Annotated in this window: 111 protein-coding genes (2 of these 111 cut by a window edge); 61 read left to right on the top strand and 50 right to left on the bottom strand. The window is 33.9% G+C overall.

The genetic code is table 11. The annotated features are described in order from the left end of the window. From sufB to BM246_RS09215, 3 genes are all read right to left on the bottom strand, one after another. On the bottom strand, window positions 1-1,010 hold the 5' portion of the coding sequence (gene sufB, locus BM246_RS09225; RefSeq protein WP_074937380.1) for a Fe-S cluster assembly protein SufB. Its footprint begins 439 nt before the window's first position; only the first 1,010 of its 1,449 coding nucleotides appear in the window; its start codon is at window positions 1,008-1,010; the stop codon falls past the left edge of the window. Between the two features lie 18 nt (window positions 1,011-1,028). After that, window positions 1,029-1,358, bottom strand: coding sequence for a HesB/IscA family protein (locus BM246_RS09220; protein ID WP_074937377.1), 330 nt, complete (start codon window positions 1,356-1,358; stop codon window positions 1,029-1,031). A 240-nt stretch (window positions 1,359-1,598) separates the two neighbouring features. After that, window positions 1,599-1,805, bottom strand: a complete 207-nt coding sequence (locus tag BM246_RS09215) for a hypothetical protein (RefSeq protein WP_042497728.1) — start codon at window positions 1,803-1,805, stop codon at window positions 1,599-1,601. 310 nt (window positions 1,806-2,115) lie between these two features. On the opposite strand from BM246_RS09215, the gene thiL reads away from it, so the two are divergent. After that, window positions 2,116-3,159: a thiamine-phosphate kinase gene (gene thiL, locus BM246_RS09210; protein WP_074937376.1), complete on the top strand. Its 1,044-nt coding sequence runs from the start codon at window positions 2,116-2,118 to the stop codon at window positions 3,157-3,159. 112 nt (window positions 3,160-3,271) lie between these two features. Here the strand turns inward: thiL and BM246_RS09205 are convergent, their stop codons facing one another. From BM246_RS09205 to BM246_RS09195, 3 genes are read right to left on the bottom strand one after another with little or no spacing between them, the layout of a single operon-like run. Next, window positions 3,272-3,538, bottom strand: coding sequence for a hypothetical protein (locus tag BM246_RS09205; RefSeq protein ID WP_074937375.1), 267 nt, complete (start codon window positions 3,536-3,538; stop codon window positions 3,272-3,274). 58 nt (window positions 3,539-3,596) lie between these two features. Further along, complete coding sequence (locus tag BM246_RS09200; protein ID WP_074937373.1) at window positions 3,597-4,376, bottom strand: alpha/beta fold hydrolase; 780 nt, start codon at window positions 4,374-4,376, stop codon at window positions 3,597-3,599. A gap of 48 nt (window positions 4,377-4,424) precedes the next feature. After that, window positions 4,425-5,081 (bottom strand): hypothetical protein, encoded by a 657-nt coding sequence (locus tag BM246_RS09195; RefSeq protein ID WP_042497726.1) that lies wholly within the window; start codon window positions 5,079-5,081, stop codon window positions 4,425-4,427. A 114-nt stretch (window positions 5,082-5,195) separates the two neighbouring features. Here BM246_RS09195 and BM246_RS09190 point away from each other — a divergent pair, with 114 nt between their 5' ends. Beyond that, window positions 5,196-6,518 carry an aspartate kinase gene (locus BM246_RS09190; RefSeq protein ID WP_042497724.1) on the top strand — a complete coding sequence of 441 codons (1,323 nt, stop codon included), beginning with the start codon at window positions 5,196-5,198 and terminating at the stop codon, window positions 6,516-6,518. A gap of 144 nt (window positions 6,519-6,662) precedes the next feature. On the opposite strand, the gene BM246_RS09185 is transcribed toward BM246_RS09190, so the two are convergent. The 4 genes from BM246_RS09185 to BM246_RS09175 all read right to left on the bottom strand — a co-directional run bounded on the left by BM246_RS09185 (window position 6,663) and on the right by BM246_RS09175 (window position 8,885). Further along, the gene (locus BM246_RS09185; protein WP_042504651.1) at window positions 6,663-7,031 is read right to left on the bottom strand and encodes a cupredoxin domain-containing protein; all 369 of its coding nucleotides are present in this window, start codon (window positions 7,029-7,031) and stop codon (window positions 6,663-6,665) included. An 83-nt stretch (window positions 7,032-7,114) separates the two neighbouring features. Beyond that, complete coding sequence (locus tag BM246_RS09180) at window positions 7,115-7,663, bottom strand: carboxymuconolactone decarboxylase family protein (protein ID WP_042497813.1); 549 nt, start codon at window positions 7,661-7,663, stop codon at window positions 7,115-7,117. Window positions 7,664-7,795: 132 nt separating this feature from the next. Continuing rightward, window positions 7,796-7,951 carry a hypothetical protein gene (locus BM246_RS19980; RefSeq protein WP_159018980.1) on the bottom strand — a complete coding sequence of 52 codons (156 nt, stop codon included), beginning with the start codon at window positions 7,949-7,951 and terminating at the stop codon, window positions 7,796-7,798. A gap of 91 nt (window positions 7,952-8,042) precedes the next feature. Then, entirely contained in the window at window positions 8,043-8,885 is an 843-nt protein-coding gene (locus tag BM246_RS09175; protein WP_074937371.1) for a helix-turn-helix domain-containing protein, read from the bottom strand. 147 nt (window positions 8,886-9,032) lie between these two features. Here BM246_RS09175 and rsmA point away from each other — a divergent pair, with 147 nt between their 5' ends. Beyond that, window positions 9,033-9,827, top strand: coding sequence for a 16S rRNA (adenine(1518)-N(6)/adenine(1519)-N(6))-dimethyltransferase RsmA (gene rsmA, locus BM246_RS09170; RefSeq protein ID WP_074937368.1), 795 nt, complete (start codon window positions 9,033-9,035; stop codon window positions 9,825-9,827). Window positions 9,828-9,847: 20 nt separating this feature from the next. Then, window positions 9,848-11,221 (top strand): magnesium transporter, encoded by a 1,374-nt coding sequence (gene mgtE, locus BM246_RS09165; RefSeq protein WP_081958633.1) that lies wholly within the window; start codon window positions 9,848-9,850, stop codon window positions 11,219-11,221. A gap of 158 nt (window positions 11,222-11,379) precedes the next feature. On the opposite strand, the gene BM246_RS09160 is transcribed toward mgtE, so the two are convergent. The 6 genes from BM246_RS09160 to BM246_RS09135 form a co-directional block, all read right to left on the bottom strand. Further along, window positions 11,380-11,763, bottom strand: coding sequence for a DUF3037 domain-containing protein (locus BM246_RS09160; protein WP_074937366.1), 384 nt, complete (start codon window positions 11,761-11,763; stop codon window positions 11,380-11,382). Beyond that, on the bottom strand, window positions 11,753-12,532 hold the full coding sequence (locus BM246_RS09155) for a HipA family kinase (RefSeq protein ID WP_042504655.1): 780 nt from the start codon (window positions 12,530-12,532) through the stop codon (window positions 11,753-11,755). The genes BM246_RS09160 and BM246_RS09155 overlap by 11 nt, the downstream gene beginning before the upstream one ends. 122 nt (window positions 12,533-12,654) lie before the next feature. Further along, on the bottom strand, window positions 12,655-14,421 hold the full coding sequence (locus BM246_RS09150) for a PAS domain-containing sensor histidine kinase (RefSeq protein ID WP_083415748.1): 1,767 nt from the start codon (window positions 14,419-14,421) through the stop codon (window positions 12,655-12,657). A 223-nt stretch (window positions 14,422-14,644) separates the two neighbouring features. After that, window positions 14,645-16,408 carry an FAD/NAD(P)-binding protein gene (locus BM246_RS09145; RefSeq protein ID WP_074937362.1) on the bottom strand — a complete coding sequence of 588 codons (1,764 nt, stop codon included), beginning with the start codon at window positions 16,406-16,408 and terminating at the stop codon, window positions 14,645-14,647. Window positions 16,409-16,574: 166 nt separating this feature from the next. Then, a complete protein-coding gene (gene dxs, locus BM246_RS09140; protein ID WP_074937359.1) occupies window positions 16,575-18,347 on the bottom strand; it encodes a 1-deoxy-D-xylulose-5-phosphate synthase in 1,773 nt (590 codons plus the stop codon). An 8-nt stretch (window positions 18,348-18,355) separates the two neighbouring features. Next, window positions 18,356-19,327, bottom strand: a complete 972-nt coding sequence (locus tag BM246_RS09135; protein ID WP_074937358.1) for an energy transducer TonB — start codon at window positions 19,325-19,327, stop codon at window positions 18,356-18,358. A 114-nt stretch (window positions 19,328-19,441) separates the two neighbouring features. Here BM246_RS09135 and BM246_RS09130 point away from each other — a divergent pair, with 114 nt between their 5' ends. Then, window positions 19,442-19,891 carry a nucleoside deaminase gene (locus BM246_RS09130; protein WP_042497806.1) on the top strand — a complete coding sequence of 150 codons (450 nt, stop codon included), beginning with the start codon at window positions 19,442-19,444 and terminating at the stop codon, window positions 19,889-19,891. Between the two features lie 22 nt (window positions 19,892-19,913). On the opposite strand, the gene BM246_RS09125 is transcribed toward BM246_RS09130, so the two are convergent. Further along, window positions 19,914-21,347, bottom strand: a complete 1,434-nt coding sequence (locus BM246_RS09125; RefSeq protein WP_262481200.1) for a saccharopine dehydrogenase family protein — start codon at window positions 21,345-21,347, stop codon at window positions 19,914-19,916. A gap of 30 nt (window positions 21,348-21,377) precedes the next feature. Here BM246_RS09125 and BM246_RS09120 point away from each other — a divergent pair, with 30 nt between their 5' ends. After that, a complete protein-coding gene (locus BM246_RS09120; RefSeq protein WP_074937355.1) occupies window positions 21,378-21,764 on the top strand; it encodes a DUF423 domain-containing protein in 387 nt (128 codons plus the stop codon). A gap of 73 nt (window positions 21,765-21,837) precedes the next feature. After that, the gene (gene pckA, locus BM246_RS09115) at window positions 21,838-23,454 is read left to right on the top strand and encodes a phosphoenolpyruvate carboxykinase (ATP) (RefSeq protein ID WP_074937353.1); all 1,617 of its coding nucleotides are present in this window, start codon (window positions 21,838-21,840) and stop codon (window positions 23,452-23,454) included. A 69-nt stretch (window positions 23,455-23,523) separates the two neighbouring features. Here pckA and BM246_RS09110 read toward each other — a convergent pair whose 3' ends face one another. From BM246_RS09110 to BM246_RS09100, 3 genes are read right to left on the bottom strand one after another with little or no spacing between them, the layout of a single operon-like run. Continuing rightward, entirely contained in the window at window positions 23,524-24,129 is a 606-nt protein-coding gene (locus BM246_RS09110) for an FAD-dependent oxidoreductase (protein WP_074937351.1), read from the bottom strand. Between the two features lies 1 nt (window position 24,130). Then, window positions 24,131-24,334: a hypothetical protein gene (locus BM246_RS09105; protein ID WP_042504665.1), complete on the bottom strand. Its 204-nt coding sequence runs from the start codon at window positions 24,332-24,334 to the stop codon at window positions 24,131-24,133. An 11-nt stretch (window positions 24,335-24,345) separates the two neighbouring features. Then, window positions 24,346-24,933 carry a MarC family protein gene (locus BM246_RS09100; RefSeq protein WP_042497700.1) on the bottom strand — a complete coding sequence of 196 codons (588 nt, stop codon included), beginning with the start codon at window positions 24,931-24,933 and terminating at the stop codon, window positions 24,346-24,348. 161 nt (window positions 24,934-25,094) lie between these two features. On the opposite strand from BM246_RS09100, the gene BM246_RS09095 reads away from it, so the two are divergent. From BM246_RS09095 to BM246_RS09080, 4 genes are all read left to right on the top strand, one after another. Then, window positions 25,095-25,658 carry a DUF3109 family protein gene (locus BM246_RS09095; protein ID WP_074937347.1) on the top strand — a complete coding sequence of 188 codons (564 nt, stop codon included), beginning with the start codon at window positions 25,095-25,097 and terminating at the stop codon, window positions 25,656-25,658. A gap of 621 nt (window positions 25,659-26,279) precedes the next feature. Then, window positions 26,280-27,554: a ribonucleotide-diphosphate reductase subunit beta gene (locus BM246_RS09090; protein ID WP_042504667.1), complete on the top strand. Its 1,275-nt coding sequence runs from the start codon at window positions 26,280-26,282 to the stop codon at window positions 27,552-27,554. Between the two features lie 3 nt (window positions 27,555-27,557). Beyond that, window positions 27,558-29,351, top strand: a complete 1,794-nt coding sequence (locus BM246_RS09085; RefSeq protein WP_042504668.1) for a ribonucleoside-diphosphate reductase subunit alpha — start codon at window positions 27,558-27,560, stop codon at window positions 29,349-29,351. Between the two features lie 185 nt (window positions 29,352-29,536). Beyond that, window positions 29,537-30,457, top strand: coding sequence for a M28 family peptidase (locus BM246_RS09080; protein WP_074937345.1), 921 nt, complete (start codon window positions 29,537-29,539; stop codon window positions 30,455-30,457). Here the strand turns inward: BM246_RS09080 and BM246_RS09075 are convergent. Next, window positions 30,454-33,876: a hypothetical protein gene (locus tag BM246_RS09075; protein ID WP_074937343.1), complete on the bottom strand. Its 3,423-nt coding sequence runs from the start codon at window positions 33,874-33,876 to the stop codon at window positions 30,454-30,456. The two genes, BM246_RS09080 and BM246_RS09075, sit on opposite strands and share 4 nt — an antisense overlap. Window positions 33,877-34,091: 215 nt before the next feature. Here BM246_RS09075 and BM246_RS09070 point away from each other — a divergent pair, with 215 nt between their 5' ends. From BM246_RS09070 to BM246_RS09055, 4 genes are all read left to right on the top strand, one after another. After that, window positions 34,092-34,853 (top strand): exodeoxyribonuclease III, encoded by a 762-nt coding sequence (locus BM246_RS09070; RefSeq protein WP_074937558.1) that lies wholly within the window; start codon window positions 34,092-34,094, stop codon window positions 34,851-34,853. A gap of 31 nt (window positions 34,854-34,884) precedes the next feature. Next, complete coding sequence (locus BM246_RS09065) at window positions 34,885-35,844, top strand: OmpA/MotB family protein (RefSeq protein WP_042497695.1); 960 nt, start codon at window positions 34,885-34,887, stop codon at window positions 35,842-35,844. 251 nt (window positions 35,845-36,095) lie between these two features. Continuing rightward, window positions 36,096-36,566: an Lrp/AsnC ligand binding domain-containing protein gene (locus BM246_RS09060; RefSeq protein ID WP_042497692.1), complete on the top strand. Its 471-nt coding sequence runs from the start codon at window positions 36,096-36,098 to the stop codon at window positions 36,564-36,566. Window positions 36,567-36,636: 70 nt separating this feature from the next. Then, window positions 36,637-37,203, top strand: a complete 567-nt coding sequence (locus tag BM246_RS09055; RefSeq protein ID WP_074937342.1) for a hypothetical protein — start codon at window positions 36,637-36,639, stop codon at window positions 37,201-37,203. Window positions 37,204-37,284: 81 nt separating this feature from the next. Here the strand turns inward: BM246_RS09055 and BM246_RS09050 are convergent, their stop codons facing one another. Then, on the bottom strand, window positions 37,285-38,826 hold the full coding sequence (locus tag BM246_RS09050) for a glycine--tRNA ligase (protein ID WP_074937340.1): 1,542 nt from the start codon (window positions 38,824-38,826) through the stop codon (window positions 37,285-37,287). Between the two features lie 116 nt (window positions 38,827-38,942). Here BM246_RS09050 and BM246_RS09045 point away from each other — a divergent pair, with 116 nt between their 5' ends. From BM246_RS09045 to BM246_RS09035, 3 genes are read left to right on the top strand one after another with little or no spacing between them, the layout of a single operon-like run. After that, entirely contained in the window at window positions 38,943-39,506 is a 564-nt protein-coding gene (locus BM246_RS09045; protein ID WP_074937338.1) for a DUF4044 domain-containing protein, read from the top strand. Then, window positions 39,503-40,186, top strand: a complete 684-nt coding sequence (locus BM246_RS09040; RefSeq protein ID WP_074937336.1) for a ComF family protein — start codon at window positions 39,503-39,505, stop codon at window positions 40,184-40,186. Before BM246_RS09045 ends, BM246_RS09040 begins: the two co-directional genes overlap by 4 nt. A 57-nt stretch (window positions 40,187-40,243) precedes the next feature. Continuing rightward, window positions 40,244-41,848: an Ig-like domain-containing protein gene (locus tag BM246_RS09035; protein ID WP_074937334.1), complete on the top strand. Its 1,605-nt coding sequence runs from the start codon at window positions 40,244-40,246 to the stop codon at window positions 41,846-41,848. Window positions 41,849-42,060: 212 nt separating this feature from the next. Here BM246_RS09035 and tyrS read toward each other — a convergent pair whose 3' ends face one another. Together tyrS and ahcY are read right to left on the bottom strand one after the other, a co-directional pair. Beyond that, the gene (tyrS, locus tag BM246_RS09030; RefSeq protein ID WP_074937331.1) at window positions 42,061-43,356 is read right to left on the bottom strand and encodes a tyrosine--tRNA ligase; all 1,296 of its coding nucleotides are present in this window, start codon (window positions 43,354-43,356) and stop codon (window positions 42,061-42,063) included. A 461-nt stretch (window positions 43,357-43,817) separates the two neighbouring features. Further along, window positions 43,818-45,134 carry an adenosylhomocysteinase gene (gene ahcY / locus BM246_RS09025; RefSeq protein WP_042497681.1) on the bottom strand — a complete coding sequence of 439 codons (1,317 nt, stop codon included), beginning with the start codon at window positions 45,132-45,134 and terminating at the stop codon, window positions 43,818-43,820. 131 nt (window positions 45,135-45,265) lie between these two features. Between ahcY and BM246_RS09020 the strand changes: the two genes are divergently transcribed. The 6 genes from BM246_RS09020 to BM246_RS08995 all read left to right on the top strand — a co-directional run bounded on the left by BM246_RS09020 (window position 45,266) and on the right by BM246_RS08995 (window position 51,888). Then, window positions 45,266-45,895 (top strand): 4'-phosphopantetheinyl transferase family protein, encoded by a 630-nt coding sequence (locus BM246_RS09020; protein WP_074937330.1) that lies wholly within the window; start codon window positions 45,266-45,268, stop codon window positions 45,893-45,895. After that, window positions 45,892-46,605: a phosphoglycerol geranylgeranyltransferase gene (locus tag BM246_RS09015; protein ID WP_042497679.1), complete on the top strand. Its 714-nt coding sequence runs from the start codon at window positions 45,892-45,894 to the stop codon at window positions 46,603-46,605. The genes BM246_RS09020 and BM246_RS09015 overlap by 4 nt, the downstream gene beginning before the upstream one ends. A gap of 22 nt (window positions 46,606-46,627) precedes the next feature. After that, a complete protein-coding gene (gene pnuC / locus BM246_RS09010; protein WP_042504675.1) occupies window positions 46,628-47,260 on the top strand; it encodes a nicotinamide riboside transporter PnuC in 633 nt (210 codons plus the stop codon). Window positions 47,261-47,541: 281 nt separating this feature from the next. After that, entirely contained in the window at window positions 47,542-49,092 is a 1,551-nt protein-coding gene (locus tag BM246_RS09005; RefSeq protein WP_074937328.1) for a DUF4301 family protein, read from the top strand. Between the two features lies 1 nt (window position 49,093). Further along, window positions 49,094-49,501 (top strand): alternative ribosome rescue aminoacyl-tRNA hydrolase ArfB, encoded by a 408-nt coding sequence (arfB, locus tag BM246_RS09000; RefSeq protein WP_042497675.1) that lies wholly within the window; start codon window positions 49,094-49,096, stop codon window positions 49,499-49,501. A 251-nt stretch (window positions 49,502-49,752) separates the two neighbouring features. After that, window positions 49,753-51,888, top strand: a complete 2,136-nt coding sequence (locus tag BM246_RS08995) for a TonB-dependent receptor (RefSeq protein ID WP_074937326.1) — start codon at window positions 49,753-49,755, stop codon at window positions 51,886-51,888. Window positions 51,889-51,944: 56 nt separating this feature from the next. Here the strand turns inward: BM246_RS08995 and BM246_RS08990 are convergent, their stop codons facing one another. Continuing rightward, window positions 51,945-52,382, bottom strand: a complete 438-nt coding sequence (locus tag BM246_RS08990; protein WP_042504678.1) for a hypothetical protein — start codon at window positions 52,380-52,382, stop codon at window positions 51,945-51,947. 172 nt (window positions 52,383-52,554) lie between these two features. On the opposite strand from BM246_RS08990, the gene greA reads away from it, so the two are divergent. After that, window positions 52,555-53,028, top strand: coding sequence for a transcription elongation factor GreA (greA, locus tag BM246_RS08985; protein ID WP_042497671.1), 474 nt, complete (start codon window positions 52,555-52,557; stop codon window positions 53,026-53,028). 74 nt (window positions 53,029-53,102) lie between these two features. Further along, window positions 53,103-53,492 carry an HIT family protein gene (locus BM246_RS08980; RefSeq protein WP_042504679.1) on the top strand — a complete coding sequence of 130 codons (390 nt, stop codon included), beginning with the start codon at window positions 53,103-53,105 and terminating at the stop codon, window positions 53,490-53,492. On the opposite strand, the gene BM246_RS08975 is transcribed toward BM246_RS08980, so the two are convergent. Further along, window positions 53,476-53,847, bottom strand: coding sequence for a hypothetical protein (locus tag BM246_RS08975; RefSeq protein ID WP_074937324.1), 372 nt, complete (start codon window positions 53,845-53,847; stop codon window positions 53,476-53,478). The two genes, BM246_RS08980 and BM246_RS08975, sit on opposite strands and share 17 nt — an antisense overlap. Beyond that, a complete protein-coding gene (locus BM246_RS08970; protein WP_074937322.1) occupies window positions 53,831-54,997 on the bottom strand; it encodes a sensor histidine kinase in 1,167 nt (388 codons plus the stop codon). The genes BM246_RS08975 and BM246_RS08970 overlap by 17 nt, the downstream gene beginning before the upstream one ends. A 121-nt stretch (window positions 54,998-55,118) precedes the next feature. Here BM246_RS08970 and BM246_RS08965 point away from each other — a divergent pair, with 121 nt between their 5' ends. The 3 genes from BM246_RS08965 (at window position 55,119) to aat (ending at window position 57,179) form a co-directional block, all read left to right on the top strand. Next, on the top strand, window positions 55,119-55,988 hold the full coding sequence (locus tag BM246_RS08965; RefSeq protein WP_074937319.1) for a flavin reductase family protein: 870 nt from the start codon (window positions 55,119-55,121) through the stop codon (window positions 55,986-55,988). Between the two features lie 42 nt (window positions 55,989-56,030). Then, window positions 56,031-56,408: a DUF3127 domain-containing protein gene (locus tag BM246_RS08960; RefSeq protein WP_042504682.1), complete on the top strand. Its 378-nt coding sequence runs from the start codon at window positions 56,031-56,033 to the stop codon at window positions 56,406-56,408. Between the two features lie 147 nt (window positions 56,409-56,555). Beyond that, window positions 56,556-57,179, top strand: coding sequence for a leucyl/phenylalanyl-tRNA--protein transferase (aat, locus tag BM246_RS08955; RefSeq protein WP_042504683.1), 624 nt, complete (start codon window positions 56,556-56,558; stop codon window positions 57,177-57,179). A 14-nt stretch (window positions 57,180-57,193) separates the two neighbouring features. Here the strand turns inward: aat and BM246_RS08950 are convergent, their stop codons facing one another. The 10 genes from BM246_RS08950 to BM246_RS08905 all read right to left on the bottom strand — a co-directional run bounded on the left by BM246_RS08950 (window position 57,194) and on the right by BM246_RS08905 (window position 67,095). Next, a complete protein-coding gene (locus BM246_RS08950) occupies window positions 57,194-57,997 on the bottom strand; it encodes a polysaccharide lyase family 7 protein (protein WP_074937316.1) in 804 nt (267 codons plus the stop codon). A 209-nt stretch (window positions 57,998-58,206) separates the two neighbouring features. Beyond that, on the bottom strand, window positions 58,207-59,700 hold the full coding sequence (locus BM246_RS08945) for a M48 family metallopeptidase (protein WP_074937313.1): 1,494 nt from the start codon (window positions 59,698-59,700) through the stop codon (window positions 58,207-58,209). A 7-nt stretch (window positions 59,701-59,707) separates the two neighbouring features. Continuing rightward, window positions 59,708-60,880 carry a DUF6882 domain-containing protein gene (locus BM246_RS19975; protein WP_074937311.1) on the bottom strand — a complete coding sequence of 391 codons (1,173 nt, stop codon included), beginning with the start codon at window positions 60,878-60,880 and terminating at the stop codon, window positions 59,708-59,710. A gap of 32 nt (window positions 60,881-60,912) precedes the next feature. Continuing rightward, window positions 60,913-61,569, bottom strand: coding sequence for a hypothetical protein (locus tag BM246_RS08935; protein WP_042497646.1), 657 nt, complete (start codon window positions 61,567-61,569; stop codon window positions 60,913-60,915). 14 nt (window positions 61,570-61,583) lie between these two features. Then, window positions 61,584-62,555 carry a hypothetical protein gene (locus tag BM246_RS08930; protein ID WP_074937309.1) on the bottom strand — a complete coding sequence of 324 codons (972 nt, stop codon included), beginning with the start codon at window positions 62,553-62,555 and terminating at the stop codon, window positions 61,584-61,586. Between the two features lie 43 nt (window positions 62,556-62,598). Beyond that, a complete protein-coding gene (locus tag BM246_RS08925) occupies window positions 62,599-62,889 on the bottom strand; it encodes a hypothetical protein (RefSeq protein ID WP_231961835.1) in 291 nt (96 codons plus the stop codon). Window positions 62,890-63,115: 226 nt separating this feature from the next. Then, window positions 63,116-63,853 carry a LytR/AlgR family response regulator transcription factor gene (locus BM246_RS08920; RefSeq protein WP_042497638.1) on the bottom strand — a complete coding sequence of 246 codons (738 nt, stop codon included), beginning with the start codon at window positions 63,851-63,853 and terminating at the stop codon, window positions 63,116-63,118. Then, the gene (locus tag BM246_RS08915) at window positions 63,853-65,700 is read right to left on the bottom strand and encodes a tetratricopeptide repeat-containing sensor histidine kinase (RefSeq protein WP_074937307.1); all 1,848 of its coding nucleotides are present in this window, start codon (window positions 65,698-65,700) and stop codon (window positions 63,853-63,855) included. The genes BM246_RS08920 and BM246_RS08915 overlap by 1 nt, the downstream gene beginning before the upstream one ends. 122 nt (window positions 65,701-65,822) lie before the next feature. Beyond that, window positions 65,823-66,485: a DUF2490 domain-containing protein gene (locus BM246_RS08910; RefSeq protein WP_083415746.1), complete on the bottom strand. Its 663-nt coding sequence runs from the start codon at window positions 66,483-66,485 to the stop codon at window positions 65,823-65,825. A 46-nt stretch (window positions 66,486-66,531) separates the two neighbouring features. After that, a complete protein-coding gene (locus BM246_RS08905; RefSeq protein ID WP_074937305.1) occupies window positions 66,532-67,095 on the bottom strand; it encodes a DNA-3-methyladenine glycosylase I in 564 nt (187 codons plus the stop codon). A 168-nt stretch (window positions 67,096-67,263) separates the two neighbouring features. On the opposite strand from BM246_RS08905, the gene BM246_RS08900 reads away from it, so the two are divergent. Continuing rightward, complete coding sequence (locus tag BM246_RS08900) at window positions 67,264-67,884, top strand: thioredoxin family protein (protein ID WP_074937303.1); 621 nt, start codon at window positions 67,264-67,266, stop codon at window positions 67,882-67,884. On the opposite strand, the gene BM246_RS08895 is transcribed toward BM246_RS08900, so the two are convergent. Genes BM246_RS08895 through BM246_RS08880 form a run of 4 tightly spaced genes read right to left on the bottom strand, consistent with a single transcriptional unit; the run spans window position 67,881 to window position 71,212 of the window. Further along, window positions 67,881-68,597, bottom strand: coding sequence for an energy transducer TonB (locus BM246_RS08895; protein ID WP_042497633.1), 717 nt, complete (start codon window positions 68,595-68,597; stop codon window positions 67,881-67,883). The two genes, BM246_RS08900 and BM246_RS08895, sit on opposite strands and share 4 nt — an antisense overlap. A 52-nt stretch (window positions 68,598-68,649) precedes the next feature. Then, window positions 68,650-69,342, bottom strand: coding sequence for a tRNA pseudouridine(55) synthase TruB (truB, locus tag BM246_RS08890; protein ID WP_042497630.1), 693 nt, complete (start codon window positions 69,340-69,342; stop codon window positions 68,650-68,652). 1 nt (window position 69,343) lies between these two features. Beyond that, entirely contained in the window at window positions 69,344-70,138 is a 795-nt protein-coding gene (locus BM246_RS08885; RefSeq protein ID WP_042504692.1) for an undecaprenyl-diphosphate phosphatase, read from the bottom strand. 51 nt (window positions 70,139-70,189) lie between these two features. Next, window positions 70,190-71,212 carry a LacI family DNA-binding transcriptional regulator gene (locus tag BM246_RS08880; RefSeq protein WP_042504693.1) on the bottom strand — a complete coding sequence of 341 codons (1,023 nt, stop codon included), beginning with the start codon at window positions 71,210-71,212 and terminating at the stop codon, window positions 70,190-70,192. Window positions 71,213-71,353: 141 nt separating this feature from the next. Here BM246_RS08880 and BM246_RS08875 point away from each other — a divergent pair, with 141 nt between their 5' ends. From BM246_RS08875 to BM246_RS08860, 4 genes are all read left to right on the top strand, one after another. Further along, entirely contained in the window at window positions 71,354-74,056 is a 2,703-nt protein-coding gene (locus tag BM246_RS08875) for a TonB-dependent receptor domain-containing protein (protein WP_074937302.1), read from the top strand. Window positions 74,057-74,156: 100 nt separating this feature from the next. Then, window positions 74,157-75,458 (top strand): amylo-alpha-1,6-glucosidase, encoded by a 1,302-nt coding sequence (locus BM246_RS08870; protein ID WP_074937300.1) that lies wholly within the window; start codon window positions 74,157-74,159, stop codon window positions 75,456-75,458. Window positions 75,459-75,579: 121 nt separating this feature from the next. Continuing rightward, window positions 75,580-77,226 carry a sodium:solute symporter family transporter gene (locus BM246_RS08865; RefSeq protein WP_074937297.1) on the top strand — a complete coding sequence of 549 codons (1,647 nt, stop codon included), beginning with the start codon at window positions 75,580-75,582 and terminating at the stop codon, window positions 77,224-77,226. 12 nt (window positions 77,227-77,238) lie between these two features. Next, the gene (locus BM246_RS08860) at window positions 77,239-78,360 is read left to right on the top strand and encodes a glycerate kinase (RefSeq protein ID WP_042504694.1); all 1,122 of its coding nucleotides are present in this window, start codon (window positions 77,239-77,241) and stop codon (window positions 78,358-78,360) included. 77 nt (window positions 78,361-78,437) lie between these two features. On the opposite strand, the gene BM246_RS08855 is transcribed toward BM246_RS08860, so the two are convergent. From BM246_RS08855 to BM246_RS08845, 3 genes are all read right to left on the bottom strand, one after another. Then, entirely contained in the window at window positions 78,438-78,692 is a 255-nt protein-coding gene (locus BM246_RS08855) for a DUF3098 domain-containing protein (RefSeq protein WP_042497616.1), read from the bottom strand. 73 nt (window positions 78,693-78,765) lie between these two features. Then, window positions 78,766-79,644 carry a cell division protein FtsX gene (locus BM246_RS08850; protein WP_042497615.1) on the bottom strand — a complete coding sequence of 293 codons (879 nt, stop codon included), beginning with the start codon at window positions 79,642-79,644 and terminating at the stop codon, window positions 78,766-78,768. A gap of 140 nt (window positions 79,645-79,784) precedes the next feature. Then, a complete protein-coding gene (locus BM246_RS08845) occupies window positions 79,785-80,699 on the bottom strand; it encodes a DMT family transporter (protein ID WP_052415345.1) in 915 nt (304 codons plus the stop codon). 174 nt (window positions 80,700-80,873) lie between these two features. On the opposite strand from BM246_RS08845, the gene BM246_RS08840 reads away from it, so the two are divergent. The 3 genes from BM246_RS08840 to ald all read left to right on the top strand — a co-directional run bounded on the left by BM246_RS08840 (window position 80,874) and on the right by ald (window position 85,527). Further along, window positions 80,874-83,780 (top strand): leucine--tRNA ligase, encoded by a 2,907-nt coding sequence (locus BM246_RS08840; protein ID WP_074937294.1) that lies wholly within the window; start codon window positions 80,874-80,876, stop codon window positions 83,778-83,780. 86 nt (window positions 83,781-83,866) lie between these two features. Beyond that, window positions 83,867-84,139, top strand: a complete 273-nt coding sequence (locus tag BM246_RS08835; RefSeq protein WP_042497611.1) for a SemiSWEET family sugar transporter — start codon at window positions 83,867-83,869, stop codon at window positions 84,137-84,139. A gap of 287 nt (window positions 84,140-84,426) precedes the next feature. Beyond that, window positions 84,427-85,527, top strand: a complete 1,101-nt coding sequence (ald, locus tag BM246_RS08830; protein ID WP_042497609.1) for an alanine dehydrogenase — start codon at window positions 84,427-84,429, stop codon at window positions 85,525-85,527. A 216-nt stretch (window positions 85,528-85,743) separates the two neighbouring features. On the opposite strand, the gene BM246_RS08825 is transcribed toward ald, so the two are convergent. Beyond that, window positions 85,744-86,505, bottom strand: a complete 762-nt coding sequence (locus BM246_RS08825) for a hypothetical protein (protein ID WP_074937291.1) — start codon at window positions 86,503-86,505, stop codon at window positions 85,744-85,746. A gap of 54 nt (window positions 86,506-86,559) precedes the next feature. Next, a complete protein-coding gene (locus BM246_RS08820) occupies window positions 86,560-87,975 on the bottom strand; it encodes an SDR family oxidoreductase (protein WP_074937289.1) in 1,416 nt (471 codons plus the stop codon). Window positions 87,976-88,154: 179 nt separating this feature from the next. Between BM246_RS08820 and BM246_RS08815 the strand changes: the two genes are divergently transcribed. The 6 genes from BM246_RS08815 to BM246_RS08790 all read left to right on the top strand — a co-directional run bounded on the left by BM246_RS08815 (window position 88,155) and on the right by BM246_RS08790 (window position 93,602). Continuing rightward, window positions 88,155-88,853 carry a zinc metallopeptidase gene (locus BM246_RS08815; RefSeq protein WP_042497601.1) on the top strand — a complete coding sequence of 233 codons (699 nt, stop codon included), beginning with the start codon at window positions 88,155-88,157 and terminating at the stop codon, window positions 88,851-88,853. Between the two features lie 39 nt (window positions 88,854-88,892). After that, a complete protein-coding gene (locus tag BM246_RS08810; RefSeq protein ID WP_042504696.1) occupies window positions 88,893-89,597 on the top strand; it encodes a Bax inhibitor-1/YccA family protein in 705 nt (234 codons plus the stop codon). A gap of 135 nt (window positions 89,598-89,732) precedes the next feature. Continuing rightward, a complete protein-coding gene (locus tag BM246_RS08805; RefSeq protein WP_074937287.1) occupies window positions 89,733-91,502 on the top strand; it encodes a MutS-related protein in 1,770 nt (589 codons plus the stop codon). A 254-nt stretch (window positions 91,503-91,756) separates the two neighbouring features. After that, the gene (locus BM246_RS08800) at window positions 91,757-92,275 is read left to right on the top strand and encodes a hypothetical protein (RefSeq protein WP_159140064.1); all 519 of its coding nucleotides are present in this window, start codon (window positions 91,757-91,759) and stop codon (window positions 92,273-92,275) included. Between the two features lie 8 nt (window positions 92,276-92,283). Beyond that, window positions 92,284-92,808: a hypothetical protein gene (locus BM246_RS08795; protein ID WP_052415346.1), complete on the top strand. Its 525-nt coding sequence runs from the start codon at window positions 92,284-92,286 to the stop codon at window positions 92,806-92,808. A 14-nt stretch (window positions 92,809-92,822) separates the two neighbouring features. Next, entirely contained in the window at window positions 92,823-93,602 is a 780-nt protein-coding gene (locus BM246_RS08790; protein WP_074937284.1) for an amidohydrolase, read from the top strand. Between the two features lie 129 nt (window positions 93,603-93,731). On the opposite strand, the gene BM246_RS08785 is transcribed toward BM246_RS08790, so the two are convergent. Continuing rightward, window positions 93,732-94,712: a LuxE/PaaK family acyltransferase gene (locus BM246_RS08785; RefSeq protein ID WP_074937281.1), complete on the bottom strand. Its 981-nt coding sequence runs from the start codon at window positions 94,710-94,712 to the stop codon at window positions 93,732-93,734. Window positions 94,713-94,848: 136 nt separating this feature from the next. Next, window positions 94,849-95,181 (bottom strand): T9SS type A sorting domain-containing protein, encoded by a 333-nt coding sequence (locus BM246_RS08780; protein ID WP_074937279.1) that lies wholly within the window; start codon window positions 95,179-95,181, stop codon window positions 94,849-94,851. Between the two features lie 196 nt (window positions 95,182-95,377). On the opposite strand from BM246_RS08780, the gene BM246_RS08775 reads away from it, so the two are divergent. Continuing rightward, entirely contained in the window at window positions 95,378-96,058 is a 681-nt protein-coding gene (locus tag BM246_RS08775) for a response regulator transcription factor (RefSeq protein ID WP_042504700.1), read from the top strand. Window positions 96,059-96,064: 6 nt separating this feature from the next. Next, window positions 96,065-97,111 (top strand): sensor histidine kinase, encoded by a 1,047-nt coding sequence (locus tag BM246_RS08770; RefSeq protein WP_042497586.1) that lies wholly within the window; start codon window positions 96,065-96,067, stop codon window positions 97,109-97,111. On the opposite strand, the gene BM246_RS08765 is transcribed toward BM246_RS08770, so the two are convergent. Then, window positions 97,085-98,140, bottom strand: a complete 1,056-nt coding sequence (locus BM246_RS08765; RefSeq protein ID WP_074937276.1) for a glycosyltransferase — start codon at window positions 98,138-98,140, stop codon at window positions 97,085-97,087. The genes BM246_RS08770 and BM246_RS08765 overlap by 27 nt on opposite strands. 281 nt (window positions 98,141-98,421) lie before the next feature. On the opposite strand from BM246_RS08765, the gene trmB reads away from it, so the two are divergent. The 11 genes from trmB to BM246_RS08710 all read left to right on the top strand — a co-directional run bounded on the left by trmB (window position 98,422) and on the right by BM246_RS08710 (window position 107,100). Beyond that, window positions 98,422-99,096: a tRNA (guanosine(46)-N7)-methyltransferase TrmB gene (trmB, locus tag BM246_RS08760; protein ID WP_042504701.1), complete on the top strand. Its 675-nt coding sequence runs from the start codon at window positions 98,422-98,424 to the stop codon at window positions 99,094-99,096. Between the two features lie 2 nt (window positions 99,097-99,098). Continuing rightward, window positions 99,099-99,728 carry a LysE family translocator gene (locus BM246_RS08755; protein WP_042504702.1) on the top strand — a complete coding sequence of 210 codons (630 nt, stop codon included), beginning with the start codon at window positions 99,099-99,101 and terminating at the stop codon, window positions 99,726-99,728. A 2-nt stretch (window positions 99,729-99,730) separates the two neighbouring features. Beyond that, complete coding sequence (locus BM246_RS08750) at window positions 99,731-100,060, top strand: MGMT family protein (RefSeq protein ID WP_074937273.1); 330 nt, start codon at window positions 99,731-99,733, stop codon at window positions 100,058-100,060. Window positions 100,061-100,502: 442 nt separating this feature from the next. Next, on the top strand, window positions 100,503-101,651 hold the full coding sequence (egtB, locus tag BM246_RS08745) for an ergothioneine biosynthesis protein EgtB (protein ID WP_074937270.1): 1,149 nt from the start codon (window positions 100,503-100,505) through the stop codon (window positions 101,649-101,651). A 1-nt stretch (window position 101,652) separates the two neighbouring features. Continuing rightward, entirely contained in the window at window positions 101,653-102,600 is a 948-nt protein-coding gene (locus tag BM246_RS08740) for an L-histidine N(alpha)-methyltransferase (RefSeq protein ID WP_074937266.1), read from the top strand. A gap of 46 nt (window positions 102,601-102,646) precedes the next feature. Continuing rightward, window positions 102,647-103,381: a flavodoxin family protein gene (locus BM246_RS08735; protein ID WP_074937263.1), complete on the top strand. Its 735-nt coding sequence runs from the start codon at window positions 102,647-102,649 to the stop codon at window positions 103,379-103,381. 68 nt (window positions 103,382-103,449) lie between these two features. Continuing rightward, a complete protein-coding gene (locus BM246_RS08730) occupies window positions 103,450-104,112 on the top strand; it encodes an aspartate/glutamate racemase family protein (protein ID WP_074937261.1) in 663 nt (220 codons plus the stop codon). A 22-nt stretch (window positions 104,113-104,134) separates the two neighbouring features. Continuing rightward, window positions 104,135-104,983: an SDR family oxidoreductase gene (locus BM246_RS08725; protein ID WP_074937257.1), complete on the top strand. Its 849-nt coding sequence runs from the start codon at window positions 104,135-104,137 to the stop codon at window positions 104,981-104,983. A gap of 222 nt (window positions 104,984-105,205) precedes the next feature. Further along, window positions 105,206-106,342, top strand: coding sequence for an Mrp/NBP35 family ATP-binding protein (locus BM246_RS08720; protein ID WP_074937553.1), 1,137 nt, complete (start codon window positions 105,206-105,208; stop codon window positions 106,340-106,342). Between the two features lie 3 nt (window positions 106,343-106,345). Then, the gene (locus BM246_RS08715) at window positions 106,346-106,591 is read left to right on the top strand and encodes a NifU family protein (protein WP_042504706.1); all 246 of its coding nucleotides are present in this window, start codon (window positions 106,346-106,348) and stop codon (window positions 106,589-106,591) included. Window positions 106,592-106,770: 179 nt separating this feature from the next. After that, a complete protein-coding gene (locus BM246_RS08710; RefSeq protein ID WP_042504708.1) occupies window positions 106,771-107,100 on the top strand; it encodes a 2Fe-2S iron-sulfur cluster-binding family protein in 330 nt (109 codons plus the stop codon). Between the two features lie 475 nt (window positions 107,101-107,575). Here BM246_RS08710 and BM246_RS08705 read toward each other — a convergent pair whose 3' ends face one another. Further along, entirely contained in the window at window positions 107,576-107,974 is a 399-nt protein-coding gene (locus BM246_RS08705; protein WP_074937254.1) for an SPOR domain-containing protein, read from the bottom strand. A 217-nt stretch (window positions 107,975-108,191) separates the two neighbouring features. Here BM246_RS08705 and BM246_RS08700 point away from each other — a divergent pair, with 217 nt between their 5' ends. The 5 genes from BM246_RS08700 to BM246_RS08680 form a co-directional block, all read left to right on the top strand. After that, entirely contained in the window at window positions 108,192-109,484 is a 1,293-nt protein-coding gene (locus tag BM246_RS08700) for a c-type cytochrome (RefSeq protein WP_042497792.1), read from the top strand. A 73-nt stretch (window positions 109,485-109,557) separates the two neighbouring features. Further along, on the top strand, window positions 109,558-112,815 hold the full coding sequence (locus tag BM246_RS08695; RefSeq protein ID WP_074937251.1) for a TAT-variant-translocated molybdopterin oxidoreductase: 3,258 nt from the start codon (window positions 109,558-109,560) through the stop codon (window positions 112,813-112,815). Window positions 112,816-112,843: 28 nt separating this feature from the next. Next, entirely contained in the window at window positions 112,844-114,301 is a 1,458-nt protein-coding gene (gene nrfD, locus BM246_RS08690; RefSeq protein ID WP_042504711.1) for an NrfD/PsrC family molybdoenzyme membrane anchor subunit, read from the top strand. A gap of 3 nt (window positions 114,302-114,304) precedes the next feature. Continuing rightward, window positions 114,305-114,835: a DUF3341 domain-containing protein gene (locus BM246_RS08685; protein ID WP_042497566.1), complete on the top strand. Its 531-nt coding sequence runs from the start codon at window positions 114,305-114,307 to the stop codon at window positions 114,833-114,835. Between the two features lie 8 nt (window positions 114,836-114,843). After that, window positions 114,844-115,343 carry the 5' portion of a c-type cytochrome gene (locus tag BM246_RS08680; protein WP_074937249.1) on the top strand. The gene runs 52 nt beyond the window's last position, so 500 of the gene's 552 nt are visible here — the first part of the coding sequence; its start codon is at window positions 114,844-114,846; its stop codon lies beyond the right edge, outside the window.

Raw genomic sequence — 115,343 nt, 5'->3', positions numbered from 1 at the left:
TTGGTCACTGCGATAGAGTAAAACTCACCTACAGAATTATCTCCTTTTAATATACAAGAAGGATATTTCCATGTTACAGCCGAACCGGTTTCAACTTGTGTCCAAGATATTTTAGCGTTTTTCTCGCATAAACCTCTTTTAGTTACAAAGTTGTAAACACCACCTTTTCCTTCTGCATTACCAGGGAACCAGTTTTGTACGGTTGAGTATTTTATTTCAGCATCGTCTAAAGCAATAAGCTCTACAACGGCTGCGTGCAATTGGTTTTCATCACGGCTAGGTGCAGTACAACCTTCTAGGTAACTTACATAACTACCTTCGTCGGCAATTACTAAAGTTCTTTCAAATTGTCCTGTTCCTGCTTGATTAATTCTAAAGTATGTAGATAATTCCATTGGACATCTAACACCTTTTGGAATATAGCAGAAAGAGCCATCACTAAAAACAGCAGAGTTTAAAGCTGCATAAAAATTGTCTTTAGTAGGAACAACGGTTCCTAGATGTTTTTTTACAAGTTCTGGATGCTCTTTGATAGCCTCAGAAATACTCATAAAAATAATTCCTTTTTCTCCTAATGTTTTCTTGAAAGTTGTAGCAACCGAAACGGAATCTACAACAATATCCATAGCAACATTGTTCATTTTTTTCTGTTCATCTACAGAAATACCTAATTTCTTGTACATAGCAAGTAAATCAGGATCTACATCATCTAACGTTTTGTTAGGGTCTACAGAAGTTGGAGCCGAATAATAGGCTATAGCTTGAAAATCTGGTTTTGTATATCTAACATTCGCCCATTCTGGCTCTGCCATTTCTTTCCAAACTTTAAATGCTTCTAATCTCCAATCGGTCATCCATTGTGGCTCATCTTTCTTTTTAGAAATAGCGCGCACAATATCTTCATTTAAACCAATCGGGAATGTTTCAGATTCTATATCGGTAAAAAATCCGTATTCGTATTCTTTGGTTTTTAGCTCTTCGCGTAAATCATCCTCGGTATACTTCGACATAATTCTTTTCTTATTTTTTTATAATGAAAACGATTCGCCACAACCGCAAGTACGGTTTGCGTTAGGATTATTAAAAACGAAGCCTGTGCCGTTTAATCCTCCTGAATATTCAAGGGTAGTGCCTATTAAATACAAGAAACTCTTTTTGTCAACAATGATTTTTACACCATTGTCAATAAAAACTTTATCGTCTTCTTGATTTTCTTTATCAAACTTTAAATCGTAGGATAAGCCAGAACAACCACCACTTTTTACCCCAACACGAACAAAATCTTCGGTAGGATTATAGCCATCGTCTGTCATAAGTTCGATAACTTTCTTTTTAGCTGTTTCAGAAACTTTTATCATATTTTTTGAATTTAGATTTGCTCTAAATAGAGTGCAAATATACAATATAAGTCATGGATTTCCATAGAACCTAACATTATATTAGCATATAGCTTGATAGGTTTTTTTTATGAACTAGCTTTTGGTTACATATTGTTCTGATTTTTAAATGAATCTATTGCAGAATTGATATGAAATTCATTCGTTTTTTTGAAATATGCAAGTTGAATTTAGTATGAATAAAAATGAAAATTTTAAAGATTAACTTGGTCGTAAAATTTTTATAATCTCGTCTAAATTGGTGTAATTCATTTTTGCTTTTACAATATCACCATTGGTGTTGTAATTAAATTGTGCACCGCAAGATTTACATATAAGTTGAGACATCTCAAAGCTTGTACGTTCAATAAGAAAATAGTTATGGCCAAAAGAGGCGCAAAACATATTTAGAGGTAAATTATGTTCCATAAGTTGATAGTATTTGGGATTACGAATTTAAGCAAATTGACGAAATTATCGATGAAATATTATTATTAATCGATGAAATGCATTTTTATTTAGTTCGTTAAAGAGAAAAAATCGATGGATGGTCAATCTGGTGTACTTTTAATTTGAAGAAATCAATTGAGCTTTAGCGTTTTGCTCTAATTGAGTTGATTAGCTTTGGTGACTATGGAATGTTTATTTTGCAAGAGGTTCTTGAATTAATATTTGTAATTCTAAAAGGTTTGCTCTTGTTTTTCTATTAAAAACGAAATTAGCTTCTTATTTTTGCAGCATGATAGAAGATAAAAATCAACAACGTACGCCATTAAGCACTTTAGGTGAATTTGCACTTATTGAGCATTTAACTAAAAATTTCGAAATTTCACATAGCTCCACTGTAAAAGGAATTGGGGACGATGCCGCTGTTTTAGATTTTGACGATAAAAACATAGTAGTGACGACCGATTTGTTGGTGGAAAATGTACATTTCGATTTAAGCTATATGCCTTTAAAGCATTTAGGTTATAAAGCTGTTGTTGTTAATCTATCTGATGTTTACGCCATGAATGCTGAGGCTACTCAAATAACGGTGTCGATTGCGGTTTCTAATCGTTTTCCTTTAGAAGCTGTAGAGGAGTTGTATGCTGGTATTGAAACTGCTGCAAAAATTTATAATATTGATGTCGTTGGTGGAGATACTACATCGTCTACCACGGGTTTGTTAATTTCTGTAACAGCGATAGGGCAGGTTGTTAAAGGTGATGAGGTTTATAGAAGTACTGCAAAACCGGGCGATTTGTTAGTTGTTACTGGAGATTTAGGAGCGGCTTATATGGGGTTGCAAGTTTTGGAGCGGGAAAAGGAGGTTTATAAAGTGAATCCAAATAGTCAGCCAGATTTAGAGGCTTATACTTATATTATTGAGCGTCAGTTAAAGCCTGAAGCCAGAAAAGATGTTGCTAAGTTACTTAAAGATTTAGGTGTTAAACCTACAGCTATGGTTGATGTTAGTGATGGCTTATCTTCAGAAATTTTACATATTTGTAAGAGTAGTAAGGTTGGGTGCGATTTATATGAAGAAAAAATTCCGCTAGATCCTACTGTAATTACAGTTTGTGAGGAGTTTGATATCGATAGCACAACCGTTGCTTTAAACGGAGGTGAAGATTACGAATTGCTTTTTACTATTTCGCAAGACGATTTTACTAAAATTAAAGCAAATCCACACTTAAGTATTATTGGGCACATGAAGGATGAGAATGAAGGTGTACATTTAGTAACGCGCTCAAACACTCGAATTCCTTTAATAGCTCAAGGTTGGAAAAACTTCGATTAATTATTCTTTAGGCTGTAATCTAAAACAATGCGTTTTATTAATTGAAGCACTTCTTTGCGGTGCGGACGCATTAATGTTGATGGAAGGTTGTAGTAAAACATGATTTTTGGGGTTATAGGTTTTCAATCAGTATTTCGCTTTTACTGTTGCGGTTTTTGCGGCTGGTGTGTATGCGTTCCAAAATGTTGTTTATTTCTTTAAATTTTGGAGTTAGCTCTATTAGAGCGCCGTTGCTACTCGTGGTTAATTGCTTTTTACAATGTGAGCACGTATATTCACTTACGTGGTAGGTTACTTTTTTAGATACCTTAAAATTGTGGCCAAAAACGCCGCAGTACATTTTAGGTAAAAGGGCTGGTTTGTAGGGTGTGTTATTCATTTGGGTTGATTTTTACTTTGTGAATATAGTAAAAATAAAAAATAAACACGACGAAAAGCTATATTTTTTCGATGAAATGCGTTAAATTTAACAGAAGTTCGTCTTTATTCTCGATGTGCGACATGTGTCCGTCCGGAAGTGTAACTAATTTAACCTCTGTGTTTTGTGTTTGTTCTGCAAGAGTATCGTAGTGTAAAACAGGATCTTTTTTTCCTGCTACTAACATTTTCTTAAACGGAGTAAAGTGGAGAAGAGCTTCACGATCGTTCCTAATTTTCATGCCTTCTAAAGCGGCTACAATACCTTGAAGGGGAGTTTCTTGAGCGTCTTTTCTTATTTTTTTTATTTTATCAGCATATAAGGTTCTGTTCTTTGGTCTAAACAAATTTACAATAGCCATCCTTATAAAGCTTTTATGGTTTTGCTTTACGGCTAAAATAGCACGATCTCTATTTTGCTGTTTTTCTGGTGTGTCGGCACTGGCTGTAGAATTCATTAAGCATAAACCTTTTAACGCGTCTGGATTTTCTTCCGCGAAAGCGAGCGCTACATAGCCGCCCATAGAATGGCCAACAAATGTAGATCGACGAATTTTTAAGTGTTTTAAAACTGCAGTAACAGCTTCGGCCATAAGTTCCATGGTGTGTACGTAGCCTAAACAGTCTGTTTTTCCGTGCCCTAATAGATCAATACAAATAACTCTGTTTTTTTTAGAAAGAATAGGTGTGAGTTCATCCCACATGGAAATGTTTTCTAAAAAACCGTGAAGTAAAACTACTGCGCTGCCTTTACCTTGGTCGGTATAAAATATGTTAATGCCTTTATGTTGTAATATCATGATTTCAATATCTCGGGCAAAGATACTCTATCATTTAAGATTTAAAAATTAAGATTTCACTCGTTTTATGGCGGCAAAGGCTTGGTCTACATATTCATCTTCAACTAAAATAGTAAACTCGTTGGTGGTAGAAATTACTTCGTAAAGTACAATGCCTTCCCAGGCTAATCGTTTGAAGAAGTGGTAGTAAAGCCCTGCGATTTTAGAGTTGTCTTGTGGTAAGTTAATGCTAATGGCAGAAAGGCCTTCTTGCACGGCAATAAAAGATTCTAATTTAAGGGAGTCTTTTATAAAATCGTTTAAACTGCTAGAGATAATAATGTTGCTTTCGTGAATACCTCTAGTAAAGGTGTAAAATAATTTAGACTCTTGATTGATGCGCGCAAGAATTTTTGCGTGATTGTCAATAAGGGTTTCAGAATTTTTGACTGTGTAATCTGTTAAATTAGAGCGAACTGTAATATCGCCTAAGTTTTGGATTACGCGTTTCATTTTAACCGAATTTGTTAAAGTAATTGGTGGGTTATAACGGCGTAAGGCCATCATAATCGCTCCTGCTTTAACATCCTTTTTTAGCATTTTACTAATAGGTTCGGTAAGTTCTAGCGCTAATGCACTAAAATTAATAATGTTTCTAGAAAGCGCTTCCTCCAAATAAGGTTGCGAAATTAAAATGTCTTCTACACAGTTAGATACAGTCTTCATGTTAACTATTTAACAATTTGTGCAAAAATAAACATATTTTTTAAAAAATGCTATTATTGGTCTTAAGAGTTTTAGTTTTGCTTAAGAAATAAACTAAATAAAAGTATTATCCATATGAAAGTTTTAAAATTTGGAGGGACTTCGGTCGGGTCGGTTGAGAATATGCTTAATGTTAAAAGTATTATCAACGATGGTGCTAAAAAGGTTGTTGTGCTTTCGGCAATGTCTGGAACTACAAACCAATTGGTTGCTATTGCAAGTGATATTGAAAATAACACGGCGAATGAAGCTGTAGATAAAATAAATAAACTTCACGAAACTTATTTTGAAGTTATTGATACGTTACTTCAAAATGAAAGTTTAAATGCAGAAACAAAAGCATATGTATCTGAGGTTTTTAACTTTTTGGTAGAGTGTACTTATAAGAAGTCTTCGGAGTTGCTAAACAATCAAATTGTTGCGCAAGGCGAATTAATGTCGACTTTTATGTTTAATAGTTTTTTAAAGCAAGAAGGTGTAAGCTCTGTGTTATTGCCGGCTTTAGATTTTATGAAAATTGATAGTTTCAAAGAGCCAGACATTAATTATATAAAAGAGCATTTAGAGGTTGTTTTAAATAATGCCGGACCAGCAGATATTTATATTACTCAAGGATTTATTTGTTTAGATGATTCTGGAGCTATTTCTAACCTGCAACGTGGCGGAAGTGATTATACTGCAACCATTATTGGTGCGGCTATAAAAGCTGAAGAAGTACAAATTTGGACCGATATTGATGGAATGCATAATAACGATCCTAGGTATGTTGAAAATACGCATCCTATTTCGGACTTATCTTTTGATGAGGCTGCAGAGTTAGCTTATTTTGGAGCAAAAATTCTACACCCACAAACTGTTACTCCTGTTAGAGCAGATAGTATTCCTGTACGATTAAAAAACACCATGAATCCAGAGGCGCATGGTACTTTAATTTCTAGTAAAACATCTGAAACTGGAATAAAAGCTATTGCAGCTAAAGATAATATTACAGCCATTAAAATTAAATCGGCTCGTATGTTACAAGCACACGGATTCTTAAAAAAGGTATTTGAAATTTTTGAAACTTATCAAACATCAATTGATATGATTACAACCTCTGAGGTGGCTGTGTCTTTAACTATTGATGATGATAAAAATTTAGATAAAATTTTGGTTGAGCTAGATAAAATAGCATCTATTGAGGTCGATAAAAACCAAAGTATTGTTTGTTTAGTTGGGCATACTGTTGTTAATCATCAAGATACTTTTAAGCTTTTTCAGATTTTACAAGATGTAAAAATTAGAATGATTTCTTATGGTGGTAGTAATAACAATATTTCACTATTAATAGACTCTAGTGATAAAATTAATACGCTACAAAAACTAAACAATTATTTATTTGAATTAGTCACTCTTTAATCGAGATAATATTAGTTTTTTAGCATCAAGAGATCGTTTAGGTAGAAATATTTAGACGGTTTTTTTTTCTGCTAAAATATAAGTACAAAAAAAAGGCAGCCGGAATAAGGCTGCCTTTTTACAACAAATAAAAAACACTATTAATTACTCCACAGTTAAAGTGTACTGAGGTGTTTTGTTTAGTGGGCAAAAGTATACGTACTCACCCTTTTCTAAAGTTGTTACATTAGATTTCTCTGTTTTTCCTTCTGCAACTACTTGTGTTACGTAAGCTGTTTTAATGTGGTTTTCTGGGTTGGCTGCATCTTTTCCTTTTTGAATTAATACAAAACCAACATCTACACCAGAATGGTTGTTTGCGATTTCGAAAATATAAGAACCTTCACTAATCGTTAAGTTCTTTTGTGTAAATTCTCCTTTAGTTTGTTCTAGAGATACTGTTTTTACATCTTGTGCATTAGAGTTTACTACAAATGCTAATACGAATACTAAAATTGCTACTACTTTTTTCATCTTTAAATTTAATTGTGCTTCTATTTTTATAAAGCGTTGTTAATAATTGTTTATGTTAGAAACCTGAAGGTTATGAGTTTTAATTATGCTACTGTTTCTGCAAGTGGTTGTGCTACCGGAAAATCTACTGGTACTTGGGTTGTGCTGTGTACGTAGTTAGATATTGTTTTATCACCAACCAGCGATATAGTATCAATTAAGTTTGCTTTGGTGTAACCAGCGTTAAAATAGTTTTCTAAAACTGCCGCGTCTGTTCTTCCACGGTTTTCTGTAATGTTTTTAGCTAGTGCGGCTAAAGCATTAAGTTTATCGTTTACAGAAGAATGTCCTGCTCTTAATTCTAAAATTTGCTCGTCTGTAAAACCATTCATTTTACCAATAGCTGTATGTGCAGATAGGCAATAAATACAATTGTTTACTTCGCTTACTGCTAAGTTTACAACTTCTTTTTCTTTAGCAGATAAAGATGTTTTTGCATTGGCGAAGCCTAAGTAGTTTTCTAATGCAGTATCACTGTATGCATAAGCTGCATATAAGTTTGGTACAAAACCAACTGCTTTTTTTAAGTTATCAAAAATAGCTTGGTTATTTTCGCTTACTTCTTCTCTTGTTAATACATTAAATGTGCTCATATTTTTAAATTTTATTATTATTTTTTGTGTTTGATTATCTTGGTACAAAGGTGCGACGGTTTTAAGAGTTAAACCATGTAGGTTTTTCCTTTTGACATGTCAATTTTGCCCTTTGCTATTTTTTGTGTTGAATTAGAAAGAGATGTATGGTTTTTCAGCATCGCAATAAAAATCAGATAAATGATTTTGCTCACAATGTGTTTTAGGACTAATAGTCTTTAACGCTACTTTCTTGTTACTTCTAAATATTTCAATTAAATTGAAAATGGATATGTTTTTAGTTTTCATGTCTTTGATGTTTTTGTTATACAGTGCAAAGATGAAGCAATAAGAGGTGCTGTAGAATGGATAGATTACCCGAAGAGTTGTCGATTTTTCCCTAAACCGTAGTTTTAAGCTGTTTTTTGAAGTCTGAAGGAGAAAAAGAGGTGTTTTTTTTAAATAATCGACTTAAATGAGAGGCGTCTTCAAAGCCAACTTCGTATGCTATTTCCTTAGCCGTTTTATCGGTATAGATTAATAAGCGTTTTGCTTCTAGAATAATACGATCGTGAATAATTTGTAAAGGACTTGTATTAAGTTTAGAAAACGTGTTGGATAATGTTTTTGGAGATTTAAAAAGTTTATCGGCATAATAAGATACGCTATGCTCGGCTTTAAAATGTGTTTCTACCAGCATGTTAAATTCACGAAGCAATTCTATTTTGGTGTTTTTTGTAGTTTCAACAAAACCTTCTTTTGCTTTTAGTAAACGCGTACTTATTATAATGAAGCGTGCCATAAGCATGCGTAACATTTCGGCTTGTATGCTGTCTTTAGTATCAAATTCATCCATAAAAACTTCATGAAGTATCGAGAATTTGTGAGCTTCTTCGGTACTTAGACCAATTAAAGGCACATGTACATTGCCAAAAAATAACAAACCAGCGCAGCTTACTTCTTGGTCGTAATCTTTAATGCAATAAAACTCCTGGTTAAATTGATAAACTACTAAGTTTTCTCCTTTTACAAATTGAATGTATTGTACAGGTGTAAGTACAAGCAAACTTCCAGCTTCTATAGTATAAGGTATGCTATCTACAATAATTTCGGCTTTGGTATCGTGCGTTCTAATAAAGGTATATAGTGCTGCTTGGGTAGATTCTTTATAAATACTTAAAAGCGATTCGTCTCCAATTTTTAAAATGGCATTAGTCGAAAATTCTGTGAATGTTTGCTGCATACGGTCTTAGTCTAAGTGGTTTGAGAAACATTACATTTCTTGATACTAAGAAACAATATTATACCCGTAAAAACAATACTTCAATCATGGCAGAAGTATTGTTTTTAAGTTTCATATCTTCGTGTTTTCCTTAAAACATTCTATTTCGTGGCATACAAATCAAATAATAATCAAGTAAGAGCTAAAAAACACCTGGGGCAGCATTTTTTAAATGATGAAACAGTTGCCGAAAAAATAGCCGATAGCTTAACGCTAAATAATTATAAAACCGTTCTAGAAATAGGGCCAGGAATGGGCGTGCTTACTAAATACTTGCTTAAAAAGCCAGTTACCACGTATGTTGTAGAAATCGATACCGAATCGGTAGAGTATTTACAAGCCAATTACTTAAACTTGGCGCCTCGAATTATAGAAAAAGATTTTTTAAAATACGATTTAAATGAAAGTTTAAACGGCGAACCCTTTGCTATCATTGGTAATTTTCCGTATAATATTTCAACACAGATCGTTTTTAAAACTTTAGAAATGCGAGATCAAATACCTGAATTTTCTGGTATGTTCCAAAAAGAAGTTGCGGCGCGTATCTGTTCTAAAGAAGGATCTAAGGTTTATGGTATTCTTTCTGTTTTGGTACAAGCATTTTATCATGCCGAATATTTATTTACCGTACCACCAGATGTGTTTAATCCGCCACCAAAGGTAGACTCTGGTGTGTTAAGGTTAACGCGTAAAGAAAATTACTCGCTGCCATGCGACGAAAAAATGTTCTTTAAGGTTGTTAAAACAGCTTTTCAACAACGTAGAAAAACACTTCGTAACAGTTTAAAAACATTCGATTTGTCTGATAATTTAAAAGCAAATAGTATATTTGGCCAACGTCCCGAGCAATTAAGTGTAGCCTCCTTTTTAGAGCTTACGCAATTGCTGGAAAACGACAAGTAGAACCTTTTAAATTTTTTCATTTGTCTGAAGAAACGGAAAACATACAGTTTCAATTAACTAAGGAACTCATCGAACAAGTTGAGCTGCTTATCGCAGAGAAAAACGATAAGGAACTTAAGGTGCTTTTAGACGAGTTTCACCACGCGGATATTGCCGAAATTTTAGATGAAATAGATCTAGAGGAGGCGATGTATGTTATAAAGTTGTTAGATTCCGAAACAACTTCAGATATTTTAATGGAGCTCGATGAGGACAATCGAGAAAAAGTACTAAGAAATCTTTCTGCTAAAGAAATTGCCGAAGAAATTGAAGAACTAGATACTGATGATGCTGCCGATATTATTGCAGAACTGCCAGAATCGCGCCAGCAAGAAGTAATTTCTCAAATTGTAGACGAAGAGCATAAAGCCGAAATTAATGAACTTTTAGCCTACGATGAGGATACCGCTGGTGGACTTATGGCAAAAGAGCTTGTAAAGGTTTATGATACCTGGACGGTTGCAGGGTGTTTACGTCGTATTCGCGGTCAGGCCGAAGAGGTTACCCGTGTACACTCCGTTTATGTTGTAAATAAGCAAGGTAAACTTGTAGGGCGTTTATCTTTAAAAGACCTTATTGTTGCAAAAAACGAACAAAAAATCGCCGATATTTATATCTCTAGTGTAGATTCTGTAAACGTGCACGACGATGTAGAAGTTGTTGCACAAGTTATGGCAAAGTACGATTTAGAAGCCATTCCTGTAGTCGATGGAAAACAAATTCTTTTAGGTCGTATCACTATTGATGATATTGTAGATGTTATAAAAGAAGAAGCAGAAAAAGATTATCAATTAGCTGCCGGTATCTCACAAGACGTAGAGGCCGATGATAGTGTTTGGGAACTCACCAAAGCTCGCCTACCTTGGCTACTTATTGGTATGTTTGGAGGGCTTGGAGCCGCAAGTATTATTAGTGGTTTTACGGGAGCTATGCTTAAATATACCGAGTTGTTGTTGTTCATACCGCTTATACAGGCAACTGCTGGAAACGTTGGTGTGCAATCTTCAGCAATTGTAGTTCAAGGTCTAGCAAACAATACCATAAAAGGTAAATTATTAAAACGTTTGCTTAAAGAGTTTTCGTTAGGTTTAGTAAATGGTGTTGCCATTGCTCTCATTGTTTTGCTTATCAGTCACTTTGGCTTTAAAACCTCGTATCTTGTATCAATGACTATTGGTATCGCGCTAATTACTGTTATTATTATGGCGGCTTTAATCGGTACGTTTGTGCCTATTATTTTAGATAAACGTGGTGTCGATCCCGCTATTGCCACAGGGCCATTTATCACTACAAGTAACGATATTTTTGGTATACTTATCTATTTTCTTATCGCGAAAGCTATACTAGGATTTTAAAATATTTTGGGCGTTACCCGAAAAGGGTCGGGCTTTTACTACTCAATCTTTTTGTTTTTTCGAAAAAACAAAAAGGATTTCAAACAGGCCGTTCAATCCCTAACGCGAGCACTAGCGAAGGCTAGTTTTTCTAAATGAGTTTTTGTGAGTTTGCTTATTTATAGCACATGGCTATTAAAAATATCTTCTAGCATTTTTTCAGGATCATTGCACAATCCAGAGTGTGTTTTAGAACTTTGAATAATGGTGCTTCTACAAGCTGTTAACCACCTAAACCTATCCGATAGTTCCATTTGTTCTATTCTGCCTCCTTTTGGGTTTCCGGCGCAAACGAGCTCCCAAGCTTTTAAATAATTATTAAATAAATCCAATTCTACTTCCGGAGAAAACGCTTTTAGTTTATCTGGGTTTATATAATATTTTATACCAAGAAATTTTTTACGCTTCGAAAAAAGAATAACTCCAACATTAAAGAATTCTTCACGCTCTACCTTAGGTACAACTCTAATAACGGCGTACTCAAATGTATATCTATCTTGCATCTTCAGCTTCTTTAACTAGTAAATCAATCTTAGAATATCTCGAATTTATAAACTCGATATAAGCTGCTCTCATATCGTCGCTACTCATGCTATCCGATTCGCTTATAAGCCAATCTTCAGGTATATTAGATATTATTTCTGCAATTTTAGCAGCACTTAGCAAATTTTTAATTTCTACCGCAGCTTCTTTTAAACGTGTCGCTTTTTGTAAAAGCACATGGTCTTTTATCAACGGAAATGTTCTGGTTAAATGGTTCTCCCAATTTTTCCAATCGTGATGAAAATAAAAACTAGCACCATTATCTATCACCCAAAGTTCCTTATTCCATTGCAGTAAATTGGTGTTCTTTGCAGTTCTATCAATATTGCTAATAATACTATCCAAAAGCACCACTTTAGAAGCTGTTAAGCTATCTGTCGTGCTCACCAAAGGGTCGTAAGTAATAGCGCTCGATAAAAAATGTAAGCCTAAATTTAAGCCTACACTAAATTTAAGTAAGTCTTGAATTTCTTCGTCTGGTTCGGTTTTGCTAAACGAGTCGTCTAAATTCATAAAAACTAATTCAGGGACTTTTAAGCCGATGGCACGTGCTATTTCTCCACCAATAAACTCAGCAATTAATGCTTTTTTTCCTTGTCCGGCACCTCTAAATTTTAATACGTATAGAAAGCCATCATCAGCCTTAACTATAGCCGGAAGTGAGCCACCTTCTCTTAATGGATGCACATATTGCGTAACATCTACAGTGCGAATATCAATTTTATTCATAAAGACGAAAATACTAAAAATGTAATTTGTAAAACGATAATGGACTTCTATTATTTTTCTAAACTATAGGAGCGATTTCTTATAGCTCATATAAGTTAGTAAGCATGATACTTGCTGTTTTTTTAATTTATTAAAGGATTTATTTTTGGCAGACAAAATCTCATATTGGTGCCTACACCAACTTCACTTTCTGCCCAAATTTTTCCTTTATGGTAATCAATAAAATCTTTACAAAGTATTAATCCTAGGCCTGTTCCGCTTTCATCGTTTGTGCCAGCTGTAGTATGCGATTTGTCGAGATGAAACAGTTTTTCGAGATCATCTTTAGAAATTCCAACACCGCTATCTATTACGGATATAAGGTGCTCGCTCTCCATTTCTTTCGTCTGTATATTAATAACACCTTTTTTAGGTGTGAATTTTATGGCGTTAGAAATAATGTTTCGGAGTACTGTTTCGATCATTTCTTTATCGGCGTACACAATAATGTTAGCGGCTGCGTCAAGATTAATGTGTATTTGTTTTTGTTCCGAAGAGGTTTTTAGTAAACCTAAGGTGTTTTGTATTAAAGCGATTAAATCAATATACTCTGGGTTAAATTTCATTTGTCCAGATTGCGATCTCGACCATTCCATAAGGTTAGATAGTAAAGCCATGGCATGCTCTGATGAGGTATAGATAATTTCGGCGTATTCATCAATATCTTCGTAATTATTCTCTTTAATTTGGTCGCGTAGTATTTGGCTAAAGCCCATAATGCCGTTAAAAGGCGTGCGTAAATCGTGTGCAATTATCGAAAAGAATTTATCTTTTGTAGAGTTTAATTCTCTTAAGGTAGCTTCGCTGTTTCTTAAGTTTAATTCTGCTTTTTTTCTATTACTAATATCGTTTATTACCGAAATAATGCAATCTTCATTATTAATGTTAATAACCTGTGCGGTCATTGATCCTGGAAATAATTCACCTGATTTTTTTCGAAATATATATTCGTTTTCCTTTACAAAACCGTTAGAACTTAGGCTTGTTAAGAATTTTTGACGATCACTTTTCTGGCCCCATAAGTTTAGTTCGGCAGAGTTCATGCCTATTATATCTTCTATTTTATAATCTGAAATAGCTTCTACGCTTTTATTAACTTCAAAAATTTTGCCATCGCTAAATTTTGATAGGGTTATTACAAAAGGAGCAGCATGGAAGGCTTTCGAGAACTTTTCTTCCTGTTTGTTTATGTTTATAATTAGGCGCTTATTATACATTAAAGTAATAGTATAAGGCATGAGAACGGTAATGATAATCCAGCTTGAAAGAAATAAAGACTCTATGGTTGAGGATTTAAAATAATCTGATACAACATCTTCTTTTTGCACATTGTAAATAATGTGAAGCACTTGAATTATAAAAACAGCGCAAAAAAGGTAACCAATAGAGCGTGTAATTTTTCGCATTGCTATTGGGGTTCTTCGAAACATTAAATAGATAATTTGAAAACTAATGATAACGTAGGCAAAGGCTATGTTTATATTTCTAGCATTTAAATCTGGCTCTATAAAGGTGTAATAAGAGTGTATAATAAGAAAAATAGATGTTAAAATGTAATTGTGGATATGACTTCCTTTTTTGTCAAGAAATTGTTCTAAGCCCATTAATAAACCAATTAATGAGGAAATAAGTAAAACATTCGCTAAGGGTATAGAGGCCCAGTCTGGAATATAGCCACGAAAAAACACCAACACATTTCCCGTGGCGCCTAAACAGAAGTTAATCAGGATTAAAAAAGTGCCAGGAAATCGTTTTTTTACTTGAATGTGTAACGAACTAATTAATACTATATTGAGAATATTAATTAGTGTGCAGCATAAATAAAGGGTTCGAATATCAAGTGAAAACATACGGATTTCTCATTTAGTGCATATTAGATTTCTCATTTGAATATCATCTAGCTACTACACTAGGTTTTTATGATATTATTTAAAATAAAAAGCAAAGGTTATTAATTTTTTTGAATTTTGTCCATTTCTTCTTTTTATTCTTAAACTATGATGTATTGTGAATATACGAAACTTCTACTTAACTTTTGATGGCTTTGTTTAAAGGTTTATGTAAAATGGGTCTTTAGGGGGTCTCTTCTAAATTAATGGTTTTTAGCCAATTTACATGATGTTCTGTTGCTTTTTTCGCCCATTTTTTTGCTCTTCTGCCAAAGCATTCTAAAATAGCATCTACTCCAATAACTGTGCCTTTGGCTAGTCTTCCAAGTAATGCTATCGATGGTTTATTATCGGGATTGTTGGAAATTACATAGGCATTCTCGTCAGTGGCAACGCCCAGCTCGTCATGCACAGCTTCTATTAAATCGTTGGCAAGCATGTTTTTTACAATAGGTGAGTTCACTGCGTTTATTTTTGGAGCATCTAGAACAGAATCAATCATAATATCTGCAGTTATTGCTTTTTGGTTTTCAAGAATTTTCCAGCCATTGTTTGTTAACTCGAATTCAGGATTGTTTGTATAGTCTAAAGTCATTACGCAAGCTTTATGTAAGGCAAGCATTTGTTGAATACTTTCTACTGGTGGTCCGTAAGAATAACGTTTAGTGCTTTCATCTAATTTAATAATTTCAGAAAACACTTTATCAGAACATGAATTAAAAGAGAGTTTATCATAAATAGAGGGTTGGCAATGTCTCCAAACCTGACCAATACAATAATCTAAACTAATTGCTTTTTTGCCTGTTGCCATACCAATATAGTCTTGCATACTCTGGTTTGCGGGTTGTTTTTGCGGGATAATAGTTGGGTGTTGGTGTGTTTGGTCTAGTAACCATTTTTCTGTAATAGTTTCAATGTCTTTCTTCGGTAATTCAGGAAGATATTGCTGTGGAAGTTTTTGATATATTTTAGCAACAATAGGAGCAATGGCCTGAATTAAAAATAAAGGACTATTTGCTTCTTTTTGAGCTGAGGTGTTTTTTATAATATTTTCAAAGTCGGAGATCTGTTTGTTAGTTGGTTTAAACCAGTCGTCTATTTCTGCGTTTAAAGGTTTTGGAGCAGGAGGTAAACCGTCTAAAGAAAAGGGAATAAATAAATTGGTAATTTTATAATCTGTTTTATAGTGGCATGCTTTGGTGTTTTCATCTGTTATAATGAAATCTCCAAATTTGTTAGCGATACCTCTAACAACATCAATCATAGCTAATCCAAATCCGCGAACACCGATTTTACTGTTATAGGTTATGTTTTTGCAGTTTAAAAACTGAGCAATAGGGTAAGGGGATTGAAATAAATTGATATTTGATTTTCCTGAAGCAAAAGCTTTCCATTCCTTAATTTGTTTTGATAGAGTAGTAGGTTGGTGGCCAATGGTTAGTAATACCTCTTCTATGTTTTTATATATGTTTGTATTTGTTTTTAATGCTATTTTATTGGTAATTTCTACTTCGGTTACTTCTTCTTTTAGTAATGAAATGATGTTGGCTGTTAAAAGCGGATTTGCTAATGTTTGAAACCTTTGATTTAAATACTCGCCAACCTGTGCGCGTGGCGGATAAGTATCTGCTTCTGCTTTGGTTATTTTGTTAAAATCTTTATTAGCCCATTGATGGTAAGATGGAAATGCGGGGATTTTAATTTTATCTATGTTAATAGCTTCACGCTTCTCTAAATTCAGGATTCTTTCATTTATATTGATCCAATTGCTCGGTACTTGGTCCGTTTTGTAAACTTGACCATTACCAAAAAGCCCTGTTTCTTCAAAAAGTAATATATGTATGTTTGATAAGCCATTTGCTTTTATGAGTTCCTTAATTAAATTTTCTAAGGCATATCCACCTCTCGGTCCGGTACCTATAATTGCTAAAATTCTTTGATTGGTCATGGCTGTTTCTTTTTTGAACCTGTAAAGTTTTGCAGGTTAGTGTTTTGTGGTTTACGGGGTGCAGTCTAAAAATAGCGAAATTTTTATGATTACTTATCTCTCAGAAACCGAAACAGTTCATTTTTTAATTGATAGGTATCAATATTTATAAAATAGGATGGAAATATTAAGCAAATTCACTGAAGTACTGGGTTAAGCTATTAACATCTAAGTTAATTAATTTGAATAACTCGTCAACCTTGCCATGATCCATAAATTGATCGGGTATGCCTAAGGTTTTAATGGTGTTTTTGTAATTGTGTTGTGCTGCAAACTCTAAAATAGCCGATCCAAAACCGCCGGTAATAGCATGATCTTCAATAGTGATAATGGTGGTGTTACTTTTAAAAATGCTATGTAATAGTTTAGCGTCTAGGGGTTTTACAAAACGCATGTCAAAATGAGAAACATTGAGATGTTCAATTGCTTCACTTACATTTTTAGAAATACTACCAATACTTAAAATTGCTAGGTTTTTACCTTTTTTTAATTCTGTAGCTTTGCCAATTTCTATTTTAGAAAAAGGTTGTTTCCAAGCTATAGTTAAACCTCGACCTCTTGGATATCTTATGGCAATAGGAAACTCTAAACCTAATTGTGCGGTGTACATAATGTTACGCAATTCGATTTCATTTCTTGGTGCAAAAATTATTAAATCGGGAATGCATCTTAAGTACGATAAATCGAAAACACCATGATGCGTAGCCCCATCTTCACCAACCAAACCAGAGCGATCTAGGCAGAAAATAACTGGGAGTTTCTGTATGGCCACATCATGAATTATTTGATCGTAAGCGCGTTGTAAAAACGTTGAGTAGATATTACAGAACACCACTAAGCCTTGTGTTGCCATACCAGCGGCTAAGGTAACAGCATGCTGTTCGGCAATACCAACATCGAAAGCACGGTCGGGCATTTCGTTCATCATGTATTTTAAAGAACTTCCCGTTGGCATGGCAGGTGTAATGCCTACTATGCTTTTGTTTGTTTTAGCTAATTCTACAATAGTGTGCCCAAAAACATCTTGATATTTAGGAGGCTCAACGATAGGTGTTTTTATATTTAAATCGCCAGTTTTGGCATTAAATTTTCCTGGTGCATGATATTTTACTTGGTCTTCTTCTGCTTGCTTTAAGCCTTTGCCTTTAGTTGTTATTACGTGTAAAAACTTAGGGCCTTTAACAGTTTTTAAACGTTCTAATTCTGCAATTAACGCGGGTAAATTGTGTCCGTCTATCGGTCCAGAATAGTTAAAGTTTAAAGCTTCAAAAATATTATCTTGTTTTTGCGTGCCTTTTTTAACATTGGTTAAGTATTGTTTTAGTGCGCCGACGCTTGGGTCGATTCCAATAGCATTATCATTTAAAATAACAAGTAGATTAGCGTCGGTAACCCCAGCGTGATTTAATCCTTCGAATGCCATGCCACCAGCAATACTCGCATCACCAATTACGGCAATATGTTGTTTTTTAAAATCGCCTTTTAGTTTTGAGGCAATTGCCATGCCTAAAGCGGCCGAAATAGATGTAGAAGCATGCCCAACTCCAAAAGTGTCGTAAACACTTTCGCTGCGTTTAGGGAAGCCGCTAATGCCGTTTAATTGTCTGTTGGTATGAAAATTTTCACGACGTTCGGTTAAAATTTTATGACCATAGGCTTGGTGGCCAACATCCCAAATAAGTTGATCGTCTGGTGTGTTAAAAACATAGTGTAATGCAATAGTCAATTCAACTACGCCTAAGCTGGCGCCTAGATGTCCTTCTTTGGTTGCAACAATATCAATAATAAACTCACGTAATTCTCGCGCAAGTTGAGGTAAGTCTTTTTGGTTTAAAAGACGAAGTTCTTTGGGGGAGTTTATGTGGTTTAAAAATTTGCTTTTCACGTCGCAAAAGTACATGATTTTTATTATTCTTCTACAGTGAAAACAATTGGAAGGTTGTAAACTATACTTGTAGGCCTGTTTGCTTGTTTTGCTGGAGTAAATTGTGGTAAAAGGTTAATAACACGTTCTGCTTCTTTCTCTAGGCTAGGGTGTGGGGCTCTTGCTTTAATGTTAGCGACCTTACCGTGTTCGTTTATTATAAATTGAACAGAAACTTTTTGTTTACCTCTCAATTCTGGGCAAATTGAAGTGTCGAAATTTTTAGTAACTATTTTTGAGATGCGCTCAGAAAAATAGTCTCTTTTTTCTTTAATTGTGAGGCTTTTTGGTGTGTTTTCGAATTCTGGTGGAGATTCTATTGTAAGAAAACCGATTGTGATTGGGAGTTCTGTTATAAGATCACCCATAATAACAGGCTCTATTTCTTTTAGATCAGGAATGATTATCGGTTCTAGTACCGGTGGAGTAGTTTCTAATATTGCTGGCTCGCCAAGAGTGTCGGTAATTATTAATCCATCTGTAATTTTTAGTTTTTCTGAAATTGTACTGCATGATTTTTTCGTGATGGAGTCTTCTTTAGTTGTTTTTGGTAACGCTTCTAAAGCATCGATAGTTTTACTGGATATAGAGTCTACAATTTCAATACTGTCAATTTTTTGTTTGGCACCGTTTTTATTGGTGCAATTCATTAAAGTGGTTCCCATAACAATGAGTAGCGTCCATAAAAATATGTGGTTAAAGCTTTGTCTTTGTGTTAAAACATGCGATGGAATATGCAGATTAATACTATCTAGTTGTGTTTGTCTAAAATGCCCACAGATATTATTCTCTTTGTTTTGATTAATAAAATCCTGAATTTCCATAGTATCCATTTTAGTAAAATCGATAACGGTTTTAGAACAAGAGTTGCAAAATCGACCTTTTTCTTCGGGAATCATATTGTTCCAATTCTCGTGGCAAGGTTTAGGGGTAGAAATGGAGTAGAATTTTTTCATATTAAAACAGATTTTGAATTTTAATAAATCTAGATGAACTTAGTGTGTTAATTATTGTTATCAATTTTCTTGCCGAAGCTTAAATAAATGATTTCAAATTGTATTTTTGCTTTTATGATACAACCTTTTGATGATACATATTTTATGAAAAAAGCACTTCAGGAAGCTGAGGCTGCTTATAAAAGTGGTGAAATTCCTGTTGGAGCTGTAATTGTTATTGATAATAAAATTATTGCTCGCGGACATAATTTAACTGAGACTCTGAACGATGTTACAGCACATGCGGAAATGCAGGCCATTACTGCAGCTGCAAATTTTTTAGGAGGTAAGTATTTACAAAAGTGTACTTTGTATGTTACGCTAGAGCCTTGCCAAATGTGTGGCGGTGCTTTGTATTGGAGTCAGATTTCTAATATTGTGTATGGTGCTCGAGATATGGAGCGTGGTTGTATTAACTTAAACACTAAGCTTCACCCCAAAACAACTATAAAAGGAGGTGTTTTAGCAGAAGAAGCTTCGGCGCTTATGAAACAGTTTTTTATAGAAAGAAGAAACTTAAACTAAGTATTTTATATACTTGAAAAGTTTAATGATTTAATGGGTTGTAGCCTAAATATGGTACTTCTTTTTCTTTAAAGGTAATTCCGAAATTTTGCAACTCTTTTAAAATAGGAGTGTAAACTTCTTTGTTAATTGGTAGTTGTACTCCAGGTGTTGTAATAGCTTTATTTAAAATAGCAAGTGTAGCAATAGCAACAGGTAACCCAACTGTTTTTGCCATGGCTGTATAGGTTTGATCTTGGCCAATAGTTACCATGTTGGAGTCTATTTGATATTGTTTTCCTGCCTTTTCGTAACCAAATTTATGATACATAACAATCATGTCTTTATCCTTTTGAGATAAGGTCCAGCTGTCCATTAGTATTTTTTGTAGTATTTGTGCAGGCGTTGCTTTTTTTAAGTTAACCTTTTTGTTTGGGTTGAAAATATCGAGTTCGATAAGTTTGTTCCAAACAATATCATCTTGATCAATTTTAAGTTGATAGCGCAGTTTAAGTTCTACGGAATCTGTTGGGCTGTATGGCAAAAAGGCATTTACAAAATCGCGATAGCTCATATTTTCACTATCATCTATAGTGTAGCTATCATCAGTCATGCCTAACGTTACAAATATGTGCCATGCTTTGCTAAATCCAACACGGCGCATGGTGCCTCGGTAAAGTGTTTTCGTGTTTTGAAGTCCGTAAATGGTTTGGTATTTCAAAGAGTCTCGGTTGGCGTAAACTTCAAAGCGGCCAAAATTTTCAATATCTAAAAATTCAGTTCTTCTAAATAATCGATTATACGGAATGTATTTATATGTACCTTCTTGTAAAAACTTTGCGGCGCCGCCTTGGCCTGCTGTTACTACATTTCTTGGGTTCCAGGTGAATTTGTAATTCCATAAATTATTATCACTTTCTGGTGCTACAAGTCCGCCAGTAAAAGATTCAAAAAGTATTATTTCTCCACCATCGTCTCTAATTTTGTCTATAACTTGCATGGCGCTCATGTGGTCTATGCCAGGGTCTACACCAATTTCATTCATTAAAATCACACCTTTTTCTATGGCTTCTTGGTTTAGATTTTGCATTTCTGGGCTTATGTAAGATGCTGTAACCATATTTTTTCCATAGAAAACGCAGTCTTTCGCTACTTCAATATGGAAGCGCGCAGGAAGCATAGATATCACAATGTCGGCATTTTGAATGGCTGTTTTTCTTGAGCTTTCATCAAAAACATCGAGCTTTATAACATTTGCTTTTTTATGGCCGTTTGTTAATTTTTGGGCGTGTTCAATATGTAAATCTCCTATGGTGATAAATAAGTTTTCTTCTTCAGATTTATCTAATAAATATTTTAGAAGATAAGAAGTAGATTTTCCTGAACCAATGATTAAAATTTTTCGCATTTTGAGTTTAGTTGAGTAGTTTTGTTTGGTAGTCGATTGTAGGTAAAAGGTGGTTTCGACTTTACTAATTTAATGAATATTTAAACGATTTTTAAGGATATGAACAGAACTATTTTATTAACAGCGGCTATTTTAGGTGTTACAAGTATTATTTTAGGGGCTTTTGGGGCGCATGGTTTAAAGGCTTTAATTTCTTCAGAATCTGTACAAACTTTTGAAACGGGTGTGCGTTACCAAATGTATCATGCTTTGTTTCTTTTATTTGTTGGAAGCACAACTTATATTTCTGTAAAATCTAAAACCAAAATATTTTATTTAGTAGTGGTTGGGGTGCTCTTCTTTTCAGGGTCTATTTATGGTTTGTCAACCAATGTATTAACCAGTTTCGATTTTAAAACCATTGGTGTAATTACACCTATTGGTGGACTACTTTTAATAGTGGCTTGGGTGCTTGTGTTTATTGATTTCTTAAAAAAACAAAACTAATTTTGAATTTAATTTAAAGAAAATTCGATTTATTTGTTTTAAATTTACGGGATAATTAATTTAACATCGAAATATGAGTAATTACGCACAATTTACGAAAACGTTTGAGTTAGAAACTTATGGCATAAAAAATGCCAAAGTTCATTATCAATTATCACCAGAAGAGTTACATGATATTGCTATTGAAAATGGACAAGCTGTAGAGGCTTCTTCAGGTGCTTTAGTAGTTAATACAGGAGAATTTACAGGGCGTTCTCCAAAAGATCGGTTTATTGTAAAAGATGATATTACAAAAGATAGAATATGGTGGGGCGATGTCAATATACCCTTCGATACAGATAAGTTTGATAAATTATATGATAAGGTTGTAGATTATCTTTCGGGTAAAACCCTTTTTGTTCGTGATAGTTATGCTTGCGCAGATGAAAATTATAAATTGAATATTAGAGTTATCAATGAGTTTCCTTGGAGCAATCAATTTGCTTATAATATGTTTTTACGCCCAACTGAAGCTGAGTTAGAAAATTTTACTCCAGAATGGACTATTGTAAATGCACCAAGTTTTATGGCAGTTCCTGACAAAGATGGAACACGACAACATAATTTTGCTATTTTAAACTTTACAAAAAAAATAGCGTTAATTGGTGGTACGGGTTATACGGGAGAAATTAAAAAAGGTATATTTTCTGCACTAAACTTCATTTTACCTGTATTTAAAAACACCCTGCCAATGCACTGCAGTGCTAATGTGGGTAAAGATGGGGATACGGCTATTTTCTTTGGGCTTTCCGGAACGGGAAAAACAACGCTTTCTACCGATCCGAATAGAAGTTTAATTGGAGATGATGAGCATGGTTGGACCGAAGAAAACTCGGTATTTAATTTTGAAGGTGGTTGTTATGCTAAAGTTATTAATTTAGATAAGGATCATGAACCTGAGATATTTTCTGCTATTAAGAAAGGAGCGATTTTAGAAAATGTTATTTTAGATGAAAACGGGCATGTTAACTTTGCTGATACATCTATAACTCAAAATACACGGGTAAGTTATCCAATAGATCATATTGAAAATATTAGAAAACCATCTATAGGGAAGAATCCGAAAAATATTTTCTTTTTAACGGCTGATGCTTTTGGAGTTTTGCCTCCAATTTCTAAGCTTACGCCAAGTCAGGCGGCTTATCACTTTATTTCTGGATATACGGCTAAAGTTGCCGGTACAGAAGCGGGTGTTGTAGAGCCTACACCATCATTTTCTGCTTGTTTTGGGGCGCCATTTATGCCTTTGCATCCTTCGAAATATGCCGAAATGTTAAGTGAAAAAATGATTGATGCTAATGTCAATGTTTGGTTAGTAAACACAGGCTGGACTGGTGGTCCTTATGGGGTTGGAACCCGTATGAAGCTTAAGTATACACGCGCTATGATTAATGCGGTTTTAAATGGAGATTTAGGACTGTATTCTTATGATAAATACCATATTCATTCGGTGTTTGGTGTGGCACAACCAAGAGAGTGTCCTGGAGTACCAACGAAGGTTTTAAGTCCGAGAGCAACTTGGAATGATGATGAAGCATATTACAAAACAGCTTTTAAACTCACGAATGCTTTTCGTGAAAACTTTAAGAAGTTCGAGGCACATTGTAGTGAAGAAATTAGACGAGGAGGACCGCAGCGCTATGCGTTCTAAAAATATGGCATAAAAAAAAGCTCTGATAATTTATCAGAGCTTTTTTATTTTACAACAATAATGATGTTGTTATATCTTTTTATCATGCACTTTTACATGTTTGCCACCATTCCAAAGTGTTAAAATATCTGTAGCCACATGTGCACCACTTCCAGAAGCGATAGCAAATTGACTACGCCATCCTGCTAAAGTACCGGCAACATATAAATTTTCTTCAATTAAATGATCTGTGTTTTTTAACCAAATTCTATCTTTTTCTACGGCTGCTCTTGGGTGTGGTTTAATGTATTGTTCTAAACCTTCTATATTTATTAAACTTGTGTAACCAACTGCAATAACTACAATTTTAGATTTATAGGTGCTTTTATTAGTAATAATCTCAAAGCCATTGGTTTGTTTTAAAATTTTTAAAACCTTTTCATGATCTATTTGCTCAACATGTGGGTAGAGGGAAGCGAGTTGGCTTTTTCCTTCATCTAAAATAGATTCTCCAGTAGTGCCCGGTGCTAAACCTAAAACATTATTAAACAATGCGGTTTGTAGGTGCGATGTTTTTTGGTGGGTGATAATTGCAATTTGTTTATCCTGCGCAAATGCCTTGTTTTGGGCAGAACCTAAAATTAAAGCACAAGATAAGCCTGCTGCACCACCGCCAATAATTAAAGCATCGTACATACTATTTGTGGTCTTTTACTTTTTGCTCAATCTTTTTCGAAACTCCCAAAATTAACATCAATAATATGGCGCAAAGTGATGCTACTATAGTAATAATAGCAATCATGCTTTGTCCTTTAAAAGGATTGTCGAAATTTATTTGAGTAAAATTAAAAATAATAAGTCCTAATGCGATAATGCTTAAAACTATAGATAAAATTTTCATACTATATAAGGTTATATTACTTCAAATAGAGCTTTGATATTATGTGCAAATAATTTTACAGCAATGGCTAATAAAATAACACCAAATATTTTACGTATAATATTAATACCATTTTGGCCAATTATACTTTCTATTTTAGCAGATGTTTTTAAAACGATAAAAATAATGATAACATTCATTAAAACAGCAACAATAATGTTTTCTGTTCTAAATTCTGCTCTTAAAGATAATAAAGTGGTTAAACTACCAGGTCCTGCAATGAGCGGAAATGCCAGTGGAAATACTGCTGTCGTCATCGAGGCTTCTTCCTCTTGTTTATAAAGTGTAATGCCAAGTATCATTTCCAAAGCAATGAAAAATAGGATAAAAGCACCTGCAACAGCAAACGAGTTTACATCAATACCAATAAGGTTTAAAATACTTTTTCCTAAAAACAGAAAAACAATAAGGATAACCCCGGCAATTATAGAGGCTTTTTCGCTTTGTATATGTCCTACTTTTTTGCGCAAATCTATAACAATAGGAATGTTACCTATAATATCGATTACTGCGAATAATACCATAAAGGCTGTAAATATTTCTTTAAAATTAAATTGCATGTCTTTTTTATAATTTAATAAATCGTAAAATTGTTTACGTTTTTCTTAGTAAAATCTGGTTAAACTGAGAAATCTCAATTTTTCGGCAAAAGTAGATTATTAAATTAATTAATTTCAATTTAAGATTAACTATTTTTGCACTTTATAACGTAAAATATAATATGTTTCAACTAGGTAAAACAATTATTTCTGAAGAAATAGTAAAAAAAGATTTCTTGTGTAACCTTTCGGCGTGTAAGGGCGCTTGTTGTATCGATGGCGATGCTGGAGCTCCTTTAGAGGAAGACGAAATTAAAATCATGGAGGCAATCTATCCTAAGGTGAAACCTTTTTTACGTCAGGAAGGTATTGATGCTATTCAGGCGCAAGGAACTTATACAACATCGGAAGATGGTGATTTGGAAACGCCATTAATTAATGGAGCTGATTGTGCTTATGTTATTTTTGATGACAAAAATGTGGCACTTTGTGCTATTGAGGAGGCTTATAATCAAGGTGAGATTGATTGGAAAAAGCCTGTTTCTTGTCATTTATACCCGGTAAGGGTTCAAGATTATTCTGAGTTTTCTGCTGTAAATTATCATAAATGGCAAATTTGTGACGATGCCTGTGAGCTTGGTGAAGAATTGGGTGTGCCAGTTTATAAATTTGTAAAAGAAGCTTTAATTAGAAAGTTTGGTGAAGATTGGTATGCGGAATTAGAAAAAGTAGCCGAAACTTTATAAGAAAAAATAAAATACAATATCTTAATATTTAAAAAAAAATGAAGCCTCAAAAGCTTCATTTTTTTTGTGAACTAAAAATTAATTTTTCAAAATATTTTTTAGAAAAAAAATAAAAAAAAGGGTGTTAAATATTTTGATTTTACGAAATTTTATATCCAAAATATTCAAAACTTATGTTTCAGTAATTAGTGAAAATTAGGTTTTATCGAGGTTCTGTAATAAGGTATCAGCAAGTGTAAAATAAGGGGTTTTAAGGTGAATTGAAGCGATGAAATTTTAGTCTAAAGTTTGATTTTTTTTGATTTATAATAATTTGATATTCAATATAGTAAGAATCTCATAAAAAAAGTAGCACTTTTTTGCGAGATTGCATAATTGTTAAAAACTTGTTGACAATGTTTATAAAATACCCTTTCATTTTCAGCAACAATTGTCAATCTTTGTTGTCGGCAAAAAAGGCAAAACTTTTCTTCTCAAATTTATTTAGAAAAGCGATGCAAAAGAAGCCTCTTTTTATTTCTCTTAAAGAAAAATATAACACAATTTTACAGATTAAATAATAGAATTTTGAATTATCAACATTATTCTAAATGACTGTCTAGCGATTAAAAAAAGATAACTATGGAGATTACACAAATTATAAAAAGAGATTACGAAACAAGCCCTTTTGTTTTGAGTAAAATTGCTAGTGCTGTTGAAAAGGCGATGCTTTCGGTTGGAAACGGTTCTAAACAAGATGCAGAAACAGTTGCGGTAAAAGTTTTACAAACATTACTAGAGAGAAAATCAAAAGATATTAATTACTTGCCAAACGTAGAGCAAGTTCAGGATCTTGTTGAAGATAAATTGATGGAAAGTTCGTTTCACGATGTAGCAAAAGCTTACATTTTATACAGAAACGAACAAGCAAGAGGTAGAAAAACAAATATTTTTGAAAAAAGAATTAATTTAAAACCTTATGAGTATCCTGCATTGAATGATTATGTAGATGCTATTCGTCACTCATACTGGATTCATTCAGAATTTAATTTCACAAGTGATATACAAGATTTTAAAACAAGACTAACTCCAATTGAGCAAAACGCCATAAAGAACACAATGTTGGCTATTTCTCAAATTGAAGTTGCAGTAAAAAGTTTTTGGGGAGATATCTATAATAAAATGCCGAAACCAGAAATTGGATCGGTTGGAGCAACGTTTGCAGAAAGTGAAGTACGCCATCATGATGCATATTCTCATTTATTGGAAATTTTAGGTTTAAACAATGAGTTTAAAAACCTTAAGAAGAAACCAGTAATTATGAGACGTGTTCATTATTTAGAAACCGCCTTAAAAAACGCAAAAAGTGAAAATAATAGAGATTATGCAGAATCTATTTTGCTATTCTCTCTATTTATCGAACACGTGTCATTATTTTCTCAATTTTTAATAATTATGGCATTTAATAAGCATAAAAACATGCTTAAAGGTGTGTCTAATGTTGTTGAGGCTACTTCTAAAGAAGAGCAAATACACGGCGATTTTGGTATCGATATTATTAAAATTATTAAAGAAGAAAACCCAACGTGGTTTGACGATGAGCATGCAGACTTAATTAAAAAGTTATGTATTGAAGCTTTCGATTCTGAAAGTGATATTGTAGACTGGATTTTTGAAGACGGTGAATTAGATTTCTTGCCAAAAGATGTTGTTAACGAGTTTATTAAAAACCGTTTCAACAATTCTTTAGAGAGTATTGGTATTGAAAAGGTATTTGAAGTTAACGAAGAGTTAGTGCAAAAAACCGAATGGTTTGACGATGAAATAATCGGTACTAAACATGGCGATTTCTTTGTAAAGCGCTCCATTAACTACAGTAAAAGAACAAAAAGTATAACTAGCGACGACTTATTTTAAAAAATGAACAATCAGACACAGAACCAAACAGACACGAGTTTAAATGAAAACACCAAATCATCTAATTATGATGATTTAAAGAAAGCAAGAAAAGAAGCTAGAAAAGAAATTGGAAAACAACCAGAAATTAAATGGTTAACCGAAAATAGTCGTCAGTTTTTATCTTCTGGATACCTTACCGATGATACAACACCGGAAGTTAGAATTAGAGAAATAGCAGACAGAGCCGAAGAGATTTTAAAAATCGATGGTTTTGCAGATAAATTTTACGGGTACATGGCAGAAGGGTATTACTCTTTAGCTTCACCAGTATGGTCTAACTTTGGCAAGCGTCGTGGCTTACCAATTAGTTGCTTTGGTTCGCATATTTCTGATGATATGGGAGATATTCTATATACACAATCAGAAGTTGGAATGATGTCTAAACTTGGTGGTGGTACATCAGGTTATTTCGGGAAATTGCGTCATAGAGGCGCACCTGTAAAAAATAACGGAGAGTCTTCTGGTGCAGTTCACATCATGCAACTTTTCGAAAAAATGGTAGACGTTGTAAGTCAAGGTTCTGTGCGTCGTGGCCGTTTTTCACCATATTTACCAATAGAGCACCAAGATATTCACGAGTTTTTAGAAATAGGAACAGAAGGAAATCCAATTCAAGAGTTAACCCATGGTGTTACAGTAGGTAACGAGTGGATGCAAGAAATGATTGATGGTGATGCTGATAAAAGAGCAATCTGGGCAAAAGTATTACAACGTAGAGGAGAAATAGGATATCCTTATATTTTCTTTAGAGATAATGCAAATAATACCGCTCCTGATGTTTATAAAGACAAGAACCATGAGATTTACGCAAGTAACTTATGTTCTGAAATTATGCTACCTACAAACGATCGTTGGTCTTTTGTTTGTGTATTATCTTCAATAAACTTATTACATTACGATAAATGGAAAGATACCGATGCTGTAGAAACTATGGTATACTTTTTAGATGCGGTATTAGAAGAGTTTATTACAAAATTAGAAGTTTATAGAGACTCTGATAGTCGTGATGATAGGCACACGTTCATGTTTATGGAAAAAGCCTATACGTTCGCTAAAGAAAATAGAGCTTTAGGTATGGGAGCCTTAGGATGGCACTCATTATTACAATCTAAAATGGTAGGTTTCGATAGTCAAGAAGCTTTCGATTTAAACAGTGAAATCTTTAAAACTATTAAAGAAAAATCTGTTAAAGCATCTAAAGAATTAGCAGTGTTATTTGGCGAGCCAGAAGTTTTAAAAGGTTATGGTAGACGTAATACAACGCTTAATGCAGTAGCTCCAACAACATCTTCCGCATTTATTTTAGGACAAGTTTCTCAAGGTATCGAGCCAATTTGGTCTAACAGTTATGTGAAAGATATTGCTAAAATTAAAACAACTATCAAGAACCCATTTTTATTAGATCTTTTAAAAGAAAAAGGAATTAATACTAATGAAATTTGGAGATCTATTCGCGATAACGATGGTTCAGTTCAACATTTAGATGAACTTACTGATCATGAAAAAGATGTGTTTAAAACATATTCTGAAATCGACCAGATGACTATTATTTATCAGGCTGCTAACAGACAAAACCATATCGATCAAGCACAATCTTTAAACATTATGGTGCACCCAGATATGCCTGTAAAAGAGATTAATAAAATATATGTCACTGCTTGGCAATTAGGTGTTAAGTCTTTATACTACCAACACAGTATGAATGCTGCACAAAAATTTAAGCAGAAGAAGGAATGTAAAAGTTGTGAGGGTTAATCTTTACTAAAAATATAGTGTTAAGTAAATCCTACGGTAGTAGGTAAGTGTTAATAAAAAGCATCTCCGTAGAGATGCTTTTTTTATTGAAAAAATCTGATATGTAAAAAATTACGTATATTTATTTCACCATTAATGAGTCTGTTTTTTTAAGATGAAAAAATTACAGATTATCAACCCCCAATATGCTTAAACACCTATTTTTAATTACCCTTCATTGTGTTATATTCTCATTTGAAGGAACAAGTCAATCTCAAGGAAGCTCTACACTTTTATTTAACGAAACTACATTATTGAAACATGTAGAATCCTTATCGTCCGATGCTTTTGAAGGGAGACGAACAGGAACCAAAGGTGCCGAAAAAGCACGTAAATACATTGTAAATCAATTTCATGCTTTAAAGGTTTTACCTTTTACTAAAAACTACGAACAAAAATTTTCCTTTTATAAAAAAAGACAAACCTTTGAAGGTGTAAATGTTCTTGGATTGATAAAGGGTAGCGAGTCGCCTAAAAAGTATATTGTAATAAGTGCACATTACGATCATGAAGGCATTCATATGGGAGAGATTTATAATGGCGCCGATGATAATGCTTCTGGGCTAAGTGCTTTGTTTAGTTTTGCCGAATATTTTCAAGCAAACCCACCTAAGTATTCTGTTATTTTAGCAGCCTTTGATGGTGAAGAACTAGGTTTGCAAGGCTCTAAGTTTTTTGTAAAAAGTAACGTTTTAGCAGAAAAAAATATTCGTTGTAATCTTAATATGGATATGATAAGCCGCAGTGATAATAACATATTATTTGCTGTTGGTACGGCTTACAATGAAACTTTAAAAAGCATTGTAACATCAACTAAAGGTGCAGGAGGTTTAAACATAGCTACGGGCCATGATGGGCATGATGGTTTGGAGAATTGGACATATTCATCAGATCATGGAAACTTCCATAAAAAGGAAATTCCATTCTTATATTTTGGTGTAGATGACCATAAGGATTACCATGAACCTACGGACGATTTTGAAAATATTCACCCGGAGTTTTATATCAATGCAGTAAAAACAATTATTTCGGTTTTCGAGAAAGTAGATGATGTTAAACAGCTCTAAAAATAAGCTTTCAATTGAAAAGAACCTGTATGGATGGTTTTGCTCGATTCTGTTTTTCTTCCAAAGTAACTAAAATTCAAATCTAAAAAGTTAGTCAGTTTTTTTTGGGCGAGCAATGTCCAAGTAAAGTTTTTCCCTGGTTGCAAGCCTTCTAGCATTTGGTAGGCTACAGGTGTGCCGGCCGAACCTTCAAAGCGATTAGATAGAAAGTTAAATTCGCCATTTAAGGCTCCTTTTTCTTTATTGTTTAATGTGAATGATGCGCCGTATTTTTGTTGCTCTAAAGCTTCCAAATCGCCTATAGTGTTTGTTTTATCTTCATATTGATAAAAGATATCGAAGCTAGAATTATCGTTAAACAAATATGATAATTTAGGATTGAAGCGCGTTTCATCAAAAGTGTAATTTCTACTCGCATAATTCTCACTCACACTCGCATTGTTTTCTAAAGTTGAAAGGATATTAATGAGCCAATTGCCTGATAATTTATGATTGAAATTAAGCTGATGACTTTGAATACTATTTTCTATATAGCCAATAGATAAAACACTTCGCGTGGTATTATCTAAAAACGTATACGACGTTGTATAGTGCTGTTTGCCGCGGTTAAAAAACAAAACATTTCTAAAATTAAGTTGAATACCCAATTGATCGTTAGGATTTTTTTCAAAAGGATTTAAATTGAATTTATTGCCATCACGCTTGGTTTTCCGATCAATTAAGTAAGCAGTTTGGTTGTAGAAATGCGACCAAAAACGTTCTGATTTTTTCTCGGAAACCGACCAGGTAGACGGATTAAAAGTTAAGGTTTGACTTAATCTATTTTGGTGCGTTTTAATGTAAACTTGGTTCGGGAGCAATACCCGAACATATTTACCCTGATCTTGAAATTGTGCAATTTCGAACTCATCGAGTTCTTGGATGCCGTTATTGTTGTAGTCTACCCAAGTGTATGTGCCTAAGCCCGACTCTACTTCAATATAAGTAAAATCTTGTTGTGGTAAAGTACCCGAGTTTGTTTCAAAAATAGTATTCCATTGAATAAGTTGGTTAAATAATTTTTGATTGAATTGTAATCGAGAGTTCAACGATTGCTCATCGTCAATGTCTGGATCTTCACTTTTTAAAGTTCTGTAATTTGCGAATAGCGATAAACTGGTGTTTTTATTTTGGACCAATTTGGAGTCTAAATAAAAGGTGTTCGATGTGTTTACCTTCTCTAAAGTATTGTTTCTAATACTATCGTTTATGCGGTTTTTATAACCTATTTCAGCAAAAACTTGGGTGCTGTCACCAACACCAAAAAAGGCCTCGTACGATTTATAACGTTGGCTTAATTCTGTGAGTTGCTGTGTGGCTATATCAGTTTGCTTATTGTCCTCTATGGCGAGTTTTGTGCCAATCCAACTCGATTTTAAACTATAGGTAACCCGATTGTAAGATCTTAAAAAAGTAGAAGTATTGCTGTTAGAATCGGCGTTTAGAAAGCTAGAGTTGGATGAAATACTTAATTTGTTGAAAACTAAATTAGCCGAAGTCACATGGCGATTTCCGTTAAAGCCATCGGAGAAATTTAAGTGTTCAAACTGATAATTTAAAAAACCTTTGTCTTTGTGAAATAAACTAAAACCAGAATTAACCAATAATTGGTTGCCTAAATTACCTCCAATACCATTAAGGTTGGTTAAATCTAAATTCCAATCTCTATTAAATTCGGGATTGTAAAGCCCTTCAATGTTTCTAAAATTAGTACTAATATAGTCTGAATCGAAAAGCGCGTTTAAATTCCAAAGACTATCGGTTTTAATTAGTTGTTGTTTAATATTCAGTTTTCCTGCAAAGCCATCGTTATTTTTATCATCGGTTTTAGAAAACAAGTTTAAATCGTTTTTGCTTCCGGCAAGTTCAAAATTAATATTTGTTTTTTCCGAAGGATGATAAGCTCCATTAACTACGGCAAGTTGTAATTTAGTTGGGGCAATTAACTGGATAATAGGCGCGTAGTTACCTTGTAAAACACCAACGTATTCGTAGATGTTATTAATGGCGTTGCTGCTACTTAAGGCGTAATCTCCAAGGTTGTCGCCAACACGGGAGAAGGTTACACGGTAAAGTTCATCATCTTCATTATTAGAAAACACAAAAACTTCAGCGCCGTCAATTAGTTCTTTTTTGTATAGAATTCTATTTTCATTTAAAGCTTCTTGTACTTCAGATGGAGCAACCATTAAAGATTTATCATCGCCAGCATCAGCTAAAATTTGTACTTGTTCTTCAGATAGATTTTGTTGCAAAGGCTGGTTTTTCGAATCGTTTTCAGAATAAACAGAAACTCCAATTTTTAATTTTTCAATTTGAAATGTGCCACCACCATAGGCCACAAAACGCGAGTAGTTTCTATCACTAAATTGATAGTCTACAGTAATTCGCATTTCGGAAGTTATAGGGAATGTAGAGTTAAAAATAATTTCTCCAGCGTTGTAATCAATAATGTAATCTTGGTCCTCGCCACGTTTTACGGCTGTACCATTCACGTAAACGGTTTCACTTCCCGAAACTATAAGTACAAACAATTCACCATTAGTGCCCTGTAGTTTATATGGACCTTGGTTGCCTTCTTGGGCTGTAAATTGGCTAGTTGTAAATTGACCACGCACTAAAGCTCCTGCGGCAAATAAATCGGTTTGTTGGCTATCGTCTCCCAACTTCAAATTAAAATTTAAACCTTGTACACGTTTTGAAAAACTCGCGAAATAAGAATCTGTATTTGTTAAATCGATATCTCCGGCTCTAATATTCCAATCTTTGGTAAAAAGTTCTATAAAAACTTGATCAAATTCATCTAAGCGTTGGCTATACCCACTTTCTTGTAAAGGTATATTAGCGTCTTGTATAGAGGCGCGGAGTGATACCTTTTCATTTAGCTTTCCTGTAATTTGAAGATCGAGCTCACTATTTAAAACCGAATTTTGATTATTACCAATAGTAACACCACGAGAAATACTACCCGAAGTGGTTAAACCATCAAAAGGAATCGTGTTTTTTTCGGTGTTGGGTTGTGATAGTTTGTATAATTTTTGGAGGTTATCTGTGTTTTTTACAATAATATTTTCGTCTAACTGTTTGTAGGTTTTGGTTAAAAAATCAGGAAACTTCAAGTAGTTAATAATTATCGAATCGCTAGCTATAGGTTGTTTAAAAGTTAATAGAGCTTTCGGGAAGTCAACTTGGTAGATACTACTATCTATGCGTGTACCATTTTTAGTTGTTATAGAAAATTGACTCGAATTAATACTCACGCTATCTATTAAAATAACTTGTTTTACAGCAACCGTTTTAGTTTTGTAGATAGAGGTTTGCTCTTGCGAAAACCCGCAAAAACCTATAAAAATTAAAATTATGCTCGAAAAAAACTTCATGGATAGACTTAAACTACAAAAACTTTAAAATATTTTGTTAATAGCTTCGTTAAAACTCCTCTGTAAATTATAGTGTAAAAGTAGCGTATTATTTATTTTAGCTGAAATTAGATTTGTTGTGAAACAAATTGATTGGTGTAAAGATGAAAATCTTTATAATTAATAGCATAATTTAAACAAAATTCCGCGGTATTTCTGTCGTGGTAAAAGAGAACATGAAAATTATATCATATAACGTAAACGGTATTCGTGCCGCATTAAAAAAGGATTTTATTGGTTGGTTAAAAAGTGCAAACCCAGATGTTATTTGTTTGCAAGAAACCAAAGCCATGAAAGAGCAGTTAGATTTAGAGGTTTTTGAAGAGGCAGGTTACATTTATAACTATTGGTATAGTGCACAAAAAAAAGGCTATAGTGGCGTTGCTATTTTAAGTAAAATTGAACCAAATCATGTGGAGTTTGGCACAGGAATTGAGTCAATGGACTTCGAAGGTCGAAATATTCGTGCAGATTTTGATGGTGTTTCGGTAATGAGCCTATATTTGCCATCGGGAACAAACAGTGCGCGATTGAGCCATAAATTTGAATACATGGATATGTTTCAAGAGTATATAAACAACTTAAAAAAGGACATCCCGAATCTTGTAATTTGTGGCGATTATAATATTTGTCATGAAGAAATAGATATCCATAACCCAAAAATGAAAGGTGTATCTGGGTTTTTACCAGAAGAGCGCGAGTGGTTAGGGCAATTTATAGATAGTGGTTTTACCGATTCTTTCCGTTACCTACACCCAGAAACGCAAACCTTTAGTTGGTGGAGTTATCGAGCAAATTCTAGAGCCAATAATAAAGGTTGGCGTTTAGATTATGCTTTAGTTTCTCAACCCTTACAAGAAAACATAAAAAGAGCCGTTATACTTACCGAAGCTGTACATAGCGACCATTGCCCAATTTTAGTAGAAATAGAACAATAGTAAAACAACCAAAATTATAATCTCAATTACAATGATTAAAAAAACCGCACTCACGCTTTTAACACTGGCCGTTTTAACCAGTTGTGTTTCTCCAAAAGTTTATAAAGAACTGGAAAGTAAATACGCAAAACTAAAACAACAAAATCGTAAAATCTCAGATGCTAACGAAATACTTTTAAGAGAGAAGACTGAAGCGGAAAATGAGTTAAAGCAATTGCATAAGGCTTACGATGAGGCAGTAGCGCAACGCGACAAATTACAAGCCGATTATACTTCAACTAAATCTAATTATGATAATTTAAAGAACTCTTACGATGCTTTAGAGAAAAATAGCTCGGCATCTATTGCTGCTAACTCTCAAAAAAACCGTGAGTTATTAGCACAGTTAGAAGCTAAGGAACAAGCATTATCTGCAGAGAATGCTCGTTTAGAAAAACTTAAATCGGAGTTAGAAAATAGATCTAACCGTGTTGCAGAATTAGAAAGTGTAATAGCGGCCAAAGACGCTGCTATGACGGCTTTAAAAGACGCGATATCTAAAGCTTTAACCGATTTTGAAGGTAAAGGTTTAACAGTAGAGCAACGCGATGGAAAAGTCTATGTGTCTATGGAAAACAAACTACTTTTTAGTTCAGGAAGCTGGGCTGTTGGAGCAGAAGGTACACGTGCTGTAAAGCAACTAGGTAGTGTGCTTGGCGACAATCCGGATATTGCAGTTTTAATCGAGGGACATACCGATAACGTACCTTATAAAGGTAACGGGATTTTAACAAGCAACTGGGATTTATCGACAAAACGAGCTACAGCAATTGTAACTATTTTACGTGAAAATGCCGATATCAATGCTGAAAACTTAACAGCAGCAGGACGTGGTGAATTTGCACCAATTGCATCAAACGAAACATCAGAAGGGAAAGCGAAAAACCGTCGTATTGAGGTGATTTTAACACCAAAATTAGATGAGCTTTCAAAATTATTAAACGATAATTAAAACATAAATGTGGGCGTTACTCCTGCTACGCTTTTAAGGCGTAGTAGGAGTCGGGCTTTCATTACTCGCTCCTTCCTTAGGTCAGGGAGCTAAAACAAGCCGTTCAATCCCTAACGTAACTATCCGCAACGTTAGGTCTATATTACTGCATAATTCTTATTTACACGGCCACTGTAATCAAAAACATAGAAAACCCTTTCATTTTACAAGGAAATTATTATTTTTACCTTTTAAATCGAAATAGATAGGGGATGAAATCAAAAGACAAAAACGTCAGTATAGACGGAATCGACAAAAAAATACTTAGAACTTTAATGGAAGATGCCAGAATTCCAATTCTGGAAATTGCTAGAAATGTAGATATTTCGGGAGCAGCCATACATCAACGTTTACGTAAGCTAGAAAAATCTGGAATTATATCGGGATCAAAGTTTGTAATCAATCCAAAAATGTTAGGTTACGAAACCGTAGCTTTTATAGGTGTTTATTTAGATAAAGCTATACAAAACCCAGAAGCTATAAAGCAATTAAAAAAAGTGCCAGAAGTTTTAGAATGTCACTACACCACTGGAAACTGGAATGTGTTAATTAAAATTTTGTGTAAAGATAATGCGCATTTAATGCATTTACTTAATAACGAAATTCAGACTATTTCTGGTGTTTCTCGTACAGAAACTTTTATCTCTCTAGATCAACAAATAGATAGACAGATTACTATTTAATTTAAAAACTTTATTCATCAATTGGAATGATTATTGATTCTACCTGAGTCATTAATCAAAAACTATTTTCATGAAAAAGAAGTACTTAGTTCTATTTGTATTAGCAGTTCTTTCAGTAACAGCGTATGCTCAAAAAGCAAGTGTAGAAAAATCAACTTACGGAGTTCAAACCGGTTTTTTAGGTGTTTGGGTACATCGTGAAGTTAAATTATCGAATGAAATTGCGCTTCGTGCAGAAGTCGGAATGGATTTAGGTCTTTGGGGTGGCGATTTTTATCCAAAATCGGGATATTTGTTAGCTCCGGTAATTCGTTTAGAGCCTCGTTGGTACTATAATTTAGATAAACGAGTTTCAAAATCGAGAAGTATTTCTGGTAATGCTGGTAATTTTTTAGCATTACAAACAAGTTATCATCCAAATTGGTTTACAATTTCTAATTACGATAATGTAGAGGTTGTTAATCAAGTTTCAATTATTCCAACTTGGGGTATAAAGAGAAACATAGGTAAGCATTTTAATTACGAAACCGGAATAGGTATTGGTTATGCGTATTACTTTGCTAAAAGTGCTGGTTATCTCGAAAATGAAGGTTATACTACCGTTAACCTTAATCTACGAATTGGATATCGTTTCTAATACTTAAATTATAAAAACATAAAAAACCCCAATCGAATTGTTTCGATTGGGGTTTTTAGTATTATAAATGTAATTTATATTTTACATCTTCATTAACCAAGTACGTACATCAACTTCTTGTTTAATAATTTTTTGTAAATCTGCAATGTTAACACGTTCTTGTTCCATAGAATCTCTATGCCTAATAGTAACAGTGTTATCATTTAAAGTATCGTGATCTACAGTAATACAAAATGGTGTTCCGTTTGCATCTTGCCTTCTGTAACGACGCCCTACAGCATCTTTTTCATCGTAAATCACGTTGAAATCCCATTTCAATTCTTCTACAATTTTACGAGCAACTTCTGGTAGGCCATCTTTTTTAACCAATGGTAAAATAGCAGCTTTTACAGGTGCTAAAACACTTGGTAATTTTAAAACGGTTCTTGTAGTTCCGTTTTCTAATTCTTCTTCTTGTAAAGCATTAGAGAATACAGCTAAGAACATACGGTCTAAACCAATAGAAGTTTCTAAAACGTAAGGAACATAGCTCTTGTTTTCTTCATGATCAAAATATTGTAATTTCTTTCCAGAGAATTCTTCGTGTGCTTTTAAATCAAAATCAGTTCTAGAGTGAATACCTTCTAGTTCTTTAAACCCGAATGGGAATTTAAATTCAATATCGGCAGCAGCATCAGCATAATGTGCTAATTTATCGTGGTCATGAAAACGGTAGTTGTCCGCGCCCATTCCTAAAGATAAGTGCCATTTCATACGAGTTTCTTTCCAGTGCTCGTACCATTCTTTTTGTGTGCCTGGCTTAATGAAAAATTGCATTTCCATTTGTTCAAACTCACGCATTCTAAAAATAAACTGTCTTGCAACAATTTCATTTCTAAAGGCTTTTCCGGTTTGTGCAATTCCAAAAGGAATTTTCATTCGTCCCGTTTTCTGAACATTCAAAAAGTTAACAAAAATACCTTGCGCTGTTTCTGGACGTAAATATAAATCCATAGCAGACTCGGCAGAAGCACCGAGTTTTGTTCCAAACATCAGGTTAAATTGCTTAACATCTGTCCAGTTTTTGCTTCCTGTTAAAGGATCTGCAATTTCTAATTCTTCAATTAGAGCCTTAACATCGGCTAAATCTTCTTTTTCTAAAGATTGCCCCATCCGCGAAAGCGTAGCATTTATTTTTTCTTGGTATCCAACAACACGTCCGTTTGTTGCTAAAAATTCTTCTTTATTAAAGGCTTCACCAAAACGTTTTGCAGCTTTAGCGACTTCTTTGTCAATTTTAGCTTCAATTTTAGCACAGTAATCTTCAATTAAAACATCGGCGCGGTAACGTTTTTTCGAGTCTTTATTGTCAATTAATGGGTCGTTAAACGCATCGACGTGTCCGGAAGCCTTCCAGGTTGTTGGATGCATAAATATTGCGGCATCGATACCAACAATATTTTCGTTCATTTGTACCATGGCTTTCCACCAGTAGTCACGTATGTTTTTCTTTAACTCAGCACCATTTTGTGCGTAGTCGTAAACGGCGCTTAAACCGTCGTATATTTCGCTACTTTGAAATACATATCCGTATTCCTTTGCATGCGATATTACCTTTTTAAATTTATCGTCTTGATTTGCCATGTTGCAAAAATAAAAAACCACAACAAACTAGCAGCTTGTTTGTTAAAAAATAAGTGTTTAAATATTTAATTTATATTTATAAGAAAAAGTTATATTTGATAAAAGTGCTTTTTATCATGAAAAAAAAGAGTAAAATGGATAAATTAACTATAGTTTTTATTGTTTTGGCGGCAATTTTTTCACTCGCAGCAGTATTAAGAGAAAAATACAAATCTGCTGAAGCTGACGACCAAAATGAAGAATGGCAAGATTCGATAGGAAACGATATTAAAGTAGTCAAAAAAGAGGCAGAAAGAAAAAAGTACTTTGACGGAATAGATTTTTCTGTTTATCAACGTTTTTTCCCTAATGGAGGGTTTACTGTTTGTAAACAAGAAAAAGGAGAGGATATTGTGAAACAGATTTATAACAATAACCCTTTGCTAGATATTTCAGAGGTTTTTATTCAACAGAATAAAAATCATTATTCTCTTAGTATTACTCCTACCTTGCTATCAGATGTGGATAGAAATAATTTCGTGTCAGGGATTGAAATCGTTCAATACATAAATATTAACTTAATAAATAAAAGTCAAAGTCTTGATTCTCTCATAAAATTCGAAGGGTATAGTCGTTCCTTTGTTATAATAAAAAATGAACCGTACTTTTTATACATAATTGGAGCGTTTCCCGATAAATGAATTTTTTTAAATCTGTTGTAAATATATTTTTTCCGAAAGTGTGCTATGCTTGTCTTGGCACATTAAACGATAATGAAGATGCTATTTGTGTAGATTGTAGACACGATTTACCGGTTACTAATTTTCATTTTGATAATAATGATGCCGTTAAAAAAGTACTTTACGGACGCTGTAAAATAGAACATGGCACGGCGCTTTTTAGGTTCGAAAAAAAGAGTTTAGTACAGCAACTTATTCATGGCCTAAAATATAGAGGGTACCAAAATATTGGTTTTGTATTAGGCAATTGGCTTGGTGGCGAACTCCAAGAATTGGAAGCTTACCGAGATGTTGATGTAGTAATTCCGGTGCCTTTGCATAAAAAGAAACTGAGATCTAGAGGTTTTAATCAAGTTGAAAAATTTGGACAACAAATAGCGGAAGCCTTAGATGCAACATATTTGGATCGGGTTTTGGTTAAAATTTCTAATAATAAATCGCAAACTACAAAAGGACGTATTGCACGCTTAATTAATAGTGATGAGTTGTTTGCCTTAGAGCATAGCGAACAGATAGAAAATAAGCATATTTTAATAGTTGACGATCTTATTACCACTGGCGCGACTTTAGAAGCTTGTATTTTAATTTTAAATCAGGCAAAAAATATAAAAATAAGTATTGCTACTATGGCAATTGCTTAGGGTTTTAAGCGTTATATCTTTAAAATTATGTAGGTTTGTGAAAATTTTTAATAGGTAATGAATAAAACACTTTCAAATTTTATTTTAGCTGCGGTTATTGGTCTTATTTTTATTAATTGTGCCAATCGAGGAACTCCAGATGGTGGTCCCAAAGACGTGACACCACCTGTTATTCTTAAAACAGAACCTGCAAACTTAACAACCAATTTTAAGGGCAATGAGATAAAAATTTATTTTGATGAGTATGTCAAAATGAAAGACTTAAATAAGCAGCTTATTATTTCTCCACCCATGAAAAACCAGCCGGAAATTACACCAATGGGGTCGGCTAGTAAAGAAATTACAATTAAAATTCACGATACATTAAAACCTAATACCACTTACGCTTTTAATTTTGGTAACAGTATTCAGGATAATAATGAAGGAAATCCATATCCGTATTATCGTTACGTGTTTTCTACAGGAAACTATATTGATTCGTTAGATGTAAAAGGAAGTGTTGTAGATGCCTTAAAACCACAACCAGATACTTTTGTTTCGGTTATGTTGTACGAGGTCGATTCTACGTTTACAGATTCTATTGTGTATAAAGAAACACCAAAATACATTACCAATACATTAGATAGTGTTACTACATTTTCTGTAGATAATATTAAGGCTGGTAAATACATGCTTTTGGCTTTAAAGGATGGTAATTCTGATAATAAATTTCAGCAAAAAGCAGATCAAATTGCTTTTCATAAAAGCTTTATTACGGTACCGAATGATTCGCTTTATACATTGAAATTATTTAATGAAGAGTTAGATTATAAAGCAACACGACCAATGATTGTTGCTGGAGAAAAAATAGCTTTTGGTTATGAGGGGAATTATGAGGGTATGAAGATTACCTTAAATTCTGATGTACCTGAAGATTTTGAATATCGTATTTTAAAAGATACAAAAACCGATACGCTTAACTATTGGTATAAACCAAAGTTAGAGGTTGATTCTTTACTATTTACGGTTTCTAATGGTGATTACAAAAAAGATTATACCGTTAGGATAAGAAAGTTAGAACGTGATAGTTTAGTAATACAATCTGCGCCTTCGGGAGCAGTAGGTTATACAGAATCTTTTTATATTTCCGGAAGTACACCTTTTGTTGATTTCAATGCAGAAAAAATGACGGTTTTAGATAAAGATTCTACCAAGGTGGCTTTTACAACTAAGTTTGATACTATTAATAATATGTATCAATTCGATTTTGAAAAAACAGCAGACAATAGTTATCAAATTCAAATACTTCCCGAAGCATTTGTCGATTTGTACGATGATAAAAATGATACGTTAAACTATTCTTTTAAAACTAAAAAAGAATCTGAGTTTGGATACGCACGTTTTACTTTAATTAATGCAACTTACCCGCTTGTTATACAATTAACAGATGATAAAGGCGAAGTGAAAAGAGAAAAATTTGCTAAAACTGAAGGTGTTGTAGACTTTTTTAACGTAGTGCCAGCAACGTATAAAATACGTGTAATTCATGATGCGAATGGTAACGGGAAATACGACACAGGTAATTATTTAAAAAAGATACAACCGGAAAAAGTAAGCCATTTTAAAGCAATAGAAATCCGTGCCGATTGGGGTTATCCGGAAACGTTGACGTTTAAGGATTAATTAAGTGACTCCCGCAATCCATCTCACTTCTAATTAAATGAGGAGTCACATAATAGAAATAACACAAAACGAGCTTTTTTAAGTGTTTTCTCACTGCGTTCGAAATGACAGAACCAAACAGAACTAGCAACAAAAGAACGATATAAAAAAAAGTCTCTGATTAAACTTAATCAGAGACTTTTTTGTTTTTATAATTTACAATACGCTGTTTTTTAAACCACACGCAATACAAAATAGTTCTTTTTACCGCGTTGAAGTAATACAAACTTATTGTTTATTAAATCGTCTTTAGTAATGCTGTAATGGTCTTTTACTTTCTCTTTGTTTACAGCAATAGAGTTTTCTTTTAAAGCACGGCGGGCTTCACCGTTCGATTTTAAAAAGCCTCCTTTTTCTGCTAAAGCAGCTATAATGTCTAAACCATTATCAATATCTACTTGAGATATTTCAGTTAATGGCACACCATCAAAAATATCTAAAAAGGTTTGCTCGTTTAAAGCTTTTAAATCGTCTCCTGTAGATTTTCCAAAAAGAATATTACTTGCCTTTATAGCGTTGTCTAGATCTTCTTTAGAATGTACCATAGTGGTTATTTCTTCAGCTAAACGCTTTTGTAAAACACGTAAATGTGGTGCTTCTTGGTGCTCTTCTATTAAAGCTTCAATATCTGCTTTAGTTAAAAATGTAAAAATCTTAATGTATTTTTCAGCATCGATATCACTGGTGTTTAACCAATATTGGTAGAATTTATAAGGTGACGTTCTTTCGCTGTCTAACCAAATGTTTCCGCCTTCGGTTTTACCAAATTTAGTGCCATCGGCCTTTGTAATTAATGGCCAAGTTAAGGCGTAACCTTTTCCTGAATCTACACGACGAATTAATTCTGTTCCCGTAGTAATGTTTCCCCATTGGTCGCTTCCGCCCATTTGAAGTGTACATTGCTTTTCTCTATATAAATGTAAAAAATCGTAACCTTGAACCAATTGGTAAGTGAACTCTGTAAAGCTCATTCCTACAGAAGACTCAGAGGACAAGCGTTTCTTTACAGAATCTTTAGCCATCATATAGTTTACGGTAATGTGTTTACCAACATCTCTAATAAATTCTAAGAATGAAAACTCTTTCATCCAATCGTAATTATTTACGATAATAGCTGCGTTTTCTGCATCACTATCAAAATCTAAAAAGCGAGATAACTGTTCTTTTATAGCATTTTGGTTATGTAAAAGAATATCCTCGGTAAGTAAATTACGCTCGGCAGATTTTCCAGAAGGATCACCAATCATTCCTGTTGCTCCACCTACTAACGCAACTGGTTTATGCCCTGATAATTGAAAATGTTTTAATCCCATAACACCAACAAGATGACCAATATGCAAAGAGTCTGCTGTAGGGTCAATACCTACATACGCCTTACGCATGGCTTCTAATAAGTGCTCTTCCGTTCCTGGCATACTATCTTGTATCATGCCTCTCCACGTTAATTCTTCAACAAAATTCTTTATCATTTTTAGGTGTATTTAGTAATCTTAGGCAAATATAAAAATACGCTTAGAATTTGTTGGGTTTTATGTGAAATTCTTTGTTTAGTATTGTTTTTGCTTTTTTGTCATAATTCGACGTTAGAAGAAATCGCATCCTTCTTGCGTGTACTGCGTTTATTTATCCGTTTAGTTTTACCGTTGTTGGATGGTAATTTTGCGATAGGGATTGCAGCGGCATCCTTTTTGTAAAGCTTTTAAATAGACTCTGCTTTAATTTTTAACTGAAATTTCTTTGGAATTGAGCAGATCCTGAAACAAGTTCAGGATTGCTTTGTAAAAAGATATAGCGGAAAGCGCGGTTTGTTTTGGGTTTTTCTCCCAAAACAAAATTGCCCAAATAAAAAAATCCCAAACATTGCTGCTTGGGATTTAATTTATTATTGAGATACTGAAACAAATTCAGTACAAAAAAAACTATCGTTTTTTTAGTATCTGTAATGTTCTGGTTTGTATGGTCCTTCTACGGTTACACCAATATAGCTTGCTTGGTCTTCGCGAAGTTCAGTAAGCTCTACACCAATTTTTGCAAGGTGTAATTTAGCTACTTTTTCGTCTAAAGCTTTTGGTAACATGTACACATCGTTTCCGTATGCTTCTGCGTTGGTCCAAAGTTCAATTTGAGCTAAAGTTTGGTTTGTAAATGAGTTAGACATTACAAAACTTGGGTGACCTGTAGCACAACCTAAGTTTACTAAACGACCTTCTGCAAGGATAATGATATCTTTACCGTCGATAGTATATTTATCAACTTGTGGTTTAATTGTGTTTTTAGTGTTACCGTGGTTTTTGTTTAACCAAGCCATATCGATTTCGTTGTCGAAATGCCCAATGTTACACACGATAACTTTATCTTTCATAGCTTCGAAATGACGCCCTTGGATAATGTCTTTATTTCCTGTTGTTGTGATAATGATATCTGAATTTCCAACTACAGTTTCTAGTCTTTTAACTTCAAAACCGTCCATTGCTGCTTGAAGCGCACAAATTGGGTCGATTTCTGTTACTGTTACAATAGATCCTGCACCTTTAAAAGAGGCAGCGGTACCTTTACCAACATCACCATAACCACAAACAGTTACACGTTTTCCGGCAAGCATAAGGTCTGTTGCACGACGAATGGCATCTACTGCAGATTCTTTACAACCGTATTTGTTATCGAATTTAGATTTTGTTACCGAATCGTTTACGTTGATTGCAGGCATTGGTAATGTTCCGTTTTTTACACGCTCGTAAAGACGGTGAACACCTGTTGTAGTTTCTTCTGAAAGTCCGTTAATTCCTGCTGCTAATTCTGGGTATTTATCTAAAACCATGTTAGTTAAATCACCACCGTCATCAAGAATCATGTTTAATGGTTTTCTATCTTCACCAAAGAAAAGTGTTTGTTCGATACACCAATCAAATTCTTCTTCAGTCATATCTTTCCAAGCATAAACCGCTGTTCCTGCTTCTGCAATGGCAGCTGCTGCTTGATCTTGTGTAGAAAAAATGTTACAAGAACTCCAAGTTACTTCTGCACCTAAAGCCTGTAGTGTTTCAATTAAAACGGCTGTTTGTATCGTCATGTGTAAACATCCTGCAATACGCGCGCCTTTTAAAGGTTGCGAATTACCGTATTCTTCACGAAGACTCATTAAACCTGGCATTTCGGCTTCGGCTAATTCTATTTCTTTTCGTCCCCATGCCGCAAGAGAAATATCTTTTACTTTGCTAGCTACGTAAGGAATTGTTTTTGTGCTCATATCAATATTCTTTTTTATTTAATAACTTAAACAGGATTGCGATTCGTGTTAAAATGGTTAAATTCGCTCGTCGAAATCGTATAATTTGCCTAAGATTGTGCAAAGATAATCAATAACATTCAGAATATTAAATGCCTCTTTATAAAACCATAACGCCAAATTCACAAACTGTTGTTAAAATGTGGAAGATTACTGAGCCTTTCGATGATTTAATGGCTGCTGTAACTTTAAAGCCAGAGACTCTAAAACGTGTGCTGGGCATGAAAAGTGAGCTGCACCAGCGTGGGTTTCTAAGTGTACGTAAATTATTGGCTGAGTTTGGTTATGCCGATGCCGATTTGATTTATGATGACAATGGAAAGCCTCATTTAAAAGATGGGAAACAGATTTCGATAACACACTCTTTTAATTTTTCGGCTGTGATTGTTAGTGATCAAGTTATTGGTATTGATATTGAAAAGCAGCGCGATAAAATTACAGTAATTGCTCATAAATTTATTGGCTACGAAGCCGATTACTTAGATAAAGAACAAAGTGATTACATAAAAAAGTTAACAACCATTTGGTGTGTAAAAGAATCGCTTTATAAGCTTTTTGCAACACCAGGCACTAGTTTTAAACAGTGTTTTTTGGTTATTCCTTTTGAATTGCAAGATGAAGAAACCATGGCTTGGATAGATTATGAAACTAAAAAATACCGCTACTTAGTACAGTTTTTTGAGTTTGAAGGTTTTGTTTGTGCATATGCCATAGGAGAATGAGACATGTTTATCAAAACATACAAAACAACACCAAGCAGCTAGCGGTTTTAATCGATCCGGATAAATTTTTAGTTGAAAATACAGTAGGGTTTATAGAAAAAGTAAATCAATCTATTGCTACACATATTTTTGTAGGCGGTAGTATTGTAGATTTGGATGTTACCGATATTTTAGTTGAAGAAATTAAAAAACACACCCAATTGCCTATTGTTTTATTTCCGGGTGATGTTACTCAAATTACCGAAAAGGCAGATGCTATTTTGTTTTTATCTTTAATTTCGGGTAGAAATCCAGAGTATTTAATCGGGAAACATGTTGAGGCTGTTTCTAAATTAAGAAACACAACGTTAGAGGTAATTTCAACTGGTTATATTTTAATTGAAAGCGGCAAGGAAACAGCTGTGCAGCAAGTTACTGAAACGTTGCCTTTAGAAAGAAGTAATATTCAAAAAATAGTGGATACAGCCAAAGCAGCGCAGTTGTTAGGTATGAAACTTATATATTTAGAAGCGGGCAGTGGCGCACGTTTTCCTGTTTTGGGTACTGTAATTTCAAAAGTGAAACAAGAAACGGAGTTGCCTTTAATAGTTGGTGGAGGTATTCGTAATTTAGATCAATTGGAAAACGCCTATGCTTCGGGAGCCGATTTAGTGGTTATTGGGACTGCTTTTGAGGAGGACGAATTGTTTTTTGAGAGGTTAAAAAAATAAACTTAAGCACAAACTTATTGTTATGGATAGCATTTTTGATTTTTTCTTCAAGCAATATTCCGAATACGAAACTATTGATATTTCTTTAGAGATTATCGCCACTATTTTTGGTTTGTTATCGGTATGGTATTCAAAACAAAATAAAGTTTTAGTCTTTCCAACCGGTATGATAAGCACTGTTATTTTTGTGTATTTATTGTACAAGTGGGAGCTTTTAGGAGACATGATGATTAATGCTTACTATTTTATAATGAGCGTTTATGGTTGGTATATTTGGACACGTAAAGTGGACGAAAGCGATGTAACTCCTATATCTAAAACAACGTTTAACGAGAAAAAACTTAGTTTGGCTATATTTTTAGCCACCTTGGTATTTGTTTATTTAGTTTACCATGCATTTGGAAAATGGACCAGTTGGGTTGCTTATGTTGATACGCTTACAACCGGTATATTTTTTGTTGGTATGTGGCTAATGGCAAAGCGAAAAGTTGAAAACTGGTTGTTTTGGATTGTTGGAGATATTATTTCGGTACCGCTATATTTTTATAAGGGGTTTACGTTTACTAGTCTGCAATATTTTGTGTTTACAATTATAGCTGTTTATGGCTATTTAGCTTGGAAGAAAAATATAAAAGAGTCTTTTCAAACGACATAAACATGTTTTGTTTGCTTGATGAATAAATGGAGTATAGAAGTGTTGAAGTTGAAATGAAATATTTGCTAGAGAAAATACTTGCAAATTGTGTTTTTTGACTTATCTTGAAATGCCTTAAAAAGCAAATGGTTAACATGAAAAATCAGAGAAAATGTAGGAAGTGTTTAACGCTTTTTAAAATAAAAAAATAATTAATAAACGATCATATGTGTTGTTGAAAGACGATAAATAAAACGTCTCAAAATAGCCATTTAAGCATATAGATCAACATTAAAAAAGAAATGATGTTTTCTGAACAAGATATTATACAGATTAAAAATAAAGGCATAACGGAAAAACAAGTTGAAGGGCAGGTTTCTCGAATAAAAAACGGGATGTCTTATTCCAACTTAATTGCAGCTGCAAATATAGGAAGTGGTATTGAAAGTTATACAGATGAAGAAACTCGTGATTTTATTGCTAGTTTTGAAGCGAAGAAAAACGATTTAAATATTGTGAAATTTGTTCCTGCTTCTGGTGCGGCAACACGAATGTTTAAATTCTTATTTCAGTTTTTAAAAAAGTACGATCCTAATAGAGAATCTATTGAAGCTTATATCGAAAATACGAATGATACTTTAATTCATACGTTTGTTACTGGTATTAGGCAGTTTCCTTTTTATAATCAGGTTTTAGCGAAAATTAAATCTGTAAAAGCGAATGTAGAAAGTTTAACTACCGGAGAACTTTGCTTAGAGTTTGTAAAAGCAATGCTAGATGAGTCTGGCTTAAATTATAGCTTTTTTCCAAAAGGTTTGTTGCCATTTCATACTTATGAAACCGGTGTTGTAACAGCTTTTGAGGAGCATTTAATGGAGTCTACGCTATATGCATCATCTAGCAATAAAGCCAATTTACACTTTACGGTTTCTGAGAAGCATCATAAATATTTCAATACAGAATTCGATAAAATTAAGAGTGCTTTAGAAGAAAAAACAAGCACATCTTTTAATGTTTCTTTTTCATATCAAAAAGAAGAAACAGAAACATTAGCCTTAACAACAACTAATGAAATTTATAGAAATGATGATGGTTCTATCTTGTTTAGACCAGCAGGGCACGGGGCATTGTTAGAGAATTTGAATGATTTAGACAGTGACATCCTTTTTATAAAGAACATCGATAATATTGTTGTTTTCGAGAAGAATAAAGAAGTTTCGGAATATAAAAAAATGCTTGCGGGTGTTTTAGTAGAAGTGCAAGAGCGTGCTTTTAAATTCTTAGAAGAGTTAGATGAAGATGAAGTTTCAGAAGCAGATTTGCTTGCCATAGCAATGTATGTTTCTAAAAAAATGAATGTGTCTTTGGTTGATGATTTTGATGATTTTGCTTCCGAAGAAAAGAAAAACTACTTAAAGAGTAAGTTAAATAGACCCATTCGTGTTTGTGGTATGGTTAAGAATGAAGGCGAACCTGGTGGTGGACCGTTCTGGGTAAAAGATTATAATGGTGAAGTGTCTTTACAAATTGTAGAGTTTGCTCAAATTGATATTGCTAACGAAGGGCAAGCTAAAATTGTAGAAAACGCTACACATTTTAATCCAACCGACTTGGTTTGCGGTGTAAAAGATTATAAAGGTGAAAAATTCGATTTATTAGATTTTGTAGATCCTGAAGCTGCTTTTATTACCATGAAAACACAAAATGGAACCGATATTCAGGCGTTAGAACTTCCTGGTTTATGGAATGGAAGTATGGCCGATTGGGTTACTATTTTTGTTGAGGTGCCATTGCGTACGTTTAGCCCAGTTAAAACGGTTAACGATTTATTAAAGCCGGAACACCAGGGGTAATATGTTTAGTGAAGTCGCGTTAATTCAAGAATTACAATTTAAAGCAGTAAGAAGCTCAGGTGCGGGTGGGCAACATGTAAATAAGGTGTCTTCTAAAATTGAACTTAGTTTCGATTTGGGAAATTCGTTTGTGTTTTCCGAAAATCAAAAAGAGCGTTTGTTAGTTAAATTAAAGCATCGATTAACTAATAACGGTGTGCTTTTAATGCAATGTGGCGAAAGTAGAAGTCAGCATAAAAATAAAGACCTTATTATAAAACGGTTTTTTGCGCTTATAAAAGCATCGCTTGCGGTTCCTAAAAAGCGTATCCGAACCAAAATACCTAAATCGGTTATTAGAAAACGATTAAAAAACAAAAAGAACCTTTCTGATAAAAAAGCGAATAGACGTAAGCCAAATTTAGATTAGAAAAAGAATTATTTCATTCTGCACGGTTAATTCTAAATTCTTAATTACTTTTGCAGCGTTCTCAAAAAAGGGGTGCCCAATATCGGCTGAGATCATACCCATTGAACCTAGAACAGGTAATGCTGTTTAGGAAATGTTACATCATGCAAAATGTTGTAAATAGTTATGCTAAGCTTGGCTTAGTATTTCGAAAACTAATTAATTTTTAAAGAATAATGACCTCTTTTTATTCGATTATAAATATAGTCGTAATGAAAAATATGTTTCTTTTTTTAGCACTTTTTGTGTTATCAATTTGTGTTAATGCACAACAAAATCCAGTACAACAAGATTCTACTAAAACAGAAACTCTCGATGAGGTTTTAGTAAAAGCGGTGCGTGTAAATGCCGATTCGCCAATTACACACTCCAACCTTTCTAAAGAAGAACTTGCAAAACGTAATTTAGGGCAAGATATTCCTACGCTTATTAACTTTTTACCATCTGTAGTTACTACTAGTGATGCTGGGGCGGGTATTGGTTATTCAAGTATTCGTGTACGTGGTACGGATGGAACACGTGTTAATGTTACTATTAACGGAATTCCTTATAATGATCCTGAAAGTCAGGGTACATTTTTTGTGAATTTAGGCGATTTTGCATCGTCTACACAGAGTTTACAATTGCAACGAGGTGTTGGTACTTCAACTAACGGTTCTGGCGCTTTTGGAGCGAGTTTAAACCTTTTAACCGATGCGTATTCTGGTGAGGCCTCTGGTGAGATTTCTAATAGCTTTGGGAGTTTTGGTACACGTAAGCATACTGTAAAATTAAGTACAGGTTTGTTAAATGATCATTTTGAGATTTCTGGTCGTTTTTCAAAATTAAATTCCGATGGTTATGTAGATCGTGCTTTTACTGATCTAAAATCTTACTTTTTACAAGGAATTTATAAAGACGGCAATACATTAATAAAAGCGTTAACTTTTGGGAATGAAGAGCGTACTTACCAAGCCTGGTATGGTTTAACTGCCGATGAGCTTAAGGAAAATCGTAGACAAAACCCATATACTTACGATAATGAAACCGATAATTATTGGCAAGATCATTATCAATTGCATTGGAATGAGCGTTTTGATAATAACTGGTCTACAAACTTAGGTTTAAACTACACCAAAGGGAAAGGTTATTTTGAGCAGTATAAAACAGAAGAATCTGCGGCTGATTTTAATAATTTAATTGAAGAAGATTCTGATGTAATTGTGCGTCGTTGGTTAGATAATAATTTCTATGTTGTTAATGCTAACGTTACTTATAAGAACAATGCCGTTGAGGTGATTACAGGGTTGTCATACAGTTCTTATGATGGTGACCATTTTGGAGAGGTTATTTGGGGTAGCGATTTAGCTGTAAATGCTAACATTAGAGATCATTATTATGATGGTGATGCTACTAAAAACGATTTTAGTGTATTCTCTAAAGCAACTGTTAAGTTAAGTGAACAACTTATTGGTTTTGTTGATTTGCAAGGTCGTTTTGTAGATTACAAAACAAACGGATTAAATTCTGATCGAGTTGATTTTACTACCGATGCTAGCTTTAGTTTTTTCAATCCAAAAGTTGGGTTAACTTATAAAAATTCTAAGTTTAGCAGTTTTTACACCTCTTTTGCTGTGGCAAATAGAGAACCAAATCGTGATGATTTTGAAGCAGGGGTTACCAAAAACGAAACACTTAGAGATATTGAGTTAGGGTGGCGTTTTAATAAAAATAAAGTAAGCGTAAATTCTAATTTGTACTACATGTTTTATAAAAATCAATTGGTTTTAACAGGTGAGTTGGATGATGTTGGAAGCCCAATAAGAGCTACTAGCGGAAAAAGTTACCGTTTAGGTTTGGAGGTTGATGCGAATATTCAATTTAGTAAAATGTTTAGTATAGCTACTAATTTTGCGCTGAGTACGAATAAAAATAAAAATTTCAATTCGTCTATAAATGGTGAAGTTGTTGATTTAGGAAGTACAAATATTTCGTTTTCGCCAGAAGTTGTTATAGGAAATGCTATTAACTTTTCACCTGTAGAAAATTTACAATTATCACTTTTAAGTAAGTTTGTTGGTGAGCAATATATGGGAAATATAGATAATGAAGATTCTGTTCTAAGCGATTATTTTGTAAACGATATTAGCATAAACTACCTTATAAAAATGAACAAGATATTTAAGTCGATTACTTTATCTGCATTAGCAAATAATATATTAAATAGAAAGTATGTGTCTAACGGTTATTTTGGATCTTATGATTATGATGATTCAGGAAGCCAGACAGGAACAAGTACAGGTTATTACGCTGGATACTATCCACAAGCAACGTCTAACTTTTTAGTAGGCGCTACATTAAAGTTTTAAATATAAAATGTTTTGAAATAGCATTAAAAAAAGCGACTCGAAAGAGTCGCTTTTTTTTAATTGTTATATATCCTGATTAAAGATCCAGAAACCTCCACGCGATAGCGTATTAATGGGTAAGTGCCCGTAGTGCCTTCCATTTTAATGCCGTTAAGTAAATCATAGGAGTTGCCGTCGTCGCAATCACAAGTAGCAATAATGCCGTTAACACTTAAAGTGGAACAACTGCTTAATTGGTGGTTCGGGTCGGTAAGTTCAAAGGCGTTATAGTTGTCGCCACCGGCATAATAAAGAACCACGCCATTAATGCCATATGGACTTTGTAAAATAATAGAATTTGCAGCAAATTTTAGTTGGCTGTATTCGGGTAAGTTGGTGTTTATTAGGCTTCCGGTGTTAAAGCTGTAGTTTGGTAAGTACGGATTTTCGGTTACTGTATCCGAGCTACAACTGATTAAAAAAATAATGCAAAAAACAGATGATAATAATTTCATTTTTTAACTAAAAATTTGATTTGCAATTTACAACAAAAAGCAAATTGAGTTATTTATTTTGTATATTTGTTTTAGAATCTCGTGTGAACGGGATTTTTTTATTCCGAATGCTTTAATAATTGTTATTAAATCGTATTTCGGAATCTTTTTTTATTAAGTAAACGATGAAGTTATGAGTAAAGTATCTTACTATACACCTGAAGGATTAAAAAGATTAAGAGCAGAGCTTAAGCAATTAAAAGATGTGGAACGTGTAAAAGCTTCTAGAGCTATTGCAGAAGCAAGAGATAAAGGCGATTTAAGTGAGAATGCCGAATATGATGCCGCTAAAGAAGCGCAAGGTATGTTGGAGATGAGAATTTCGAAATTAGAAGATGCTTTGGCTGGTGCGCGTGTTATTGACGAGTCGCAATTAGATAACTCTAAAATTTTGGTTTTATCTAAAGTGAAAATTAAAAATCAAACCAATGGTATGGAAATGAATTATACTTTGGTTGCCGATGGTGAAGCAGATTTAGCTACCGGAAAAATATCGGTAAACTCACCTATTGGAAAAGGTTTGCTAGGTAAATCGGTTGGAGATGTTGCCGAAATTCAGGTGCCAAATGGCGTGATGAAGTTCGATATTGTTGAAATTTCTCGATAGAAAAAAAATCATGTCCTATTTCCGCGAAAGCGAAAATTTTAAAAAGATAAAGACACATATAAAAAACATAAATTATGGCATCTATTTTTACTAAAATTATAAACGGAGATATTCCATGCTACAAGGTAGCAGAGACCGAAGATTTTTTAGCGTTTTTAGATGTTAATCCAAATGCAAAAGGGCATACACTTTGTATTCCTAAGCAGGAGGTTGATAAAATTTTTGATTTAGATGAAGCGACTTATAATGGTTTAATGTCTTTTTCAAGAAAGGTAGCCTTAGCTCTTGAAAAGGCGGTGCCATGTAAACGTATTGGTGTTTCTGTAATTGGTTTAGAAGTGCCACATGCACATGTGCATTTAATTCCGTTACAATCTATGGAAGATGCCCGTTTTATTCAGAAACAAAAATTATCTACAGAAGAATTTGTAGCTTTAGCCGAAGCTATTAAGGCAAATTTATAATCTTATTGTAAATTAAAAGCGTAACAATTACCGCTACAATTGCCACACCAAGTAGGGCGAAAATAAGGTGAGCTGGTTTTTTAAATTGACGCGATGTTTTTTTCGGAATAAAAGCTCTTTTTTGATATTCGAAAACACGCTCAATATCCTCATCCCATTGTACAGGATAAATTATAGAATCGCAAGTTTTGCAGATTAGCACATGTTTAATGTCGTCTGTAATACGTTTGTAAAATGTGGTTTCAATAAAGCGCTGTTTAAAGGTGAGTTGCATGCCGTCGTTATTATAACATTCAGGACAGTAGTTTTTTAAAACAACTTCTTTTACGGTAATAAGCTTATCTTGTTTCGTCATGAGAAGCGCGTTTTAGAGTGATTAGAAACGTAGTGCCTACACCTTTTTCCGATTGTAATACTTTTATTTTTCCGTTATGGAAATCTTCAATAATACGTTTGGTAAGCGATAGGCCTAAGCCCCAGCCGCGTTTTTTTGTAGTGTAACCTGGTTCGAAAACTTTATTAAAATCCTTTTTGGCAATACCTTTTCCGGTATCGGTTATGCTTATCTTAACTTGCAGTTCTAATTGCGAAATTTCAATTTTTAGCTTACCACGGCCCTTCATGGCATCTATAGCGTTTTTAACTAAATTTTCAATAGTCCAACTGTAAAGTTGTTTATTTAAATTTACAGGAATTGGGTCTACTGGTGTTTTTATTTCAAATTCTATTAATTTGGATGATCGCGATTTTAAATAATCAAAAGACTCCAAAGTTTCTTTAATTATATCTGCGGGTTCTAAAGTTGGTAAAGAGCCAATTTTACTAAAACGCTCGGTTATGGTTTGTAATCTGTCTATATCTTTTTCAATTTCAAGAATATAATCGGGGTCTACATTTTCAGTTTTTAAAATTTCAGTCCAACCAATTAAAGAGGATAGGGGCGTGCCAATTTGATGTGCGGTTTCTTTAGCCATACCAGACCACAATTTGTTTTGTACAGCATTTTTATTACTGCTGTAAAAAAAGTAAATCACTGCCGAAAACAGAAAAATAATAAGCAGTAATGCCAAAGGGTAGTATTTTAATTTATTCAGTAGCGGTGAGTTTCCGTAGTAAATAGTGCTTACTATGGTGTTGCCCATTTTTACATGTTTTGGGGTGTTCTCTTCCTTAAATTTGGTAATTAGTTTTTGTACATAAACGGAGTCGGTAATCTTTGTTTCGTCAATATTATTATAACTTCCAAGGCTGCCATCTTCATTAATAACAAGCATTGGTGTGGTTTTGTTACTGCTTAAAATTTTAAGGGTAAGTTCTAAATCGCCATTGGTTTCATCGTTTATAAAATCGGTTTGAGCAAACGACCAATTTTCCATTTTTATACTTTCCTCCTTTTTAAAATGCTGAAAAAATTCGTAAGTATTCCACAGAATAAGAGAGACAATAATGAATGATGTCGCTATCATTACCCAACGAAATGCGGCATTATATTTGGTGAAAATCATGTTATTATTAATTATCAAGTAATATAATGCAAATCTGTTAATATTATTGTTCAAAGTTGTTAGTAAATCTGTTTTTAGTTCCAAAAGAGAATAGTTACCTTTGTCGAAATTAAAGAACTTAATGGTATCTATAGACCCTAAAAGTGTTCCAACAAGTAAATTGCACAGTTATTTGTTAAGTGCCGTAGCACCCAGACCAATAGCATTTGCAAGTACTTTGGATGCAGAAGGGAAGCCTAATTTATCACCATTTAGTTTTTTTAATGTGTTTAGCGCAAAGCCGCCAATATTAATTTTTTCGCCTGCTAGACGTGTTAGAGATAATACAGAAAAGCATACGTTGCTAAATATAGAGGCAACAAAAGAGGTGGTAATTAATGTGGTTAATTTTGATCTAGTGCATCAAATGTCATTATCGAGTACGGAGTATGCTGATGGTGTTAACGAATTTGATAAAGCTGGGTTAACCATGTTGAAATCCGATATTGTGAAGCCGTTTCGAGTAGCCGAATCGCCTATACAGATAGAATGTAAGGTAAATGAAGTTATTAGGTTAGGGCATGAAGGTGGCGCTGGTAATTTGGTGATTTGTGAGGTTGTTAAATTGCATATTGATGATGCTGTTTTAAACGAAGATGATACCATAAACCAAGAAAAACTAGATTTAGTTGCTAGAGCAGGTGGTAGTTATTATAGCCGTGCGAAAGCTGGTTTTTTTGAAATACCAAAGCCTATTGCAACTAAAGGTATTGGAGTGGATAGTTTTCCTGATGCGATTAAAAAAAGCATGATTTTAACAGGAAACGATTTAGGTATGTTGGGTAATGTGGAAGCTTTGCCAACAGCCGAGAGTGTTGAGGCTTTTGTTAGTAATTTAGAGACGAGTACTTTAAATATTAAAGCAGCAACAAACGAGCAAAAACATAAATTAGCTCAAGATTATTTGGGTTTAGGTGATGTTGAAAATGCTTGGAAAATATTACTGTCTTAAATAAAGGCATTTTAATTTTACGAATACTAATAAATATATAAAATGGAAGTTCAAGGAAGAGTAAAAATGGTTGGAGAAACTCAAACGTTCGGTGGAAATGGGTTTAGAAAAAGAGAGATTGTAGTGACAACAGAAGAGCAATATCCACAACACATTATGGTGGAGTTTGTACAAGATAAAACAGATTTATTAAATAGTTATAAAGAAGGACAACAAGTTAAAATTAGCATTAACTTACGTGGTAGAGAATGGGTTAATCCACAAGGAGAAACTAAATATTTTAACTCAATTCAAGGTTGGAGAATTGAAGCTGTACAAGCAGATGCTTCTGGAGCAGGTATGCCAGCTGTACCACCAGCAGATGCTTTTGAACCAGCAGGAGATTTAAAAGAAGAAGATCACGACGATTTACCTTTCTAAATAGAAATTTTTGCATATCCACATCAGTGGAAGTTAAATAAAAAAACCTCAATATTTTACTTAAAATGTTGAGGTTTTTTATTTTTACTAATAATAGATTCTCTAGAAGTTTATTTAAAGAGAACGCTATACTACAACAGTTGTTAAATGTACTATTTAAACGAAAATATACAATTTCCCGATGTCTCGGAAGCGTCTCCTGAAGGTGTACTCGCTATTGGTGGCGACTTATCTGTAGAGCGCTTAATACTTGCTTATAAGACGGGTATATTTCCTTGGTTTGATGATGCCGAGCCTATTGTATGGTGGTCTCCAGATCCGCGTTTTGTTTTATTTCCAGAGAAACTTAAAGTTTCTAAAAGTATGCGGCAGGTTTTAAGAAATTCCAATTTTGAAGTCACCGTAAATAAAAACTTTAAAGCAGTAATTACCGAGTGTGCTAAAATGAAACGAGATGGACAAGCTGGCACTTGGATTACACAACACATGATTGATGCTTATGTAGAACTACATAAACAAGGTTACGCAAAATCTATCGAAGTTTGGGAGTATGACAAACTTGTAGCAGGACTTTATGGTGTTGATTTAAACAATGGCGTTTTTTGCGGAGAAAGTATGTTTACCAAAGTTAGCAATGCTAGTAAAGTTGGTTTTATTACCTTTATACAGCACACTAATTACAAGCTAATAGATTGCCAAGTGTATACTAACCATTTAGAAAGTTTAGGTGCAGAAGAAGTTGATCGGGAGGTTTTTCTAAGTTATTTATAACAGCTTTTGTGCTTTTAATGGTTTATCGAAAATGCGCTATATTCTACTTTTGGTGATGTATCATTTCCTTCTGTATATACACCAGCTTTTAAGTAATATGTGTCACTTTTAGTGCTCCAAGCTTCACTTGGAGAAAGGGCTTGTGCCCATGATATCTCGCCCATTTGCAGACTCATTTCTGCTTTTTTCTCGCCGTTTTCACCCGTAATAACAGTAATAGTAATTTCTTGATTTTCTGTATATTCTGGGCCTGTGTATGTTGTGTAATCAGAACTGCTGCCGGTTGGGTTTGTTTCTGTTTCCTTTATTTTAATGAATTTATCGTGATCAAAGTAAAGCCTTATCCATGGTCTTTTTACATCTGTTCCTCTATTATGGATTTGGGCTATTGTAACTCCATTTTCAGGAATACCTGTAAACTTAGCAGTAAAGGTCATTTTTTTATAATGATTTAAAGCAGCTTCATCTCCTATGTTTTCCTTTAATTCTGTTCTATGGCTATCACCACTTAAACAGGTTAACATAACAATATTGGTATTGTATCTATCCATCCAGTTTTCTCCGTCTACACTGCAGGCATCAAAAGTATCTCGATTTCCTGTGTCTTGAGATATCCAACTAGTTTCTACCACTAAATCTTCGAAATTTACGGTTGTACTGCAAGTTCCGCTTGGTGTTTTTGTTGCGTTATTGGTTTCAGAATCATCTATTTCAGCTTCTGGTTCAATTAAAATATCATCCTCGTCTGTATTTGCTTTTTCGCTAGAACAGCTTATGAAAAATAGAGAAAATAATAATAACTTAGCGATTGTATACATGCAATTAGTTTAGAGTTGTTTTAATTGGTTAACCAATTTGGTTCTCTAAAGATATTGATAAAAAATTAATTAGCAGCTTTTTCTATATTATTAGTCTATTTGTATATCCAACTAAGCTGTTTTTATGAAAACAAAAAAGGCAGTAAACTAAATTACTACCTTTTATTGTGGAAAAACTGTTTTAAGAATTTACATCCTTAAAACACTAACTAATTTACACCTTGTGCATCACTAATAACACGATCTATAAAATCTGTGTTAATATATAAAAGCCTTGCCAAATTGTGTAAAACATTAATTTCACTATCATCTATTTCTCCGTCGGCATACGATATAATAGATAAATCTCTAAGAATATTTAGTTTTTGCATTACGGATAATACAATATCTAAATCTTTGGTAAGTTGTTGTACTTCGTCTATCATTTCATCTTCTGTAAGGCCTTTGATAGTCATCATACAATTAGCGAAAATTTTAGGAGCAACAATACTACTTAATGCTTGTATTTCAGAATCGTCTACAACGCCATCGGCATTCGAAATTAAGTAACCACCTAAGAACATTAATCGTTGAATTTTTTCAGAATGTTCGCTTTCATCATCTAGGTTTTCAGGTTCCATTAACGACATAATACGTTTAATTTCAACTTCCATAGCTTCCTCTGTAATTTCACCGGTAATGTTTGTGTTAAATTCAGCATAGGTTTCACTTTTGTTAAAAAGCTCCAAAGCCTTAATTCGTAAAGGACTAAATGGATGACTGCTATACCAATCGGAAGGGTCGTGATTGGCATCGTTTAAAACTTCTTCGAGATCTACAAATTGTTCGATGTAAGCATTAAGTTGAAAATCTAAAGAATCTGTTGTAACTCCAGAAGATAACTTGAAGAATGTACGGCCTACAGCTTCAAAATCTTGACAGCATAATAACCCGGCTCTATCTGCACTTATTTCTGCATTTCTATTCCATGCATATAATTTCATGGCGTGTATTGGAGCTAAGTGGTTCTCACCTTCATCTAAAATTTGACGTACTGGATAATCAAAATGTTCGAAAAGGACATGTCCGATTTCGTGCCCAACAACAAAAGTTAATTCTTCTTTAGAGAAACGTTCTAAAATTCCTGAAGATAAAATAATGTATAATTTATTGTCGTCTGGCGGATAGCATGATGCGTTAAAGATGTCACTTTGGTATACAAAAAACTCAATGTCAGCCTTTAATTTTAAAGTGTTTTTACAATGCTCCCCAATTTCATGAAGCATGGGAGCCAAGGTTTTAGTTAGCCTTAAACTCGATTTCAGTAAGTGCTTTCTAGACTTAAATTTACCGCTGTTTTCGTTTACACGTTTTAAAGTGTCTTGTATTAATTCGTCTTTTTGAAATTCAATAACAAAATCTCTGTCACCATCGTAAACTAGTAGGTTTAAATCGATGTTGGCACGGTTATTAGTATAGATTTGTGGCTCGTTATCTGCCACAGCTTTATGGTTTAAAGCATTAATTTCTTCAATGCGTTTGGTGTATTCTTGAGCTAGCTCTGTTGTTATATTTTGAAACTCAACACTTGCTTCTTGTATTTTGGTGTGATTTCCTGAAGTTTGTGCTTCATTTAAATCTGCCATCATTTTTTCCTGAGCTGTATTTAAAGCTGCTTGGTGTTCTTTTTCTAGGTCTGAAATAGTTTCTGATGTATATGCCATAATGTTTTTAAGCTTGAACTGTTATTTTTGAATTAGAAATTTTCATAAGTCTTCCTTTTAAATCGAAAATTCCAAGAATTTGATCGTCATCCTTTTTAGCAACAATATTATTACCAGGAAGTTCTACTTCGTAACCTTTTGCTTTTAAGTAAAAGTATAAGCTGTATTTATGTGGAAACTTATAGCTTGCTGCAACTTGTGTAAAGTGAGAACAAATTAAAGCAGGTGCAGTTCTAGCCTTGTCATCGGCTTCTTTAGAGGTAACAGTAACATAAACGGTTAGGCCTTTAAAAGTTAATGGTACGTAGCAACTCTCTTTTAACATAGAAGAGATTATGGTTGAAAAATAAGCACCAGGGTCGGAGTTTAATTCTATTTTAGGACTTGTTAAGTCGTCTATTTGGTAGGCTTCACCAATAGCTTTTATGGCTAAAGATGTTTGTGTAAACTTTTCTGGAATGCCACTTTGCTTATTTGCCCATGCCCATAACCAGCTTTTTTCGTTTTCGGCATAAGTTCCTATTACTTGAATATCAAAAACCTGATCGTCACCATAAGTTAATTTACCTTCAAGCATATCACAACTCCACGCTAAACCTTCTACCATTTCACTAAAAATCTCTTGTTTTTCTAGAGAAAGAACAAGCGATTGATTATACAATTCTTGTATTGTCATTTTGTTAGGAGCTTCTGTTGCTTCTTGTTTCTTTTCGGTAGGGGCAGCAGAAGTTTCTGTAGTTGCTGTATCAGGAGTTCCTTCAGCAAATTCTTCTAATTTATCTTCTAATAAAGAAATAATGCGTGCTGCTCTATCTTCAATCTTATCCGCATTAATAACTGGGCTGTGGTTTATTTTTAGAATACCATCTTCAAAAGTAATGGCGCGTTCTATGTTATGCTCGTTGTTTTCGTTTACAATAACCACTTCTTTTAATCCGGTTTGTAAAAGTTCAACACCCATCGTGTCTACGCAAATAGCTTTAAAAGCTTCTATTAATGGAAGAAAATATATTTTTGGAAATGTATCGTTGTATATATGAGAAAAGCGATCTTCCATAAGGGTATTCCATGAAATATTTAAAGGTACAGTGTAACCTGCAGCTGTGTTAATTTCAGTTTCTAATGCTGGAAATAAATCGTTTTGAAAGGCTTGGATAATTCTTTTTTCTTTAAGTCCCATAATTTTATTTTTTTAAGAGTGTATTTATTTTTTTATAATATTTGAAGAAGCTTTTCTTCTAAAGTATTAGCTAGATTTTCAGGCAAAGCCTTATCTATAGCTAGAGATATGATTAATGTTTTAGATTGAATTTTAAGTTGAAGTGTTTCCGTTTGTTCGAATACAATAGTATCGAGTACTTGATAAGCTTCCTTACCCAAGTTATCTGTAGTGATATTGTTTATAGCTTTTTGCAGTGCAGCAAATACGTCTTGAACATTCAATCTATTATTTAATTCTTTTAAATTGAGTGTGTCTATTTTTAAATCATTTATTTGATTTCCCAATAGTGATTTTTCATTATTTAACCAGCGTTTAAGCTGTAAAACCGTTAGTTCTTGATTGGTAGAGGATAAAGGTCTGCTAATAGCGCCTTTAGATAATTCTACAACCATTTTTTTAGGTTGTTTTACCGTTACAACAATAATGTCGTGTATGTTAAAAAATGATACGTTATCGTTTTCTGAAAGAATACAAACCGATTTTTGATGTTTGTTTTCTTCTGAAATATCTAGGAGAGTACCTTCTATGTAACTGCCGTTGGTTAAAGAAATAGCTATTAAAATAGGTTCTTCTTTTTTTAAAATAGATTGTAAGATACCCTCGGGCGTTTGGGCTACAAACGCTTTATAATAAGATGTTTTTTCCATGATTTAAGCTGGTGTTATGGGTGTTCTATAAGAAATTGATAATCTTCTGGTAATTGATCCATAAGCGAATAGAAGATACCGTCTCTAGGAGTGGTTTTGTAGTCGTAATATTTTAAGGTTTTCATGTCTAGGTTTGGGTAGTTCATTTTTACCATATACACGCCTACTGCTTCCGTTATGTGTCTGTTTCCTTCAGCTTCTTTCAATGGCTCGTGTTTTTCAAAAAGGATATAAAAACTGTTTAATTTAGATTGGTTTACCCATATGCGATTTAAATAAATAGGAGAATCTGGTTTAGCGAATTCTTGTTTTATAACACGATCAATATGTTCTGCCTTTTTAGATCCAGCATTATTTGCAACAATAGCATTGGAGTAATACCTGTACGTTAGGTTGCTGTCGTTATAAGTATTTGGCTTTACTATAAGTTCGTAAAAACCTTTCTTTTCGTCTTTCAATTTGAAATCTACATGTGCTTCTTGGGTCCATGTGTTTGGGTAATCTTGCAAAACGTAACGAATTTTTCTCGAAAAAGCTTCAAAATCCCTTTGCGTTGGCTCTTTGTCTAAAGTGATGCTAATGGTATGGTTAAACACATTTACTTCCATGTCTACAACATCAGCATCCAACGTTTCGTGCATTTCTTCTCTTAAAACAATTTCTTGTTGTTGATACCGTGTTAACGATTCGATACTTAAGTCGTGTCTGTTGTGTGATGCTATGTATAATGCTTTGTTTTTCGCATTCCAATCAAAGTTTATAACAATATCCGGATTTTCTTTAAGCTTTAATTCTACCCAAAATAAATCAGGATTCATGCTAGCCGCATTAAAATCTCTTTTAAAAGTAAGTACCTCATACTTATCTTTATGATGCATTTTTAAATAGGCTATTAGCCCTCTTTTTGCTTCAATTCCAGAAATACCGCAACTAACAAGCGATAAAAACAATCCGATTAAAAAAATATAAAAAATAAATTTAGACATATCAATAACTTTTATCAATTAAACAACAGATTAAAACGCTTACTTATAAATTATTTTCTAATAAATCAACGAGTACTTTGGTACGGCTATCAACATCATCCGCATTTAGAATCGGGCTATGGTCTAGTGTTAAAATTCCGTTAGAAAAACTAAAGGCGTTACTTGGGTTATGGTGATCTTGAGTATTTGTTATGTGTATTTCTTTTAAGCTTTCAGCAAGTGCTTCTTTACCCATATCGTCTGCAGTGATAGAGGTTAAGGCTTCAATAAATGGTAAGAAATAAATTTTTGGATAAGAGTCGTTGTAAAGGTGTAAAAAACGATCTTCAAACAATTTTGTCCACTCAATATTTAAAGGTACATCGAAACCTGCTGCTTCAATTATTTGAGCTTTTAATTGTGGAAATTGTTCCTCTTGAAAAGTTTTAGTAAATCGATTTTATTTTAATCCCATGATTTTAAATTTTAAGGTTATTTGTTTATTTACCTCAAAACTAAGACTTGGATGGGATGATTTTAAAACCGTTTTACAAGTGCCACTTTTCGTTTTGTATTTGCGTTTATAAAGTGTCTAAAAGTTGTTTTAGATAAGATTTTTTTCGAGTGGCAACTGGTATTTTTTCGTTGTTTGTTAGGGATACTGTGTTGTTTGCGCTAATGGTTTTTATGTATTTGATATTAACCAGATGCGATTGGTGTACTCTAACAAAAGTGTGTTCGCTTAAAATGTTTTCGTAGTATTTAAGGTTGCGCGCACTCATTATTTTTTTATCAACTGTATGAAAAATGGTGTAACTACCATCGGATTGGCAACGGATAATATCTTTTATTTGAAGAAAATATTGCGCGTCGGCTGTTTTAATTAATAGGGTTTTTTGGTTTTCTTTTTCGTTAATTTCCGAAACCTTATCGATGGCACTTTTATAAACTTGTTCTTTTTTAAAGGCGACTCTAAAACGGTCTATACATTCTGATAACTCTTCGGAATCTATAGGTTTTAACAAGTAATCTATAGTGTCGAATTTAATGGCTTTTATAGCAAACTCATCATAAGCTGTTGTGAAAATTATTTTGAAAGCAATACTGTCTAAAGCTTCTAAAATTTGAAACGCATTACCACCAATAAGCTCAATATCCATAAATACCAAGTCTGGAGTTTGGCTTTTTAAAAAGGTGGTTGCTTCTGTAATATTATCTATTTTAGCAATAACCTCAATATCTTTTTGAGTGTATTTAATAAGTTTGTCTAAGGTGTTTAGAGCATTAAACTCATCTTCTATTATAACGGCTTTTATCATTAGAATTTTAATTTAAAAAACACTTTTGTGCCAATTGGTGTGTTGTTATTATCAAATAAATCTTCGATAACAAACGTTTTCTCTTCACCCTTTTTTCTCATTTTTAATCGCTCTATAAAAATGGATGTAGCGTGTAGTTCTTCGGTTATTTTTTCTTGTTTGGCTTTTGCCGATCGGCCTATGCCATTGTCTTGAATTATAAACAATAAACCTTGCCGTTCTTTTTCAATCTTTAAAAGTAGATTTCCACCTTCCTTTTTCTCTTTTAAGCCGTATTCTATGGCGTTTTCAACAAAAGGTTGTAATAACATTGGCGGTACTTTTATTTCAGAAGCATGTATAGAATCTTCAATGTCGATGGTATAGGTAAATATATTGTTAAAGCGTAATTGTTGTGTTTCTATATAGTTAGAAATCATAGCAATTTCTTTATCTAGTGTAATAGATTCTTTTCTAACATAGTCGAAATTTTGACGAATAAGTTTAGAGAACTTCGCAATATGATTAGAAGATTTTACAGGGTTTCCTTCTAAAGTTATATTTTGAATGGCTGCTAAGGTGTTGAATATAAAATGCGGATTCATTTGCACACGTAACAGACTTTGCTCTAGTTTCGAAGCTTTGTTAGCCGCGCGTAACTTAGTGTTATAAACATAAAAGGCTGTCGCTATAAGTAGCATTACGGCTAATAATACAGTACTTATTAAAAGCCATTGGTTTCTAGTATTTATTTCTTTTTGATGATTAATTTCTGTTTCCTTTTGTTTGACTTCGTAATTAACATTAGCAAAATCTAGAAGGCGGTTTTTTTCTAAACGACTCACATCTAATTGCAAACTATCTCTAACTATTTGATTATCGAGAGCTTTTACGTAATCGCCAGACATTATAGCTATTGCTATAAGTTTATCGCGTACTTCTATTTCTTCTTTTGCATTATTGTTAGTTGCGTAGATCTTTAAAGCCTTGATGTAGTTAACTTCGGCGGAATCAATTTTTTTAGATAATAAAAACATAGAACCAAGCCCTTTGTATGGTGCGGCATTAATTACTTTTATGTTTTTATTTAACTGAATGGCACCTCTCAAAAATGTTTCGGCCATATTATATTCTCCAGCTTCTATATATGTGTAGCCAATATTATTTAAAACGCTAACCAATGTTTTTGGGTTTCTATTAGACTGGCTTAAAGACATAGCCTCAGAGTAACTCGTTAGCGCCTTATTGTATTGTTTAAGTTGTAGGTAAACACTAGCAACATTACTCTTTATGGCAATAATAGATGTGGTATCTGTGGTTTTAGAATACAAGCTATCGGTTGCTTTTATATAAGTTAAGGCCTTATCGTAGTCTTTCAATTTAAAATGCAAGCTAAAAAGCTGGTTATAAGCTTTTCCTTCTACACGTTTATCTCCAATTAATTGCGCCAAATGCAGTGCTTTTAAGGCATAAACTTGAGACGTTTCTATATCTCCCATATGCAGAGCAGCACCGCTTAAGGTAATTAATGATCGGCTTTCGTTGTATTTATCTTTTAGTTCAGAAAATAATGCATACGCTTTTAGGTGCACATTAAAGGCTTCGTGGTATTTATCGTTTAGGTATAAGGCTTCTCCTTTTTTAAACAATAACATGGCACGTTCTAAGGTGGTTAAATTATCGTCTATTAATAAGCTGTCTAAATCTAAGAGTGATTGCTCGGGATGTGTTAAAGTTAGCGTGTCGAATGCTGCTAACTGAGTTTTGATATTAGGACGAAGCGTATCTTGCCTAGAACAGGTAGAGAAAAGCATTAAAAGAGAAATGACAAAGCCAAGTTGCCAAAGGCTTTTGTTTTTTACAATCATAAAAGCAAAAAGGGATATTATTTGGAAAGGTAAAAATAAGCAATCATCAATATTTAATGAAGGAATTGAGTAATATGTTTACTGCTTTAACATATAGCTGCTCAAACTCGGTATGTTGTATTTTAAATGTTTATAACAGCTGTTGTTAAAACAAAAACATAGTGTTGAGGTTCTATATTAAAGGTTTCTAATCGATGCTCTAAACCTGCTTGTAGCTTTAAAGTATCACTTAGTAGCCAACCAAATTGCGCTGTAGAGCGTTCGTCTAATTCCAAAGTTGTTTGTTTAGTTAAACTTAATAAACCTTCTAGTGCTCCAATAAAATAAGTATCATTATTTATGGGTAGGTTTAACGAAAAACGATAGCGTTCTCTAAAAATAGTTTTATTTTTTAGAAAGCGTTGTTCGGCTCTAAGTCTATGGCTAAAACGCATGTTTGGACTTTGCTTTTTGTATGTGAATTGCTGAGTAAAGCGTAACTCGTTGCTGCCACTGTTAAACGGGTCTCTTGCTCTGTAATAAGCACCTAAACTTAAACTGTGACGTTTGTCTAGTTTTAGCTTTGAAAAATGATAAAGATCAATCTGTTGTTGGTTGTATTTTAATTGTTCGTTTTTATAAAGAAAATATCGAGATCTTAGCGTGAAATTGATTCCGTAAGTTTCGGAAACCTTTTTATTTAAGCCAAAACTTGTTTCTCCTAAAGCGCTAAAATGTTCTTGAGGAAAAGCTTCAAAATTTATAAATATGAAAGTTAAAAGGAGGAGTGATTTAATATGGGGCATGCTTAAAATTTGGAGATTCTTTTCTTAATAAAAACAACTTTTAAAATTAAACTTCGGAGTATCTAAAACACTTTGTTTCGTGGTCGTTAACCATTCCTGTAGCCTGCATATGTGCATAAACAACCGTGCTACCAACAAATTTAAAACCACGTTTTTTTAAATCCTTACTTAAGGCATCGCTAAGCGGTGTGTTTGGTGGCGCATTTTTGTAAATATCAACGCTGTTTTTAATAGGTTTACCATCTACAAATTCCCAAATGTATTTACTAAAACTCCCGAATTCTTCCTGAATTTTTAAAAAAGCTTGAGCATTGGTAACGGTAGCTTTAACCTTTAATTTATTACGAATTATGCCAGCATCTAAAAGCAAATCGTCCATTTTATCTTGGCCGTATGTTGCAATTTTTTTATAGTCGAAATTATCAAAAGCTTTCCTGAAGTTTTCTCGTTTTCGTAATATGGTAATCCAACTTAATCCTGCTTGGAAAGTTTCTAAAATTAAAAATTCAAAAAGTGTAGCATCATCATAAACGGGAACACCCCATTCTTCATCGTGATAAGCTTCATATAAAGTATCGCCTTCGCACCATCCGCATCGGTGTTTCGTCATTATTATTGTAATTTTAAAGGTTTAATTTTTTCATCATTTTGCCTTATCCGCATCCTTAAAATTTTAAACCTATTTAAAATAGTGTAAGTTTTGTAATTAAAACATGACAAAAGTCAGCATAAATCAAGGTACAAGATACTAATTTTGTATAAGTTAAAAAAGAATATTATGAGTAACTCAATTATAAATTCCGGATTAAAAAACAGTGTAACATACCAAGCTTACAGAGATTTGGTTAAAAACCTGGTAGAAGAAAATGCAAGTACAGGCCCTGTGCAAAATGACGATTTGGCTAATTATACAAGGCTTAATGATAAGCGTATGAAACGTTGGGACAAAACGATAAAAATTACTGAAGACGATAGAAAACAAATAGAAGCTTTTGATAAAAAATCGACTTGGTTAGTTATTACAGAAAGCTGGTGTGGCGATGCTGCCCATGTTTTACCTGCTATTAATAAAATGGCAGAGTTGAATGATAATATCGATATGAAAGTGGTGCTTCGTGATGAAAATCTAGAACTTATCGATGCGTTTTTAACTAATGGTGGTCGTGCTATTCCTAAAGTTATCATGATTGATGATGCTACAGGTGAAGTTTTAAACACCTTTGGACCAAGACCAAGTGAAGCAACTAATTTAGTGAATAGATTTAAAGCTGAAAATGGAGGCTTAACACCAGAGTTTAAAGAAGATTTACAACATTGGTACAATAAAGATAAAGGACAAAATATTATTAAGGATGTCGCTAAAATTCTAAAGGAAGTGAGCCCATTTACTGTGGCCTAATGCTTCCCTACGAAATTAAAAGTAATACTTCCAATTTGAGATGCCTTGGAACCATCGCTACTAAATCTCGATTTTTTAGCGTATTCCAAGGCATGTTTGATTAAACAATCGTTCGATGAGTTGGACGATCTGTTTAAATATGCATCGGTAACATTTCCACTAGAATTTACTTTAATATTTACAACTACTTTACCATCAACTTCACATAGATAAACAGGAATAGGGATGTAGATTTTTTCGCGATTAGAAAGCGAAAAGCTTATGGTGCTTTTTGAGTTATTAGCTTCGTCTTTTTGTTTTTTTAGTAAGTCGTTTACTTTATTGAAAGAGGATAGTTGGTCTTTATCCAGTTTAGAGTCTATCGCCTCGTATTTTTTAATATACGATGCATCGGCACTTTCCTCGTTGCTTTGGCTCTGTGGAACATAATCTTCTGGTGGTGCAACCGTAGTGTAAGCCTGAGCAAAATGTTTGCTTTTTTGCGTTTCGTTAAAGGCCGAATTCGTCTCTGCTTTAGTTTTATTAAGCTTTTCGAGCGTTTCAAGTGTTTTAACGTCTTCTTTGGTAAGTTCCTTTTCAGATTCTAGTTCGTAGTAACTTTCAGCAGTTAATTCATTTTGCCGTTTAAGTCCGATATTGAATACAGTAAGCAGTACGGTTCCCGAAATTAGGAGCGTAATAAGTAGAGCTTTATGTTGATCCGTTAGGTTCAAATCGGTGGATTTAAGAGCAAATGTTTAATAAATATACGGAAAAGTAGTGATATTAGACTTTTAACGATGCAATGAAGTCTTCTATAGAAACACCGTTTGCAACATTGAAGTCGCCAATTTTAGTTCTACGTAATGCCGATAGATGCGCGCCAGATTGCAATGCTCTTCCAAAATCGTGAGCCAGAGAGCGTATATAAGTTCCTTTACTGCAAACAATTCTGAAATCAATATTTAAACCATCAATTTTTGTGATTTCAAACTCAGAAACTTGCACTTTTCTCGATTTAATCTCAACCGTTTCTCCTGCGCGAGCGTACTCGTATAAGCGTTTTCCGTCTTTTTTTAATGCTGAAAATATAGGCGGGAATTGTTCAATTTCTCCTGTAAATTGTGCTGTAGTACTATGTATTAAATCTTCGGTAATATGTTTGGTTTCAAAAGTTTCATTAACCTCGGTTTCCAAATCATAAGATGGTGTAGTACCACCTAAAACAAAAGTACCTGTGTATTCTTTTATTTGACCTTGAAAGGTGTCAATTTGTTTTGTCATTTTTCCGGTGCAAATTACCAATAAACCTGTAGCCAAAGGGTCTAAAGTTCCGGCATGACCAACTTTTATTTTTTTTATGTTGAAAGCTTGACGTATTTCCCAACGTAGTTTATTCACCACCTGAAAAGAAGTCCAGTTTAGAGGTTTATCAATTAATAGTACTTCTCCAGCTTGGTAATCGTCAACAGTTTTCATCTTAGTTTAATAAAGCGTAAATAATAGCAATAACTCCTACCGCTAAACAGTAGATAGCAAAATATGATAATTTACTTTTCTTCACTAAAGAAATCATCCAAGTACAAGCAAATAACCCAGCAACAAATGCTGCTACAAAACCAATGGAAAGGGCAGTAAAGTTTCCGCTATCATAAGTTAAATCGCCACTTAAAAGGTCTTTTGCTATTTTTCCAAAAATTAAAGGAACAACCATTAAAAATGAAAAACGAGCCGCTTTTGTTTTATCATTTCCTAATAAAACCGAGGTAGAAATTGTTGCTCCAGAACGCGAAATACCTGGTAACATGGCAATAGCTTGAGATATACCAATAATAAATGCGTTTTTAAAAGTCACGTTTTTGTCGGTGTCTTTAGCTTTATCGGCTAAGTATAATAAAACGGCTGTTACAATAAGCATGCAACCTACGAGTAAAATATTGCCTCCAAAAAGAGATTCTAGTTGTTCTTCAAAAAATAAACCAACAATAACTGCTGGAATCATGGAAACTGCAATTTTAGAAATAAACTGTAAATCTTCGTTCCATTCAAATTTTAGAGCGCCTTTTATCAAACTTAGAATATCTTTTCTAAAAATAACAATAGTACTTAGTGCTGTTGCAAAGTGAAGTACTACAGTAAAAAGTAAGCTTTCTTCTGGAACAGAATTGTCACCTAAAATGGCTTTTCCTAGCTCTAAATGTCCACTTGACGAAACGGGTAAAAATTCGGTAAGTCCCTGAATAATACCGAGTATAATTGCATCTATTATTTCCATGGCGCAAAAATATTAAAATTGAGGTACTAAAGTGGTAATCTTTTAGAAATTTTAAACTTTAAAAGTGGAATCTCTAATTATTAAAGTGCCTTTTATTTCAATTAATTTATTTGATACGTTTTCTACTGTGTTTTCAATTTCATCTATTAAGTACTTTACAGCGTTTTTTCCAATGGTTTCACCAGGTTGATCTACAGTTGTAAGGTTAGGTTCGATTACAGTAGATCGGCGAGAATTACTAAAGCCAACCACAGCAATTTCTTCTGGTATTTTTATATCGAATTTTTTAAGCGTTTGTATAACACCTATAGCCGCACTATCGGTAATAGCGAAAATGGCGTCTGGTGGGTTTTTTATGCTTAATAAATGATTGGTCATCTGTTGGCCATGCTGGGTAGAAATATCATCTACACTTATAATTAGTTTTTCATCTATCTCTAAATTATGTTCTTTTAGAGCGCTTAGATAACCGGCATATCTTTTTTCCGAAGTGTAAGAGAAATCACGTTCTTTTATAATAGCAATGCGCTTTTTGCCAATATTTATTAAGTGCTCAACGGCATCATGGGCGGCTTCTTCATCGTTTATGGTAATTTGTGTACAGGGAATTTTACTCGAAACTTTGTCAAATAGGATAAGCGGGATTTTATTTAAAATTTTTAGTACATCGTCGATATCGCGTGTCATTTTAGTTAAAGACACCAAAATTCCATCAACTCCAAATTGCAACATGGTGTTTAGCATTTCGGTTTGCCTTAACGGATCGTTATTAGATTCAGAAATAATAACGCGGTATCCTTTAATGGCGGCTTCTTCTAAAATGCCTCTTACCATGGTGGTTGTAAAGTAATGTGTAATGTTGGGTACAACAACACCAATAATTTTAGTTTTTCGATTTCTAAACCCTTGAGCAAAAATGTTTGGTACATAGTGCAGGGCATCGGCAAGTTTTCTAACCTTTTCTTTAGTTTCTTCACTAATATCTGGATGATTACTAAGTGCTCTTGATACTGTAGATATCGATAAATCAAGTGTTTGGGCTAGTTTTTTTAGGGTGACAGCTTCTTTTTTCATCTTAATTATAGTGTTTTGTTAAAAAAAATACAAATAACAAACGTTTCCGCAAACGTTTGCGTGAAAATATGATAATTTTTTAGAACTTTTTATATGTATGTCGTTATAAATTTGGATAAAAATTAACTAAAACTAAATATTATGACCAAATTATTTTACACACTGTTATGTGTTTTTAGTGTTTCTACAATGTTTGCGCAAACAGACATTAAAGGAACAGTTAAAGACAATTCGGGTGTTCCTGTAACAGGGGCAAACGTTTTAATTGAAGGAAGCTCTTCGGGAGCCACTACCGATTTTGATGGTAATTATAGTTTTACCACAAGTGTTTCCGGAGCACAAAAAATTATAGTATCCTTTTTAGGTTACGAAACTTTAAATAAAACAGTAACATTAAGCGGAGGTGCAATGACTTTGGATTTTGTTATGGTTGAAGGAGGAAACACTTTAGATGAGGTTGTATTAACGGCATCTTCTACGTTTAGATCTCAAAAAGAAACGCCAAATTCAATTTCATCATTAAAGGCTCAAGAGTTAACACGTTTAAATGCGAATAGTCAAGCTGATATTGTGGCTTCTATCCCTGGTATTGTTGCCGATGGTGGTGGAGGTGAAGCTGCTACAAATATATTTGTTAGAGGTTTACCTTCTGGAGGTCAAAACGATTTTTCTCCGATACAATATGATGGCTTAACGTTAGCTGGTTACGGATTGAGTTCTACGGCCGGAGATGTTTATGCTAAAGTAGATCAAGGTGTAAAAGGTGTAGAGTTTGTACGTGGAGGTTCGTCTATTTTATATGGTGCGGGTTCTACAGCAGGTGTGATGAACTACATTTCTAAAACAGGTGATACTAATGATGAAAATATTATAAATTTTGAAGTAGCAACCAAAGGAAGAATAAAAGGAGAATTTTATTCTGGTGGTAAAGTAGGAGGAGAAGACTCTAAAACTTACTATGCAGTATCTGGTTTTGTTCGTAAGGATGATGGACCTTTAGATTTTGGATTACCAACAAAAGGATATCAGTTTAGAGGAAATTTAAAAAAGAAATTCGAAAACGGATCTTTTACTTTCTACACGCAGTTTATTGATGATAAAGCTCAGTTTTTATTAGGTCTGCCTTTAGATGGAGATTCTCGAGAAAGAATTACGGGTAATGATGGCGAAACGGTTTATCAATTAAATTCTTCACACGTTAGAAATATTAGTTTTTTAACTCCAGCTGGAGAATATAAAAGCCCAATAGGAGATGGTGTACACACTAAAGGGTTCTATGCTATGGGAGTTTTTGATTACGATTTAGGGAACGATTGGAAAATTAATTCTAAAGTAAAAGTATCCGATTATGTAAATAATTTTGGATTGTATGTTGCGGCTAGTGGTACGGTAAATACCCCTGCTAATTTAAGCGATTATTTAGATGCATATGGTTATGCTGGTGCTACTAATATTAATGCATCTTATGTTGGAGGAACAGCGCTTGCGGCAAATGATAGAGTTATTGATAACTTAAATATTGACAGAAATAGACCTATTACAGATTTAACAGGTGAGTTTAGTATCACTAAAAAATTAGAAGGAGATAAAGTTGAGCACAATATTACTTTAGGTACGTATTTAACATCTTCGCAAGGAGAGGATAATAACTGGCAATACCGAACATTATCAGCATTTAATGATGCTCCAGAGTTAGTAAATCTTTCATTTACTGATGTTAATGGTGACGATGTTATTTTAGCAGAAAATGGATTAACAGCCAGAATTGGGCGTACTGCTGCAACGTTTCTTACTCAAGATAGAACAGCGTTTTACTTAACCGATGAGATGGTTTTAGATAGATGGCGTATTGATGTTGGTTTCCGTGTAGAAAATCAAAAAGCCAGTAGAGAAATTGGAACTACAGCTACTAAACAAGTTTATAACGATGTTGGATTAACGTCTGCATTACAAAACGTAGGTTACGCAACAGGTGAGTATAAAAGAGCAGAGGTAAGTACTACTGGTTTTGCTGCATCTTTGGCTGCACTTTATAAAATTAACGACAATTTAAATGCCTACGCCAACATGTCTAAAGGATATTTCTTCCCATTAACTAGAAGTATTAATGTGGTAAGTAATGATGTTATTGCAGGTGAATATAAGCCTGAAAATATCTATCAAGTTGAAACAGGTTTAAAATATGGAAGCAGTAAATTCTCTGGAACTTTTGCAGCCTACTATACAACACTTGTGGATCGAGTTGCTATTCAAAGATTAAACTACGGTGGAACTATAGGTACTGTAGATGGAATAAAAACTCTTCAAGATACCAAAACACTTGGTATGGAAGTATCATGGTTATGGAAGTTTGCTGAAAATCTTTCTTTTAACGGAAACTTTACTTACCAAGGTCATGAGCTTAAAAAAGACGAAAGAACAGTATTGCAGTCTGGTACTGTAGATGGTGTAGTTTTAGTTGAAGGCGATGTTACAAATGGTGCTAATGTTGGAAAACAGTTAAGAAGACAGCCAACAGCATTATCAACCTTACGTTTTGATTATGATAATAAAAAATTAGATGCTTTTGCATCTGCAAATATTAGAGGAAGTCAATTTAATGATGACGCAAACCTAGTTGAGTTAGATGGGTTTACGGTATTGAGAATTGGAGCAGGATACACTATAGGTTTTGAAGATGATAAAAAATTAAGACTTGGGTTTTCAGTTTATAACCTAGCCGATAGTCAAGGTTTATCAGAAGGAGACCCGAGAGCCTTTTCACAATCAACAACTCAAGATTATTTTGTTGGTCGTCCAATTTTACCAAGACGTGCATTTTTTAACGCTACGCTAACCTTCTAAACGTTTAGTTTGTTTTAACCCATAATTACAGAGGTTAGATTAGTTGCTCACCACTTTTGGTAAAGTTTTTAAGTGGTGAGTTTTTTAAATAAAAAAAGATATGAAAGCATTACAAGAAAGAGCTCAAACAGTTCTAAATAACAATTTTAAAGAAGGATTTAGCATACCTTGCGCAAAGTTATACCCATTTCAATGGTTTTGGGATTCAGGGTTAATTGCTATTGGTTTTGCACATTTCGATATGCAAAAAGCAGAACAAGAAATAGAAACTCTGCTAGATGCACAATGGGAAAACGGCTTTATTCCACATATTATCTTTCACACAGATACCGATACGTATTTTCCTGGTCCAGATTTTCATAGGTCAGATTTACATCCGCAATCTTCTAAAAAGTACAAATCAACAGGGATGACGCAGCCACCCGTTACAGGTTTTGTTTTAGAGGAAATGTATAGAATTAGTAAAGATAAAGTTGCAACCTTAAAGTATATTGAAACGGTAATCGACAAAGTTTACGATAACCATAATTACTTTTTTACAAAGCGTGATCCACAAAATGAAGGCTTGGTTTATATTTATCATAACTGGGAATCAGGTACCGATAATTCTCCAATTTGGGATGATATTTGGGACACCATGGATCCGCCAGAATATACATTCGAACGTCGTGATACTACGCATGTTGATGCAGCCGAAAGACCTTCGAAAAGAGAATACGATCATTATTTATATATTATAGATATTGCTAAAGAACATAATTATAGTGATGAAAAAATTGCTGAATTATCACCGTTTTTAGTGCAAGATCCTTTATTTAACGCTATACTTATTAAGTCAAATCAAAGTTTAATTAATTTGTATGAATTATTAGGAGATTATTCTAAAGTTGAGCAGCTTAAACAATGGCAAGATAAAAGTGTAAAAGCTTTTAATGATAAGTTGTTTGATGAAGAATTAGGTGCATATATTCATTATGATTTACGTAATGAAAAACCACTTCGTTATTTGTCATCGTCATCATTTGCTCCTTTGTATGCAAATATTCCAAGTAAAGAACGTGCTGATTCTATGGTGAAAGTTATGATGGAGAAGTTTGGAGGCGATCAGCAATATTTGTGTGCCTCTTTCGATCCAACTAGCGAACGTTTCAACCCTAAAAAATATTGGAGAGGTCCTGTTTGGATAAACCTAAACTGGATGCTTTTTAAAGGATTAAAACAATATGGTTTTTCTGAAATAGCAGAGCGCGTAAAACAAGATACTATTGAAATTATTGAAAAAAACGGGTTTTATGAGTATTTTGATTCTAGAAAAGAAATGCATAAAGACGGAACCGCTGGTTACGGAGGTAACGATTTTTCTTGGAGTGCCGCATTACTTATAGATTTATTGAATGATTAATTGAAATTCTTTAAATGTTTTTTTACGAACAAACTAAAAATTTGAAATAAAGGGTTTTATCTATTAGTTAAAATCCTTTGTTTTATCTTGTATCAACCAACTAACCACTAAACTTAACATTATGAATTGGCTAGATTATAGTATCATAATATTTTACATCGTATTCTTTTTAGGAATGGGGTTTTTCTTTAAAGATAATAAAGACTCTAAAGATTATTTTTTAGGAGGAAAAAGTATGGGCTGGTTTCCTTTAAGCCTGTCTACCATGGCTACACAACTTTCGGCAATAAGTTTTATTTCTGCGCCGGCATTTGTAGGTTTAAAACTAAATGGAGGAATGAAATGGCTAACCTTTGAGTTTGCCGTGCCGTTGGCTATGATTTTTATAATGATCGTTATTATTCCGCCATTATTTAGATCTGGTGTTGTTAGTATTTATGAGTTTGTAGAAAAACGTTTTAGCACATCAACACGATTAATTTTAAGTATTGTTTTTCAAATAAGTAGAGCGCTTGGTACCGGAGTAATGGTGTATACTATTGCAATTATTTTGCAAGCCGTATTAGATATCGATTTTGTTTATACCATTTTAATTATTAGTGTTATCACTATTATTTATTCTTGGCAAGGCGGCATGAAAGCCGTTGTTTGGGGCGATGCCATTCAAATGATTATTTTATTTGCAGGATTAATTATCTGCTTGTATTATGGATGGAACTTATTGCAGGAACACGGTGGATTAGAAGCTGGATTCGACCCAGAAAGATTACAAATTATTGATTATAATTTAGGTGTTGGTGAAGGGAACGAATATGGTTTATTACCCATGATACTTGGTGGGTTCTTTTTATATGCCTCTTATTATGGTTGCGACCAAACACAAGCACAGCGTATGCTTTCTGCTAAAGATGAAAAAACAATTAGAAGCCTACTTTTAGCAAACGGACTTTTAAGATTTCCTGTAGTTTTAGTGTACTGTATTATGGGCTTAGTTATCGGTGGTTTAATTACACTTGCTCCCGATTTTCTAGCCGAAATAGCCGATACTACCCAAAGGCATTTTCCATATCAATTTGCTAAGCACGGTATTAAGGCCGATTTAATGGTTCCTGTATTTATCATTAAATATTTACCACATGGTTTAATAGGTATTTTAATGGTAGGTATATTATCTGCGGCTATGTCGTCTTTAAGTTCAACCGTTAATTCGCTTTCTGCAGTTACCGTAGAAGATTTTTTTAACCGAGGAGAAAATAAATTAAGCACAAAAAAATACATGATGATTTCAAAAGGATCGGTAGTTTTTTGGGGATTAGTTTGTATTGCGAGTGCCTTTCTTTTTGGAGGTAGTAAAAATGCAGTAATAGAAATTATTAATGCTATTGGTTCTGTATTTTATGGTCCGGTATTGGTGACGTTCTTTTTGGCGTTCTTTTCAAAAAAAATAAATCACATTGGTATGAATGCTGGTATTATCTCAGCTGTTTTAATAAATTTAATGTTTTCAAAAACAATTCAAGAGTTGTTTCATATTGATTTAGGATTTAATATCTTTTGGATTTGGTTAAACTTTACAGGCGTTATAATTGCCTTAGTTGTGGCTTATGCTGTTAGTGCTTTAACGAGTAAAACTAAAGTGAAAAGCATTTCTAATTTTAATGTGAGTATTAAAAAAGAAGACTTCATGATAAAAGAGGTTTATATACTTCTTGCTTTTTTTGTTTTTATATTGGTTTTAAGCTTTTTCCTTCCTTCAATTTTAAGTTAAAATAGTTATACTATGAAAATTGTACTTGCTCCCGATAAATTTAAAAATTCTTTAACCGGTATGGCGTTTTGCCAAGCTGTTGAGGCTGGTATTCATGCTGTAAATCCAGATATTGATATTTTAAAATTACCACTGGCCGATGGTGGAGACGGTACTATTGAGGTCGTTAATTTTTATTTGAATGGAAGAGTTGTTGAGGTCGATGTTAGTAATCCGTTTTTTGAACCTATAAAAGCGAATTATCTTTATGCTGAAGCGTCTAAAACAGCTTTTATTGAAATGGCTGAAGCTTCGGGTTTAAAACTTTTAAAACGTAAGGATTTCGATTGTAAAAATGCCACCACACTCGGCACAGGAGATATGATTTTGGATGCTTTAAATAAAGGCGCTAGAACTATTATTTTAGGTATAGGTGGCAGTGCAACCAATGATTGTGGTATTGGTATGGCAACAGCTTTAGGCTATCGTTTTTTAGATGAAAAAGGAAAGGAAGTTGTGCCTACGGGATTTAATTTATTAAATATTAGATCTATCGATGCCACTAATGTACATCCTAATATTAGCGAAGTTAATTTTAAAATAGCCTGCGATGTTACCAATCCGTTGTACGGAGAAGATGGTGCGGCTTATGTTTATGCAACTCAAAAAGGAGCCAAGGCGCGAGATATTATTTTGCTAGATGATGGCTTAAAATCTTTTGCTAAAATATTACAGTCTGTTTTTGGTGTCGATGCGCAAAGTATTCAAGGTGCGGGTGCTGCCGGCGGTATGGGTATTGCTTCAAAAGTGTTTTTGAATGGTACTTTAGAGCGCGGTATTGAGCTTATAAAAGACTTAGCTCAGTTTGATAAGCAATTGCATGATGCCGATTGGATTATTACAGGGGAAGGCAAGCTAGATACGCAAACCATGTCTGGAAAAACAATACAAGGCGTGCTATCTTCCGCGAAAGCGAAACAAATAAAAGTCGCTGCCTTTTGTGGATCTATAGATTTAGAAAATGATAACGCTAAAGATTTCGGGATAGAATATACCGATGCCGTTATTAAGTATTCGAAAAGTTTAAATGATGCTATGAAAAATAGCTATGGCTATGTAGAAAAAATGGCAACTACGTTTGCTAGACAATTATAAAAGTGCGTTTGTTTTCTAAGGGCTACTCATTTCTACCTAAGGAGAAATCGAACAAGAGTAAGTTAATCTAACTCGTCTTACTTTTTATTCGGATTTAATAAAATGGCATAAACCTGAAAGCCAAATCCAATAAGAATAAGCATTGGTGCCAAACGGATACGTCTCCAGCTAAAAATTTCTGGATTAAAAACTGCAGGATCGTCACTGCCACCACCAGACATTAAAATAAAACCAAGAGCAATAATTGCTAAACCAATAAACATGAATTTATAGTTTTTCTTGCCAAATACAAAGGTGGCTTTTGTTGCTTCTTTTTGTTTTTTATTTTCCATAGTGTTTGTAAGTCATGCAAATTAACAGAATTAATTCAGAATTTCTGTTAATGTTGTTTTAAATTTCTTTCGCCTAATAGTACAGCTCGTCTGTTTTTAAATTCAAGAAACGTTGTGTTGCAAAATGTGTGCTTATCCAAGTTATTAAAATACCTAGCGCGAAAATAACGCCAAATAAAATAGCAATTAAAATCGGGTTACTTAGTAATTCTAGTTCGGCAAACGTTTTGTTTAAATAATACAATACAACAGCCATGCCTATTAAAGCTAATATAGCACCAATAATACCTAAACGTACGCTTTTCCAAACAAACGGACGACGAATAAAACGTTTTGTAGCGCCTACCATTTGCATGGTTTTTATTGTAAATCGTTTAGAATATACGGCTAAGCGAATAGAACTATTTATCAATAATACCGCAATTAAAGTAAAAATACCACTGATAACTAAAACCCAAAAACTGATTTTTTTAACATTATCGTTCATTAGGTTTACAAGGTCGTTATCGTAGGTTACTTCTTCCACAAAGTTTTTATGTAGCGCTTCCGCGGAAATTTTTTCAAGGTGTTCCGAGGTTACAAAGTCTGCTTTTAAGTGTACATCAATCGAATTTTGTAACGGGTTATAGCCCACAAAATCCATAAAATCTTCACCGTTTTCTGCTTTCATAAATTCGGCAGCTTGTTCTTTAGAAACGTATTCGGTAGATTTTACATAATCGGCCATAGCCAAACTTTTTTCAAGTTGTTTGGTCTCAACCTCTTTAGCCGAATCTTTCAAGTAAATAGTAAGTACTACCTGTTCTTTAAAATGATCGGATACTTTTTTAGCATTTAAAACCAACATACCCAACAGGCCTAGTAAAAATAAAACTAAGGCAATACTTAAAACCACCGAAAAGTACGATGATATTAGTCTGCGTTTTTGATGTTTTTCAAAAGATGAACTCATAAAGGGTGTCGATTAATGCTGTAAAAATAATAAAGAATAAGCAATCTTCATTTATATAAACAGAAACATATTGAAATTGTTATTTTTCAACCTAACATTATTTTAAATATTACTAATAGCAACTTGGTTAACTTTTACAGTTATGCTAGCTTTTTAGGTGGTTTACTAATAATGTAAACACCAATAACAACCATAACGCAGCTTAGTATTTTTACTATATTAATATCTTGTGCGTACTCTTCTTTCATTAATATAAAAGCATAAATACTTACCATAGCAAAACTTATTACGGGTTGTAGATAAATATAGCTACTTGTTACCGATGGCATCACGTGGTTTAGTGCATACAAATTAAGTAAATAGGTAGTAAACGTGGTGAATAATACCACAAAGCCAATAACTAAATACGTGTTGGTAGTAAAGCCTGCAAAATTGGTATCCATTATAGGTTGAATAGAAAACGGTGTAACCAAGAGTAAGCCAAACAAAAACATCCAACAAATAACGGTGAGGGCATTATATTTTCGCATTAAAGTTTTTGCAAGCACTAAGTAAAGACCATAGGAGGCAGCATTACAAAACACCAAAAAATTACCGAGTAGTGAGCTTGTACCTTCAGATTTATTACCATAGGCAATAAGAAAAATGGCGGCAATACCAGCAATTACGGTGCCTATAAATTTATTCTTCGTCATGCGTTCTTTCAGAATAAAAAAACTGAAAATAAAAACCAAAACAGGTGTAGCCGTCATAATAATAGATGCATCTACCGGCGAGGTTATATTAATACCATGGAAGAAAAACAGCATATTTGCCGCGGCACCAAGTAAACCGCAAAGTGCCAAACGCAATAAATCTTTACGTTCTACTTTTTCTTTTACAAACATAAATTTAAGCGCCCAAAACAGCACAACGCAGCAAGCCAAACGGATAAATACAAAAGCCGTTGGGCTAATTTTATGAGGCATAATGCCTTTGGCAATAATATAATTGAGGCCGTAAATAACATTTGCGCCAAAAAGTGCAAAATGGGCCTTGTAGATGTTCGCGTTCAAGGAGTCTGGTTTTAAGCGTGCAAAAGTAAAAGTATCTCGTTAAAACAGCATGTTTTTTAACGGTTTTAACTTATGAAAATAAAAGATTTTTAAGTTGATTTATAAAACGTAAATTTGCGCCGAATATGGCCGTTTTAAAAACGACCTTATAGTAATACGAAAACAAGATATAGGATGATATACGATTTCAATAAAATCGAAGAAAAGTGGCAGAAATATTGGGCAACAAACCAAACTTTTAAAGCCGAAAACCAAAGCGAAAAACCAAAATATTATGTGTTAGATATGTTTCCTTACCCAAGTGGAGCAGGTTTACATGTTGGGCATCCGTTAGGTTATATCGCATCCGATATTTATGCGCGTTACAAACGTCACCAAGGTTTTAATGTATTGCATCCGCAAGGGTACGATAGTTTTGGTTTGCCTGCAGAGCAGTACGCGATCCAAACCGGGCAGCACCCGGCAATTACCACGGCCGAGAATATAAAAACCTACCGTCGTCAATTGGATCAAATCGGGTTTTCTTTCGATTGGTCTCGTGAGGTCCGTACTTCAGATCCGCAATATTACAAGTGGACCCAATGGATTTTTATTCAATTATTCAACTCTTGGTACAATAACGATACTAATAAAGCTGAAGATATTTCTACTTTAGAAAATATTTTTGCAACAGAAGGTAATGCGAATGTAAATGCCGTTTGCGATGATAACATTGCGCCTTTTACAGCAGAAGCTTGGCAAGGATTTTCTTCGGAAGACAAACAAAAAGTATTACTTCAATATAGATTAACTTATTTAGCTGAAACGGAAGTAAACTGGTGCCCAGCATTAGGAACCGTTTTAGCAAATGATGAAATAGTAAACGGCGTGTCCGAACGTGGTGGACATCCTGTAATTCGTAAAAAAATGACCCAATGGAGTATGCGAATTTCTGCTTATGCAGAGCGTTTACTTCAAGGTTTAGATACTATTGATTGGACAGATTCTTTAAAGGAAAGCCAACGTAACTGGATTGGGAAATCGGTTGGAGCCTCTGTTACTTTTAATGTTAAGGATAGCGATGCCGTTATCGATGTGTTTACAACAAGACCAGATACTATTTTTGGTGTAAGCTTCATGACGCTAGCTCCAGAACACGAATTAGTAGCGCAGTTAACAACACCAGAGCAAAAAGCTGAGGTAGATGCTTATATTTTAGCAACTGCCAAACGTAGCGAACGTGATAGAATGGCCGATGTCAAAACCATTTCTGGTGCATTTACTGGGGCTTATGCCGAGCATCCGTTTACAAAAGAGCCAATTCCGGTTTGGATTGGCGATTACGTTTTAGCGGGTTACGGTACAGGAGCCGTAATGTCGGTTCCTTGTGGAGATGAAAGAGATTACGCTTTCGCGAATCATTTCAATATTCCAATTATTAATATTTTTGATGGTGCCGATATTTCGGAAGCAGCCTTTACAGATAAAGAAAAAACCGTGATAGGAAACAGTGATTTCCTTAACGGCATGAACTATAAAAAAGCGACCAAACGTGCTATTTTCGAATTAGAGAAAATTGGACAAGGTGAAGGTAAAACCAATTACCGTTTGCGCGATGCTGTATTTAGTCGTCAACGTTATTGGGGAGAGCCATTTCCGGTGTATTATGTCAAAGGGATGCCGCAAATGATTGATGCTGCACATTTACCTATTAAATTACCCGAAGTAGAAAAATATTTACCAACCGAAACCGGCGAGCCACCATTAGGTAATGCTACCGTTTGGGCTTGGGATACTAATAAAAATGAAGTCGTTTCTAACGATTTAATCGATAATGAAACCATCCATCCGTTAGAATTAAACACCATGCCAGGTTGGGCAGGTAGTTCTTGGTATTTTAACCGCTACATGGATTCTACAAACACCGAAGAATTCGCGAGTAAAGAAGCGATGGACTACTGGAAAGATGTGGATTTATACATTGGCGGAAGCGAGCATGCTACAGGACATTTACTGTATTCTCGTTTTTGGCAAAAATTCTTGTTCGATAAAGGTGTTGTGCCTGTTGATGAGTTTGCTAAAAAACTGATTAACCAAGGGATGATTTTGGGGACTAGTGCTTTTGTTAATAGAGTATTTGTAGAGACAGGTATTCAAAAGCAAAGAGGGGTATTTATTTCTAATGATTTATTAGGAAATAAAGGAGAATTAAATGATGATGTAATTGGTTTAATTAAGAAGGAGTTAGGAGAAGTTGATGAGAACGATATAAAAATTATGCCAATTCATGCGGATGTTTCTTTTGTTAATTCATCTAATCAGTTAGATCTTGAAGCTTTTAAAAACTGGAGAGTTGAATATAATGAAGCTCGCTTTATTAAAGGAAAAGATGGTTGTTTTGAAGTTGCTCGCGAAGTTGAAAAAATGTCTAAATCGAAATACAACGTGGTGAACCCTGATAACATTGTTTCAGATTACGGAGCAGACAGTCTTCGTTTATACGAGATGTTCCTTGGGCCATTAGAGCAATACAAACCATGGAATACAGCCGGAATTACAGGCGTGCACAACTTCCTTAAAAAACTATGGAAATTGTATGTCGATGATAACGGACTTAAAGTTTCAGACCAAGCAGCAACAAAAGATGCTTTAAAAACACTTCATAAAACCATTAAAAAGGTTCAAGAAGATATCGAGAATTTCTCTTTCAATACATCGGTTTCAACGTTTATGATTGCTGTAAACGAGTTAACCACTCAAAAATGTACTTCTAAAGATATTTTAGAACCGTTATTGGTTTTATTATCGCCTTATGCGCCACATATTGCAGAAGAGTTATGGAACCAATTAGGTAATAGCGAATCTATTTCTACAGCGGCTTTTCCAGAGTTTGATGCGAGCCACTTGGTAGAAAGTAGTAAAAATTACCCAATTTCCTTTAACGGGAAAATGCGTTTTACTTTAGAGCTACCAATGGATATGAGCAAAGACGAGATAGAAAAAACCGTTTTAGCTCACGAAAAAACACAAGAGCAACTTGCAGGCCGTACCCCTAAAAAGGTTATTGTTGTGCCAGGTAAAATTGTAAATATTGTTGGCTAAGGCCAAATAGCATATAGAAATAAGCCATCTTATTTTATAAGGTGGCTTTTTTAGTTTAACCCCAATTTATATTATTAAATAAAATTATGTTCGAAATTCAACCCATGGAAATAGTAGGTTTGGTTGCAGCCACTTTAACTACTGCATCATTTGTTCCGCAGGTCTATAAAGCTTATAAAACTAAAGATGTAGAAGGTGTATCATTAACCATGTTTTTAGCCATGTTTGTTGGTGTATTGCTTTGGTTGGTTTACGGGTTTTACTTAAAAAGCTTATCGATGGTAATTGCCAATATCATTACCTCGGTACTTTGTTTAATGATTTTAATTCTTAAAATTAAGCACAAAAAAAAATCATAAAAAAAACGAGCCCAAAACAGCCGTAAATTCTATTTTTTAAAAGCTCGAAAAATTCCTATATTTTCATAAAAACAAGTGGTTTTTTATCAATACCAATTAAAAACCCGTGTTTTTCGAGCTGTTTTAACCAAAAAAGCGTTTTCCCATTAAATTGATGTGAATTATAGATTGTTTGGTGATATTGGGTTTTAAGTGAAAATAAATTAACAAAATCGCAATTTTGATTATAATGTTCAAAATTTTGTATTAATTTTGTTTCGATTTAAATCTATAAAAAAGCTTAATACATGAAAATTGGAGTTCCTATTGAGATAAAAAATAGCGAAAATAGAGTAGGTATGATACCTTCTGGAGTTTTCGAATTAACCAAAAGAAACCATGAGGTTTACGTACAAACAAACGCAGGTTTTAATAGTGGTTTTCTTGATGAAGAATATATAGAGGCAGGAGCAACTATTTTAGACAGCATAGAGGCTGTTTACGAAATTGCAGACATGATAGTGAAGGTAAAAGAACCTATCGAGCCAGAATACGATTTAATTAGGGAAGACCAAGTGGTATTTACATATTTCCACTTTGCATCTAGTGAGCCATTAACTAGAGCTATGATTAAAAGTAAATCTGTTTGTATCGCTTACGAAACTGTAGAAGATAACGACGGATCTTTACCGCTTTTAATTCCAATGTCTGAGGTTGCAGGTCGTATGTCTGTACAACAAGGTGCAAAATTCTTAGAGAAGCCAATTAAAGGTCGTGGTATTTTATTAGGTGGTATTCCAGGAGTTCCTCCAGCAAAAGTACTTATTCTAGGTGCTGGTATTGTAGGTTACCAAGCTGCAAAAATGGCATCAGGTTTAGGCGCACAAGTTACTATTATGGATATTAACATGAAGGCTTTACGTTATGTAAGTGATTCTATGCCAAACAATGTAATTAGTGAATTTTCTAGTGAATATAACATACGTAAACATATTGTAGATGCCGATTTAATTATTGGTGGTGTATTATTAAAAGGAGCAAAAGCGCCAAAATTAATAACACGCGATATGTTAAAAGAAATGCGTCCAGGTACCGTAATGGTAGATGTTGCTGTAGATCAAGGCGGATGTTTTGAAACTACACACCCAACAACGCACCAAGATCCAACATACATTATAGACGAGGTTGTACATTACACCGTAGCCAATATGCCAGGTGCTGTACCATATACATCTACAATGGGTTTAACCAACGTAACCTTACCATACGTTATTAAATTAGCAAACGAAGGTTGGGAGCAAGCTTGTCAAAACAGCGCGCCACTAGCAAGAGGTTTAAATATTATAAAAGGAAAAATTGTGTACAAAGAAATAGCCGAAGCTTTCGATATGTCTTTAGAAACAGCATAGTTTCTTAAAACACACAAACTATATATTAAATCTGGTTTTAGGCATTATGTCTAGAATCAGATTTTTTTGTTTTAAATAATCATTTGGGCGTTACCCGAAAAGGGTCGGGCTATCACTACTCGCTCCCTTCCAAAAGGTCGGGGAGCTCAAACAGGCCGTTCTATCCCTAACGCGGGCTTTGGGCTAAGGTTGGTTTTTCAGTAGAAAACAAGTGGTTTAGGCTGCGCTATCAGATTTCTGTTTTATAATTTCTAGTATTTGGTTTCTATCATTTTCAGAAAGGACCTCTAGGAAAACTCTGTGACTTTCAGTTTCTCTAGATGTACTATTGATGATATCCAAATAGTACCCTTTGTTAGTAAATGTGTCTTTCTGGTACACTCTAGAAATATCTCTATAATTAAACTCCAACATTCCTAACTGGTTCGAAGCTATTCTAATCAGAATCATTATTCTAAACATTCCAAAATTAACGGTAGGGTATTTAGGTAAAATAATTTTGGTTGGGTGTACTTCGGCTATTTTTCCAAAGTTCATTTTCTTAAGTATAAGCTTTATTAAAATAGATGCAATTATTGTCCATAGTATTAATTTAACACCACCACCAAATTGCGATTTAAATAAAAACAGGACAAGAAGTACTGCCAGTAAAATCGAAAAAATTGTAGTAATATCTCCTTTAACGTAATATGCTTTTCCGTTTTTTAAAATATGAGGTATTTCAAAAGAATTCATGAATTCAATATTCTCCTTTGTGAAAATTTTGTCTTCCTTTTTCTTTTTGGTGTTGGGTTCAGTATTAGATTTTACGTTTGTTCTTTCTTGTGCATCTGCTAATGAAATATTTCTTTTAAGTAATTCAGCCTCTAATATTGGTATTACTTCTTTTCTTAAAGATTGGATGTCTTTAGTAGCTATTTCAATTAACTTTTCATCATCAAAATTTTCGTAATTTCTTCTTATATCCTCTAAGTTCATGTTATAAAATAAATAAAAATGATTTCTTTTATTATGTAGGGTTTTGGGTGACTATTATTCAGCTAAAGCCTTCAGCATACCTTTAAAAATAAAACCATGGAAAGGTAATACCGAATACCAATACAGTCTGCCGGCTAAACCAAGCGGTCTAAAAGTTGCGGTTTGAGTTAGTTTATTGTCAACCACTTTAAACTCCAACCAAGCTTCACCCGGAAGTTTCATTTCAGCAAATAAAAGTAAACGTCCTTCTTCTTTATCGGCATACAATACACGCCAAAAATCAATAGAATCACCAACATTAATGGTTGCCGGATTGGTGCGTCCGCGCCTCAATCCAACACCGCCAAAAAGCTTGTCCATGTAGCCTCTAATTTTCCAAAGCCATGTGCCATAATACCAGCCGGTGTTTCCGCCAATAGCCCAAATTTTGTTTATAGAAGCTTCGCGGTTTTCAATAGCTTTCGTTCTACTATCTTTAAAACAACCAAAAGAGGGGACTTGTATAAATTCGGATATATTAAAGTTTAATCCGCTACTGGAGTAAGCATCTTTCCAACTCGACAGAATTTCATTATTTTCAATTTTACTAAAAGCGCGTTTTAAGGCTTCTTCATAACTCAAAGGTGTTATGCCTAAAATGGTATTTATTCTATTATCACGGCAAACTACTTCAACCTTCATGCTATGTACTAGAGACGATGCTAATTTGTACGATGTTGAGGTTACAAAATAAAGCCAGTACGATGATAGTTTGGGTGTCATTACCGGAACCGTATAAATTCTACGTTTTAAGTTTCTGGCTTTACCAAAATTTAAAAGCATCTCTTTATAGGTTAAAACATCAGGACCTCCAATATCAAAATTCTCATTATAAGTTTCGGGGTTAAACATCGATTTAGAAAGAAAAGCCATAACATCGGAAATGCCGATGGGTTGGCATTTGGTGTTTAACCATTTTGGAGTAATCATGATCGGGAGCTTTTCAACTAAATCCCTAATAATTTCAAAAGAAGCACTTCCGGAGCCAATAATAATTCCGGCGCGTAAAGCTGTAAAGTTGTAATCGCCTTTTGCCAGTTCTATTTCTACATTTTTTCTTGAGCTTAAATGTTTAGAGAGTTCGGTTTCGTTAACAATACCACTTAAATAAACCACATGATTTACGTTTGTGTTTTTTAAAGCATTCCTAAAGTTTTTTGCAGATGTTTCTTCTAAAGATTTATAATCACCATCCGAAGACATGGAGTGTACCAAATAATAAGCACCATCAATATCTTTTGGAATATGTTCTAAAGAAGCTTGATCTAAAAGGTCTAATTGAAGCACCGTAATGCTTTTTGCTAAAGATTCTGGCGGATTAAACCGTTTGGGGTCTCTCACGCAGCAAATCACTTCGTGTCCGGCTTCAACTAAAACCGGAATTAAACGTTTACCAATATAACCTGTGGAACCTGTTAGTAGTATTTTCATTATTTAGAATCAGAATGTCGCGATATTAAATCGTTTCATTAATTAATATGTGGGGTTAAACGAAGTTAACCATTTTTTTATAAAGCGCTATGCATCTAAAAATTAACTGACAAACTAGCACAATATGCAATTGGCTTTATTTTTGATATATTTACATTAGAAATTAAAAACTAAACAAAATGATTGGATATTATATATTATTGGGTGCCATAGCGCTTTTAAGTTGGATAGCGAGTAGTACCTTAAAGAAAAAGTTTGCCAAATATTCTAAAATACAACTGAGAAATGGCATGAGTGGCGCCGAAATTGCTACAAAAATGTTAGCAGATAACGGTATTACCGATGTTGAGGTTATTTCTACACCTGGGCAATTAACCGACCATTATAATCCAACAAATAAAACAGTAAACTTAAGTGAGTCTGTTTATAATCAAAGAAACGCAGCAGCTGCGGCTGTGGCAGCACACGAGTGTGGTCACGCCGTGCAACATGCGCAAGCGTATCAATGGTTAGGGGTGCGATCTAAATTAGTACCTGTTGTTAGTGTAACGTCAAATATGTCACAATGGGTTGTTATTGGTGGTTTAATGTTAGGTGCCGCAGCAGGTTTAGGACTTGGATATTGGATTGCCGTTGCTGGATTAGTCATGATGGGTTTTGCAACTTTATTCAGTTTTGTAACTTTACCGGTAGAATACGATGCTAGTAACCGTGCTTTGGCGTGGTTGAAAAATAAAAACATGTTGTCTCAAGAAGAATATGCAGGATCGGAAGATGCCTTAAAATGGGCTGCACGTACATATTTAGTTGCTGCAATTGGTTCTTTAGCGTCTTTAGTATATTGGGCTTTTCAAGTATTTGGTGGCTCTAGAGATTAATACCTATTAATAATTTAAAAATCAATTAAATCCCAAATTATGAATCAAACATTTAATGGTAAGCTTATGGTAAGTCAACTATCTGAAGTAGATAGAGTGGCTTTTTATAAAAAAACGTATTCGCATGTTGCGGGTGGTGTTTTGGCATTTATTCTTTTTGAATACTTATTATTACAAAGTGATACAGTTGTAGAGTTCGCTTTATCCATGACGCAAGGTTGGCGTTGGCTTATTATGCTTGGTGGTTTTATGTTTATTACAAACTATGCTGAAGGTATGGCGCTTAAAACGCCAGACAAAAACAAACAATATTTAGCTTATGGACTTTACATTTTAGCCGAAGCTTTTATTTTTGTACCACTTATATACATTGCAGCTTATGCCATGGAAACAGGGCCAGATATTTTAAAACAAGCCGGTATTGTTACATTGGCTTTATTTAGCGGATTATCGGCTATTGTTTTTGTTACTAAAAAAGATTTTTCATTTTTAAAAGCAGGATTAACCGTTGGGTTTTTTATTGCTATTGGGTTAATTATCGCTGGTAGTATTTTTGGTTTCAATTTAGGACTTTGGTTTTCGGTTGGTATGTGTCTTTTAGCTGCTGGTTCAATTTTGTATCAAACATCAAATTTGGTAAATAAATATGGTGTTGAAGATTATATTCCTGCTGCTTTAGGCTTGTTTGCTTCGCTCATGCTACTGTTTTGGTATGTGTTACGTATTTTTATGTCTAGAGATTAAGCATAATAAATAAATTTCTTTTGAAGTTTAACATTCTAAGCGATGTTAAATTCAATGTAAAACTTAGTTAAAAACAAAGCTCTGAAAAACAGATTTCAGAGCTTTTTCGTTTCTTTACCAATTCAAATAAACAAAATGAGTGCACCTATAGATTATTACCAAGAACATCAAGCAACATACACTGCAGAAGCACAAAAGTTGCATAAGCAAATGATAACCTTAAGCATGCTAAGGTTGTTGGTTTTTGTTGCTACAGGTTTTGGTATATACTTCACTTTTCAAAACTGGCAAATTGCTTTAGGTATTGGGGTTTTGGGTGTTGTGGGTTTTCTGTTTTTATTATCAAAGTATAACGATATTAAACGCGAACGTCAGTTTAAAAAAGCGCTGGTTGTTATAAATGAAGAAGAGATTAAAATTGCTTCGGGTAATTTTCATGATCGAGATCAGGGACTTAAATTTCAAGACCCAAATCATTTTTATAGTTTAGATATCGATTTATTTGGTCGAGGTTCATTTTTTCAATTTATAAACAGAACAACGATTACTGAAGGACAAGAACGATTGGCTGACTTATTAAAAGCGAACAATACTGAAAATATTGTTTCACGACAAAAAGCCATAGAAGAATTAAGTAGTAAGCCCGAATGGAGGCAGCATTATGATGCTAATTCGAGTTTGATTGAAACAGAAACGTCTGCAAAGCAAATTGTAACATGGTTAAAAAATTATAAAACGTTTTTGCCAAAAATGATGCAATGGTTACCAATAGGGTTTACTGTTATTTCGGTAACATTATTTGTATTAACTATTTTGAATTTAATTAATTCTGAAATTGTTGGCTATTGGTTGCTTATTGGCTTAGGCTTTTCTGGTGTTTATGTCAAGCGTATCAATCAACTTTCAACAGGAGCCGATCAGGTTAAAGATACATTTCGTCAGTATGCTTTATTGTTGAATTTAATTGAAAATGAAAATTTCACTTCAGAATTGCTTCAGAAGAAACAAGAAAAAATTCAATCGGAACATAAAAAGGCGTCACTTATTTTTAAAGAGTTATCCAAAGGTTTGGATGCATTAGATAATCGCAATAATATTATCTCGGCTATATTTGGTAACGGCTTGTTCTTGTCGGATATTAAAAACAGCTACCGTATTGAAAAATGGATTAATCAATATGCTGATAAAGTTGAAGATTGGTTTGAGGTGGTTTCCTTTTTCGATGCTTATAACTCCTTAGGTGGTTTTAATTTTAATCATCCTGATTTTGTGTTTCCTAAAATAGTAAACAACGGGTCGGTTATAAAAGCTACAAATTTAGGGCACCCTTTGTTAAACAAGTCTAAACGTGTAGATAGTAACGTCTCTATGGGTAATGAGGAATTCTTTATTGTTACTGGGGCAAATATGGCAGGAAAAAGCACCTTTTTACGTACTATGTCTCTGCATATTGTTATGGCCAATGTTGGTTTGCCTATTTGTGCTGAAACGAGTGAATATTCGCCTGTAAAATTGATTACAAGTATGCGCACCACAGATTCGTTAACCGATGATAGCTCGTACTTCTTTTCTGAGTTAACACGATTAAAATACATTGTAGATGCTATTCAAAAAGAACCTTATTTTATTATTTTAGATGAAATTTTAAAGGGGACAAATAGTACCGATAAGGCTATTGGTTCTCGTAAGTTTGTTGAAAAATTAGTGGCTTCTAAGGCTACCGGAATTATTGCAACGCACGATTTAAGTTTGTGCGAAATTGAAAACGAACTACCGCAAGTAAAAAACTATTACTTCGATGCTGAAATTATTAATGATGAACTTCATTTTGATTACACTCTTAAAACGGGAGTTTGTAAAAACATGAATGCATCTTTTCTATTGAAGAAAATGGAAATTGTATAATTAAGAGCTTCTTTTAAGGTGTTCCGAAGAAAAAATAATCGCCACTCTTTGATTATTGTGTCATTTTTCAGCTCTAATTTTAACATACGCGTTTTTCAATTAAATGGCTAATGCGTTGTTTAACTTCATTTTACGTTAATTTGAAGAGGTTGCGAACTTAGGCCTTTGTTAAAAGGGTGTTAAGCTAGTGACTAACCCTTAATTTTGTGTCTAAATAGATAGAGAATCTTAAAAAAAAGGTATAGAATATGAAGATGATAAAAATATTACCCATAGCATTAATTGGTTTATGCATGTCTTGCGGAAGTGGAGAGCGTGTTATAATGGAAGAAGGTGCTGTGTATAAAGTGAAAAACGATAACTTTTATAGTAAAGGTAAAGATATTACAGAGCTGTTATCCGAAAACGAGAAGAAAGACATAAAGGCCGTTTTAAGTAAGCGCCTTGAAGCTGAGCGTCTTGCTGAAGATAAAAAAGAAAAGTTAGAAAAGGAGCAGAAAAAAGTAGAGCAAACTATAGAGAAAGCTAAGGAAAAGCAAGAAGCCTTAGAGGAAAGTCAAAAACAATTAGAAGAGAAACAAGAAGCAATAGAAGATGCTCGAGACGATTTTTTAAAGGCTAAAGAAAAACTAGAGAGTAAAAAAGAGAAGTATAATAAACTAAAAGAAAAAGGTAAGCTATCGCCTAGTGATGAAGAGAAGTGGCAAGGCCGTTTTGAAGATTTAGAAGCTAAAATAAAAGAGTATAACACTATTTATAAAAACTTAAAATAAAATTAATTATGAAAAATATATTTGCAACCCTAGTCTTATTTGTATTCTGTTTTGCAGTTAATGCACAAGAGGTAGTATTTAAAGAAGCGACATACCAAGTTAAAGGTAGTAAAATTATTAAAGATGGAGCCGATGTTACAAAAACATTATCTATTGAAGATCAACAACAAATAAAGGATGCTTTTAGTGTTAAAAAAGCAGAATTAGACAAAGCTAAAGCAGCTGAAAAGGCAGAGCTTGAAAAGGTAAAAGCCAAAGAAAAGGCTGTTAAGAAAGAAGAGAAAGCGAAAAAGGATCAGGAGAAAGCATTAAAAAAAGCTGAAAAAGAACAAAAGAAGGCCGAAAAAGCATTGAAGGCTAAAGAGAAGGCAAAGTCTAATTTTGAAAAAGCAGGAAAAAAGCATAAAGATGCTATTTCGAAATACGAAAAGTTAAAAAATAAAGGTAAATTGTCTCCGGTAGACGAAAAGAAGTCGCTAGAGAATATTGAGAAGCTAAAAGAAAAGTTAGATAAAGCAAAAAGTAAACTATAAAATAAAATCACGGTATGGAAAAAGAGCTTAAGGTAGCGTTAATTCAGGCGAATTTAGTTTGGGAAAATCCTCAAAAAAACCGTGAGCAGTTTGCAGAAAAAATAGAACAAATTTCAGGCAGTATAGATCTCATTATACTGCCTGAAATGTTTACAAGTGGTTTTACCATGAACGCTGAAAAGGTAGCGGAAACTATGGATGGGGAAACTATTACATGGCTAAAAGATATGGCTGCTAAAAAAGATGCGGCTATTGTTGGTAGTTTGGTAATAACAGAAGCGGGTAAGTATTACAATCGTTTAGTATTTGTAGAACCTTCGGGTAAAATTACTATTTATAATAAACGCCATGCTTTTACCTTAGTTGGCGAGGAGAAAACATATACGGCAGGCAATGAAAAGTTGATTATAGATTATCTAGGTTGGAAAATCTGTCCGTTAATTTGTTACGATTTACGTTTTCCCGTATGGGCAAGAAATACTGAAAATTACGAAGTATTGATTTATGTAGCCAACTGGCCAAAACCACGTGTTACGGCTTGGGATACGCTTTTAAAAGCGCGAGCTATCGAGAATATGAGTTATTGTATTGGTGTGAATAGAGTAGGTGTAGATGGTGTGAATAGTGAATATTCTGGTCACTCTGCTGTCTACGATGTTTTAGGAAATCAGTTATCTAATTTCGAACCGCACGAAGAAGGTACTCAAATAATTACTTTAGAGAAGCGCCATGTGGAAGCGTATAGAAATAAATTGAAGTTTTTGAACGATCGAGATGCTTTTTCAATTCATTAATAAAAAACAAAAAGCCCGACTTTTACATCGGGCCTAATAAATTAACCAAAATTTATTACTAATCATTCTTTTTCTTAGCAATGGTTTGGTCGTATATAGTTTCAATTACTTACAAAGTGTTTTTTGTTATCATAACACCATTAAGTTGCAACCTCGAATATCAGAGTTGTCAAAACGACCAATAACTTCAAAAGATCCATCTGGATTTACACGGCCTAAATCTTGGGTTGCAATAAAGGAGCAAGAGTTGATGTTTGCTAAATCAATAACGTTAATTCCGCCCGCTTTTTCGCTGGTGTTTATAGTTAAAGCATCTTCGGTGTCTCGAGTTAAGACTTTCATCCAACTTGGACATTTAAATACACCATGACCTTGCGAGTAGGCTTGGCTTAATAATTCCGTCATACCATATTCACTATGGATTTCTTTTGTGCCAAAACCAGCTTTTAATTGTTTGTGTAGTTCTTCGCGAATCAATTCTTTTCGGCGGCCCTTCATACCTCCTGTTTCCATGATTACGGTGTTTTTTAAGTTGAATTGATGCATTTCAACTAAATCTAGCAACGCAAAAGAAACACCTATAAGTAATATTTTTTGGCCTTCAGCATCTAGCTTTATTAAGGTGTCTTTTAATTCGGAGATGTTATCGAGATAAAAACCACTTTCAGCATGTTTTGATTTCGAAATCATAGCATCGACCATGTATATTAATGACGAGCCTTCACGTTCTAAGTAAGACGGCAGTAATCCAAGAATAACATAATCTTCAATATTGCCATAAAAGTGTTCAAAACCTTTATTAAAACTCTGCTTGTAGATCTTTAAATCGGTAACATGGTGTTTGCTCGTCGCACTTCCGGTAGTTCCAGAACTAGTAAAGGTTGTTTCAACGGCATCTTTAGTACTTAAAATATCTCGAGTTTTAAAAAACTGAATAGGTAAAAAAGGAATATCGTTACTTGTTTTTACATCTGTTGGATGGATGTATAATAGGTCGCAAAATGAACGATACACCCTATTGTTTTCAAACTGAAATTTAAAAACTTCTAATGCTAAGCTTTCGAATTCAGCGGGTGTTTTTATTTTGAAAATGGCGTTTTTATCGATCATAAATAGATTTCAATAGTCATTAAAGGCATAAAACGGTTCAGTAGTTTTAGTAGCCTAAATATTATAGTACAAAAGTAGATAAAATAAAAAAGCACTACCAATTGGTAGCGCTATTATATTTATATGTTCAAAAAAATTATTTTACAATCAGTTTTCTAGTTTCACTCACTTGATTTTCGGTAATGTGTAAAATATAAACCCCTTTACTTAGTTTTGAAATATTAAGTGTTTTACCAATAAGTCTGGCAGAAAGTACTTGTTTTCCCAGCACATTAAAAATCTTTACCGTTTTTGTTAAGTTGCTTTTTGATGCTATAGAAACTTCATTATCGTATGCACTTACCGGGTTTGGGTAAATGGTTAAACCTTCGATTTTAGGTGTTGTATTGCTAGAGGTTTGCGCACCCATAGACTGGATGGCAAAAAAAGAAATAATGGTAAAAAAGATTAAAAAGTATTGTTTCTTCATATTTACTCGTTTGTTATTTCAAAGTTAGATGAATACTACAATTTTAATGCCAAAAAATAGTTAACTTTATTATAATTTGTTATAAAGTTTATCAATTTGTTTCGCGATTGTTACCTTAGTGTTATTAATTTTTTAATTTTAATAAAATTATGTTATTAGCTTTATCTTTACTTCAAGAAACAGATTTTCTTTACAAATGAAAAAAAAAGACATTAAAATATTGTTGGTTGATGATGAGCCGGACATTTTAGAAATTGTAGGTTATAATTTATCAAGTGAAGGTTATCAGGTGCTTACAGCCGAAAACGGCGCCGAAGGTGTTAAAATCGCAAAAAAAGAATTACCACAGTTAATAATTCTAGATGTTATGATGCCAGAAATGGATGGTATTGAAGCTTGTGAATTAATTAGAAAGCATCCCGATTTAGCAAATACTATCGTGACTTTTTTAACAGCTCGTGGTGAAGACTATTCTCAAGTAGCAGGATTTGATGCTGGTGCGGACGATTATATTACAAAGCCTATAAAACCAAAAGTTTTAGTGAGTAAAGTAAAAGCGCTTCTTCGTCGTTTTAAGGAAGAAGATGTTGCCGATACCTTGAAAATTGGATCTTTAGTTATTAATAGAGACGAGTATAAAATCACTTCTAAAGGGAAAGAAATTATTTTACCAAGAAAGGAGTTTGAATTACTTTCTTTATTAGCTTCTAAACCTGGAAAAGTTTTTAAACGCGACGAAATATTAGATACCGTTTGGGGTAATGAAGTTGTTGTTGGCGGACGTACTATTGATGTGCACATTAGAAAATTACGTGAAAAACTAGGTGATAAAAGCTTTAAAACTGTAAAAGGTGTAGGTTATAAGTTTGTAGATTAATTTGTAATGAAACAGACTAAATTTAAAAAATCGTATCGATTCGCGAGAGTTACTTCGTTTTATATTACCTTATATATAACGCTCTTATTGGGCGTTTTTTTATTTTACTTCTCTAATATTGAGTTATGGGAAATTCCCGTGCTTGCTATTAGTACCTATGTTTTCTGTTTTATTGTTATTCAATATCGAGTAGAGCGATTTATATATCGGCGTGTTAAAAAAATATACGACGATCTAACTTTACTAGAATCGGCAAAGCTTACCAAAGGTGCTATTACTACCGATATGCACACGCTTACTCAAGAAATAGATAAATTTGCACGCGATAAAAAGTTAGAAATAGAAACTCTTAAAGTTAGAGAACAATACCGAAAGGAGTTTTTGGGAAATGTGTCTCACGAGTTAAAAACGCCATTGTTTACAGTACAAGGTTACATTTTAACCTTACTTGATGGAGCAATGGACAACAAAGAAATTCGCGAAAAATACTTAGAGCGTGCCAGTAAAGGTATTGAACGCTTAAGTTATATTGTGGAAGATTTGGATATGATTACCAAATTGGAAGTTGGAGATTTAAGACTTAAAATAGAAACTTTTAATATTGTAGAGTTGGTAGAAACAATTTTCGATATGCTGGAAATGAAAGCGGCAAAGAAGAAAATTACGTTAACCTTCGATATGAATTATAAAAAGCCAATATTTGTTAAGGCAGATAAAGAGCGCATTCAGCAGGTTTTAATTAACCTTATTGTGAATTCTATTAAATACGGAAGTGAAAAAGGTACTACTGAAATTAGTATCGAAAATTTAATAAAAAACAAAATTATTGTTCGGGTAACCGATAATGGCGAGGGTATTGCATCTGCACATTTACCACGATTGTTCGAGCGTTTTTATAGAGTTGATAAAACAGGTTCTAGAAAAGAAGGCGGTTCTGGGCTTGGACTTTCTATAGTAAAACATATTATTGAGGCACACCAAGAAAAAATATATGTTGAAAGTGAATACAGTGTGGGTAGTGAATTCTCATTCACCCTCGAAAAAGCTGAATAATTTTTTAAAGTCGATTTCAAAATCAAAAGCTTTTAATCCAGCATAACCGGTAATGTTTTCTAGCACTTTTATGTTAAAATCGTCCTGACTACAAGTTGGCACCAAGCGCATATCACTAAGTCGTTCTGCTAAATATTCTTGTTCAAACTGCCCTGGTGTAGGTATAAAAAGTGCTTTTTTATTTAGTTTAGCTAAATCCATTACGGTGGTGTAACCCGATCGAGAAACAATCAATTCGCTTTCATTTATTGTTTTTTCTAGTAATGCCGATGTCATAAAATTATAAATGGTCATGTTGTCCTTTACTTCCTTGGTTTGCTCATTTTCCATTACACCTTTCACAAAAACTACTTGGCCGTTAAAAACTTCCAATTCATTTAAAAGACGTTCTTCTAACATGGTCCGTTGTGGTTCTGGACCAGAGATTAGCACCATAACATCATTTTTAATTTCAGTCTCCTGTTTAGTAAAACGACTTAATGGCCCAATGTAAGTTGTAGGCAGTTCAAAACGTTTTACATGGCCTAGTTTTCCGCTTAAATTAATATCGCCCGGTGTATCGGGAACCCAACAGGCATCAAATTTATTAATAATTTTCTGATGCATTTTAGTGCTTAGCCAAGTCGTGCTACCACTCAAAACGTTTAATTGATGCGTAATAAAAACAGATGGCACTTTTTTACTCCTAACACCCAATCGGTTGTCCGATATAATCCCAGAAATACCCTCAGAATCAACAATGTTTTTAGTCGCTTTTTTTTCAGCCTTAATAGCTTGCATCAATTTAGGCGAATCTTTAATAAGTTTCAGCTTAAAATGCTTTCCGTTTTTAGCGTACGTTACGTTGTATGCAGGTAATTCAATGCATTTTAAATTAGGGAATTCCTTTTTTAACAAAGCCAAAGCTACGCCATCACTAGCAATTATAGGTTCGAAGTTGTTTAAAATTAATGCATTAATAATAGGTATACATCGCGTAGCATGCCCTAAACCCCAATTTAACGGCGCAATTAAAATTCGTTTTTTCATCAATTAAAATTCTAAATAAAAGCTTTTATTATGGCGTTACCACAAGGATCGGGCTTTCCGCTATATCTTTTTTTATGCAACTTTATAAAGTTGGTTTTGTTAAATTACAGACAAACCAAGTGGTTATTGTCGGTTTTTTAAGTTTAATCTAGCAAAAAAAGGATGCCGCATCAATCCCTAACGCACTTTTCGGCAAATTCAAAGGTAAGCATATAAACACTTGGGTATATTTCCGTAATTTTACCAATTCAAAACTAATAATAACAAATAGTTAATATACTGTGGGTAGTAAAAATAAACTGAAACGATTTAGAGAAAACGAAACTTTTTCCAACGTGTTTCAACCATCAAGAGAAGAATTGGTAGAGTCAACTTTTAGTCTAAAGGGAGAATGGCGTTCTAAGGTTTTTAAAAACGATAATCCATTAGTTCTAGAATTAGGCTGTGGAAAAGGAGAATATTCGGTTGCATTAGCACAAAAATATCCAAATAAAAACTTTATAGGTGTCGATATTAAAGGTGCTAGGTTTTGGAGAGGCGCAAAAACAGCTACAGAAGAAAATATACCTAACGTGGCTTTTCTGCGTACGCAAATAGAACTTATCGATCACGCTTTTGCTAATAATGAAGTAGACGAAATTTGGATTACTTTCCCAGATCCACAAATAAAATACAAGCGTACCAAACACCGCATGACTAATGCTGTTTTCTTAGAGCGTTACAAGCAAATTCTAAAACCAGACGGTGTTATGAATTTAAAAACTGATAGCGAATTTATGCACGGTTACACACTTGGTTTATTGCATGGTGCAGGTCACGAAGTGTTGTATGCCAACCATAATGTTTACAAACAAGAAGGTAGCCCAGAAGAGGTAACAAGTATTCAAACCTTTTATGAGTCGCAATACTTAGAGAAAAATAAGGCTATTACCTATATTAAATTTAAAATCAAATAGTTTTGAATATTACATTTATCTTCTTTCTAGGGTTGGTTTTTGCGCTTGTGGGTGTTATTCCGCCAGGATTACTAAACATGACGGCCGCAAAAATTAGTCTAAAAGAAGGTCATGTTCGGGGTATTATGTTTTCTATTGGTGCCTGTGTTGTTGTAATTATTCAAACTTCTATAGCAGCGATTTTTGCGCGTTATTTAAGTAAAAATCACGATGTAATAGATGTGTTACAGCGTGTAGCGTTCGTTATTTTTGTTTTAATTACTATCTATTTCTTGTTTATAGCTAAGTCTGAACCTAAGGAACAGGTAGAACCCAAAATTAGAAGTAAAGGAAGTCGTTTTTTTCAAGGTTTGTTTTTATCCGGTATAAATGTATTCCCGATACCTTACCAAGCTTACATGACTATTACTTTGGCATCTTTTGGGTGGTTAGATTTTAGTCAAACCAGTATTATTTCTTATGTTGCTGGTGCAGCTATGGGTACTTTTGTTACCCTTTACATGTACATTTTCTTTTTTGATAAAATAAAGAGTAAAACATTAACGTCTCAAAAAAATATGAACCGCATTATTGGCAGTATTACTGGTATTATTGCAATAGTAACTTTAATAAATATTATTAGAGAAATATAACTATGAAACCAGAAACACTAAATTTTTTCGATAAAGTTTACCAAGTGGCAAAGCAAATTCCATTTGGCCGTGTTACTAGTTATGGAGCTATTGCCAAATATTTGGGAGCTGCAAGAAGTTCTAGAGTGGTTGGTTATGCCATGAATGGTTCTCACGGAAAAGATGTTCCTGCCCACCGCGTGGTAAATAGAAAAGGTTTACTAACTGGTAAACATCATTTTGACGGAACCAACCTTATGCAACAACTTTTAGAAAGTGAAGGTATAGAGGTTGTCGATAATCAAATTCAAAATTTAGACAAGGTTTATTGGGATCCTTCCGAGCATTTATAAAAGATTACCTCATGCTTTTTATTTTAATATTTAATTACCGTTATTAAATAATAGCTTTCCACAGGCATTCCTTATAATAAGCGATAACCAAGTAAATCTGGTTTTTACGATTTGGAATTGGTTTCATTTTATTCTATTTTTATAGGCAGAGGGTTTTATGGATACGTTTCCATAGGTAAATTACGCTATTAAATTTGTAGTGGTTTCAATTTTGGTTTCTTCAAAGGTTAAGTTTTTGAAGTGCTTGTAGATCAATTGAAAAACTTCAAAACTCAACTTACTCCATCATTTTTTTGGTCTGTTACACATTATGTTTTTAGAGAAAAACTCGGCATAGTTATGCTGTTTCTGTAAGTGTTTGGGTTTTATTGAGACTAGTTATGATAAAAGTTACGTCATTTAACCTCTGTAGAATAATACAAATTTCACGTTAATAAAATTTATGATTATAAACGAAAGGTATCAAAGTATTAGACAGCAAACTATAGATTTTTGCAGTCATTTACATCCAGAAGATTATGCTATTCAGGTCGTTAAATTTGCGAGTCCTGCAAAATGGCACTTGGCCCATACCACTTGGTTTTTCGAAACCTTTATATTAAAAGCAGAACTTGATGGTTATGTTGAGTACGATTCAAACTTCAATTTTTTATTCAATAGCTATTATAATAATGTTGGTAGTCGAGTATTGCAATCTAACCGAGGTAATATGTCTCGCCCAAGTACGAATACTATTTTTGCCTACCGAGATTATGTAGATAAGCATATGTTGGATTTTTTTGAAACCAATCCAAAACAGAAACTATTAGATTTAGTGGATTTAGGTCTAAATCACGAACAGCAACATCAAGAATTACTAATTACCGATGTAAAGTATATGCTTGCACACAATGCATTGTTTCCTGTTTTTAATAAAGATTTTAATTTAGTAAAAGATAAAAACACTGCAGTCGATACTGTAAAAATATCAGCAGATGTTTATAAAATAGGATATCAAGACAGTGGGTTTTGTTATGATAATGAATTAGGTGTGCATAAGGTGTATGTACCCGATTTTGAAATAAATAACTTTTTGGTAACCAATGGAGATTATCTGGCTTTTATGGAAGCTGGTGGTTATTCCGATTTTAATCTTTGGTTAGACGAAGGTTGGGCTTGGGTAAATGCAGAGCAAATTAAAGCACCCATGTATTGGCATCAAATAGATGGAGAATGGCATGTTTATACGCTTTCTGGGTTGCAAAAGGTAGATAAAAATGCTGTTTTAAGCCACATTAACTTTTACGAAGCCAATGCTTATGCTGAGTGGAAAGGTATGCGATTACCAACCGAGTTTGAGTGGGAAGTTGCTGCCCAAAAGTTAGATTGGGGCAAACGTTGGGAGTGGACCAGTAGTGCTTATTTGCCTTACCCAAATTTTGTAAAAGAGAATGGAGCTGTTGGAGAGTACAACGGGAAGTTTATGAGTAATAAAATGGTATTAAGAGGTGCTTCGGTTGCGACATCTCAAAACCATAGTAGAAAGACGTATCGCAATTTTTTTCATCCTTCGGAACGCTGGCAGTTTACCGGAATAAGATTAGTAAAGTAATATGATAGAAGTTTTTAAGAATGAAGTCGATAAAGGATTACAGGCAGATAGTAAAACATTACCATCAAAATATTTTTATGATAAGATAGGCGATGCGCTTTTTGTAGAAATTATGAATCTACCGGAATATTATCTAACCCGATGTGAGTTAGATATTTTCCAGAATAAAACTCAAGAGCTTATTGAAGCCTTTAGCGTTTCAACAGAATCTTATTTTGAGTTGATAGAGTTAGGAGCTGGAGATGGCACAAAAACAAAAGAACTACTTAGGTCTTTAGATGCTCAAAATTATAATTTCGATTATTTTCCTATCGATATTTCTTCCAATGCATTGAATTTATTGGAAAAAGATTTAAAAAATGAGCTTCCAAATTTGTCTGTGCAAATTCAAGAAGGCGATTATTTTAAAGTTTTAGCGTCCTTAAAGGAGAGTAAGAAACCTAAAATAGTATTGTTTTTAGGGTCTAATATTGGTAATATGTCTGATGATATGGCTGCCGATTTCATATATAGCTTGGGGTCTAACTTACAGGCTGGAGATAAACTCTTGTTAGGCGTAGATTTAATAAAGGCGAGACATGTTGTGCTTCCGGCTTATAATGATAGTCAGGGTATCACGGAAAGATTTAACCTTAATTTATTAGATAGAATTAATAATGAATTAGGAGGGGATTTTAACCTTAATCAATTTAAACATCAGCCAGAATATGATGAGCTTGAAGGTGTTGCCAAAAGCTTTATTGTGAGCACAGCTAATCAGACTGTTGAGATTAATGCCACCGGAAAAACCTATAATTTTACTGAAGGAGAAAAAATTCATACTGAAATATCTAGAAAATATAATGATGCGTTAATTGAGAAAATAATCGAGAAAACCGATTTTAATCTTGAAACTAAAATACTAGATAGTAAAGCTTATTTTGCAGATTATATTCTTAGAAGAGATTAAAATATGATGTTTTGAATAATAGAATTTAATAACTAAACCGAAAGCTATGAGCGAGAAAAGATTTAAAGACCTGAAAGCAATTTATGTAAATTGTACATTGAAGAAATCTCCAATGGAGAGTCATACATCTAAACTCATAGAGGTTTCAAAATCTATTATGAAGAGCGAAGGTGTTTCGGTAGAAGATATTAGATTTATTGATCATGATGTAGCTACTGGTGTTTATCCAGATATGAAGGAACATGGATGGGAAAAAGATGAATGGCCTGAGCTATTTAAAAAAATATTTGATGCCGACATTCTTATAGTTGGTACACCTATTTGGTTAGGAGAAAAATCGTCTATTGCTCAAAAATTAATTGAAAGACTGTATGGAATGAGCGGGCAAACAAACGATAAAGGACAATACAGCTTTTATGGGAAAGTTGGCGGATGCATGGTAACAGGTAATGAAGATGGTGTAAAACATTGCGCTATGGGTATATTGTACTCGCTTCAGCATGTTGGGTATTCTATACCGCCACAAGCGGATTGTGGCTGGATTGGAGAAGTTGGGCCTGGCCCTAGCTATGGCGATACGGAATGGCAGGGTAAAAAGTTGGAAAAGCCATTAGGTTTCGATTCAGATTTTACTAATCGAAATACTACATTTATGACCTATAATTTATTGCATTTAGCGTCCATGTTAAAAAAACAAGGTGGATACCCTAGTTATGGAAATTCTAGAGAAGACTGGGACGATGGAACAAGATGGAATTTTGATAATCCTGAATACCGTTAAAAACTAGTTCGTTAAATCTATGTTTTTCAGAAGAAAACTAATTTTAATTCTTTTTAAATAAACTTAATGTGGATAGTGTGAAACTTGCTGTTTTAGGTCTTGGAAGCCAAACGACCACTTTTTATATTAGTGAGTTGAATAGGCTATATAATGAAAAACATGGCGGTTATAGTACATGTCCGTTAATTATGTGGAATGCGAATTTCGATGCTATAAATTCACTTTTACCAAATATCTCAGAGGAACTAAATGTGCTAACTCAAGATTGTATTAACGAAATAGAAAAATTAGATATATCACATGTTTTGGTTCCTAATATCACTTTGCACGAAAGTATAGATCAAATAGAGGTTCAGAAAGATATTTTGCATCCGGTCTATTTAACGGTTGCAAAAATTAAATCGCTAAATCTTTCAAAAATTGTTTTAATGGCTTCGGAATACACCATGAATTCAGTATATATTCGTTCTGTGTTCACCGCAAATGGAATAGAAATAGAAATTCCTTCGGAAGAAGATCGAGTTCAAATTGATACATTTCGAAAACAAGTTTATGCTAAACAAGAAAGCCAAGCAGGCATAGTCAGTTTTCAGAAAATCATCGAAAAATATACAATTAAAAATACCGTTTTGTTGGCTTGTACTGAATTGTCTATTTTTAAACCGAAGAATAATACACGCTTTTTAGATATGGTGGAAATTCAAATAAGAGAAGCAATAAGCCTTGTGTAAAATTTTAAAATATAATATTAATATGAAAATAGCAGTAACTTCAGCAAACGGAAAATTAGGCTCTACCATTGTAGAAAATCTAATAGAACTGGTGGGAAAAGAGCATGTTATAGGAATTGCGCGTTCACCAGAAAAAGCAAAACACCTTGGCATTGAAATACGAAAAGGCGACTATAATAGTCGTGAAGAATTTGATGCCGCATTGCAAGGTATAGATGTTGTTATGTTGCTTTCGGGAATGGATGAGCCTGATAAAAGAATTCAACAGCACCGCAATGTTATAGATGCTGCCGTTAGTAATGGTGTTAAAAAAATAGTATATACTAGCATTGTTGGCGATGAAAAAAATACGGCTTTTAGCCCTGTAGTGCAGAGTAACAGACAGACAGAAAAGGATGTACAGAACTCAGGTCTTGATTACGCTATTGGTAGAAACGGTATTTATATTGAGCCCGATTTAGAATATTTAGATACTTACATTGAAGAAGGTGAAATTAGAAATTGCGCTGGCGATGGTAAATGTGCTTATACGAGTAGAGCAGAGTTGGGGTTTGCCTATTCTAAAATGTTGATAGAAGATAAGCATAACGGGAAAATCTATAATCTAGTTGGTCATGCTATTTCACAGAGTGAGTTGGCAGACTATATAAATCTAGTTTTTAATACTAAACTGAAGTTTACTCCAGTGTCGGTAGCGGCTTATTTGTATGAAAGAAAAACGGCATTGGGTGATTTTCTTGGAACCGTAATTGCTGGAATATACGAAGGAATAAAAAATGGATCGAATAATGTGCTTTCAGATTTTGAATTGGCAGCTGGTCGACCACATAAATCTGTTGAAGATATTATGAGGGTTTACAAGGAAGAGTAACCACCGAGAGCGTTTTCTTTTATTAAAATTGTTAGATTTCAACCTAAAAAAGGTTGTTTTTAATGCGTTTTAGTATAAATAGCTATTTTCAATTATAACATAAGTAAAACTTCTAACTTAGGTATTAAGACTTCCATCGATATTATTTATCTTTGTAAATTATAATTATTCTCAATTAAGCGGTGGTCAAATATGCTGGCTGCCAATATTATTACACAAGCAATGAAATTAAATAAACAAGATATATTAAAAGCGCTTGAAACTATTACTGTTCCTGGCGAAGGGCAAAATATGGTTGAAAGTGGTGCTGTAAAAAATGTAATAACTTTTGGAGACGAAGTTATTGTAGATATCACAATTAACAACCCAAGTTTACAAGCAAAAAAACGTACAGAAGTAGATGTATTAAAAACAATACACGAGCAAGTTTACGAAAAAGCAAAAATTACAGTTAATGTAAAAGTTGATGCGCCTGCTAAACCAAAGACTAATGTAATTAAGGGGAAACCGGTTGCCGGAATTCAAAATATAGTTGCAATAGCATCGGGTAAAGGTGGTGTAGGGAAATCTACGGTAACTGCTAATTTAGCCGTTACTTTAGCTAAAATGGGCTTTAATGTTGGTATTTTAGATGCAGATATTTACGGGCCGTCTATTCCAATTATGTTCGATGTGGCTGATGCAAAACCTTTGGCCGTAAACATTGAGGGTAAATCTAAAATGAAGCCTGTTGAAAACTATGGTGTTAAAGTATTATCTATTGGCTTTTTTACGCAACCAGATCAAGCTGTTGTTTGGCGTGGACCTATGGCGGCAAAAGCACTTAATCAAATGATTTTTGATGCACATTGGGGTGAGTTAGATTTCTTACTATTAGATTTGCCTCCGGGAACGGGAGATATTCACTTAAGTTTAATGCAATCGCTACCTATTACAGGAGCTGTTGTTGTTAGTACACCACAAAACGTGGCTTTGGCCGATGCTAAAAAGGGTGTAGCTATGTTTCAACAAGAAAGCATTAATGTGCCTGTTTTAGGTATTATTGAAAATATGGCGTACTTTACTCCAGCAGAATTGCCAGATCATAAATATTTTATCTTCGGAAAAGAAGGTGCTAAAAACTTGGCAGAAGATTTAAAAGTGCCATTTTTAGGAGAAATTCCGTTAGTACAGAGTATTCGTGAAGCAGGTGATGTTGGTCGTCCAGCAGCTATGCAAAAAGGAACACCTTTAGAGCAAGCTTTTGAAAAATTAACGCAAAATGTAGTGCAAGAGGTTGTTAGAAGAAATGACGATTTACCACCTACAGAAGCAATTAAAATTACAACAATGGCTGGATGTTCTGCCGTAAAAAAATAAGATATGACCAGCGAAGAAGTAAGATTGAATGTTGAAAAAGCATTAGAAGAAATTCGTCCGTTTTTACAAAGTGATGGCGGGGATATTTCGTTATTATCTATTGAAGATAACGATACATTAGTAAAAGTACAATTACAAGGAGCCTGTGTTGGGTGTTCAGTAAATCAAATGACATTGAAATCGGGTGTTGAAATGACTATTAAAAAGTATGCACCACAAATTGAAAAGGTTGTTAATATTGAAATTTAATAGGTTAATATCAGTATAATTTATAAATAAAGAATCTTCAATTTGAAATAAATGAAGATTCTTTATTTTTTTATAAAGGTTTCTATTTTCTGTTAGAAAAGTATTAAAATTAAAGCGACAAAACTTAAATTTGTGGCACGACTTATGACGTATCACTAATTGAATTACAAAACAGTACTATGCAAGACATAAATATTAAAATTACCGATAGAGATGGTGTAAAACACGAAATTGTTGCCCCTACAGATATGGCAATGAATTTAATGGAAGTTGTTCGTTCTTACGAGTTGGCTCCAGAAGGAACTATAGGTATTTGTGGAGGTATGGCTATGTGTGCATCATGCCAATGTTATGTGACTAGTGATACAGAATTACCGGAGATGGGAGATGATGAAGAGGCGATGCTGTCTGAAGCTTTTGATGTTAAAGAAAATAGTCGTTTAGGTTGTCAAATTCAAATGACGCCGGAAATGGAAGGTCTTGAAGTAGAACTAGCTCCAGAAAGCTAGTATTTGGCACTGTTGTGCTTTAGTTTTTTTTAAAATATTACATACAGCATTCCTAATAAAGGAAAGTTAACCAAATTTGAAGTTTAATTTCTTGTTGGGTTTGTTTTTTCCTTATTAGGAATGTTTTTTTATGTTCTAATACTTAGGTCTCTAATGTGATTGCCTCGCTGTAATTTCTTAATTAAGAAATGGTTTCAGCTTATAAAAGAAGTCGCGTTTGAAAATTATTCAATTTAGAGAAACTTCACTTATTTCTATAATAAACTGTAAACAAAACGTTTCCCTTGCGTCTTAATCTCCAAAGAAGTTATTCATAGTTTTAATTTAGAAAAACGTTATCTCTAAAATTTGTTGAGTTTAGAGATAGCAATTTTGAATTATAAAGTAATGATTAGAAAATAGATCAAATAAAAAAAGTTGTCATATTCGTTAAAATAGACAACTTAGTTTATGGGGTTAAAAAGCAGAAATTGCTTTAGTTTTTTTCTTTCTTCGGCTTAAAAATGAAAGCACTAGGGAATTTTTTCTTAATTTTTTTAAGTGCGCGATCGGCTTCTAAACGTGTGGTGAAATTACCAGCCCAAATTTTAAAATTTGGTGTTTCATATTCTATAGATGGATTCCACTCAGAGAACGATTGGTTAAAATCTGCTTTTGCATTTTGAGCGGCAGAACGATTTCCAGAATAGATTTGGATTTTATAACGATCGGAATCATGCTCGTTTTTATTCATTTCCTTTTTTAAATCTAGTAAAACGGCTATGTTTTGATCTTGATTTAAAGAAACATGGCCTTCTTGCGAAAAACTTATTGTTGATGTTAACAATAGAGTTAATACGGGTAACAAAGTTAATTTTGTTTTCAATGAGTTCATTTTCAAATTATTTTGTGCAAAGATATACGATGCAATTAAATTATCAGTTCTTTTATTTATTTAGAATCTCTCTAAATTACCAATTATACCTACGCTATCATTTCTAAAATCGACTTTTAATATTACTTTTGCGAGAGATTTTTTTAACTGTATTTTTTTTCAATTATTAGTAATGAAAAAATCATACCAAAGTTTAGAAGTTAATTTAACCAACAATATGAGACAGGTGATTCACCGTATATTAAGTAAAAACACTCTTAGTTTCAGCTTAATTATTTTATTAGCGTTTACATCAGTCCTTTCTGCACAGGAAGGCGATCCAGCAAAAGGAAAATCTTTATTCAATGCCAATTGTGCGGCTTGTCATCAATTAGACAAGAAAATGACCGGGCCGGCTTTACGTAATGTAGAGACGCGTTTGTCTGACGAGCAAGGCTTAGATCGTGATTGGATTCACGCTTGGGTACGTAATAGTTCAGGACTTATTAAATCTGGCGATTCTTATGCCAATAAGGTTTACAATGAGTACGGTGGTGCTGCCATGACAGCTTTTCCTCAGTTATCTGATGATGATATTAGCAATATTTTAGCATACACTGCTGAAGAAAAGAAAGCGCCAGTTGCACCTGCAGGTGGAGCGGTTGTTGCTCAAACGTCTGAAACGTCAGGAGGGATTTCAAACGAAATTATTTTAGGAGCCTTAGCAATCTTGTTTATGCTTCTAGCTGCCGGATTGTATTTAGTGAATAAAACACTACGCCGTTTTGCAACAGCTCAAAATATAGAATTGCCTGAAGATTCAAAAAGAACTCCAATTTGGAAAGCATTTGTGCAAAACCAATTTTTAGTAATGGTTCTTACAATATTCTTTTTACTGTCGAGTGCATATTTTGTTTACGGGTATTTATCTCAAATTGGGGTAGATCAAGGTTACCAACCAGTACAGCCAATTCACTTTTCGCATAAAATACATGCCGGTGATAATGGGATAGATTGTAAATACTGTCACTCTTCTGCAAGAGTTAGTAAAACATCTGGTGTGCCTTCATTAAATGTTTGTATGAACTGTCATAAATCTATTTATGAATACAATGGCGAAACATCTCCAGAATACTCTAAAGATTTCTACGATGGTGAAATTAAAAAATTATATGCTGCTGCGGGATGGGATGATGCCGAGCAAAAATATACAGGTGAGTCTAGTCCGGTAAAATGGGTTCGTATTCACAACTTGCCAGATTTCGCTTACTTTAACCACTCGCAACACGTAACTGTTGCAGGAGTAGAGTGTCAAACATGTCACGGTCCTGTACAAGAAATGGAAGTTGTTTATCAACATGCTCCATTAACAATGGGATGGTGTATTAACTGTCACAGAGAAACTGATGTTAACGTAAAAGATAATGCTTACTATACTAAAATTCATGATGAATTATCTAAAAAGTATGGTGTAGATCAGTTAACAGCGGCTCAAATGGGTGGGTTAGAATGTGGTAAGTGTCACTACTAAAAAAAATAGTTTTTCTTTTCTGTGAAAGCAGAGAGCTTTTAAAAATTAATAAGAAGTAATTCAATTATATAATATGTCATCAAACAAGAAATACTGGAAAAGTGTTGAAGAGCTAAACGAAAATAGCTCTATTGTTGAGACGCTTAAACAAAACGAGTTTGTAGCTGAGATTCCTACCGATGAATTTTTAGGAGATAAAGATACATTAGAAGAAAGCTCTACAACGCGTCGCGATTTCTTAAAGTATGTTGGGTTTAGTACCGCTGCAGCATCTTTAGCTGCTTGTGAGGGTCCTGTTAAAAAAGCGATTCCTTATGTAGTACAACCAACAGAAATTATTCCTGGTGTTGCTAACTATTACGCAACTACTATAGCGAATGGTTTTGATTTTGCTAGTGTTTTAGTGAAAACCCGTGAAGGTCGTCCAATTAAAATTCAGAACAATGTGATGGCAGCTACCAATGGTAGTGCTAACGCTAGAGTTAATGCTTCTGTATTAGGATTGTATGATAGTTTAAGAGTTCAAGGTCCAAAAAAGGCTGGAGATTCTATTACTTGGGATACTTTTGATAGTGAAACAACTAAGAAATTAACGGATTTAGCAGCAGCAAACAAGAGTATTGTGTTATTAACACAAACTTTTGCAAGTCCTTCTACTGATAAGTTAATTACTGAATTTAAAAATAAATATGGTAATGTAAGCCATGTGGTTTACGATGCTATATCAGAGTCTGCTGCTCTTGATGCTTACCAAGCTAAATATGGTGAGCGCGGCTTAGCAAACTATGATTTCTCTAAAGCGATGACAATCGTTTCTATAGGAGCTGATTTCTTAGGAGATTGGCAAGGTGGTGGTTTCGATTCAGGATATGCGAAAAACAAAGTGCCTAACCATGGTAAAATGTCTCGTCATATTCAGTTTGAATCGAATATGTCTCTTACTGGTGCAAATGCAGATAAGCGTGTGCCATTAACACCATCAGAACAGAAAATAGCTTTAGCTAAATTATATAGCTATGTTGTAAATGGTTCTGTTTCTGGAACATTATCGCCTAAAGTTGATGAAGCTGTTAAAAATGCAGCATCTCAAATTAAAAAAGCAGGAAGTAATGCAGTTGTAGTTACTGGTATTCAAGATGTGAATGCTCAAACTATTGTTTTAGAAATAAATGAAGCATTACAAAGTAAAGCGTTCGATCCTAGTACTCCAATAAAGACTAGGCAAGGTAGCGATAAAGCAGTGACTAAATTAGTTGCGGATATGAAAGCTGGAAAAGTAGCTGCGGTTATCATGAGCGGTGTTAATCCGGTTTATAGCTTAGCAAACGCTTCAGACTTTTCAGAAGGATTAAAGAATGTTGAATTGTCAATCGCTTTTTCTTTAAAAGAAGATGAGACTTCAACTCAAACGGAATATATTGCAGCAGCACCACATTATTTAGAATCTTGGGGTGATGTTGAAATCAAAAAAGGTCATTATTCTCTAATGCAACCTACTATCCGCCCATTATTTGATACGCGTCAGTTTCAAGATGCATTATTAAAATGGACAGGTAATGAAGATACTTTTCACGATTATATTAAGAACAATTGGAATTCTAGCGTATTAGGGGGGAATTCATTCAATCAAGCATTACACGATGGTGTTTATGTTTATGGTTCTTCAATTGGTGGATTAAATACTGGTTCAACGAAAACAGTAACAACATCAACTACAGAATTAAAAGATAAGAAAGACCGAACTTTAGTGGGGGGACTTCTTCACGATGTTGCTGTAGGTGTTGGTATTAAGAAAGAAGATGAAGATGAGTTTACTACGAGCACATCGACTTCAACTATAAGTGCTAGTAATGCAGTTAACGGAGCTTCTGTTATAGGAGGTGTTGCTGCTGCTAAAGCTTTAGTGGCTTCTGCTGCTTCAAACGGATTAGAATTATCATTATATACCAAAGTAGGTATGGGAGATGGGCAACAAGCCAATAACCCATGGTTACAAGAGTTTCCAGATCCAATTACTAGAACATCTTGGGATAACTATTTAACGGTTTCTAAAGCTGATGCAGAAGCATTAGGTTTAATGAACAAGCACGTTGCAAACGGTGCATTAAATGGTAGTTATGCAAATGTTACCGTAAATGGTGTTAGTTTAACTATACCTGTTTTAATACAACCAGGACAAGCTAAAGGTTCTGTTGGATTATCTTTTGGTTACGGTAAAACAAAAGGATTAAAAGAAGAGATGCAAACAGGTGTAAATGCCTTTGCTTTCTACCATAACTTTAATACAGTACAGAACGTAACTGTTGAGGCGGCAGCTGGTGAGCATGAATTTGCTTCAGTACAATTGCATAATACCTTAATGGGGCGTGGGGATATCATTAAAGAAACATCTTTAGAAATATTCAATACTAAAGATAAGCAAGAGTGGAACCCTATGGCTATGGTTTCTTTAAATCATAAAGAAACTCCAGTTACAGATCCTAGTGTTGACTTATGGGATGAGTTTGATCGTTCTATTGGACATCACTTTAACTTATCTATAGACTTAAATTCTTGTACAGGTTGTGGGGCATGTGTTATAGCTTGTCACGCTGAAAATAATGTACCAGTAGTTGGTAAGTCTGAAGTTCGTAGAAGTCGCGATATGCACTGGTTACGTATTGATAGATACTATTCTTCGGAAGAGTCTTTCGATGGTGATAACGAAAAGAAAGAAAATATTTCTGGTTTAGGAAGCTCATTAAGCGAGTTTGGTGAAATGGAGCATGCTTCAGAGAATCCTCAAGTAGCTTTCCAACCAATCATGTGTCAACATTGTAACCACGCACCTTGTGAAACAGTATGTCCTGTGGCAGCAACATCGCACGGTCGTCAAGGTCAAAACCACATGGCTTATAACCGTTGTGTAGGTACAAGATATTGTGCTAACAACTGTCCTTATAAAGTACGTCGTTTTAACTGGTTCTTATATAATGGAAACGATGAGTTCGATTATCATATGAATGATGATTTAGGACGTATGGTATTAAATCCAGATGTTGTAGTACGTTCTCGTGGTGTTATGGAAAAATGTTCTATGTGTATTCAAATGACACAAAAAACTATTCTTGATGCTAAACGTGATGGACGTGTTATTAAAGATGGTGAGTTCCAAACAGCATGTTCTGCGGCTTGTAGCAGTGGTGCAATGGTATTTGGAGATATCAACGATAAAGAAAGTCAAGTTGCAAAACTTAAAGAAGATAACCGTATGTATCACCTGTTAGAACACGTGGGAACAAAACCTAACGTACAGTATCAAACAAAAGTGAGAAATACAACAGAAGCATAAATCTAATTAAAGAATCAATTATATAATTATGGCGTCTCATTACGAAGCACCTATTAGAAGACCTTTAGTTACAGGCGAAAAATCATACCACGACGTTACTGTGGATGTGGCCAAACCTGTAGAAGGAAAAGCGAATAAGCAATGGTGGATAGTTTTTTCTATAGCATTAGCAGCTTTCCTTTGGGGTATAGGATGTATTATTTATACCATTTCAACAGGTATTGGAACTTGGGGTTTGAACAAAACTGTAGGTTGGGCTTGGGATATTACTAACTTCGTTTGGTGGGTTGGTATTGGTCACGCAGGAACACTTATTTCTGCGGTACTATTATTATTCCGTCAAAAATGGAGAATGGCTATTAACCGTTCTGCGGAAGCCATGACAATTTTCTCTGTTGTTCAAGCTGGTTTATTCCCTGTAATTCACATGGGTCGTCCATGGTTAGGATATTGGGTGTTACCTATACCGAATCAATTTGGTTCATTATGGGTTAACTTTAACTCTCCGTTACTTTGGGATGTATTTGCAATCTCAACGTATTTATCAGTATCATTAGTATTCTGGTGGACAGGTTTACTTCCTGATTTCGCTATGCTAAGAGATCGCGCTGTAAAGCCTTTTCAAAAGAAAATTTATGCATTATTAAGTTTCGGTTGGTCTGGTAGAGCTAAAGATTGGCAGCGTTTTGAAGAAGTATCTTTGGTACTTGCAGGTTTAGCAACACCATTAGTACTTTCTGTACATACTATTGTATCTTTTGATTTTGCGACATCGGTAATACCAGGATGGCATACTACCATTTTTCCTCCATACTTTGTTGCTGGTGCGGTATTCTCTGGATTTGCTATGGTAAATACACTTCTTATTATTATGAGAAAGGTATGTAACCTTGAAGATTATATTACAGTACAACACATCGAATTAATGAATATTGTAATTATGATTACGGGTTCTATCGTTGGTGTAGCATATATTACTGAGTTATTTATTGCATGGTACTCTGGTGTAGAGTACGAACAATACGCGTTCTTAAACAGAGCAACTGGACCTTACTGGTGGGCATATTGGGCAATGATGTCTTGTAACGTATTCTCTCCACAGTTTATGTGGTTTAAAAAGCTTAGAACAAGTATTATGTTCTCTTTCTTTATATCTATTGTTGTAAACATAGGAATGTGGTTCGAACGTTTTGTAATTATCGTAACATCGTTACATAGAGATTACTTACCTTCATCATGGACAATGTTCTCTCCTACATTTGTTGATATTGGAATATTTGTTGGAACTATTGGATTCTTCTTTGTATTATTCTTATTATATTCAAGAACATTCCCGGTAATTGCACAAGCAGAGGTTAAAACTATTTTGAAATCTTCTGGTGAACGTTACAAGAATATCAGAGAAAGAGGTGATAGTTTAGCAGGTACAGGAGCAGACGCAAGAACGACTGTAGATAAAGTAACTAACAAAAAAAACGAAGCGTAGATAATGGAAGCATCTAAAGTAATTCACGCTATTTATACGGATGATGACGTTTTAATGTCGGCTGTTAAAAAGGTTAAGGCAGAACGATTTCATATCGAAGAAATATATACACCATTTCCAGTTCACGGACTAGACAAAGCGATGGGTTTAGCACCTACTCGTATTGCTATTACGGCGTTCATTTATGGTTTAATAGGTTTAACTGTAGCAACTGTTATGATGAATTTCATAATGATTGAAGACTGGCCTCAAAACATAGGTGGTAAACCTAGTTTTAGCTACATTGAAAACATGCCTGCTTTCGTTCCAATTATGTTCGAACTTACGGTATTTTTCTCAGCTCACTTAATGGTACTTACCTTTTACCTAAGAAGTAGAATGTGGCCATTTAAAAATGCTGAAAATCCAGATCCAAGAACAACTGATGATCATTTCTTAATGGAAATTGCTGTTGATGGAAACGAAAAACAGCTAGAAGAGTTATTAGCAGGAACAGGAGCCGTAGAAATTAATTTAGTTGATAAAGCACATTAATTTATAGTATGAAAAGCTTAATTAAAATATTAGTAATTGCAGTTGTTTTAGTAGCTGTTTCTTGTAAAAAAGATACAGCACCTAACTACCAGTTTATGCCTAACATGTATGAGTCTGCTGGTTATGAAACTTACGGTGAAGCAGCTTTCAAAGATGGAGTAGAGGCTCAAATACCTGCTAAAGGTTCTGTAGCAAGAGGTCATGTGCCTTTTGATATTGAAAACTCTACTGCAGGATATGAATTAGCAAAGGCCACTTTAATGAGTCCGCTTAGCGCTGATGATATTGATACTGAAAGAGGAAAAGAGTTATACAATATTTACTGTGGAATCTGTCACGGGACTAAAGGTAACGGACAAGGAAACTTAGTAAAGCGTGAAAAGATCTTGGGTATTCCAAGTTACGATGACGTTGGTAGAGCTATTACCGCTGGAAGTATTTATCATACTATTTACTATGGTAAGAATGCTATGGGATCGTATGCTAACCAAATAAACGAAGAAGAACG

This window comes from Algibacter lectus (assembly GCF_900112395.1).
Taxonomy (GTDB): domain Bacteria; phylum Bacteroidota; class Bacteroidia; order Flavobacteriales; family Flavobacteriaceae; genus Algibacter; species Algibacter lectus.
This window is presented reverse-complemented; position numbering and strand designations above follow the sequence as displayed.

Excerpts from the sequence above, each read along its gene's own strand:
- BM246_RS08700 (WP_042497792.1), top strand. The coding sequence starts at position 108,192 with ATGAGACAGGTGATTCACCGTATATTAAGTAAAAACACTCTTAGTTTC.
- BM246_RS08800 (WP_159140064.1), top strand. The coding sequence starts at position 91,757 with ATGATAAAAATATTACCCATAGCATTAATTGGTTTATGCATGTCTTGC.
- BM246_RS08695 (WP_074937251.1), top strand. The coding sequence starts at position 109,558 with ATGTCATCAAACAAGAAATACTGGAAAAGTGTTGAAGAGCTAAACGAA.
- BM246_RS08685 (WP_042497566.1), top strand. The coding sequence starts at position 114,305 with ATGGAAGCATCTAAAGTAATTCACGCTATTTATACGGATGATGACGTT.
- BM246_RS08780 (WP_074937279.1), bottom strand. The coding sequence starts at position 95,181 with ATGAAGAAACAATACTTTTTAATCTTTTTTACCATTATTTCTTTTTTT.
- BM246_RS09220 (WP_074937377.1), bottom strand. The coding sequence starts at position 1,358 with ATGATAAAAGTTTCTGAAACAGCTAAAAAGAAAGTTATCGAACTTATG.
- greA (WP_042497671.1), top strand. The coding sequence starts at position 52,555 with ATGAGTAAAGTATCTTACTATACACCTGAAGGATTAAAAAGATTAAGA.
- BM246_RS08740 (WP_074937266.1), top strand. The coding sequence starts at position 101,653 with ATGATAGAAGTTTTTAAGAATGAAGTCGATAAAGGATTACAGGCAGAT.
- BM246_RS08810 (WP_042504696.1), top strand. The coding sequence starts at position 88,893 with ATGAATCAAACATTTAATGGTAAGCTTATGGTAAGTCAACTATCTGAA.
- BM246_RS08750 (WP_074937273.1), top strand. The coding sequence starts at position 99,731 with ATGAAACCAGAAACACTAAATTTTTTCGATAAAGTTTACCAAGTGGCA.
- BM246_RS08715 (WP_042504706.1), top strand. The coding sequence starts at position 106,346 with ATGACCAGCGAAGAAGTAAGATTGAATGTTGAAAAAGCATTAGAAGAA.
- BM246_RS08935 (WP_042497646.1), bottom strand. The coding sequence starts at position 61,569 with ATGGAAAAAACATCTTATTATAAAGCGTTTGTAGCCCAAACGCCCGAG.
- BM246_RS09015 (WP_042497679.1), top strand. The coding sequence starts at position 45,892 with ATGAGACATGTTTATCAAAACATACAAAACAACACCAAGCAGCTAGCG.
- BM246_RS19980 (WP_159018980.1), bottom strand. The coding sequence starts at position 7,951 with ATGAAAACTAAAAACATATCCATTTTCAATTTAATTGAAATATTTAGA.
- BM246_RS08965 (WP_074937319.1), top strand. The coding sequence starts at position 55,119 with ATGGTATCTATAGACCCTAAAAGTGTTCCAACAAGTAAATTGCACAGT.
- BM246_RS08950 (WP_074937316.1), bottom strand. The coding sequence starts at position 57,997 with ATGTATACAATCGCTAAGTTATTATTATTTTCTCTATTTTTCATAAGC.
- egtB (WP_074937270.1), top strand. The coding sequence starts at position 100,503 with ATGATTATAAACGAAAGGTATCAAAGTATTAGACAGCAAACTATAGAT.
- BM246_RS09190 (WP_042497724.1), top strand. The coding sequence starts at position 5,196 with ATGAAAGTTTTAAAATTTGGAGGGACTTCGGTCGGGTCGGTTGAGAAT.
- BM246_RS08970 (WP_074937322.1), bottom strand. The coding sequence starts at position 54,997 with ATGATTTTCACCAAATATAATGCCGCATTTCGTTGGGTAATGATAGCG.
- BM246_RS08995 (WP_074937326.1), top strand. The coding sequence starts at position 49,753 with ATGAAAAATATGTTTCTTTTTTTAGCACTTTTTGTGTTATCAATTTGT.
- BM246_RS08990 (WP_042504678.1), bottom strand. The coding sequence starts at position 52,382 with ATGAAATTATTATCATCTGTTTTTTGCATTATTTTTTTAATCAGTTGT.
- BM246_RS08910 (WP_083415746.1), bottom strand. The coding sequence starts at position 66,485 with ATGCCCCATATTAAATCACTCCTCCTTTTAACTTTCATATTTATAAAT.
- BM246_RS08770 (WP_042497586.1), top strand. The coding sequence starts at position 96,065 with ATGAAACAGACTAAATTTAAAAAATCGTATCGATTCGCGAGAGTTACT.
- pnuC (WP_042504675.1), top strand. The coding sequence starts at position 46,628 with ATGGATAGCATTTTTGATTTTTTCTTCAAGCAATATTCCGAATACGAA.
- BM246_RS09150 (WP_083415748.1), bottom strand. The coding sequence starts at position 14,421 with ATGTTTTCACTTGATATTCGAACCCTTTATTTATGCTGCACACTAATT.
- BM246_RS08880 (WP_042504693.1), bottom strand. The coding sequence starts at position 71,212 with ATGAAAAAAGAAGCTGTCACCCTAAAAAAACTAGCCCAAACACTTGAT.
- BM246_RS09045 (WP_074937338.1), top strand. The coding sequence starts at position 38,943 with ATGAAAAAAAAGAGTAAAATGGATAAATTAACTATAGTTTTTATTGTT.
- BM246_RS08815 (WP_042497601.1), top strand. The coding sequence starts at position 88,155 with ATGATTGGATATTATATATTATTGGGTGCCATAGCGCTTTTAAGTTGG.
- BM246_RS09040 (WP_074937336.1), top strand. The coding sequence starts at position 39,503 with ATGAATTTTTTTAAATCTGTTGTAAATATATTTTTTCCGAAAGTGTGC.
- BM246_RS08825 (WP_074937291.1), bottom strand. The coding sequence starts at position 86,505 with ATGAACTTAGAGGATATAAGAAGAAATTACGAAAATTTTGATGATGAA.
- BM246_RS08855 (WP_042497616.1), bottom strand. The coding sequence starts at position 78,692 with ATGGAAAATAAAAAACAAAAAGAAGCAACAAAAGCCACCTTTGTATTT.
- BM246_RS08875 (WP_074937302.1), top strand. The coding sequence starts at position 71,354 with ATGACCAAATTATTTTACACACTGTTATGTGTTTTTAGTGTTTCTACA.
- BM246_RS09105 (WP_042504665.1), bottom strand. The coding sequence starts at position 24,334 with ATGAAAATTTTATCTATAGTTTTAAGCATTATCGCATTAGGACTTATT.
- BM246_RS08735 (WP_074937263.1), top strand. The coding sequence starts at position 102,647 with ATGAGCGAGAAAAGATTTAAAGACCTGAAAGCAATTTATGTAAATTGT.
- BM246_RS09065 (WP_042497695.1), top strand. The coding sequence starts at position 34,885 with ATGATTAAAAAAACCGCACTCACGCTTTTAACACTGGCCGTTTTAACC.
- BM246_RS09085 (WP_042504668.1), top strand. The coding sequence starts at position 27,558 with ATGAACAATCAGACACAGAACCAAACAGACACGAGTTTAAATGAAAAC.
- BM246_RS08720 (WP_074937553.1), top strand. The coding sequence starts at position 105,206 with ATGAAATTAAATAAACAAGATATATTAAAAGCGCTTGAAACTATTACT.
- BM246_RS08975 (WP_074937324.1), bottom strand. The coding sequence starts at position 53,847 with ATGACGAAACAAGATAAGCTTATTACCGTAAAAGAAGTTGTTTTAAAA.
- BM246_RS09035 (WP_074937334.1), top strand. The coding sequence starts at position 40,244 with ATGAATAAAACACTTTCAAATTTTATTTTAGCTGCGGTTATTGGTCTT.
- pckA (WP_074937353.1), top strand. The coding sequence starts at position 21,838 with ATGAGTAATTACGCACAATTTACGAAAACGTTTGAGTTAGAAACTTAT.
- BM246_RS09215 (WP_042497728.1), bottom strand. The coding sequence starts at position 1,805 with ATGGAACATAATTTACCTCTAAATATGTTTTGCGCCTCTTTTGGCCAT.
- BM246_RS08850 (WP_042497615.1), bottom strand. The coding sequence starts at position 79,644 with ATGAGTTCATCTTTTGAAAAACATCAAAAACGCAGACTAATATCATCG.
- BM246_RS08775 (WP_042504700.1), top strand. The coding sequence starts at position 95,378 with ATGAAAAAAAAAGACATTAAAATATTGTTGGTTGATGATGAGCCGGAC.
- BM246_RS09110 (WP_074937351.1), bottom strand. The coding sequence starts at position 24,129 with ATGTACGATGCTTTAATTATTGGCGGTGGTGCAGCAGGCTTATCTTGT.
- BM246_RS09080 (WP_074937345.1), top strand. The coding sequence starts at position 29,537 with ATGCTTAAACACCTATTTTTAATTACCCTTCATTGTGTTATATTCTCA.
- BM246_RS08865 (WP_074937297.1), top strand. The coding sequence starts at position 75,580 with ATGAATTGGCTAGATTATAGTATCATAATATTTTACATCGTATTCTTT.
- BM246_RS09005 (WP_074937328.1), top strand. The coding sequence starts at position 47,542 with ATGATGTTTTCTGAACAAGATATTATACAGATTAAAAATAAAGGCATA.
- BM246_RS09050 (WP_074937340.1), bottom strand. The coding sequence starts at position 38,826 with ATGGCAAATCAAGACGATAAATTTAAAAAGGTAATATCGCATGCAAAG.
- BM246_RS08870 (WP_074937300.1), top strand. The coding sequence starts at position 74,157 with ATGAAAGCATTACAAGAAAGAGCTCAAACAGTTCTAAATAACAATTTT.
- BM246_RS08980 (WP_042504679.1), top strand. The coding sequence starts at position 53,103 with ATGGCATCTATTTTTACTAAAATTATAAACGGAGATATTCCATGCTAC.
- BM246_RS09145 (WP_074937362.1), bottom strand. The coding sequence starts at position 16,408 with ATGACCAATCAAAGAATTTTAGCAATTATAGGTACCGGACCGAGAGGT.
- BM246_RS09205 (WP_074937375.1), bottom strand. The coding sequence starts at position 3,538 with ATGAATAACACACCCTACAAACCAGCCCTTTTACCTAAAATGTACTGC.
- BM246_RS08820 (WP_074937289.1), bottom strand. The coding sequence starts at position 87,975 with ATGAAAATACTACTAACAGGTTCCACAGGTTATATTGGTAAACGTTTA.
- BM246_RS08930 (WP_074937309.1), bottom strand. The coding sequence starts at position 62,555 with ATGTCTAAATTTATTTTTTATATTTTTTTAATCGGATTGTTTTTATCG.
- BM246_RS08795 (WP_052415346.1), top strand. The coding sequence starts at position 92,284 with ATGAAAAATATATTTGCAACCCTAGTCTTATTTGTATTCTGTTTTGCA.
- BM246_RS08785 (WP_074937281.1), bottom strand. The coding sequence starts at position 94,712 with ATGATCGATAAAAACGCCATTTTCAAAATAAAAACACCCGCTGAATTC.
- ahcY (WP_042497681.1), bottom strand. The coding sequence starts at position 45,134 with ATGAGCACAAAAACAATTCCTTACGTAGCTAGCAAAGTAAAAGATATT.
- BM246_RS09100 (WP_042497700.1), bottom strand. The coding sequence starts at position 24,933 with ATGCAATTTAATTTTAAAGAAATATTTACAGCCTTTATGGTATTATTC.
- BM246_RS08835 (WP_042497611.1), top strand. The coding sequence starts at position 83,867 with ATGTTCGAAATTCAACCCATGGAAATAGTAGGTTTGGTTGCAGCCACT.
- BM246_RS08885 (WP_042504692.1), bottom strand. The coding sequence starts at position 70,138 with ATGGAAATAATAGATGCAATTATACTCGGTATTATTCAGGGACTTACC.
- BM246_RS09095 (WP_074937347.1), top strand. The coding sequence starts at position 25,095 with ATGTTTCAACTAGGTAAAACAATTATTTCTGAAGAAATAGTAAAAAAA.
- dxs (WP_074937359.1), bottom strand. The coding sequence starts at position 18,347 with ATGTACTTTTGCGACGTGAAAAGCAAATTTTTAAACCACATAAACTCC.
- thiL (WP_074937376.1), top strand. The coding sequence starts at position 2,116 with ATGATAGAAGATAAAAATCAACAACGTACGCCATTAAGCACTTTAGGT.
- BM246_RS09120 (WP_074937355.1), top strand. The coding sequence starts at position 21,378 with ATGAACAGAACTATTTTATTAACAGCGGCTATTTTAGGTGTTACAAGT.
- BM246_RS08905 (WP_074937305.1), bottom strand. The coding sequence starts at position 67,095 with ATGACGAAACACCGATGCGGATGGTGCGAAGGCGATACTTTATATGAA.
- BM246_RS08765 (WP_074937276.1), bottom strand. The coding sequence starts at position 98,140 with ATGAAAAAACGAATTTTAATTGCGCCGTTAAATTGGGGTTTAGGGCAT.
- BM246_RS08710 (WP_042504708.1), top strand. The coding sequence starts at position 106,771 with ATGCAAGACATAAATATTAAAATTACCGATAGAGATGGTGTAAAACAC.
- BM246_RS08840 (WP_074937294.1), top strand. The coding sequence starts at position 80,874 with ATGATATACGATTTCAATAAAATCGAAGAAAAGTGGCAGAAATATTGG.
- BM246_RS09180 (WP_042497813.1), bottom strand. The coding sequence starts at position 7,663 with ATGAGCACATTTAATGTATTAACAAGAGAAGAAGTAAGCGAAAATAAC.
- BM246_RS09090 (WP_042504667.1), top strand. The coding sequence starts at position 26,280 with ATGGAGATTACACAAATTATAAAAAGAGATTACGAAACAAGCCCTTTT.
- BM246_RS09160 (WP_074937366.1), bottom strand. The coding sequence starts at position 11,763 with ATGCAAGATAGATATACATTTGAGTACGCCGTTATTAGAGTTGTACCT.
- BM246_RS09185 (WP_042504651.1), bottom strand. The coding sequence starts at position 7,031 with ATGAAAAAAGTAGTAGCAATTTTAGTATTCGTATTAGCATTTGTAGTA.
- BM246_RS08725 (WP_074937257.1), top strand. The coding sequence starts at position 104,135 with ATGAAAATAGCAGTAACTTCAGCAAACGGAAAATTAGGCTCTACCATT.
- BM246_RS08915 (WP_074937307.1), bottom strand. The coding sequence starts at position 65,700 with ATGATTGTAAAAAACAAAAGCCTTTGGCAACTTGGCTTTGTCATTTCT.
- BM246_RS08860 (WP_042504694.1), top strand. The coding sequence starts at position 77,239 with ATGAAAATTGTACTTGCTCCCGATAAATTTAAAAATTCTTTAACCGGT.
- BM246_RS09155 (WP_042504655.1), bottom strand. The coding sequence starts at position 12,532 with ATGAATAAAATTGATATTCGCACTGTAGATGTTACGCAATATGTGCAT.
- BM246_RS08960 (WP_042504682.1), top strand. The coding sequence starts at position 56,031 with ATGGAAGTTCAAGGAAGAGTAAAAATGGTTGGAGAAACTCAAACGTTC.
- BM246_RS08900 (WP_074937303.1), top strand. The coding sequence starts at position 67,264 with ATGAGTAACTCAATTATAAATTCCGGATTAAAAAACAGTGTAACATAC.
- BM246_RS08705 (WP_074937254.1), bottom strand. The coding sequence starts at position 107,974 with ATGAACTCATTGAAAACAAAATTAACTTTGTTACCCGTATTAACTCTA.
- BM246_RS09175 (WP_074937371.1), bottom strand. The coding sequence starts at position 8,885 with ATGCAGCAAACATTCACAGAATTTTCGACTAATGCCATTTTAAAAATT.
- BM246_RS09055 (WP_074937342.1), top strand. The coding sequence starts at position 36,637 with ATGAAAAAGAAGTACTTAGTTCTATTTGTATTAGCAGTTCTTTCAGTA.
- arfB (WP_042497675.1), top strand. The coding sequence starts at position 49,094 with ATGTTTAGTGAAGTCGCGTTAATTCAAGAATTACAATTTAAAGCAGTA.
- ald (WP_042497609.1), top strand. The coding sequence starts at position 84,427 with ATGAAAATTGGAGTTCCTATTGAGATAAAAAATAGCGAAAATAGAGTA.
- BM246_RS09195 (WP_042497726.1), bottom strand. The coding sequence starts at position 5,081 with ATGAAGACTGTATCTAACTGTGTAGAAGACATTTTAATTTCGCAACCT.
- aat (WP_042504683.1), top strand. The coding sequence starts at position 56,556 with ATGTACTATTTAAACGAAAATATACAATTTCCCGATGTCTCGGAAGCG.
- BM246_RS08790 (WP_074937284.1), top strand. The coding sequence starts at position 92,823 with ATGGAAAAAGAGCTTAAGGTAGCGTTAATTCAGGCGAATTTAGTTTGG.
- tyrS (WP_074937331.1), bottom strand. The coding sequence starts at position 43,356 with ATGATAAAGAATTTTGTTGAAGAATTAACGTGGAGAGGCATGATACAA.
- BM246_RS19975 (WP_074937311.1), bottom strand. The coding sequence starts at position 60,880 with ATGGGACTTAAAGAAAAAAGAATTATCCAAGCCTTTCAAAACGATTTA.
- BM246_RS09075 (WP_074937343.1), bottom strand. The coding sequence starts at position 33,876 with ATGAAGTTTTTTTCGAGCATAATTTTAATTTTTATAGGTTTTTGCGGG.
- BM246_RS08920 (WP_042497638.1), bottom strand. The coding sequence starts at position 63,853 with ATGATAAAAGCCGTTATAATAGAAGATGAGTTTAATGCTCTAAACACC.
- BM246_RS08945 (WP_074937313.1), bottom strand. The coding sequence starts at position 59,700 with ATGGCATATACATCAGAAACTATTTCAGACCTAGAAAAAGAACACCAA.
- BM246_RS09060 (WP_042497692.1), top strand. The coding sequence starts at position 36,096 with ATGAAATCAAAAGACAAAAACGTCAGTATAGACGGAATCGACAAAAAA.
- BM246_RS09135 (WP_074937358.1), bottom strand. The coding sequence starts at position 19,327 with ATGAAAAAATTCTACTCCATTTCTACCCCTAAACCTTGCCACGAGAAT.
- BM246_RS08805 (WP_074937287.1), top strand. The coding sequence starts at position 89,733 with ATGAGTGCACCTATAGATTATTACCAAGAACATCAAGCAACATACACT.
- BM246_RS09020 (WP_074937330.1), top strand. The coding sequence starts at position 45,266 with ATGCCTCTTTATAAAACCATAACGCCAAATTCACAAACTGTTGTTAAA.
- BM246_RS09070 (WP_074937558.1), top strand. The coding sequence starts at position 34,092 with ATGAAAATTATATCATATAACGTAAACGGTATTCGTGCCGCATTAAAA.
- truB (WP_042497630.1), bottom strand. The coding sequence starts at position 69,342 with ATGAAAACTGTTGACGATTACCAAGCTGGAGAAGTACTATTAATTGAT.
- nrfD (WP_042504711.1), top strand. The coding sequence starts at position 112,844 with ATGGCGTCTCATTACGAAGCACCTATTAGAAGACCTTTAGTTACAGGC.
- BM246_RS09200 (WP_074937373.1), bottom strand. The coding sequence starts at position 4,376 with ATGATATTACAACATAAAGGCATTAACATATTTTATACCGACCAAGGT.
- BM246_RS09130 (WP_042497806.1), top strand. The coding sequence starts at position 19,442 with ATGATACAACCTTTTGATGATACATATTTTATGAAAAAAGCACTTCAG.